A 115,343-nucleotide genomic window follows, 5' to 3' on the forward strand; every position below is an offset into this window, starting at 1 on the left:
CATGCTCAATCAGGTCGACATCAACGGCAAGATTGTCATCGGCGAAGGTGAAATCGACGAAGCCCCGATGCTTTATATCGGCGAACAGGTGGGCACCGGTAACGGCGACGCGGTAGACATCGCCGTCGACCCGATCGAAGGCACCCGCATGACCGCTATGGGGCAGGCTAACGCTCTGGCGGTATTGGCCGTCGGCGAACAGGGAGCCTTCCTGCATGCTCCTGACATGTACATGGAAAAACTGATTGTCGGCCCGCAGGCTAAAGGCGCTATCAATCTTGACCAACCGTTGGAAGAGAACCTCAAGCGCGTTGCCGAACGGCTGGGTAAACCGCTGAGCGAACTGACCGTCATCACACTGGCCAAACCGCGTCACGATCAGGTCATCGCAGATATGCAGCGGCTGGGGGTAAAAGTCTTTGCCATTCCTGATGGCGATGTGGCCGCGTCTATTCTGACCTGCATGCCGGAAAGCGAAGTGGATGTACTGTACGGCATCGGCGGTGCGCCGGAAGGCGTTATTTCTGCAGCGGTGATCCGTGCGCTGGATGGCGACATGCAAGGGCGCCTGCTGGCCCGCCATCAGGTAAAGGAAGATAACGAGGAAAACCGCCGCCTGGGCGAGCAGGAATTAGCACGCTGCCGCGAAATGGGCATTGAAGCAGGCAACGTGCTGACACTGGGTGACATGGCGCGCAACGACAACGTGATATTTTCCGCTACCGGCATTACCAAAGGTGACCTGCTCGACGGCATTTCACGTCGTGGCAATATCGCCACCACCGAAACGCTGCTGATCCGCGGCAAGTCACGTACCATCCGTCGTATCAGCTCCACCCATTACCTGGACCGCAAAGATCAGGCGCTGCACGACTTTCTGCTGTAATCACGGCAGGGTATGCGCAGCTCAGCATGAATTGTTTCACTGTTGTTAATAGATCGCGTATCGTAAAGCTCGGCTGCACACAGCCCTGTGACACCCGAGAGATCAAAAACAGGAGCAGATAACCATGGCAGAGTGGGTGACCGGTAAAGTTATTCAGGTTGAACACTGGACGGAAAATTTATTCAGCCTGCGGCTGGAAGCGCCGATAGCGCCGTTTACCGCCGGGCAGTTCGCCAAACTGGCGCTGGAACGGGATGGCGAGCGGGTACAGCGCGCCTATTCTTACGTCAACGCACCCAGCAACACGCTGCTGGAGTTCTATCTGGTTAACGTGCCGGACGGCAAGCTCAGCCCGCATCTGCACCGTTGCCAGCCAGGCGATGAGGTGCTGGTAACCCAGGAAGCGGCTGGTTTCTTCGTACTTGAGGAGATCCCGGACTGCGATACCTTGTGGATGCTGGCAACCGGTACCGCCATCGGCCCGTATCTGTCGATTTTGCAGGAAGGGCGCGACCTGGAGCGGTTCAAGAACATCGTGCTGGTCCACGCTGCTCGATTCGCTCGCGACCTGAGCTATCTGCCACTGATGCAACAACTGGAACAGCGCTACAACGGTAAGTTACGCATCCAGACCATTGTCAGCCGGGAGGAACAGCCCGGCTCACTCACTGGCCGCGTACCGGCACTGATTGAAAGCGGTGCGCTGGAAGAGGCGGTCGGCTTACCGATGGATGCCGCTACCAGCCACGTCATGCTATGCGGCAACCCGCAGATGGTGCGAGATACCCAGCAGTTACTCAAGGAGACGCGGCAGATGAGCAAACACCTACGTCGTCGTCCCGGCCATATGACCAGCGAGCACTACTGGTAATCCCGACTATCCCGACAACCGTCGAGTAACCACAAAACGATGGAAACAAGCGGCACTCAGGACGCGCGGAACCGCAACGGTTCCGCTGCCGGTCCGAAACGGTTCGCACCTGTCGTGCCGACAAACGCGCCGCAATCAAGCAACATCATCACGGTAATCAGCGTCGGCAAGAAACGCTCTACGCCCCATTGCGCGAGCGATGGCAGCATCGACCAGTTGCCGTTACCCAGCATCCAGGCCACCACCAGCAATAACGCCCACCAGCCACTTCGGTTGCGATCATGCAGCCTTTTAACCAGTATCGCCGTCAGCGGCCACAATAGCATCACCAGTACAAACGCCGCCTTCTGGGTATCCAGCCAACCGGTACCGGCCAACACGAATAATCCCACCATCAGCGCCAGCACGATCACCATCCCTAACCAAAAATCCCGGCGACCAACGCGGCCACGAAACGAAAAACACCATTGTTGTATTGTCATGTCTTCTTATCCCCGAATACGGTTCTACGGGTATGAGTTTACCTTAAGTCAGGTTGTGTTTTTTACCGCACATTTTGACAATTGATCCTGAATCCCGCTTTAATCACACAGCATGCCAACAGTGAGTGACGATACGAATAAACTAATGATGAAAAATGCCCTGCTGATTGTTTGTTGCCTGTCTGCTGGCCTACTCTGCACACCCTATGCCAGAAGTGACGGCTTATTCCAACCTCAAACCCCGACTGCCGCCCCTTACCTGCTGCCGGGTTCTCCCACGTTCGACATGAACATCGTGCAATTTCGTACCCGCTATAACCTGAGTAACCCGTCACTGCCGATTAGTGAATACCGAGTCATCGACACCGGTGACGACTCACCGAACCTGACGCGTGCAGCCAGCCGTATCAACGACCATCTGTATTCATCCACCGCGTTGGAAAAAGGCACCGGCAAGATTAAAACCATGCAAATTACCTGGCTTCCCAAACCTAAAGACACCGACCAAAGCGGGCGACGCAAACAAGCCATCGGTTACATGGCAGCACTGGTACGCACTTTTATGCCATCGCTCACCAACGAACAAAGCCTGAAAAAAATCGAGACATTGCTGGAAAAAGGCAAAGGGCAGCGCTTTTACCAGCAAACAGAGGGCGCATTGCGCTATGTTGTGGCTGATCACGGTGAAAAAGGGCTAACCTTCGCTGTTGAACCGATTAAGCTAGCGCTATCTGATTCGTGATCACATCGAGAATTAGGCACGAAAAACAGAGCCACCGCGCTATTTCGACTCTATACTATCGGCAGTTCTGTATCATCGTCAGAGTGGCTGCCTGACGCAGCCATGTATTGATTAACTGGCAAATTCGCCTGGAGGAAACAAGATGCGACATCCCTTAGTCATGGGCAACTGGAAGCTGAACGGCAGCACCAGCATGGTTCACGAACTGATCGCCGGCCTGCGCAAAGAACTGAGCGCCGTCACCGGTTGTGACGTAGCCATTGCGCCGCCAGCCATTTATCTGGATCAGGCGAAACACCAGCTGGCAGGCAGCCGTATTGTGCTGGGTGCCCAGAACGTGGACGTCAACCTTGCTGGTGCCTTCACCGGTGAAACATCCGCTGAGATGCTAAAAGACATCGGCGCGAAGTACATCATCATCGGCCACTCCGAGCGTCGTACCTATCACCATGAAAGTGATGAGTTCATCGCCAAAAAATTTGGCGTGCTGAAAGAAACCGGTCTGATTCCGGTACTGTGCATCGGTGAAACCGAAGCTGAAAACGAAGCGGGCCAGACCGAAGCCGTCTGTGCACGTCAGTTGGACGCGGTGCTGAACACGCTGGGCGCGAAAGCGTTCGAAAACACCGTCATTGCCTACGAACCGGTATGGGCCATCGGCACCGGTAAATCCGCCACGCCGGCACAGGCACAGGCAGTGCACAAATTCATCCGTAACCACATCGCTAAACAGGATGCGGCGGTCGCTGAACAAGTCATCATCCAGTACGGTGGCTCGGTTAATGCGGCTAACGCTGCCGAACTGTTCACCCAGCCGGACATCGACGGTGCGCTGGTGGGCGGTGCCTCACTGAAAGCCGATGCGTTCGCCGTTATCGTTAAAGCCGCAGCCGAAGCCAAAGGCCTGGCCTGATTCCTGCCCGAACACCACACAACGGCTCCAGTCTGGAGCCGTTTTTTTATCTCTTTTTCCCACCAACTCCGCCTGCATTCATTATTTTGTCATTTTCCCCGCCTAGGTTTTACCAGTCGTGTTTATTTGTTACTTAATTTAACCAAGAGTGAATGAAAATGACTCGTAAGGCTATTATTCGCAAAACACTGCTCTCTTCCCTGATGATGACACTGGTAGCAGGTAGCGCACTGGCCGCCAGCGCCGACTACCAACGCCAGGCGCAGGGTGACATCACCCAACCCGGTGGTGCCCGCCGCCTCAGTGCCGATCAAACGGAGATGCTGAAAGCCTCACTCAACGCGAAGACCGCCAAAAACGTGATTCTGCTGATTGGCGACGGCATGGGCGATTCGGAAATCACGGCTGCACGCAACTACGCGATGGGGGCTGGTGGCTTCTTCAAAGGTATCGATGCACTGCCGCTGACAGGCCAGTACACCCACTACTCGCTGGACAAGAAAACCCGCAAACCAGACTACGTCACCGATTCCGCGGCATCGGCCACCGCCTGGTCCAGCGGTGTCAAAACCTACAACGGCGCACTGGGCGTTGATGTGGATGGCAAAGACCATAAGACACTGATTGAAATCGCTAAAGCGGCAGGCAAAGCGACGGGCAACGTCTCTACCGCCGAACTGGAAGACGCCACACCAGCGGCCATGGTGTCCCACGTGACCTCCCGCAAGTGCTACGGCCCGGAAAAAACCAGCCAGCAGTGCCCGACCAACGCACTGGAAAACGGCGGTCGCGGCTCTATTGCTGAACAGTTACTGGTCACCCGTGCGGATGTCACGCTGGGCGGTGGCGGTGCCACTTTTAAAGAACTCGCCAAAGCGGGTAAATATCAGGGGAAAAGCCTGAAAGAACAGGCGGAAGCGCTGGGCTACCACATCGTGACGGATCTCGATGGCATGAACGCCGTTACCGCCGCCACGCAGAGCAAGCCGGTGCTGGGGCTCTTCGCCGATGGCAACATGCCGGTGCGCTGGCAGGGGCCGCAAGCGAGCTACCACGGCAACCTGGACAAACCGGTTGTAACCTGTGAGCCGAATACCAAACGCGCGGCCACCGTGCCGACACTGGCGCAAATGACCGATAAAGCTATCCAGTTATTGAGCAAGAATAAAAATGGTTTCTTCCTGCAAGTTGAAGGGGCGTCTATCGACAAACAGGACCACGCCGCCAACCCATGTGGTCAATTCGGCGAAACCGTCGACCTGGACGAAGCGGTCCAAAAAGCACTGGAATTCGCCCGTCGTGACGGCAACACGCTGGTGATTGTCACCGCCGACCACGCCCACTCCAGCCAGATTATCGAAAACGGAGCCAAAGCACCGGGCCTGACGCAGGCGCTGAACACCAAAGATAATGCGGTGATGACCATCAGCTACGGTAACTCGGAAGAAGAGTCACAAGGCCACACGGGCACCCAGTTGCGCATCGCCGCCTACGGCCCGCACGCCGCCAACGTCGTGGGGCTGACCGACCAAACCGACCTGTTCTACACCATGAAAAACGCGATGGGCCTGAAGTAGTAAAGCCATCTTGGGGCCACGGTACTCCTGTGGCCCGTTTCTTTGTGGGAGTAAAAGACTCCACCGGTTGTATATTAATCAACGGGGTGCAGGTCAGTTGACCTGCCCACGCTACCGCTCAGCGCAATCGTCAGACCGCTCTGCTTCTGCTCCCGCGTTTCCTTTCTGTCCTGTCGATTCTCCAGCGACACCACGCTCACGTCACGCCCTTTCAGCGTCACGTCTTCACCCGCTATCAGCTCGCTGCCTGCCACCAGCTATAATTACGATAATCGTAGTATCTAAAATTCATCATGACTACGAATATCGTAGTCATGAATACTTCCCAGCAACGCCACGATGTTTTCAGTCAACGTTTAAAGGATGCCCGCTTATTGCGTGGGCTGTCACAGAAGGGCTTGGGTATCGCTGCCGGAATCGATGAGTTTGTTGCCAGTGCGCGCATTAATCGCTATGAAAAGGGTGTGCATGAAGCGAATATCGTGACCGCGAAGCGTCTCGCAGAAGCACTCAATGTCCCTCTGGCTTATTTCTATGCTGATGATGACAATCTGGCAAAAATGATCCTGTTGTTTGCCGACTTGCCCAGAGAGCAGCAGGAAAGAGTGCTGGCATCGTTAGACAATAACCTGCCTGAAACAACGTGAAACGTGCTTAACGCGATTTCGTTCTGATCCTGATTTTACGATCAATCAATTCACCATCCTGACCGTAATACCGGCTCGGCCATATCTCGGCCGGGTGAATTCCCAACGCATCAGCAACCAGCCATTCCCCCTTCGGCCAGGGCCTGACCAATACATTCGCCAGTGTTGATGCACTCAAACCCGCAGAGCGGGAAAGCGCCGCCATCGAGGTACGTTGCTTGTGCAGAGCGGCGATAATATCTGCCTGATGCCAATCCTTTTTCATCCAGCCTCCTGACTCGTCACCGTTATGAAGAATAGTCACAGCAGATACTACGTTATTCGTAGTATCTCACTCAAGCAAAAACTACGATTCTCGTAGTCATGAAAGCAAAACAAAACTACCATGACGTTTTCTGTCAACGGCTTAAGCAAGCCAAACTGGCGAAAGGTTTGTCACAGAAAAAACTCGGCATCGCTGCCGGAATTGATGAATTTGTGGCAAGCACCCGTATTAACCGCTATGAAAAAGGCGTACACGAAGCCAGCATCGATACCGCTCAGCAGCTCGCGGACGCGCTTGATGTTCCGCTGGCATTCTTCTATACCGCAGACGACCAACTGGCTGAATTGATGCTGGCGTTTTGGGAGATGCCACCAGAGAAACGGGCAGAGATTTTGGTATTGACGAAAACGAATAAATGAATGCGCCCACACAGCAGGAGAAGAGAGTCCTTAAAGGTATATTGCGCTAAAACAGCGAGTCTACAGCAGGCCAGAAGACGAAGCGACATCGCCCCCGATCATGCGGCATCATTTTCTGGCAGCCATACGTGTCCTTTATTGCTAACACATTGTTTTTAAATAATACACGGTCGGTTGCTGTCCCCAACGGTAGCCGGGGCAATCCGCCGCCGCAACTCACTCTCTAGGGCCGATGGTTGGAAGACCTCGGTTTTAACACCGGACAGCCCGTTATCGTCACCGTGGAGCGAGGGCAGCAGGTGATCGAGACAAAACTCAGAGTCTGACTGGCAGATAAAAATCCCGGCCGACTAAAGGTCGGGATTTTTTGTTAACCAATTGCTTCATAAAATCTTTCAATCTCTTCTTGCGTTAGCTTGTCTAAAAATAAATGGGTGATGTTCCTTTTATCATTTGTACCTACATAAAATGTATCACTACATTTTATCCAGTCGGTTATTTTATTACTTCCATCAATTATTAATAGTATAGATGTCGGGGATATCACCGCCTTGATATCTAAGTCAAAATCATCAATAAAACGTTGGCTAAACTCATCTCTATCTAAGAGATTCCATGAATCCAAATTAATAATTGGATTCCCCAACTTATCATCCGATAATTTTACTGGGATACTATCCACCTTCTGAATAGAACAGGGATTCAGCATCACTAGAGTGATATCTGATAAAGTTCCACTCTCAGGTAACACAGCCAATTCAAGCAGGCTTTTTTTACCATCACCAACCCTCCAATACAGTGGTGGAAGCCCTATAGGAGCAGAAAATTTTATATCCAAAGGAACATAGCCATCGATATCGATGGTTATGTCATTAGTTTCATTAAGGATTTTTTCTATGATTAAATTCATTATTTCTACAACATATATTTTTGCGCTAGGTAAGGTTTTCTAATTCATTGACTAAACATATACATAAAGTAATTTTCTATTTTTAGTCAACATCTGTAGGACAAGGAATTGGACAGTTTTCGCAACAACACAGGCAGCACCGGGACAGGCAGCACCGGGCTTTTGACGTTTTCCCTTCATAAAGATGGCTATATGCCAATAAATAACAGGTGTGGATACGTTAGTCGTAGTTATTTATCAGCATAGTATAGACTGTATTTTTATATAAACATTCCTTTCAGGCCTACTACTTCTTATACATCCTCGTGAAATATTTATTAATATTCTTATTCTCGATGACTCTAGTATTTGTGAAGTCTATTGAGTCAGATACAACAATACCACGCTGGAGAGCTTCTGGGAAATCGTTGATTGAAGCATAAATTGTTGGTACTAGAAATCTAAAGTAATCGCCCATGATGGTTTCCCCCTCATATCCAACTGGGTAATCCTCGCCTTCATAAGTGCCTTCTACAGCATGATAAACAAAAATCCCCTTATTTACTGGGATATTCGCCTCACTATAATTTTTAGAAATTAGAAGATCGTCCTTCATCGCCATGTAGATATTTTCAACATCTAAATCATCCCTATTTCTCCAGAATGAATATAAATCAACACTAAATTCCCCACATTTATCATTTGGATATTTATCATAAATACATGACTCTTCCCATACAAATTCAGACAGACCATCCAAAATAGATTCCGTGTTATCCAGAAATAATAATGGTCGGGGTAAATCTCCAAAACAGTTATTAACCATCATGGCAATCAATCCAGATCTATCCATACCAAACCAAGTATAAATATTTCCAAACTCGGGCTTCCAATCTATGTTAAGAGAGCTCATCATTCTTTCCCTTTCGGCCATGTAACGGTGCAGTTTTTACAAGGAGGAATTATAGCAGTAGATGGGATTTTTTCTTTATTCCATGCATCTCTAGGGCGAACAGCATCAGTAAATTTTATTTCTGATGGATTACTTCCTTGCCGAACTAACTGATCAGCAGCAGATACTTCTGCACATGCTCCTGCTTTATTCGGACAAAAGCTCGTAAACTCACCTATTTTCACACCTAACTGTTTCTCAATATACTCAACCGTTCTGGGGTCAAGATCCTGTGCTGATATTTTTGCATTACTGTTACCTACTGCCGTTTTACCCGTTGTCGGATCATATGCCCCCACCATCGTTGCACTTCTTGTGGCCTGAGTTTTAGATGTAAATTTATTAATCTCGCTTAATAGTTCCTGTTCAGCCTGTGCAGCTACTTTTTCTGCATTCAAAGCTGACTGACTACCCGCATTTTTCCCTGTACTAGCATTTATCGCTGTTCCGGCTTTACCGCTATTCTGGCTGATAACCTTGGAAAAAATCATCCCCGCCGCCAGCCGCATAACCTCATCACGACTGGTGCCGTTATCCAGTACCGACATGATCTTGCTCAGATCTACTGGTGTTAGCAAGCCACCCAGCACCGAATCTTTCAGTATCAGCTCCTGGATCTTCTCGTCACCCAGCCCCTGTGCTTTCCAGTCCGCTATCTGATTGGCACTTCTTATCGATGATACATACGGGTTCCCCGCCACACCGGCTGGCGTCCAGTCCCAGGCAGACAAATCATAGATATTGCCTTTTAGCCCTGACCGCTGGGTGTTGGATTCCCCTTCGCCAGCCCCGCGCATCATCGTACTGGCATAACTGGTGACAAACTCCTCATAATCCGCGCGGCTTATTACGCCGGACTGATACAGTTCCACCAGCTTCTGGCCCGCTTCCGCCTCGGCCTGCCGGTACTTATTGCGTATTCCTGTTTCACACTCGCCGTTTCCGTTGCATTTCTCAAACTCGGCCTGCAATCCATCGATATCACCGATATACGGCTTCAGTTTTTCATACAGCGCACGGTCTTTGGGACTCAGCTTCTGCACGCCATATTTGTTCGAAAGAATATTATTTTCAGCCGCCACCTGCGCCGACTGCGCCCCCTGCACCGCGTCCGCGCCGGTATTCCCCACCACGCCTGCCGCCAGACCGCCCGCTATCGTCGCCAGTGTGCTGATGTACTGCTTCTGCTCTTCGTTCAGCTCCGACGGTGTCTTGCCCGGGTACAGCGCTTCCATCAGGGCGCGGGCCGCCAGTTCACCGCCTGCTTCACCTGCCGCCCCCGCCAGTGCGTTATTCCCGCTCGCCTGTGCTACCACCGCACCCAGCAACGCGTGCGCCAGCGTGTTCGCCGCCACGTCCGTGTTGCCCGCCGCATCCGTCGTCGCCCGGTGGATGGCTTCGGCCATATACGGTGCCGCCGCCCCCGTCAGCGCCTGCGCCATGTTCCCCGCCAGCACACCCTGCAGGGCCGCCGTCACCGCCTGAATGCCCTGACGTACCGCGCCGCCCGTTCCGTACGGCGACGTCCGCATCGCCTCATCGTAGTACGACTGGAACAGCGCCTGCGTTATGTCATCCTGCGTTATCGCTTTGTTCGGGCTCGCCTGCGCCAGCTCGCTGCCCTTCGCCCGGCGCACCGCCTCCGACGCCTCGGCCACCTTCGTGTTCGCCGCCTTCGTCGCCGCTATCGCCCCTTCCGTCGACGCGATATCCAGCGCCTGCGCACCGATGTCCGACATCAGCTGCGCCTGCTGCATCCGGCTCTCGACCTTCTCTTTGTCGAATATCGGGTTCAGCGCCCCGCTGTTCGCCCCCGCCGTATCACGGCTCAGCCCGCTCACATCCTGCTGCTGACCCGCCTTGTCACGGATTATCAGCGTGCCGTCGCTCACCGCCGCATAGGTCGTCCCTGATGAGGAGCCGCTCTGGTTCGCCCCCGCCAGTGCCAGACCGCCCAGGTTGCTCAGCATCTGCATCCCTATCGGGCCGCCGGTACCCAATCCGCCCCCGCTGTGCGACGCGCTGTACTCCGCGTGGTTGTCGATATTGCTGAACCCCAGCGTCCCCGTATCCAGCCGGTTCTTATCCGCCTCCGCCGTCGACGCTAACGCCCCGCCGTCCAGTTGCGTGTGGTTCCCCACCGTCACGTCAAATCCGCCCCGGCCCGCAAACAGCCCCGACTGCTCCTGCACGCTGTCGAAGTTGCTGTTCACCTTGTCACGGCTGAAGCTGAAGCTCGCGCCGCCACCCCCGCCGTAAATCGGTATCGTCACCCCGGCGCTCATGCTCTGCTGTTTGCTGTCGTAATGAATGTGATCAGCACAGCACTCGGCTTCCAGAATCTGCACATTTTTCCATTCACACAACTTTCTTAAGATACTCCCTACTACCCGTCGTTTCTCACCGTAGAAGACCTGTCTTCGGTATTTGGGTGCGAAAACTATGTGATATTTACAGTTCCAGCGAGTGTGCGCTAAGCTCTTTTCGTCCCCCATTGGGACCCCCTTTTGATTTCTTGTTTGACCATTGCAGTTGCCAGACCGCAAGGTGTTTTAACAAATCAAAAGGGGTTTTTATATCCGCCCCAAAGCTGGAAGCTTTACGGAACCCCCAGCCTAGCTGGGGGTTTTCTATAGACAATCAATTCACCATCCTGACCGTAATACCGGCTCGGCCATATCTCAGCCGGGTGAATTCCCAGTGCTTCAGCAACCAGCCATTCCCCCTTAGGCCAGGGCCTGACCAATACATTCGCCAGTGTTGATGCACTCAAACCCGCAGAGCGGGAAAGCGCTGCCATTGAGGTACGTTGCTTGTGCAGAGCGGCGATAATATCTGCCTGATGCCAATCCTTTTTCATCCAGCCTCCTGACTCGTCACCGTTATGAAGAATAGTCACAGCAGATACTACGTTATTCGTAGTATCCCACTCAAGCAAAAACTACGATTCTCGTAGCCATGAAAGCAAAGCAAAACTACCATGACGTTTTCTGTCAACGGCTTAAGCAAGCCCGGCTGGCAAAAGGTTTGTCACAGAAAAAACTCGGCATCGCTGCCGGAATTGATGAATTCGTGGCAAGCACCCGTATTAACCGCTATGAAAAAGGCGTACACGAAGCCAGCATCGATACCGCTCAGCAACTCGCGGACGCGCTTGATGTTCCGCTGGCATTCTTCTATACCGCAGATGACCAACTGGCTGAATTGATGCTGGCGTTTTGGGAGATGCCACCAGAGAAACGGGCAGAGATTTTGGTATTGGCGAAAACGAATAAATGAATGCGCCCACACAGCAGGAGAAGAGAGTCCTTAAAGGTATATTGCGCTAAGACAGCGAGTTTACAGCAGGCCAGAAGACGAAGCGACATCGCCCCGATCATGCGGCATCATTTTCTGGCAGCCATACGTGTCCTTTATTGCTAACGCCTTATTTTTACAGCATACACAGTCGGTTACTGTCCCCAACGGTAGCCGGGCAACCCGCCGCCGCAACTCACCCTCAAGGGCCGCTGGCTGGACGATCTCGGTTTTAACACCAGCCAGTTATCGTGCGGGTTGCGGAGATTACAGTGGAACGCATGGGCTGACAGGCAGTTTTTTCTTTAACGCAACCAAAAAGGTGTGTCATCAAAGGAAAGAGCATCATACTCTTCTTTAGGCCGCTCCATTTCGGATATGCAATATGGCATATCAGTAATTATTACTTTAACAACCTGATAAATGCCCCAGTCTTCATAAAATCCTTTAGCTGATTCAATACACCCCTCGATACATTCAAAATATTTTGAAAACACTTCCAAGAAATCGTTTGAACAAATCAGCTTTAGATTATTCAAAAGAACCAAGCTTTCATCCATCTCATCAAACATAATGTATTTCCTATATATCCTGTCCAACAGATATTTTTCTCTTTCATTATGAACCAATGAATACAGATACTTGAAAAAGTAAAGCATATCTGACGAGCTTCCAAGTTCAAAAAACGAACTCCCCCCCGAAAATCCAATATGTTTCATTCTCAAACTACCTCTTAAATCTGATAGAAGTTGGAGCAATAGCTCCATTTGATTTTTCTACTATACCTTTAATGATTGCCCGTTCTTGCGCTTGAGATACTGTTTGCCCACGAACATCAATAACAACTTGCTGTTGCATTCCCGCGGGTAAATTTTCGGCACGCTGGATAGCTTGTTTAGACACATTATTTATCAGACCGTTCTGATTAGTCGTGATATTATAGTTTTTCACTTCAACACTACAGACATTTCCCTGACACCAGTCTGGGCGAACCCCACCTTTTGTACCGTAAGGAACTTCTTTACCGTCTTTGAAGCTGACTTGTTCGCGCCAGCCGTCACCAAGATCTTTCCCAACATCAATTTCTGATTGTCTATGACTGGGGCGCGAAGTCGCGGCTATCTCATCACGGGCACTGTTAAGCAACTTGGCTGCTTCACCAATATCACCTTTTTTCAGCGCCTTTTCAGCAGCTTTCAGGATACCTGAAGCAATTCGTTCTCCAGGAACAATCGTCGCTACGGCGAGAAGATAATCAAGTGCTGACTGTGCCTCCGCAAACGTCTTGATTGTACCAATCACAGGCACAAAATCTAAACCAGCATCCGCAAAACCTTTCAGTAGTTCATCACGATGGGCATCCATCTTCGCTGAACAAGCCTCTGCACTCAGCCCGGCGCAGTTCTTCTCCTTAAACTCTTCCTTCGCCGCCTCTATCTGTTTCAGGGCTTTCTGGTACTTGTCAGCCTGCGATTCGCCGGAGACGCGTTGCTCTGCAATTTCAGCAAATGCATTATTTTCGATCGCCACCTGCGCCGATTGCGCCCCCTGCACCGCGTCCGCGCCGGTATTCCCCACCACGCCCGCCGCCAGACCGCCCGCTATCGTCGCCAGTGTACTGATGTACTGCTTCTGCTCTTCGTTCAGCTCCGACGGTTTCTTGCCCGGGTACAGCGCTTCCATCAGGGCGCGGGCCGCCAGTTCACCGCCCGCTTCACCTGCCGCCCCCGCCAGTGCGTTATTCCCGCTCGCCTGCGCTACCACCGCACCCAGCAACGCGTGCGCCAGCGTGTTCGCCGCCACGTCCGTGTTACCCGCCGCATCCGTCGTCGCCCGGTGGATGGCTTCGGCCATATACGGTGCTGCCGCCCCCGTCAGCGCCTGCGCCATGTTCCCCGCCAGTACGCCCTGAAGCGCCGCCGTCACCGCCTGAATGCCCTGACGTACCGCACCGCCCGTTCCGTACGGCGATGTCCGCATCGCCTCATCGTAGTACGACTGGAACAGCGCCTGCGTTATGTCATCCTGCGTTATCGCTTTGTTCGGGCTCGCCTGCGCCAGCTCGCTGCCCTTCGCCCGGCGCACCGCCTCCGACGCCTCGGCCACCTTCGTGTTCGCCGCCTTCGTCGCCGCTATCGCCCCTTCCGTCGACGCGATATCCAGCGCCTGCGCACCGATGTCCGACATCAGCTGCGCCTGCTGCATCCGGCTCTCGACCTTCTCCTTGTCGAATATCGGGTTCAGCGCCCCGCTGTTCGCCCCCGCCGTATCCCGGCTCAGCCCGCTCACGTCCTGCTGCTGACCCGCCCTGTCACGGATTATCAGCGTGCCGTCGCTCACTGCCGCATAGGTCGTCCCTGATGAGGAGCCGCTCTGGTTCGCCCCCGCCAGTGCCAGCCCGCCCAGGTTGCTCAGCATCTGCATCCCTATCGGGCCGCCGGTGCCAAATCCGCCCCCGCTGTGCGACGCGCTGTACTCTGCGTGGTTGTCGATATTGCTGAACCCCAGCGTCCCCGTATCCAGCCGGTTCTTATCCGCCTCCGCCGTCGACGCTATCGCCCCGCCGTCCAGTTGCGTGTGGTTGCCCACCGTCACGTCAAAACCGCCCCGGCCCGCAAACAGCCCCGACTGCGCCTGCACACTCTCGAAGTTGCTGTTCACCCTGTCACGGCTGAAGCTGAAGCTCGCGCCGCCACCCCCGCCGTAAATCGGTATCGTCACCCCGGCGCTCATGCTCTGCTGTTTGCTGTCGTAATGGTCGCTGTCCTGCTCGCTGCGTATCAGCAGGTCACGCCCCACCTGCGCCTTTATCGTCTCCGCACTGACCTGCGCGCCCTGCAGCGTGGTGTCACGACCGCTGTGCAGCACCGCCGCCCGTCCTGCTTCCAGCAGCGCTTCCGTGTGTGTCACCCCGTCGCCGTGCTGGCTGCCCTTCGCCGCGTTCACGCTCGCACTCACGCTCAGCCCGAAGCTGCCCGAGGCACTCACCCCCAGGCTCACCCCGATACTGCCACCCTGACTCTGGTTGCTCCCCTCGGTGTGCTGCGTGTTCGCCGACGACAGCAGCCGGATATCCCGCGACGCATCCAGCAGCAGGTCCTGACCCGCCTTCAGGGTGCTGCCCGCCACCGTGACGTCACCGTTCGTCGCCGTCACCGACAGGTTGCGACCCGCCGTCACGCTGCTGCCCTGCGCCGTGGTCTGCGTCTGCTCCTGCACCGACTTCGACGACTGGCTGCCGTACGACACGCTGACACCCACCGTCTGGCCGCCCTGTTGACCGCCTGCCCCTTCCGACTGCGCCTGCGCCAGCCGCGCCGCCTGCACCCCCTGTGCCACGCTCAGCGCCGCCTTCGTCTGCTGCAGTGCCTTCACCCGGCCGTCCTGCGTCTCACGCGAGGACTGCGCCGTTTCCACCGCCGTGTTCAGCGCACCGCCCACGCTACCGCTCAGCGCAATCGTCAGACCGCTCTGTTTCTGCTCACGCGTTTCCTTCCTGTCCTGTCGATTCTCCAGCGACACCACGCTCACGTCACGCCCTTTCAGCGTCACGTCTTCACCCGCTATCAGCTCGCTGCCTGCCACACCCAGCGACCCGCCCGCGTTCAGCGTCAGCGACCCCGTGCTGCTGCCTACCGTACTGCCGCGATGCTGCTGCGCGCTCTCCGCCGTGGTGGTCTTCTGGCTGTTGCTGCCTATCGTAAACCCGATACCGCCGCTGCCCATCAGCCCGGAGTGTGTCTCCTCACGCAGGTGCGTCTGTGCATCCCTCTCCTGGGCTGCCGTTACCGTCAGGGTATTGCCCGCTGACAGGCTCACATCGCCGGTGCCCGCCACATCGCTGCCCGATATCGTCAGGTCATGGCCTGCCGCCAGCGCCACCGTATTGCCACTCAGCACGCTCGCCGCCGCCGTCTGCCGGTCTACCGTATCCTGCCGTACCGTGGTTATCTTAGAGGCAAAGCCGTTGCTGCCGGTGGTCTTGTGCCGCTCATCGAGCGTGGCGGTATCCGTTCCCTGCTGGACAGTCAGGTTGTTGCCCGCCGCCAGCATCAGACCGTTGCCCGCGCTCATCGAGGCGGCCGTCGCCGTCAGGTCACGGCCCGCGCTCATGTGGATATCGCCTTTGGCGTTTACTTCGCTGCCCTGCTCATGGCTGGCGCTTTGTGTGACCCGATTATCGCCGTTCCAGACGATATTATCCCGGCTGGCGGTAGTGACCGTCTTCAGGTTGATATCCCGCCCGGCCGCCACCGTGGTGGTGCTGTTCTCGCCGCCGTTGGTCAGCTGCGCCGCCGTCAGGTTGACGTCACGCCCGGCCTGCAATACCAGTTTCCCGGCATCGTTTTGCACATACAGGCCTGCCACCCGGTCCAGCGCGGTACGGCTGAAATTGCCGTCGGCACTGGTGGCACTGCGGGTCGTGGTGGTGAGGGTGATATCCCGTCCCGCCTGCGCCGTCAGGCTGTCGTTGCCCGAAATCAGCCCACCGATGCTGGTAATATCGGTGCGGGCCTGCAACGCCAGATCATTGGCGTGGATCAGCCCACCGGTGTTGTTAAGGTTCTCTGCCAGCAGGGTGGCGTTGCCTGCCGCCTGAATACGGCCGCTGTTGTTGATATCGCCGTCAACACGAATATCCGCCGTGCGCCCGGCCAGCAGCGCCCCGCTGCCGTCCAGATCACCCTCTTTCAGTCGGGCGTAAACCTGTGGCACCAGCACCGTCTGGGTGGTGCCATCCGGCAACGTTACCGTCTGGTTGACCATCCACACCATGTCGCTGGTCAGTAACCGCATCTGTTCCGCCGTCAGCGCCACGCCCGGCGTTAGCCCGTATTGCTTGCCAAACGCAATACCGGCATCCATCAGCGCCTTGAACTGGGTGTCATCGTTGCTGTAACCGTTAAGGTAACGCTGCCCGGTTAACGAGACTATCTGCTCACGCACCAGTCGCTGTTCGTAGAACCCATCCCCCAGACGCTTGTGAACGCTGGTCGGGTCGCCGGTGAGCGCACTCAGCATGTAGTCTGAACTCAGCCAGGTCTTCTGGTTGGTGAAGCGCGGGTCGGTTTCCACCAGATAACTGGCGTTACGGTCCGGGTTGGTATGAAACAGGCTGTTATCCGGTAGCCGGATGTCCGGCCCCACCAGCCTGATGATAGCCGCGGGTTTACCACTTTCCGGTGCGGTACCCGACGTCACTTCGAAAACCTGGCCGGATGGCAATGTCACCGGTTGATTGGGCAGCGCCTGCAACACGGCAGCATTCACACCGGTTGCACCCGCTACGCTACCGTTCACGCTGCTATCACTGCGCCCCTGTAAGCCACGGTTGCTGGCCGCCGCCGTGAACGACTGTATCGCCCCCGGTTGCAAGGTTATCGACTGGATCTGCTCCGGCGGGGTATACGCCGCGCTATCGTGCCCTTGTTCGTCACGCCCTTTGTGACGAATACGCCAGAAACTGGTGGCGGTGCCGTTTTCAGTAATATGCCGCTCGCCGGGGACTTCCACGTTATTCAGTTGTCCGGCGCTGATCCCCAGGCCTGAACCGGCAATGATGCGGCTCTTGTCGTTCAGCACCATACCGGAGGTAATCAGCAGATTGCCGCCCGACAGTATCTGGCCGGGGTCACTTTGGATAATGCGCGACTCTTCAATATGCCGGGTGAAATCATACCGGGTAAATTCTTCGTTGCCGCCGTCTGGCGTAATCAAGCCGTCGACTTCACCATGACTGATACTGATCTGATCCGGGGTGTACATGGTGGTCGACCCGGCCATGCGGTACAGCTGCACCTGTTCATCCGACACCGGCACGATCGCGGTGGCAAAATGGTTATTGATGTTATTGAGCGTGCCGACATTCAGCACAATGTCACCGGCAGCTTCAATCGTCGCACTGCCGTTATTGATAACGCCGCCCTGACCGGTCGCATGATTCTGGCTATCCAGCGCGCCGCCTATCGCCATCGCCCCGCTGCTGTAAATCAGGGCGTGCTCGTTGTTATTCAGCGCCCACATGCCGAGGTCCAGCCGCTGGCGGGCGGCAATTACCGGTGCCACACCATTCTGGTTGAGGTTATTGATAGTCCCGGCCTGTAGCGCCAGTGCATCACCGAAGAGGCGACCGGTCGACAGGTTATTGATCGTGGAAGCAGTGAGCAGCGTGTTGCTGCCATCCACCAACCCGTAGTTGGTCAGCGTCTGACCGGCACTGAGCCGGGTGGTGGTAGCGCTGATCTCGGCTCCATTCAGGTTTTCCAGATTCGCCGCACCCAGTTGCAGCGTTGACCCGGCCTGCATCAGTGCCGCATTACGCAGCAGCCCGTTGGTCTGGAAGGTCAGCGCATTACTGGCGCGCACGCTGCCGGTGTTGATGAAGTCCTGAGTGAGCGACACCTGCATGTTGCCTAACGACAGCAGGCGGCCATCGCCGCTTAACTGATTGGCCGTCAGCGTCAGTTGTTGTTGCGCCTGTATATCGCCATTGGTGTTCAGCAGGGTATCGGCCTGAATCTCACTGCTGCCCTGACTGGATAGCATGCCGTTGCTGTTATCCAGCACGCCGCTGAGGGTGAGCGCCAGATCGCGGCTGGCGGTGATAGCGCCGTTGCCGTTCTGCAACTGACCGGCGGTCACACTGACGTTGTTACCCAGAATCCCATTCTGGTTGCGTGTGCCCTGATTCAGTACGGACCCGGCCAGCAATGTGGCCTGCTGCCCGGCATGAATCAGCCCCAGGGTGTTATCGATAACCGCCTGCACCGCATCCAGCGTCAGGTTACCCACCGCCTGCAGGGTACCGCTCTGGTTGCTGATGCCACCATCCGCGGTCACCGTCAGGTTCCCGTTGGTGATGATAGACCCGCCCTGTGAGTTATCGAGTGATGAACCGGCCAACGTCAGGTCACCGCCGGACTGGATCTGCCCACCGGCATTGAGGATGACATTGTTTGCCGCCGGTGCTGCCGCCAGCAGGGTCATGAACTGCCGGGCCGCGCTGTGCAAGGGGCGGGTATCCCAACTCAGCGACGTACCCGCCTGAATTTTACCGCCCTGATTGCTGACATCAGCCGTGCTCGCCTGCAAAGCACCCAGTGCAGCCAGTTGTCCCTGCTGGTTATTGAGGCTACCGCTGTTTAACGTCAGGTTGCGGTTGGCTATCACCGCACCACCGAGGTTACTGAACACCCCGGTACGCAGTTGGATGTCCGACTGACTGGTGATGCCGCCCTGGCTGCCACTGGCACCGTTGCTCAACGACTCGCCGTTGGTGTTTAACGACAGCAGACCACCGCTTTGTATCAACCCGGTATCGTTCTGTACTTGCAGGGTATCCATCGTCAGCGTGCCGGTCGCGCCAATCCGTCCGCCCTGATTATCCAGTGCGCCCAGCGTGAGCGCGGCATCCGCGCCGCTCACCAGCAAACCGTTGCGGTTATCCACATCACCGCTGTTTAAGGTGAACGCGCCCTGGCTGAGCAACGTTCCCTGAGTGTTAATCAAGCCGCCTTGCTGCAAGTCGACATCCAGCACATTCGCCCGCACCAGACCGGCGGCATTGCTCATGCCGTTCGCCTGTATCTGCAGGCGCTTACCCGCACCCAGTTTGCCGCCGTCATTGCGCAACTGCTGTTGGCTGGTGATCAGGGCATCGCCGGAAACCGTGCTGAGCGTTCCTTGTCGGTTATCCAGTTGATCGGCCGTCAGCATGAAATGACCCGAGCCCACATGCTGAATGCTGCCTTGCTGATTGTTGAGCTGCTGGGTTTGCAACGTCAGATCCTGCCCGTTGCTGATAATCTGCCCACCACGGTTGTCGATACCACCGCGATGATTCAGTGTCAGGCTCTGGCTACCGGTTTGGATGAGGTTCCCTTTGCGGTTGGATAACCGGTCGGTATTCAGGTTCAGGGTATCCGCCTGCAATGTGCCGCCATCGTTGTTGATGCTGACCGGCGCATTCAGCGACAACAGGGTGTCCGACTGAATATTGGCACCACTGACTGAGACACTGCCTTGTCTGGCCGTGATCGCCACCTGTTTGCCGTAGGTCTGGCTACCGCCCAGATCCACATCGCTACCGGTCACAGTCAGTTGGCCCGCCGCCAGGTGCTTACCGTTGCCCGTCAGGTTGCCATCGGCATCCAGCGTTAGCGTGCCGCTGCCGGACAATGTGCCGTCGGCACTCATACCACCGGCGATCGCCCCCGACTGGCTATTGTTTATCGTACCGCCTTTGATGCGGGTGTGGCTGGCGGCGGCGATAACGCCACTGTTGCCAAGCTGGCCGCCTGCCGTGACGGACGTTTCGCCGCTGGCGTATACCTTGCCCTGATTGCTCACATCCTGAGTCGAGGTCAGTTGAATATCCTGACTGGCGTTGATTGTGCCGCTATTTTCGATACGCCCGTCAGCCGTCAGCGTCACACTGCCTGCCGAGGCACCGATATTCCCGGCGTTTCTCACGCCAACCCCTTTCTCGGTGCCAATCAGGCGGATTTTCCCGGCGTACATCCCGCCCAGTTGCGAGGCATCCAGCGCCAGTTGAGGCGAGGCGCTGCCGTCACGGGTCGCCTGAATGTTGTCATGGGCGGCGCTGACCTGATTGCTACCGGCGGTGACCCGCAAATCGTTAGCCCAGATACCGGCGTTCACTTTCACGGAACGGGCGATGATATCGGTGTAATCCTGGTTACGGCTGTCCAGCCCACCGCCTTGAATAATGATTTCACCTTGTCGCACGTCATAACCGGTCAGATTGCCGTCCTGCATCTGCGCCCGGCCGGTGGTGAGCGTCGCCCGATTGGCATTAATAAAACCGCAGCCATCACAGGTGATGCCCGCCGGGTTCGCGATAATCACCTGCGCCCGGGTGCCCGCCACCTCCACATACCCACCCAGGCGGCTGGGGTTGCTGGAATTCACCTCATTGAGGATGACTTTGGCCTCACCCTGCGCCAGATAGGGGTTACGTTCAACCCAGCCGCCCTGCTGCGTCTGGATACGCTCGCGCGAGTTATTGAGGATGGCACCTTTGCCATCCACATCAAACTGACTGTAGGTATTGCGGGATACGCCGCCTGCGCTGGGCGTCTGGATATTAACCTGCGGCACCCCGTTGGCGGTGTTGACGATCACCGGTTGCTGGTTAGCGGGTGCCCCCGCATCCGCCACTATTCCCGCCTGAGCGGGTGCCACCACGGACACACAACCAAGCGCGGTTAGCAGTGCAAAACCCAACGGAGAAAGACGGGCCCACTGATGTGGCAAAAGGGTACCGGGTCGTGAGGAACGGCCACCGCCACCTTGTCCTGCTCGGGCAATATCCGCCACAACCATCAACATGCCGCGGCTTTTGTTGAAAATGATCCGGTAGAGCAATTTGTTCACAGCAAGATATCCTTATCGAATGCAAATCTCGGGAAGCGGTTCAGCTAAAGGGTGTTGTTGCAGCCAGTGATCGCGTGACTGACGTGATACCTGATCGCCATGGTGCACGAAGACGCGTTTGCCACGTCTGGCACCCTGATGGTCAAGCGAGCGGAAGCAGTAATCCGGCAATAAGGTGCGGCAGACCAGATGGCGCATGGCGCGAGAATGGCCAAAGGGCGCGATCCAATCGATAATCCACATGCGATCGCCACAGGCCCAGTCGTCCTGCGGCATCAGAATAGAAGGTTGGGTGAGGTAACGCCGTTCGGCTTCGGCATCCAGCCATGCCCAACTCATGAAAAAAATCGGCTGTTGCTGCTGGCTGACCACCACGTATTGCTGGTGCTTGATAATCGGCAGCAGTAATGTCGATAACGCCTGTAAGGGCGCGTCACGGTGCAGCGGCGAATGCATCCAGAGCCACACGGCGGCCCCCAGTATTTCCGCTTCGCTGCTTTCGCCGCCAATCAACGCTGGCGACTGAACGTCAAAATGGTCAATCTGCATCCTTGCTACGTCCTAATACTGCCAGTTGAGGGTAAATCCTACTGTTACCGGGCTGGTGTTGAATCCATCGGGTTTAGAGAGCGGAATACCGGCGAACAGGTCATAGTTAATGCTCTTAACCGCGCCGCGCCAGCCCAGCACGCCACCGGCCAGGTGGCGTCCCAGCAAGGTATCGCTGCCGCCGCCATCCACTGCGCCATAATCCACGCCGAGATAGAGTGACTGCCCCGGCAACGGTGTCGTCCACACCAGTTCATTGCGAACCAGCCAGCCATCATCGGCATTCAGGGTACGCTCGCCGTCAAATCCCCGCACCGTCCAGCGGTTGCCGATGGCAAATTGCTCCTGGGGTGTCAGCCGGGTCAGACTGTGCTGTTGCTGATATTGCAGGTTATAGGTGAAAGGTTGCGCCAACAGATGGAAAGGCACCTCCAGTTGCGTTGTCCACTGCACAATCTTCGACAACTCGGTGCCTTCATCAAACGCTTCTTCCGGTGCCGGTAATGCGCCGAACCAGCGGGTGCCGCGCTGGTAACTGACCGCCATATCCAGCGTGGATTGCCCGACATAGTGACGATGCTGTAAACCAAGACGCCAGGCGGCACTGTTACGCCGCTGCACTTCCACTTCGGTGTCGTTGATGTAATTTCGTGTCTGGCGGGTGAGCAACTCGTAGCTGACCGATGTTTTCTGCGTGGCATTGCGATGAATAACCCGCCGCAGGCTGGCGTTAAGATTCTGGCTGCGACCGCTGTATTTATATTCCTGATTGATACCGGCGATCGTCTGGTGGTAGTCGTACCCGCTGGTGGTAATACCCGCCAGCCAATAGCCCCACGGCACCGAATAGTGCGCGGTATAGTTTTGGCTGGATTGGGCGCTACGCCATTGCAGATCGTGGGTTGCAGACACATAGAACATGTCACTGAGCGATAGCGGGTTATCCAGAAACAGCGTCATCCCGCCCTGATAACGGCCGGTACTGCGCGTACCCGAGTCATCCAGCGAGGTCGCCACACGCCAGTGGCGGGACTGTTTCCAACTGATATCGACATCACTCTCACCCGGCTGCTCACCGGGGACAATCTGCATGTCGGCTTTTACCGTCGGCAAGCGCTGCATATTTTCCAGCCCTTGCTCGATATCTCGCAGATTCAGCAGGTTACCTTCGTGCGCGGGCAGTGCGCTATAGAGCTGCACATAACTATCGCTCCCCGGCGTCAGTACCACGTGGCGAATCGTCCCCGCCACCAATGCCAGTTTGAGGGTACCGCTTTTGAGATCCTGCGCGGGTGCCAGTACACGCGATGTCACATAGCCATACTCAACCAGCCGGTTCTGTAACCGGCTCATCAGCAGGTTGATGCCCTTGACCCCAAGGCACTGCCCACGGCCTTTGTCTGCCAGACGCTGTAGCGGTAGCCAGGATGGAAAAGAAGCCAGCCCATCCAGTTCAACCCGGTCAATATCAAAGCAGGGCTGCTCAATGGGAAACCCGTCGCCAGATACCTCTTCCAGCGAGGTCTGAAACCGGACATCCGGTGTTACCGGTGCCAGCTTTTTCTCCTGAGCACGCAACCGTTCTTGCTGGCTAATGGATTGCTGTTCCAGCGGGGTGCCGGGTTCCGCAGCAGACGCCGAGAAACAATAAGAAACTGAAAATAAAAAGTAAAATTTAAGAAATAAGAGGAATTGCTTAAAACAGGCGTGATTGCGCCTTCTTCCCTGAAGTTCAATGAGCATAGCTATCCGTTTCGTCAAAAAACTGTAAAGAAACATACAATAATTTACGATGCGGAGTTTACAGAAACGGCTAAGAGAACAAAACCGGTTGCTTAGTTGGATTTTTTATAAGCAGCTATTGATTAGCATTAAGAATATTTTAAGAAAGAACGCGGAAGAGTCAGGCCCCCCGTGAAGGGGGGCCGCAGCAGGACTAGCGGCGTACCGCCGGGATCTGCTGAGTAATACAGTGGATATTGCCGCCACCCAGCAGGATCTCGCGCGCCGGAACACCACTTATCAGGTAGTCGGGGAACATCTGTTGCAACAGCGCATGTGCCTCGCCGTCAGTACGTTCATCCAGCAGCGGATAAATCACCTGCTTGTTGCTGATCAGGAAATTGACGTACGACCCTGCCAGCCGTGACCCGGCGTTACGCTCGATAGCGTTACCCTCGGTCACGCCCGCCGCTTCTTCCGGGGTCGCGTACAGCGGGCCGGGTGCCGGTAGTTTCCAAATTTTTAGCGACCGGCCCTGAGCATCCTTCGTCTGGGACAGCACCTGATACGCCGCCTGAGAGCGGGCATACTGCGGGTCGGTTTCATCGTCCGTCCAGTGCAGCGCCACTTCGCCGGGGCGGATAAAACAGCACATGTTGTCGATATGGCCGTCGGTTTCGTCGTTATAGACGCCTTCATCCAGCCAGATAAAGACCGACACCCCGAGATAATCCCGCAGGTGCTGCTCAATCTGCGCTTTGCTCAGATGCGGATTGCGGTTCGGGTTTAGCAGGCACTCGGCGGTGGTCAGCAACGTGCCTTCACCATCGGTGTGGATAGAGCCACCTTCCAGAATCAGCGGAGCGGCATAGCGTGCATCGCCGTGATAAGCCAGCACCTGCGCCGCCACGTTCTCGTCACGGCTCCAGTCTTCATACAGGCCGCCCAGTGCGCCCCCCCAGGCGTTGAATTGCCAGTCGACACCACGACGCTCACCGGCCGCGTTCAACACCACGGTAGGCCCGGTGTCACGTACCCAGGCGTCATCGCTTTCCATTTCCACCAGCGTCACGCCAGTCGGCATCACGCTTTTGGCCTGCGCCATCTGGTCACGCGGCACGCCCATCACAACCGGTGTGGTTTGCGAAATAGCCGCAGCAACGGCAGCAAAGGTCCGCTGGGCGGGAATCTCGTCGCCCTGCATGCGCCAGTTGTCGCGGCGGTACGGCCACAACATCCACACCGCGTCGTGCGGTGCCCATTCCGCTGGCATGGCGAAGCCGTCTTGCAACGGCGTGGTCAGCTCAGACATCGCTTATCTCCAGGTCTTGCCGTCAGAGGTGCCGATGACACCGTACATGTCCGGACGGCGGTCACGGAACAAGCCCCAGGCAGCGCGCTGCGCAGCAATCGCTTCCAAATCGAACTCATGCACCAGCACTGTTTCGTCGGTCTTGTTGGCCTGCGCGACCAGCGCACCGGTTTGATCGGCAATGAACGACGAGCCATAGAACGTCATTTCCAGACCGTCGAGGTATTTACTGGCTTCGGTACCGATACGGTTGGACGCGATCACCGGGATCAGGTTGGCGGCAGCATGGCCCTGCTGTACGCGGGTCCAGTGCGGCTGGCTGTCGATATCCGGATACGCCGGTTCAGAACCGATGGCGGTCGGGTAGAAAATCAGCTCGGCCCCTTTGAGTGCCAGGCAGCGGGCCGTTTCCGGGAACCACTGATCCCAGCAGATACCGACGCCCACTTTGGCGTAGCGGGTTTGCCACACTTTGAACCCGGTGTCGCCCGGAATGAAGAACTGTTTTTCCTGATAGGCCGGGCCGTTAGGAATATGGGTTTTGCGATACACGTCCAGTACGCTACCGTCAGCGTCAATCATGACCAGCGAGTTGTAGTAGGCGTTATTGGCGCGCTCGAAGAAACTCAGCGGCAGCACCACTTCCAGCTCGGCCGCCAGCGCGGAAAAGTGTTTGATAAGCGGGCTGGTTTCCAATTCTTGCGCCAGCGCGTAATGCTCCGGACTCTGGTCGATGCAGAAATAAGGCGCGGCAAACAGTTCCTGAATCAGAATGATTTGCGCTCCCTGCGCATGAGCCTGACGCACCAGCCTTTCGGCGTTTGCGATATTTTTTGGCAAATCCCAGGTGCAGGCCATCTGCGTGGCGGCAACGGTAACTTTTGTCATGCGAAAACCTCAATAATTTCTGTATGGGTGCTCATGCCTGCGCCACCAGCGCGTGGGAACAGCATGAGACGGGTAAAAGTGTAGATCAACAACTCACCCGACGCCCGGTGAACGCCGCAGGGCATCGGCATTATGCCAGCGAATCATGACGGTGAGGATGCACCTGCATGTCTGCGTTACCCACCGCTGGCATACACCTCGTTCATCGGGCCGTCGCCGTTTTCCGTTTCCCAATAAGAAATCCCGCCCAAAAGAGCGGGATTTGCTTGCTCAACCCGGCCACGCCGGGTGCACATCAGAACAGCTTCTTGGCGGTATTCAGCCAGTCGCCTTTGAACGGGCGCTTCATGTTCTCGATGGCGTCGATAATATCATGATGGACCAGTTTTTCATTCTGGATCCCGACGCAACGGCCGCCATAGCCTTGCTGCAACAGTTCAATAGAGTAGGCCCCCATGCGGGAAGCCAGGATGCGGTCATACGCTACCGGTGAACCACCACGCTGGATGTGGCCCAACACCGTGGCGCGGGTTTCGCGTCCGGTTTCTGTTTCAATATAGTGTGCCAGTTCATCCACATCACACACCAGTTCGGTAATCGCGACGATGGCGTGTTTCTTCCCTTTGGCGATACCGGCTTTAATCTCTTCCACCAGGTCTTCTTTTTTGAAGTCAACTTCCGGCAGCACGATGAATTCACAGCCACCGGCAATCGCTGCGGCCAGCGTCAGGTCGCCACAGTGGCGTCCCATCACTTCCACGATGGAAATACGCTGGTGGGAAGACGAGGTATCACGCAGGCGGTCAATCGCTTCCACCACGGTTTCCAGCGCGGTGAAATAACCGATGGTGTAGTCGGTACCGGCCACGTCATTGTCGATGGTGCCCGGCAGGCCGATGCAGGGGAAGCCCATCTCGGTCAAGCGCTTAGCCCCCATGTAGGAACCGTCACCCCCGATCACCACCAGCGCGTCCAGATCATGCTTTCTCATGTTTTCCACGCACACCTGACGTACCGCTTCCTCACGGAACGCCGGGAAACGGGCAGACCCGAGGAACGTGCCGCCACGGTTGATCACGTCAGACACGCTATAGCGGTCCAACTGTGCCATGCGATCTTCATACAAGCCCAGATAGCCGTCATAAATACCGTATACTTCCAGGTTTTCCGCTAACGCGGCACGCACCACACCACGAATGGCCGCATTCATCCCCGGCGCATCGCCACCGCTCGTCAGTACTCCGATTTTTTTAATCATGACAACCTCTGGATTTGTAGATGTAAATTCGCAGATTCTTCTATCTCAAGGCTCACAAGACAAAGCCTAACCGTTTTATCAACATAGTATAACAAATACACCCAGCTGAATTGATTCAGGTCAGTCTCTTCGTCCACGAAAAATCTATCGTAGATCACATTTTTACAACACATCATGGCCCGGATAAAACCCGACCCGTTACAGTTCCCAGCGCCCACGCTGCTCCTGCGGCACCACCGAGACAGGATCCTGATGAATGATAACGTCTGAACCGGGGAAACGTTTGAGCAATGCCTGCTCCAGTTCGTCCGCAATCTGGTGTGACTCCACCAGCGGCAGGTTGTCCGCCATTTCCAGATGCAACTGGATAAAGCGAGTCGGGCCAGAACGGCGGGTGCGCAACTGATGCGCGCCACTTACCCCCGGCCATGAAGACACGATATTGACGATTTCCTGTCGCTCGTCATCGGGCAGGGCTCTGTCCAGCAGTACCTGAATCGCCTCGTAGGCCATGCGCAGCGCACTGCTCAAAATATAGATACCAATCCCCAACGCGAAGACCGCGTCGGCCCAGTTGATACCTTTCCAGCTTAGTACCAACGACAGCAAAATGGCGCCATTCATCAGGACATCAGACTGGTAATGCAGCATGTCTGCTCGCACCGCCTGACTATGTGTTCTGCGGATAACCCAACGCTGGAAGCTCACCAGAAAGCCCGTCGCCACCAGCGCAATCACGGTCACCCACATACCCAGTTCAGCCCCTTGTAGCGGCTGTGGGTTCATCAGATGCTGAGCGCCCGTCAATAACAGAAACAGCGCCGAACCGGCAATGAACATGCTCTGCGCCAATGCGGCCAGCGACTCGGCTTTGCCATGCCCGAACGTATGTTCAATATCAGCAGGTTGCAACGAATAGCGAACGACTAGCAGGTTAACCAGCGACGCCGCGATATCCACCAGCGAATCCACCAGTGATGCCAGCAAGCTGACCGAACCGGTGTACCACCAGGCGTACACCTTCATGCCAAACAGCGATAACGCCATACCGGTAGCCAAAAAAGCCGCGGTCGTCACCAGACGTGCGTAATGAGAATTCATACACTATTCCATTCAAGCGAGGGAGCCAGTATACCGAATTCCAGCAGGGAAAAACCGTGACACTTTATGTCAGGATTGGGGTCACCCGCGCTTTTCCGGCGACGGCCAACCCATCGATATATACAGCGCGTCATGGCGACGCACGGATAACCTGCCTGCGGTGGCTCTCCGTGCCGTCATGGCCTTCGCTGGCTCAGGGCTTACGCAGAATTTTCTGCAACCGTTCCTGTTCCCAGCGTGACCAGCGATCTCGCAGCCAGAAAATCCGTGCCGACCGAACCAGCAACGCGCCGCCCCATGCCAGCAGCGGCCAGATAAACCAATACGTTTGCGGGTTAACCCACAAATTGATGACCACCAGCACGATGTTCACCGGCACAAACAGCAACAGACTGCGCCAGAAACGGCTTTCCTGCTCAACCTGTGTTCTGGCCTGCGAAATGCGTAACGCCAGCGAGTCGCCACTCGCCGCCTGCTCGCTGTCTTCTGGCATCAACGTCGTCACATTGACGCCAAACGCCGCGGCAATAGCGCTGAGCGTTTCCAGACTGGCACGTTCTCCGTTTTCAATCCGCTGAATGGTTCTGACGCTCAACGCCGACAGTTCGGCCAGTTGTTCCTGAGACCAGGCTCGGGCAAGGCGCTGTGATTTGATCGTGTTCATGATGCACTCCTGTTGAATGAAAACCCGATGCAAGCCTGCGTTAGCACCGTGAAAAACACCACGACAGTAACCTGACACCAACCCGACAGCCACCTGACACGTCACGCAAGCCGCGCCATGGCTCGCTTTTTCGCAGCAGGCATGGACATCACGTCTGGTGATGGGGAGAATAGCGACGACCAGATAGACATCGGGAAATCGTATGAAACGGCGACCAGCTTCACGCCTGCTGATTCTCAACCCTGAACAACGGGTATTGCTATTCCTGTTCCATCATACTCAGGATGCCCTTGCCGGACAGCGTTATTGGGCAACACCTGGCGGGGCGGTAGAAAACGGAGAAACGTTTGAGCAGGCGGCGGTACGAGAGCTGTGGGAAGAGACCGGTATCCGTCGTCAGGTGCCCGGCCCGTGTATCGCTACGCGTACCTTTACCATGGCGATGCCTGACGGAAACACCGTGCTTGCCGATGAACGGTTTTTTGTCATCCCTATCACCGACAGTACTCTCCACACTGGCAACTGGACGGCGCATGAACAGGAAGTGATGCGAGACCATCACTGGTGGAGCCGCGATGAACTCCTCGCCACACAAGATAAGGTCTACCCGGAACAGCTAGTTGAAATGCTGTGGCCGGGCAGAGCTAGTCTGGTTACGCCGCAGGAGGAGCAGGCCAGGTGATATCGGGTGCGGTGGATGTGTCAACTCTATTTAAAAGCACACGATAATTCCGCCACTCAGCTAATAGCGTAACTTCACGGTCTGTTGCCATACCAAGATCAACAGCATCCTGAAAGGGTGCAATTACTAATGCAGCATCAGAAAGTAGTTTGCTCTTCATTGCTTGGGCATTCGCAACTGCTTGCGAGGATGTCAGTTGGGGAGCATTTATTAATACAGGGTAACCATTATGGTCGGTTGTAATTACCATCCCTGATGCTTGCCCCTGAATTAATTCAGACCATACCTCATCAGTCACAGGTACTTGCTTATTTGAAATACATTCAAGTGTAAAACCCGTATCAGTTGCATAAAACATTAGATTCCCCCCATTGCAATATATTTAAAATCAAATGTCCCATTAATCAGTGCACCATTAACCACATGTCGCGCATAAATAGTTACGGTTCCTGCACCGGCTGGTGTTGCCGCAAAACTAATTGCGCCATTCCCCACATCAATAGCAATAAATGAAAAATAGGCATCGCTGAATGCTAATGGTAACGTGAATATCACAGTACCATTAGAAAATACTCCGGAGCCCTTTCCTTGCATAATCCGTCGTTTTTTAGCAATATCGATGGCTGAAAATACACCGTCGAGATGGTATTCCGTAAATTCACTATTGATTTCATTTACTACAAAGGCGGTTGTTGCCAGTTGTGTCGTACTCGTTCCTGCTACGGCGGTCGGTGCCGCAGGAGTACCGGTAAATACCGGGCTTTCAATCGGGGCATACTGCTTATGCGGGTTAACGGCAGCGACATGATCAGCCAGCAAGGTATCGGCATAGCGCCGTGTCGCCAGTGCCACCGTCGGGTCAAATTTCAGCGATATTGCATCGGTACGGCTGACAATCAGGATCATGCGCACCGTCTGCACCCGGCCCGATCCTTCCTTCAGTTCCGGTTTATAGGTTTCCGGGCAGTTACCGAGCGCAATCAAGTCACCATCCACATCGTACAACCCGATCTCACGCAGCCAGAATCCCCCTTCATTTTCCGGGATCACTTGCTCGGCAATCATCTGATTGGTGTTGTCCGGGTCAACCGTTAGCGAGTTGATTACCCCACGTCGCTTTTCATTGACCAATTTGGTTTGCAGCGGATCGGGGGTGGGGAGTATGCCATTGCCATCCCCCACACCTATTTGGGCCAGCTCCAGCGCTTTTCCTGCGGCTATCGCCGCCGCCAGCTTTTTCTCACCCACCTGGGTGAGCAAGGTAAAGTATTTCGTTCCCATCGTTTCTCTCATCAGCATGAATGTAAAGGAAAAGGTCAGGCAGTTGTCGGGGAGAATCAGCACACGGCAAGCGTGCACTGTCCTGTCTGCCGTCTGACAACCATTATGCTGATGGCCCGTTAAATCACCCGTTCATACGGATGTGGCAGCGATGGCACAACACCCTCATCACTACAGGGTTGGTAACAGGAACAAGCGATAAGGCCCAGGAGGGATAACGCATTGGAATGGGGTAGCAAAAACAACCCGTTCGGAATAACAACGCCGCGTTATTCCGAACGGGTGTAGCGTCTCATCAGTGTGATGGTGGGGTCGGCCAGTCGATGTCCGGTGTATGACTCAAATCGACGCGACTTAACTGCACCAGATAGATTTTCCAGCTCTTAAGCGCCTCGGTTTCCTGCTCGGTGGCGATGTCCAGTTCCTGCGCATAGGTCAGCTCGCGAATGCGGTCATGTGCTATCTGGCGACGGGCGTCATACTCCTGTCGGGCTGATTGCGCCAGGCTTGCCTGATAGGCCGCCGTATCCGTTACCCATTGCGCCCCCTCCCAACGGTCAAAGGCACTGGCAGGCGGCAGCAGGGTGAGGTTTGCGGGCAACGCACCCAGCTCACTCACCACCTGTGGCTGACGGGTCTGCGTGTCGTAAGCGGTCTGCCCACGTAAATCAGGCACCCATTCCCACTGCAGGCCGTCAGATGAACGCCGTAGCGCCTGCCCTTCCACCGCTGGCTGCGGCGGCTCATCGGCGTAGCTATGGGCAGGAATCCCGGTACCGACCATCAGGTATTCGTCACTGTAACCATCATACTCACGGGTGAGCACATCCACGTGGTACACCCGCAACCAGCCTGCCTGAGTGGCCAGCCCCTCTGCCGCCAGCACTGCGCGCACGTCCTGCGTCGATATCGTCATTACGCCGCCCTCACGATGTAGTTAAAGGCGATGTTGCGAGGACGGTTTTCATTTGCTGTAGGGACGACACGAGAAGCATCAAAAGCAAAATTTCCTGCATAGTTAGCATTCGAGTTGATAACATATCCGTCCTGGTTAGTAACACCGCGATCGCCATCAACAAAAAAGACGCCCTCAGTGAAGTTTGGAGTCATCAGCTTTATGGGGGCGGTTGCTCCGTTAGCGAGGATCGAGAACTTACCTTTAAGGTTCCTAATTGCGTCAGACTGGCCCGACATAATATAGCGCCCCGCATCCACCCCTCTCCCATCATCCCAGCCACGAATAAATTCGCCGCGCAAATCCGGCAACACGCCAGACGGGTAAACCTGCGCCAGCCGGGGATAAACGCTTTTATCAAACGACTGACCGTTACATTTCAGCCAGCCTGCCGGGGCGGTCGCCTGCGGCCAAGGTTGTGGGATCCCCACAAACTCACTGATCAGCAGGTACTGTGAATGCGGGTTAGGCTCAGCAAGATGCCCCGCCAGCAGTGTGTCGGCATAACGCCGTGTCGCCAGCGCCACCGTCGGGTCAAATTTTAGGGTGATGGCATCAGTACGGCTGACGATCAGAATCATGCGCACGGTCTGAATTCGGCCCGACCCTTCCTTCAGCTCCGGTTTATAGGTTTCCGGGCAGTTCGCCACCGCAATCAGATTACCGGCCGCATCATAAAGCCCTACTTCACGCAGCCAGAACCCCCCTTCATTTTCAGGGATTACCTGCTCGGCAATAACCTGACCGGGGTTATCCGGGTCCACACTCAGGGAATTAATCGCCGCCCGGCGTTTTTCATTCACCAGTGATGTCTGCGTCGGGTCCGGTGCCTGTAATACACCACCGCCATCCCCCACCCCCATCTGGGTGATTTCCAGCGGTTTTCCGGTTGAGATTGCCTGCGCTAATTTCGCCTCACCGATATGGGTGAGAATCGTAAAATATTTGGTTCCCATCGTTTATCTCATCTGCATTAATTTAAAATAGAGTCGGCGGCAAAAATATTGCCGTAATACCAGAGTCGAATGTTCGTTCTGCGTTCTCACAACCATTATGCAAAGATACTAAAATAATTACCTGTTGATAGCGTTGTTTCTGCTATGACACAACAGCGGTGATAAATTTAGTGCCATATATCCATAAATAAAAAACTAAAATCAAACATATTAAATAAAGAAAAAATCGGTCGGGAAAACCGTCCCATGGAATATTACGCCGCCCTCACGATATAACTAAAAGCGATATTCCGGGGACGAGAAACACCACAATATGCGTACGGACTTGTCGCGGTTAATGCACCACCAACAACGTTCACCCTCAGATCTGGATAATTGTTTGCATCCAGTCCGACAATATCCCACCCTAATTTCCCTCTATTTTCAGAGTGATAATCGAAATTGATGGTCGCCATATTAATATTATTACCAATATCACCAACGATCAGCGAACCTGTTTGTGCAGATAAAAGGGGTCGTCCCGCATCCACCCCGCGTCCATCATCCCAGCCGCGAATAAACTCACCACGCAAATCCGGTAATACTCCCGATGGGTAGACCTGTGCCAGCCGTGGATACAGGTTTCTATCAAACGCCTGACCGTTGCATTTGAGCCAACCCGAAGGCACGTTAGCCTGCGGCCAGGGCAGTGGAATACCCACGATGTCATTAATATCCAGTTTTAGTTTGATGTTGTTATCGGTTTTATCTGACAGTGTATTCACCGCCCCTGCCACAAATGCCGTCGTTGCCAATTGTGTTGTGGTCGTTCCTGCAACGGCTGTCGGCGCGGTGGGAATCCCCGTCAATGCCGGGCTTTCAATCGGCGCATACTGCTGGTGTGGATTAGTGTTGGCGAGGTGTTTTGCCATCAGATCATCGGCGTAAGCCTTCACCTCAATCGCCTTGTCATCAACCGACTGACGGGTGGCCAGCACCACCGACGGGTCCACTTTCAGGGTAACAGCGCTGGCATTGCTGACCACCAGAATCATACGCACGGTTTGCACACGACCAGAGCCTTCCTGCAACTGCGGTTTGTAGGTGTCCGGGCAGTTGGCGACTGCGATCAAATCCCCATCCGCATCGTATAACCCGATCTCACGCAGCCAGAACCCCCCCTCATTCTCCGGGATCACCTGTTCGGCAATAATCTGGTTTGGGCTATTAGGGTCCACTCTCAGGGCATTCAATACCGCCCGGCGTTTTTCATTAATTAATGCCGTCTGTGCCGGGTCTGGCGTTGTCGGGTTACCGCCCCCATCGCCTATCCCCATGTGGGTAATATTCAGCATTTTTCCAGATGCCGCGGCATTCGCCAGTTTCGCCCTTCCCACCTGGGTGAGCAATGTCATGTATTTCACCGTCATACCATTTTCCTTTCAGGTCAGCTTAATCCGTCATATGGCATCGCCATCCGTACCGCGAAGACTGCCGTCTGTTTTTGCAAGCCATTTCATTTTGTTGTTGCCTCTGACAACATTATGCAAAGAGACGGCAGGCAAATCGTCTGGCTGGCGTTGTATCCGCCATGGCACAACAACACGGGTGAAAAAAAACCCGCCATCAAGGCGGGGAACGTTAAAAAAGACGATGAGAAAAACTAAAAAAGAAAAATACGGTTATTTATTTTCAGGTAATAACGGCCATTCAATAGTGACGGGAAACCCCGCCTGTTCAGGAATCTTGCGCAGTGCTTCCCGATATGTCCGCCAGGCCTGTTGATCTACTGGGGCATCAGGCGCTTGTGTCCAGTCACTGGTAGCCAACAAGCTATCTCGTCGACGCCGCGCAGACTCCGCCAACTGCGTTTGCGATGGTGATGCGGGTGTAACCGCTATCGGTTTTTGGGTTGATTCATCAAACACAATAGCGTTACCAAGAACCTGTTGGCTTAATAAGTCCTGATAATCATCATCACTGATTTCAATAACATCATCAGGGACATTAACACCGTGAATTTCACGGCTATAAAAACCATTAGACGATTTAGAGTAAAACATATTACACCTCAATTCCCTATTGCAATAAACTTATATGAAATACCCGAAGAGAACTCAACGGAACCACCATTACGAACAAAGGCACCATAGCCTTTCAGCATTTCTTTTGTACTATTACTTTGCCCATACACTGTCACCCCCGTATAATTCCAGCCAACAGCATCATTTTCTGTAATAACGACGGAGAAAATATTATTAGGATAGGCAATAGGGAATGACTGGTTGATAACCCCGGCACCTAACGTTGCCCCAGTCCCCCATTGCATAATAATGCCGGACGGTAAAATTTGATAACCATTCAACCCCGCACCAGCAGCGCCCACGCCACCAATCGCACGCCACTGTGGCCCTGTGGAAAGGAATTTTATATTCGTCCCACTTTTAACCGTCATCGTATTTGAGCCAGACGGGTTATTGGGCCCCAGAATATTCACCCCTGCACCAGAAATCGTCACAGCTCCATTGGAGAGATTATTAAACTCAATAACCCCACCAGGACAAAGGGAGGCATCCGGTAATGTAATTGTAATCCCTGCTATTTGAGCCTCGATAAAGTAGCCAAACGCATCACCGGTTAACACCTGGCTTTCTTTGACACCCAACACCGACCTCATATTACCCAAGGCTCTTTGAACAAATGCCGTAGTCGCAATACTGCTATCGGCATCAAATAGCGGTGGTGTTGGTGCCGTGGGATTACCGGTAAATACCGGGCTTTCAATCGGCGCATACTGCTTGTGTGGATTCACGTTGGTGAGGTGTTTCGCCATCAGATCATCGGCGTAGGCCTTCACCTCAATTGCCTTGTCATCAACCGACTGGCGGGTTGCCAGCACCACCGACGGGTCTACTTTCAGGGTGACCGCACTGGTGTTACTGACCACCAGAATCATACGCACGGTTTGCACGCGACCAGAGCCTTCCTGCAACTGCGGTTTATAGGTGTCCGGGCAGTTGGCGACTGCGATCAAATCCCCATCCGCATCGTATAACCCGATTTCACGCAGCCAAAACCCACCTTCATTCTCTGGAATTATCTGTTCGGCAATAATTTGGTTTGGGTTATTGGGATCCACTCTCAACGCATTCAATACCGCCCGGCGTTTTTCATTAATTAATGCCATCTGTGTCGGGTAAGGCGTTGCCGGGTTACCACCACCATCCCCCACCCCCATATGGGTAATATTCAGCATTTTTCCTAATGCCGTGGCATTCGCCAGTTTCGCCGCTCCCACCTGGGTGAGTAATGTCATGTATTTCACTGCCATACCATTTTCCTTTTGCATCGTCTTAAATCGTTATCTGATATCGCAATCATCACAGCGGAAATCGCTATCTGTGTTTGCAAGCCATTCCGTGTTGTTGTTGCCTCTGACAACATTATGCAAAGAGATAGGGGGTAAATCGTCTGACAGGCGTTGTATCGGCTATGGCACAACAATGCAGATAAAAATAAACCCGCCATTAAGGCGGGAAAATAGAAAAGAGTAAAAATTCCAAATCAAAGAAATAACGATGTAATTTAGAAGCCCATTTCAATCTAGAGAATATCTGAAAAATAAGTGCAATCCGGTATATTTTAAATATTGGCGTTAAATTTATTCCTTCGGTAACTCCGGCCAGTCGATATCTGGTGCAGTAGTGGTGTCAATGCGACTGAGTAATACCAAATATCGTTTCCACTCGGGTAATGCACTTTTTTCTATATCAGTAGCAATACCCAACTCATCAGCATACATCAACTCAGTAATCCGCGATGTTGCCACCGATCGACGCGCCTGTAATTCTTTCCCGGCAGTGGCTATTGCCACCTTAGCTAACTCATCAGCAGATGGCTCAGGGATCGGTACCGCAACCGGCTTACCGGATAACGTATCAAACTGGATAATATGTCCAGCCGCCTGTCTGGTCAGCAATGTCTGATAATCATCATCACTGATTTCAACCACATCTGACGGCATAGAGCTACCATGAATCTCTGAAAGATAAAAACCACGAGTTGAAGGGGAGAAATAACGCATAATTAAAATCCTACAGCCAGATAACTGATGATGCAGCCAGAAACCGGCAAACCTGATGAGTAATACCAGGTTGCCCCCACATTAGATGCGCCCTCAAACGACGAATTAACAAACGCTTCAGCGGAAATCCCGGTCCTGATGGCACCAGATATGGAAAACAGCGCATTCGGGAATGCTATCGGAAATGCAAACGACTGTGTTTTATAGACATTGGCAACGCTGGGTGACATCGCCAGCATTCCCCACTGGAAAATGACACCTGACGGTAAAACCTGATAACCATTCGTTGCAGACAGGCACCGGAGGGATTCAGCATAACGCATCTGTACCACCCCACCAGCCATCGTCCAACTATTGATACCGTTCGACACCAGCACCACATTTTCAGCCTGACCCATTCTGAACGATGTAATAATTGAATAGGTCGTATCAATAGGCTGGTTACTTGGCGAGCGGATAACCCATCCAGATTGTCTTGATGAAATATGTAACGTCGTCCCTGCTGGGACAGTAAAGGCGCTCGGTAAAAATATCTCCCCTGGCGTACCATCTAACACTACAAACCGCCCGGCATCATCCACAACGATATTCCCGGCCGACGTAATTTGCCGCACACCAGAAAGATTACCGATCGCTGAATGCACAAACGCCGTAGTCGCAATACTGCTATCCGCATCAAATAAAGGTGGTGTCGGTGCGGTGGGATTACCGGTAAATACCGGGCTTTCAATCGGCGCATACTGCTTGTGTGGATTCACTGCGGCAATATGTGCAGCTAATCCAGTGTCAGTATAGGATTTAACTTCCGTTACTTTCGTATTGGTATACGTCTGCGAAGATAATGCCTTGTCGTCGACATATTGCCGACTCGCCAACACCACCGCTGGGTCAATTTTCAATGACACCGCATCAACCTGGCTGACAGCCAGAATCATACGTACCGTCTGTACACGGCCAGAACCTTCCTGCAACTGCGGCTTATAGGTTTCCGGGCAGTTAGCTACCGCAATCAAATTATCATCTTCATCGTACAAACCAATTTCCCGCAGCCAGAATCCCCCTTCGTTTTCCGGGATCACCTGTTCGACAATAATCTGGTTCGCGTTAGTGGGGTCGATACTCAACGAATTAATCGCAGCGCGGCGTTTTTCATTCAACAGCGCAGTCTGGGAGGGATCCGGCGTGGGTAATATGCCACCGCCATCGCCTACGCCCATCCGTGTGATTGCCAGTTGTTTTCCCTGCGCGATGGCATTAGCCAGCCTGGCGGCTCCTACCTGGGTAAGCAGAGCCGTATATTTCGTGCTCATAGTATGTCTCATCAGAATTAGCGATAAAGGGACCCATGCTCAGGCATGGAGCAAATACCGCCACACCTGTCGACATGCGCTTTTTCAAGCGATTTGAGCCTGTTGTGGCAGTACCGGGCATTATGCTGACAGGCCAACAAAAAAACGCCTGATTAGGGTTGGAACAGCGATAGCACAACCAATCTTATCGCGGTTTTTTATCGTCATAAATAACGGGGAAGCGGGTGATAATTAGTAACATCATTGGCATGACAGAAATATCATTCCTCCAGAGAATCGACAGGCGGGTCGTCACCTCAACCAGCGTGCATTATTATTTTTCAGAGGAATCATGAAGCAACGTTAAGGAGATAGGTCATGAAGATGAATTTTTCATTTCTTTTTCTGGGACTGATGGCCGTCAGTTCCAGCCAGGCAAGCTCGTTAACCACCGATAATAATGAACAAAAACTCGAAGTTGGCTTTGGTGCGCCGACTTACAAGCAAACGCTGCATTACCGTAAACTCTATGAAAAGAAACCCTTTCCAGATGCGGAAATATTTTATTATGACAATGGTATTTATAAAATAATTTCCCAGGGTGAAGAACATTATGGCGTCTACGTCATGCAGGGCAATTTTCAAGATCAAACATACACTATCAGATATATCTCATTGCCTTCTGAGGATTGGGGAAAAAAGACCGCCTTTCACCAGTTAACCTTTATTAATGGGGATAAGGAAAAATACTTTATACAAAATGCGATTGTCGACACGGGAGAAGCTATCGCACAACAGAATGGCACCTTTACCCTGACAGAAAACAACATCAGTAACCCCATCACCCAGAAATGGCGTCACAATTAGGCCCCAGCCGCGCTATTGGTAATCGATGTATCAGCCTGTGTTAGTTAAAGGCAGAAGAGTTAATTGGTTATAAATGCGCCCAAAAAAAACCCCGCCATCAAGGCGGGGAAAAAGACAGGGATGGTGTCTATGGCAAGGAAAACAGGTTACTTCTTTAACACACACTACTCTCGGCACTACTCTCACTACTCGGAAAAACACGCATTACTCGGTACTATCATTCATTACTCAAAACTATCACCGCTCAAAACTATCACTGCTCAGGGCTCTCATCCTGCCCCTGACGGGACAGTTGCAAATTCTGGCTGCTCGAGTCGGAAGCGGGCATCTGCTGGCGAACGGCTTGCATCGCCTGCTCATGTTTCTGGTTTAATACCGCTTTTTGCTCCGGCGTCAGCATGTTGTACATCTGATTACTCACCCGGGCGATTTCTACCTGACGCGCAATCTGCGCCTGTACCATTTTGGCGACCTGCGCCTGCACCGCCGGGGCATCAAATTTTTCTGCCGTGACCAACCGATGCATGATTTCCACATCGTTCGCCTCATAAGCAGGCTGTTCGTGGCGCACTTGCCGCATCAGGTCACGCATTTGCTGACGCTGATGCTCTGTCAGCCTCACACCGTCGAACATACCTTGCTGACTCTCTTCACGTTTCGTGGCAGAGTCATCCCGATAACAGTTCCCCACTTGTGGGGCATTGCTTTCGGCAGAGGCATCACTGTCGACAGAAGCATGATGCTCGATCGCCATCACCGTGCCGGTGACCAGCATCAGCAGTGAAGTAAAAGATAACGTGATGATGGTGCCCCGCATCTCATGACTCCTCTGTGTTCACCGACATGTGTTCACGTACAGCTTATGTTTGCGTAAAGTGTGCCGTGTACTGTTTGGCTAATCGATGGGCTTAGTCTAAATGCCTTGCTGCAAACATGCGTCAGACGATGTAAAACTAAGTAAAGTCATGGAATAGCGGCGATCTATGGCGTATTTTGCCCGTGGAGGTAGGTAAATCATGAATAAAATCCTGTTGGTTGATGACGATCGCGAACTGACATCCCTGTTACGGGAATTGCTCGAGATGGAAGGCTTTAACGTCGTTGTCGCCCATGACGGCGAACAGGCGTTAAGCGTGCTGGATGACTCGGTTGACCTGTTATTGCTGGATATCATGATGCCGAAGAAAAACGGCATCGACACACTGAAAGAAGTGCGCCAACGCTACCAGACGCCGGTAATCATGCTTACCGCCCGCGGCAGCGAATTGGACCGTGTTCTCGGCCTGGAATTGGGCGCGGACGATTACCTGCCGAAACCGTTTAACGACCGGGAGCTGGTCGCCCGTATCCGCGCCATCCTGCGTCGTTCTAACTGGACCGATCAACAACAGGCCGGCGAAGCCAGTGCCCCCACTATCGAAGTGGACGCGCTGCGGCTTAACCCCGGTCGTCAGGAAGCCAGCTTCGATAACGAAGTGCTGGACCTGACCGGTACGGAATTCACCCTGCTCTACCTGCTGGCACAACGTCTGGGACAGGTCGTCTCGCGTGAGCATCTCAGTCAGGAAGTGCTGGGTAAGCGCCTGACGCCGTTCGATCGCGCCATCGACATGCATATCTCCAACCTGCGGCGTAAGCTGCCGGAGCGAAAAGATGGGCTGCCCTGGTTTAAAACCCTGCGTGGCAGAGGTTATCTGATGGTGTCTACCGCATGATTCAGGCCGCCATCGTATGATAAACAGCCTCACCGCCCGTATTTTCGCTATTTTCTGGCTGACGCTGGCACTGGTGCTGATGTTGGTACTGATGCTGCCGAAACTGGACTCACGGCAACTGACCCCGCTGCTGGAAAACGAACAGCGGCAGGGGTTGATGCTGGAGCAGCACATCGAAGCCGAGCTGGCGAGCGATCCCGCCAATGATTTGCTGTGGTGGCGTCGCTTGTTTCGCGTGATCGAAAAGTGGGCACCGCCGGGTCAGCGCCTGCTGCTGGTCACCAGTGAAGGGCGTGTGATCGGTGCTCAGCGTAATGAAATGCAGATGGTGCGCAATTTCATCGGCCAGTCCGACAGTGCGGATTTCCCACAAAAGAAAAAATACGGTCGGCTGGAATTACTGGGGCCGTTCGCGGTACGCGATGGCGAAGACAGCTACCTGATGTACATGCTGCGTCCCGCCAGCAGCCCACAATCCGATTTTATCAACCTGTTGTTTGACCGCCCGTTGTTGTTGCTGATAGTCACCATGCTCACCAGTTCGCCATTGTTGTTGTGGCTAGCCTGGAGTCTGGCGAAACCGGCACGCAAACTGAAAAACGCGGCCGATGATGTGGCGCGCGGCAACCTGAAGCAGCACCCGGAGCTGGAGTCGGGCCCACAGGAATTCCGGGCCACCGGAGCCAGCTTTAACCAGATGGTCAGCGCACTGGAGCGCATGGTTACCGCACAACAGCGCCTGTTATCCGATATCTCCCATGAGTTGCGCACACCGTTGACCCGGCTGCAGCTGGCGACCGCGCTATTACGCCGCCGTCAGGGCGAAGGCAACGAGCTCAACCGTATCGAAACCGAAACCCAGCGTCTCGACGGTATGATCAACGACTTGCTGGTGCTCTCCCGCAATCAACATAAGAACGAACTGTCACGCGAAGAACTGCAGGCGGATGAGCTGTGGAACGATGTGCTGGACGACGCTCGCTTTGAAGCCGAACAGATGGGCAAAACGCTGGAGGTATTATCACCACCGGGACCGTGGCCGTTGTTCGGCAACCCTACCGCGCTCGACAGCACACTGGAGAATGTGGTGCGTAATGCGCTGCGCTATTCGCACAGCCGCATCGCCGTGTCGTTCTCGGCCGATGCGCAGGGCGTGACCATTGTGGTCGGTGACGATGGCCCGGGTGTCAGCCCCGAAGATCGGGAACAAATTTTCCGCCCGTTCTATCGTACTGACGAAGCCCGTGACCGGGAGTCTGGCGGTACTGGTCTGGGGCTGGCTATCGTCGAAACGGCACTGACCCAACATCGCGGCTGGGCCAAGGCTGACGAAAGCCCGTTGGGTGGTTTACAGCTCACACTCTGGTTACCGCTCTACCAGCGTTAGGACGTTGTCGGCATTCATTGTTGTCCGTGTAAATGCTGTTGTCAGTGTGAATGTGTTATCCATGAGAAGACAGTATCAAGGCCATCTCAAGCACATCAAGGGCAGGAGCGCCGCATCGGATGTGTACAGTTTTCGGGCGCGGTGTAGCGCGCCCGTTGTCACATCCAGACCGTCAACCAATTGAGTTTTTCCTGTGGTCGGGTAGAGTGTAGACCAGTGCCACGGGCCCTGACTTGCCAACAAACCAGACTGCCCGCTGGTCATGCTGTTTGTCCCTTCAGTCATGCATGAACCTACACATGTTTGATGGATACGTTCTTGATGTTGCCTGACACCCTGCACAGGAAAAGGACATGAAAGGATTAGCCTTATTGGCTGGATTCATTGCCACTCTGGTACCAATGTCAGCGTATGCCTCCGGTGATGGTGTATGCGGTTTTTCCGATGCTGATTGCGGTATGCCCGCGCTTCCTTATCTTTTGCCGGATAACGACACCCGTACCAATCTCATGCTGCTGCAAAGCAGCCATAACCATATTCCACTGCCTATCCCGCAGCCGGAGCCGGATCAAACCCGTTCTCGTGTCGACCCGTTCACCGCGTACCGCGTGATGGGGCTCGACGCCACCGAAGACAATGACGACGGCACCGACGCCGACACCCAGGCCGACCCTGGCGCGCCTGCGGATGATAAAGCCAACGACGAGAATGCGTCACTGCTGCAAAAAGCCGTTCAGTTGCATTTCCCCGATACCGAGTTGGACAAACTGCGCTCTCTGACGCCCATCGACCTGGATGGTCGTTGGATATCCAACGACCTCACCACACTTGAGCGTTTTTTCGACCTGCTGCTGGCGGATAAGTCGCTGAACGACGCCCAACGGACCCAATTAGCCCTGGTCAGAACGAGGATGTTATCCAGCGATTACATTCTGGATAACGCGACCACCGATCTGGCCGGTGTGCCAGAAACAGGCCACGCTGGCGAGTTACGACGCTACCTCATCAGTGCCACCGCATTTTATGACGGGCAATTGGATCAGGCGGACAAGGGCTTCCAACAGTTGTTGCCAGCCGACCAGCCGTGGGTTGCAGAAACCGCGCGTTATATGCTGATTCGGGTGTCGATTAATCAGGCGATGAAAGACGCGCAGGACGAATACAACATGTTCGACCCGCGCAAGATGGATAAGGCGGCCGGGCAACAGGCGGTGCAACGCATCGATGACTACCTGAAACAGTACCCCAAAGGGCAATACGCTGACTCCGCAGAAGGCCTGTACCGCCGGGCTGAATGGATCAGCGGTGATACCGTCGCGCTGGCCCGGCGTTTTAGCAAAGCGCTGGCATCAGCCACCAGCGTGGAGCAACTGCAAACCATCGGTAACGAAATTGACAACAAACTGCTGGAAGACAGTCGCTTTGTGTCCTCCGCCGACACCCCCATTCTGATGCTGGTGCAGGACATCAAACGTCTGCGCAGCCCCGACGGTTGGATGACCTTACCCGCCCTGACGCAGGAAGAAATCACCCGTCAGCAACCGCTGTTTGAAAAAGCCGGGATACAGGACGCGTTTCACTACCTGCAAGCGGCGTTTCAGTACTACCAATTGCGGGACGACGCGGCGGTACTCAAAACCCTGCCGATGACCACCGCAAAGGATATCTCTGATGTGACCGCCTTTAGCAGTCAGGTGCTGCGCGGGCTGGCGATGCAACGCCAGAAACAGTGGGATGACGCGGAAGCACACTGGCGTCACCTGCTGACGTTGAAAACCACTTACACCCAGCAGCAGTATCTGCAACTGGCGCTGGCACAAACGCTGGTGGATAGCGGCCATCCTGAGCGGGTCTTCACCCCCGAAAGCCCGGTCAAAAACCTGCGTTTTCGCTCAGCCATTCTGAAAGTCAGCGCCGATGCCGATCTGCTGCACCGACAGACCGGCCCGCAACAGACGCCGGAAGAGCGGGCCATCGCCCTGCACACGCTGCTCACCAAACAGCTCACACACCGCGATTACACCGGTTTCCTGAAAGACAGCGAGTTGCTGAAAGTCATCGCACCGCTGAAAAGCACAGAGAACATGAGCTGGAATGAAGAAGATCTGACGCTGTTTAACTGGGACGGCAGCGATACCGAAGACGGGTATGAATGCCCCACCCTGCAGGAAACGGTCACAGCCCTGAGCCGTAACGCCAACGACGCCCACGCGCTCAACTGCATGGGCGAATTCTTCCTGCGCACCGGTAACGGCGTGGGGTTCGATTGGGGTGAAAGCAACATGCTCAACGGCCTGACGGATGCTACCGATTATTATCCCGGTCAGGAGTTCAACCGTCTGGATAACTACATGCAAGTGATTGCCGATACAAAAGCCCCGCCGGAGGACAAGAGCTACGCGCTCTACCGTGCTATTTATTGCTACGCGCCCAGCGGCTATAACGACTGCGGTTCGCAGGATATCAGCAAGGAAACCCGCAAGGCGTGGTTCCGGCAGCTCAAAACCCAGTTTAAAGGTAGCCAATGGGCGCGACAGCTCAAATACTACTGGTAGTCCGTTGTACTGTTGTACTGACAAGCCTGCTGTGCCTGAGTATCACCGCCTACGGTGCCACCGTTGATGCCACGCGTTATCACGCGTTCTGGTTATGGGCGGCGGTACAGCCGCAACCGGTACTCGCTCAGGCCGATACGCTTTACCTGCATCAGGGGGAAATCGCCCGCCGGAACGGCAAAACCGTTTTTCTGCGCCAGGGGATCCCAGTCAGCAAGCTACCGGTCAAACACCTGTGGTTGTCGTTTCGGGTATCTGAATTGCGGCTGAGTCGATCGGAATGGCAACGCCTGTTGCACCTTCGACAGCGTTGGGCCGCCGCCGGTAATCACCTTGATGGCATCCAGCTTGATTTCGACGCCAAAAGCTACCACTTGTCCCATTACGTTGAATTTTTGCAGGCGTTACGCCAGCAATTGCCGCCCGATTGCCGGTTGAGCGTTACCGGGCTGCTGGATTGGGCCAAAACCGGCGACGTTCGCCAACTCAATCGCCTCAACGGGGTGGTCGATGAAATGGTGGTGCAAACTTATCAGGGGCGGCAAACCGTGGAGAATTACACCGCGTATCTGCCCGCGCTGTTGCGCCTGACCTTGCCGTTCCGGCTCGGACTGGTACAGCACGGTAAGTGGGATGAACAGTGGCAGCGGCGGCTGGCCTCATCGCCCTTCTACCGGGGCGAAGTGGTGTTCCTGCTTAACCCGACGCCCGCGCGTCGTACCCCTATCCTGCAACAGCGTTAATCCGACCTTCGTCTGCCACCGTGCACTTGTCGCCGCACAACACTTGCCAGCCGTTACGGAACCCAATATCCACGCCGTCACAGCGGTAAAGGGCCGGTCAGCGGCGGCCACCGAACCCATTCTGACGCCAGGCTTCGTAACTGATGATCGCCACCGAATTGGACAAATTCAGGCTACGGCAATTGGGTTCCATCGGAATGCGGATGCGGTTTTCCGGCGCGAAACCATTGCGAATGTCATCCGGCAGACCAGCGGTTTCCGAGCCAAACAACAGCACATCACCCGGCTGATAGTCAGGCTCATCGTAAGGACGGCTGCCTTTGGTGGTACAGGCGAAAATCCGCTGCCCTGCCACTGCCTGCAAAAAATCCTGATAGTTACGGTGACGGCTGACATTCGCCAGATCGTGATAGTCCAGCCCGGCACGACGCAGCTTTTTTTCCTCGAAATCAAAACCCAAGGGTTCGATCAGGTGCAACGAACAACCGTTGTTAGCCGCCAGACGGATAATATTGCCGGTGTTGGGTGCGATCTGCGGCTCATAGAGTGCAATATGAAACATGATAAAGTCAGGCACGAAAAAAGGTGGGCGTCAGTATAGCGTATTCCGTGTCCGTCCCCCAGCGACGGCCGACATCACACATCGTCCTGTCTGTTGGCGAAAACCAGACGCGGCTTGCATTAACCGCTAGAATAAAACCTGATAAGGCCGTCGTTTCCCCCGGAGGAGCTATGAGAATACTGCCTTCCCTGATGTGGCTGTTGAGCCTGCCGTTGCTGGCTCAGGCCGCTACACAAACTATCTCGCCCCAGCAACAGCAGTTTGAAAACGGCATCAGCAGCCAGAAGCGGTTGCTACAGGAGATGCAGCAAAGCCAACAATTCCAGCAGCAGCAGCTCAATCAGGACATTCAGCAACGCAGCCGCGAACAACAGCAACAACTGCAACAGCAACTGGAGCAGAATCGCCAGCGCATTCAGCAATCCGCCCCCGGTAATACCAACCGCAGCTACTGATACTGCTGCGATCACCGATACCCGTCAGTGCCCGTCAAGACATTGCCTGGCGGGCACTGACATGAGCAGGTAAGAGGCCTGAGCCTGTGTCAGACCCGCACGCCCATCAGCGTCAGGATCAACGGCGTGGTCACCCCTGCCAGCGCGGTCGACATCAGCAGGCTGGCGGCAACCGGGCCACCCAATACATTGAACTGCCGGGACATCAGGTAGATATTCACGCCCACCGCCATTGACCCCAGCAGCACCACCACACGGGTTTCCATCTCCGGCAGGCCAAGCGCCACCGCCAAGACCCACACCACCAGCGGCTGCACCACCAGTTTGATAAGACAGATAGCCACGCTGATTTGCCACCCGTCGCGGATGCGGTATTCCGCCAGCCCCATCCCCAGCGCTATCAGCGACAGCGGGACGGCGATTTGCCCTAGCATGCCTATCGGCTTGTCCACCACATCCGGCAGCGGCAAACCGGTGAGGCTGTAAAACGTGCCGGACAAAATGCCGATGATCAGCGGGTTTTTCAGTACGCCGAGCGCCGTTTTGGTAAACCCCTGCATCGACAACGAACCGTTACGCGCCCACTCCACCGACACCGTCACCAGTGTCCATAAAATCAAACCATTGAACACCAGCACCAGCGCCACGGACGGAACCGCCTGCGGCCCCAGCATCAGGGTGGCGATGGGCAGGCCAAGCATCACGTTGTTGGAGAAAATACCGCTGAGCGAAAACACCGAGCCGGAAACGCCATCCAGCCGGAATACCCGACTGGCAACCACCCTCCCCAGTATGAATACCAGCAGGCAACTGCCAAAGAAGGCAATGAGCAACCGGGCATCCACCGAGGGTCGTTTGGAAAAGTCGCACATCATGCGAAATAGCATGGCGGGCAGCGCCACGGAAAAGACGAATTTACTCAGCGCATCGGTCACCGTGGACGACCAGTGGCCGAAACGGATCAAGGCATACCCCAGCGCAATCAGCACAAACAGCGGTAGAGAAAGAAAAATCTGGTGCCAAAGAGAAACAATAAACGTGGGCATCGCCCTTCCTTAATAAGGCGTTGATCCCCAGGCGAAGGCTGATGGCGGGTCACGACGGTAAGGCATGACGCCTTACCGGGGAGCGGGCGACATGGCCCGAGGTCATACAGGAAACGCCTGACGAAACACGCCGATTTATGGGTCGGCGTCATACGCTGTCAGGACAGACGATACCCGCCGACGTTAATTAAATTGCGGTCCAATCAAATCTATCCGGTCGGTACAGATACAGTCAACGCCCCACTGCAACAGGGTACGCGCCCGATCGGGCTGATTGACGGTATACACCAGAATACGCAGCCCGGCGTCTTTCAACTCTCTGACGCGCGCTTCATCAAGCAGACGGTGGTTGAGGTGAATCGAAACGCAGCCTAACCGTGTCGTCAGATTACGCCAGTCCTCCTCCCATTCATCCAGCAGCAGACCACGCGGTAACGCTGGCACGGCTTGCTGTGCGGCAGCCAGCGCCTCAACCGAAAACGACGACAGCAGCGGCGCGACAGGGTGGTTGCGCCACAACTCGTAGGCGGCCAGCGCCACCACGCGTCCGGTCTGCTCATCACACCCGGTTGTCGGTTTGATCTCGATATTGACCGCCATACCGTACTGTTCGCAGCGTTTCGCCACTTCAGACAGCAACGGCAGACGTTCTCCCTGAAACTGGCTGCTGTACCAGCTACCGGCGTCCAGCCCAACCAGTTTGTCCCACGGCAGCTCGCCCGCCACGCCCCATCCGTTGCTGGTGCGCTCCAGCGTGTCGTCGTGCAACAAGAAGATGTGCCCGTCCTGCGACAGCTTGGCGTCGAACTCGATCATCTTGTGACCATGCTGCGCGCCGACATCAATCGCCGCCAGTGTGTTTTCCGGAGCCAGAGAACCGCCGCCACGGTGGGCAACGATAGCAGGATACAGCCAGTTCGGGGTCATGCTTCCATCCGTAATCCGCTTTGCGAATCAAATATATGCCAGGATACCGTCGGCAGAGTAAGCCACAGGGTTTCCCCCACCGCCGGACAATGCTCGTGCGACAGGCGCACCACAATATTCTGCCCCGCCCATTTGCCGTGCGCCAGATTATCCGCACCCAGCAGTTCCAGTGTGTCCACCACCAGCGGTATGCCACCGGCCTCGGCGGTGGACTGCATAATGTGCTCCGGGCGCATGCCCAGTGTCACCGCGCGCCCTTGCCACTCCGGTTTCGCCACCGGCAACGGCAGCGAAAAATCCGCCGACAGCTCGACCCTGCTACCATCGGCGCTCACCTGCCCGGCCCACAAATTCATCGCAGGCGAGCCGATAAAACTGGCGACGAACAGCGATGCCGGTTTGCGATAAATCTCCGCCGGTGCGCCGATCTGCTCCGCCACGCCTTTATTCATCACAATCACGCGATGAGCCAGCGTCATCGCCTCCACCTGATCGTGGGTGACATACAGGCTGGTGGTTTTCAGTCGCTTGTGCAGTTGTTGCAGTTCAAGACGCATCTGCACACGCAGCTTGGCATCAAGGTTAGACAACGGTTCATCGAACAGGAATACCGACGGTTCGCGCACAATAGCGCGCCCCATCGCCACACGCTGACGCTGGCCGCCGGACAGCTCGCGCGGTTTGCGCTGCAACAACGGCTGCAATTCCAGAATACGCGCCGCTTCATCCACCCGCTGGCGGATCTGATCTTTACCAAAGCCACGGATTTTCAGGCCGTAGGCCATGTTGTCGTACACACTCATGTGCGGGTAGAGCGCGTAATTCTGGAACACCATCGCAATACCGCGATCTTTGGGTTCTTTATCCGTCACACGCTCATCGCCGATATAAATATCGCCGCTGGTGGTCTGTTCCAGCCCGGCGACCATGCGCAGCAGGGTCGATTTACCGCAGCCAGACGGCCCCACCATCACCACAAATTCGCCGTCTGCCACGTCGAGATCAATCGGTCGAATCACCTGATTTTTGCCGTCGTAGGATTTGGTGACGGCCTGAAGTTTTAAGCATGCCATAGGGTTTTATTTCTCACTATCAACCAGACCGCGAACAAACCAGCGTTGCATCAGCAACACCACCAACAGCGGCGGTAGCATCGTCATCAGCATCGCCGCCATCACCTGATGCCAGGGGGTAGCGGTATCGCCGGTGGCGATCATGCTCTGGATACCGGCGACCGCCGTACCCAAACGAGGGTCATTGATGATCAACAGCGGCCACAGATACTGGTTCCAGCCGTAGATAAAGGTAATGACAAACAGCGCCGCCAGATTGGTTTTAGACAACGGCAGCACCATGTCGAAGAAAAAGCGCATGGGGCTGGCACCGTCGATACGCGCCGCCTCCAGCAGTTCGTCCGGCAGCGTCATAAAAAACTGGCGGAACAGAAACGTGGCGGTGGCCGACGCCATCACCGGCAGAGTCAACCCGACATAACTGTTGGTCATATTCAGGTGAGAAATCACCTCCACCGTCGGGAAAATACGCACTTCCACCGGCAACATCAGGGTAGAAAAGATCATCCAGAAGAACAGGTTACGGCACGGAAAACGGAAATAGACAATGGCGTAGGCCGACAGCATCGAGACGCTGATTTTGCCGACGGTGATCGTCAGCGCCATCACAAAGCTGTTGAACAGCATCAGGCCGAATGGCGCGCTGTTGTTATCGCCCACACCGTGCTGCCAGATATACACCATGTTTTCCCACAGGTGGCCGCCGGGGAGCAGCGACATCGGCACCTGTGACATTTGTTCCTGACTCATGGTGGCGGCGATAAACGCGACATACAGCGGGAACAACACCACCACAATGGCGACGACCAGCATGGCGTGGCTGAAGACATCCAGCCCGCGACGGTTCTCAATCATCCGGCTTGCGGTCATGGCAGACTGGCTCATTGATAATTCACCTTACGCTCGACAAAGCGGAACTGGATAACCGTCAACACGGTCACCACCAGCATCAGCACCACCGACTGCGCCGCCGAACTGGAGAGATCAAGACCGGCGAACCCTTCGCGGTAAATCTTGTAGATTAACGTGGTGGTCGCCTGTATCGGCCCGCCGCCAGTCGCGGCATCGATAACCGGGAAGGTATCGAAGAAGGCGTAGGTCAGGTTGACTACCAACAGGAAAAAACTCACCGGTGAAATCAGCGGTAGCACCAGATTGAAGAAACGGCGTACCGGCCCGGCACCATCAATCGCCGCCGCTTCAATCAGCGAACGGGGAATGGACTGTAACGCCGCGAGGAAAAACAGAAAGTTGTAGCTGATTTGCTTCCAGACCGACGCCAGCACCACCAGAAACATCGCCTGACCACTGTACTGCGCGTGGTTCCAGTCATAGCCCAACTGGTGCAATAACCAGGTAATCAGCCCCAGACCGGGGTTGAACAAAAACATCCACAATACCGCCGCCACCGCAGGCGCAACCGCATAAGGCAGAATCAGCAACGTCTGGTATAAGCGGCTAAAACGCAGGGTGTAATCCACCAATGCGGCCAGAAACAACGACAACACCAGCCCTGAAGCGGCCACCAGAAAGCTGAACAGCAGCGTGGTGTAAAACGAGCCAAGGTAATAGCTGTCGTGGAACAGATTAATGAAGTTCTCCAGCCCGACAAACTTGCTGGACAGGCCGAACGGGTCGACGCTCTGCACCGAATACCAGAGCGCCTGCCCGGCTGGCCAGAGAAAAAAAACCACCGTGATGGCCAGTTGCGGCAGCACCAGCAGGTAAGGCAACAGGCTGCGGCCAAAAACAGGACGGGAAGCACTCATGCACAAGGCTCTCAGAAAACAGAATTCTCAGAAAACAGGGTTCTCAGGAAAAAACAGGGGTGGCCGAATCCCTTCGGCCCGGAATGCGGTTACTTGTTCGCTTGTTCGAAGCGACGCAGCAGCACGTTGCCACGTTCCACAGCGGCATCCAGCGCCTGCTGCGGGGTTTTCTTGCCAGTCCAGACGCTTTCCAGCTCTTCGTCGACGATGGTGCGAATCTGCGGCATGTTGCCCAGACGCAGCCCTTTGGTAAACGGCAGCGGGTCTTTGTTCAGCATCTGACGGGTGGCGATATCAGCACCGGGGTTCTTGTCATAGAAACCCTGCTTTTTGGTCAGCTCATACGCGGCTGTGGTGATCGGCAGATAGCCGGTCTTCTGGTGCCACTCGGCGGCGATTTCCGGTGTCGACAGGAACTGCATGAATTCCGCCACGCCTTTATAGGTCGCCGCGTCTTTGCCGCTCATCACCCACAGGCTGGCACCACCGATAATGGCGTTCTGCGGCGCGCCTTTCACATCGGCGTCATACGGCATCATCGCCACACCGTAGTTAAATTTGGCGTACTGACGAATATTCGCCAGCGAGCCGGATGACGCGGTGGTCATCGCGCAATCGCCGTTATAGAACTTCTCGGTCGGCTCGTCTTTACGGCCGTAATAGGTGAAGTCGCCTTTCTTGTTCATGTCTTCGAGCATTTGAATATGCTTGACCTGAATCGGCTTATTGAACTCCAGCACCGCATCAAGGCCATCGAAACCATTGTTTTTGGTGGCGATCGGCAGGCCATGCCAGGCGCTGAAGTTTTCAATCTGAATCCAGCCCTGCCAGCCGCTGGCGTAACCGCACTTCATGCCTGCCGCGCGCAGCTTAGCGGTGTAATCAGCCATCTGCTGCCAGGTTTTCGGCGGCTGCTCTGGGTCCAGACCGGCTTTTTTGAAGGCGTCTTTGTTGTAATACAGCACCGGCGTCGAGCTGTTAAACGGCTGGGACAGCAGGTGACCGGTTTTGGCATCGGAGTAATAACCGGAAACGGTCGGCACGAAAATGCTCTCATCAAACGGCACGCCCGCGTCTTTGAAGACCTGATAGACCGGCTTGATAGCCTTGCTGGCCATCATGGTCGCCGTACCGACTTCATACACCTGCAGGATAGCCGGGGCGTTACCGCTACGAAACGCGGCGATACCCGCTGCCAGGCTCTGCTCGTAGTTGCCTTTGTACACCGGCACGATTTTGACATCGCTGTGTGTCTGGTTGAAGCGGTCAGCCAGAGAATTCACGGTCTTGCCCAGTTCCCCTTCCATTGAATGCCAGAACTGGACTTCGGTAGCGGCCTGCGCCTGTGCGCTGGCGGCTAACGCCATAATGACGACGGCGGCAGTTTTACGGATAGCGTGCTGAAACATGCTGTCTCCTGAGATCATGGTGAGTACTGCTGTAAGTACGGATCGTTTATAAGTACTGATCGATTGCGAGTACGGATTCGTTGTTAGCGCCATGAGCGAAAAAGCGCGTTTTATATTCGGCAGGTAACATGACACGCGCAGATGACAGAAAAATAACCCTAATATGACAACACCATGACAAGTGCATACGATTGCACTGGCGAAAAGGAAAACGGGGAAGGTCGAAAGGTCAGTAACCGAATTTTATTTTTTAATCAGTATGTTGTTGAGAATCATTACCGTAACCGTCAGCCCTGTTCGGTATGATCCCTCTCTTCTGAGCACAAAAAAACGGCACCGCAAAACGTGAGCCGCCGCCAGCACGTCTGTGACCTGAAAAATAGCGGCGACTCCCCATCACGCAGGCCAGCCTCACTAAGCCACCATCACCGTTACCCCCATCTTCCCCAGTGCGTCTCTGGCGGCGACGGGTAGCCCGTTATCAGTAATGATGCTGTCGAATACCGTTATCGGCGTGGCAATCCAGGTCGCGATACGGCCATATTTAGAGGCGTCACTGAGCAGGATGCGTTTACTGCTGGCCTCGATAATTGCCCGTTTCACCGATACCTTGTCTTCGTTAGGGGTAGACAAGCCACGCAGGCTCCATGAGGAAGCAGAAACGAAAGCAATATCAATCATCAGGTTACGCAGAGCCAACGCCGCCCCCTCGCCAACACAGGAGCGATTTTCCCGACACAGGGTGCCACCGGTGTGGATCATGCGGCACTGGCTGGATTCGATCAGCAACGCGGCGATGGCGAAATCATTGGTCACAATCAGTAAATCATCCCGCTCTGCCAACTGGCGCGCCAGCGACAACGTGGTGGTGCCCGCATCAAGATAAATGCAACTGTTGTGCGGGATCTGCTGCGCTGCCAGCCGACCAATCGCCTCTTTCTGCTGGCTGAACATCACTGACTTATCCTGATGAGAAGGTTCCATCGCCAGACGCTCTGGCGAACGTACCCCGCCCGACACACTGAGCAACAATCCATCCTGCTCCAGCTTTTGTACGTCCCGCCGCACTGTCATGTGCGATACGCCCAGCATGTCCGTCAGCTCACTGATGCTGACCACTCCACGTTCAGTAATCAGTGACAAAATCTTTTGATGGCGTTCTACCGGTATCACTCCCCACTCCTGTTAATTGCTGTGATAACTATTGTGATTTCACCCTGTGCCGAGCGCGATAATTATCATAAATTCACGTCGCAAACTATGCGCTCACCGACATCCACCCGCAACAGAGCGCAACATTCGCCAATATAGCCACCTCATGCCCCGTCACCCGATTCACGTCGTCTTCCTATCAATGTTAATTTGTGTGATATCAATCACCGCATTAGCGCTAACAAGCGCCTACATTTAACACATCACAACAAAATATCACTAAAATTAACAGAGAAAGCCCTATGAACCCACAGACCCCCGCACAGTATGCTGTCGCCGTGATCGGCCTCGGCTCCATGGGATTCGGTGCCGCCGTCTCCTGTATCCGCGCCGGATTGACCACCTACGGCGTAGACATCAACCCGCACGCGCTAGAGCGGCTGCGTCAGGAAGGTGCAGAACAAGCCGACAGCAGGATCGACCACTTTGCCGCACAGCTCGATGCGGTCGTGTTGCTGGTGGTCAACGCCGCACAGGTCAACAGCATTCTGTTTGGCGAGGCCAATGTCGCCGCACAGCTAAAACCGGGCACCGCAGTCATGGTGTCTTCCACCATTTCAGCGCAGGACGCCAAACGCATTGCCGAACGACTGGCGGAACACCAATTACTGATGCTGGATGCGCCGGTGTCTGGCGGTGCTCTCAAAGCCGCTGCTGGCGATATGACGGTCATGGCATCCGGCAGCCATGAAGCGTTTGAGAAACTCGAACCGGTGCTGAATGCCGTCGCGGGCAAGGTGTACCGTATCGGAGAAGAGATTGGCCTCGGCGCGACAGTAAAAATCATCCACCAGTTGCTGGCGGGCGTACATATCGCCGCCGGTGCCGAAGCGATGGCGTTGGCCGCCCGCGCCGGTATCCCGCTGTCAGTAATGTATGACGTGGTGACCCACGCCGCGGGTAATTCCTGGATGTTCGAAAACCGCATGAAACACGTGGTAGAGGGTGACTACACACCAAAATCTGCCGTCGATATCTTCGTCAAGGATCTGGGACTGGTTACCGACACGGCCAAATCGTTGCACTTCCCGCTACCGCTGGCCTCCACCGCGTTCAACATGTTTACCGCTGCCAGCAACGCCGGTTTCGGCAAAGAGGACGACAGCGCGGTGATCAAGATTTTCAGTGGTATCGAACTGCCACAACAAGGATTACCACAACAACGGGAGGACGCATGATTACCCTGGGCGTCATCGCAGATGATTTTACCGGTGCCACCGACATCGCCAGCTTTCTGGTGCAAAACGGCCTGTCGACGGTACAACTCAACGGCGTACCGACGGCGGATTATCAGGTGCAGGCGCAGGCGGTGGTCATCAGCCTCAAGTCGCGATCCTGTCCGGTGCAGCAAGCTATCGACGATTCCCTGAGCGCTCTGTCATGGTTACAGGCACAGCATTGTCAGCAGTTTTACTTCAAGTACTGCTCCACCTTCGACAGCACGGCAAACGGTAATATCGGCCCGGTGACCGACGCGCTACTGGACGCGCTGGGCGAATCGATGACTGTGATTTCTCCGGCGCTGCCGGTCAACGGTCGCACCGTGTATCTGGGGCACCTGTTTGTGATGGATCAGCTGTTATCCGATTCCGGTATGCGCCATCACCCGGTGACACCCATGACCGACAGCAGCCTGTTACGGCTGATGGAACGTCAGGCGCGCGGACGTTGTGGACTGGTGCCTTATCGTGTGATGGAGCAAGGCAGCATGGCGGTGCAACAGCAACTGGCGCAACTGCGTGAACAAGGCTGCCGCTACGCGGTGTTAGACACCCTAAACGAGCAGCATTTACTGACGCAGGGCGAGGCGCTGCGAACGATGAAGCTGGTCACCGGTGGTTCCGGGCTGGCGATAGGACTGGCGCGCGTCTGGGCCGGTGCCGACTCATGCCCGGCAACGGAGGCGGGCGAGCCGCAACCCGGCCCGGCCGTGGTGCTTTCCGGCTCCTGTTCAGTGATGACCAACCAACAGGTGGCGTGTTATCGCCAGCAGGCGGCCAGTCAGGCAGTGGATGTCGCGCGCTGTCTGGCAAGCGAAGCCGGGTTGCAACGTTACGCCCGTGAACTCGCCGATTGGGCGATCGCCCATCGGGATGACACGCTGGCCCCCCTGCTGTTTGCTACCGCTGAACCGCAGGCGCTGAGTGCTATTCAACAACAATATGGTGCCGCCGCCAGCAGCCGCGCGGTGGAAACCCTGTTCGCCAGCGTGGCGGCACACTTGCAGGCTGCGGGTTTCCACCGCTTTATCATCGCGGGCGGCGAAACCTCCAGCATCGTCGTACAAACGCTTGGCATTCGCGCCTTCCACATCGGCCCTACGATTTCGCCCGGCGTGCCGTGGGTCACCTCGGTGGATCACCCACTGTCGCTGGCGCTCAAGTCTGGCAACTTCGGCGATGAAAACTTTTTTGCCCGCGCCCAGCATCCCTCGTCACCCTCAATGCGTTAACAATAGGAACTGAGTGCATGAGCAAACAAAGCGAACATATCACCTCAAGTGAAAAGCAGGCCCGCGAAGAGATGGTGCGGCTGGGTGCCTCGTTCTTTCAGCGCGGCTATGCCACCGGTTCGGCCGGTAATCTGTCGCTGCTGCTGGAAGACGGCAACCTGCTCGCCACCCCTACCGGCTCGTGTCTGGGAGAGTTACAGGCTGAGCGCTTATCCAAAGTCAGCCTGAACGGCGAATGGTTATCGGGTGACAAACCGTCTAAAGAGGTGAGCTTTCACAGGGCACTGTATCTGAATAACCCCGACTGCCGCGCCGTGGTCCACTTGCATAGTGCTTACCTCACCGCGTTATCTTGTCTGGAAGGACTGAATACGCAGGATGTGATCCGACCGTTTACACCCTATGTCGTGATGCGGGTAGGGACTGTCCCGCTGGTGCCCTATTATCGCCCTGGCGATGCCCGGCTGGGGGAAGACCTCGCCCGCCTTGCTCCGCATTACCGGGCGTTTCTGCTGGCCAACCACGGGCCGGTTGTGACCGGCAAAGACCTGCGGGCCGCCGCAGACAATATGGAAGAGCTGGAAGAAACCGCCAGACTGATTTTTATTCTTGGTGACCGACGCATCCGTTATCTGACGGATGAAGAAATTGCCGAATTACGGAGTTAATCATGCCGAAATTTGCCGCCAATCTTTCTACGCTATTTACCGAACTGCCTTTTCTGGACCGTTTTCAGGCCGCTGCGCAGGCCGGGTTCAAGGCCGTTGAATTTCTGTTTCCCTATGACTATCCCGCCGACCTGCTGGCGGAGAAATTAAAGCAGCATGGACTGCAACAGGTATTATTTAATACCGCGCCAGGCAACGTTGCCGCCGGAGAATGGGGCGTTACCGCACTGCCTGAGCGGGTAGATGACGCTCGTCGTGATATTCAGCTCGCGCTGGAATACGCCATCGCACTGCAGTGTCCGTCGGTGCATATTATGGCAAGCGTAATACCCGAACATGCCGATATTCAGCGCTGCCAACAAACCTACATCGACAATATTCGCTACGCCGCCGATCTGTTTGCGCCCTACGGCATCACCGTAATGCTGGAAGCGTTAAATCCTGGCCTCAAACCACGCTATCTCCTCGCCAGCCAATATCAGACGTTGGATATGGTCAACCGTATAGACCGCAGCAACGTGATGGTGCAGGTCGATCTGTATCACGCACAAATTGTCGACGGTAACCTGACGCATATTTTGCACGAAATGAAAGGGCGCTATGGTCATATTCAAATTGCGGCGGTACCAGGTCGTCATGAACCGGATGAAGGGGAAATAAACTATCCATTTATTTTCGATGAATTAGACAAAATAGGTTATTCCGGCTGGATTGGATGTGAATATAACCCACGTGGCAATACCGAAGCCGGATTGGCCTGGATAAAACCTTATCTATTGTCATAGCCGAATGAAATAACCGAATTCATTATCACCGTGGCCTTGCCACCAGGGATAAATTTTAAAATACGCTTCCTGAAGAAGTAATGGCGGCATAGTGACCTCTGCGATGCATTTTTTACGAAAAATGACGCAGATATATTGCCGCCAGACATTCGTGGGACACCCTTATTTATACCCTAAATAATTTGAGTTGCAGAAAGAACGCAGCCAACACACCGGCAACTTAACGTATGACGGGTATATAACACATAACGACATTAATAACCGCTTTCCCCCATTGCGAGGATAACCTATGTCTACCGCGCTGTTGCTTACCATCGCCATCGCTGGCGTCCTGATTCTGCTGCTGATGGTCATCAAGGCCAAAGTTCATCCTTTTGTTGCGCTGCTGGTTGTCAGTTTCATGGTGGCGCTCGCTACCGGTATTCCGGTCGATAACATCATGAAAGCCATCACCGGCGGCATGGGCGGTTTACTGGGCTCCATCACGATCATCATTGGTCTTGGCGCGATGCTGGGCGGCATGATCGAAGCCTCCAACGGCGCAGAATCTCTGGCACAGCGCTTTACCCGCAGCCTTGGCCCCAAACACACCGTGGCCGCGCTGACCATGGCCGCGTTTATTCTGGGTATCCCGGTGTTTTTTGAAGTCGGGTTTATTATCGTGGTCCCCATTATTTACGGGTTCAGTAAAGTCGCCCATGTTTCACCGCTAAAATTCGGCCTGCCAATGGCAGGGGTGATGCTGGCAGTACATGTCGCGCTGCCGACCCACCCGGGCGCAGCGGCGGCGGGTGCCATGCTGGGTGCCGACATCGGCTGGCTGATGATAGTCGGTATCGCCATCGCGATTCCGGCCAGTATTGTTGGCTACTTTACCGCTCGTAGCATGAACCGCCGCCACTATGCGTTATCGATTGAAGTACTGGAACAGATGCAGTTATCCAAACCGGAACCCAGCACATTACCGGAATCCGGTCTATTGCCCAGCCATCCAGCGGTCCCCGGCGCTGGCCTGATAGCCAGCCTGATCGTTATCCCTATTGGCATTATTCTGCTGGGCACCATTGCCGCTGCCACCCTGCCTGCCGACAACCTGCTGCGTAAAGCCATGGTACTGGCGGGCACACCGGCGGTTGCCCTGCTGATTGCCCTGGCACTGGCGACCTATTTTCTGGCACTGCGTCGCGGCTGGTCGAAAGACAAAATCAGTGATGTGATGAGTGCCGCCATTCCTACCTCCGCCGCGGTGATCATGGTCGCGGGCGCTGGCGGTGCCTTTGGTAAGGTACTGGTGGAATCCGGCGTCGGCAAAGCGCTGGCCGAATCCCTGACCGCCATTCATCTGCCCATCATTCCAGCCGCCTTTATCATCTCGCTGGCGCTGCGTGCCTCGCAAGGCTCCGCCACCGTTGCCATCATCACCACCAGTGGCTTACTGAGTCAGGCGGTCGGTGGCATGAGTCACATGCAGTTGGTGCTGGTCACGTTGTCCGCCTGCTTTGGTGGGCTGGGCTTGTCCCACGTCAATGACGCCGGTTTTTGGGTGGTCACCCGCTATCTGGGGCTGTCGGTCGCCGACGGTCTGAAAACCTGGACGGTACTGACCACGGTGATGGGTCTGGTGGGTTTCGTCATTATTCAGATGCTGTGGTTTATTATTTGATAGGTATCATTTCTTACTTCTGCATTCTTTCCTTTCTTTAACGTAAAACTGTAAAAGTACGACCAGAATTGCAAAAACACCATCTGAGCTGATCAGGTGGTGTTTTATTTGACCTTTCGCACTTTACATTCGACAAATCAAACTATATTCCTTACTCTTATTAACCAGCACAGCTATGGCTAATTTTATTTAAGGCTTATTTTACGTTACTCATTGATTTCAACGATCCATGTTACTGGCTCTTATAAAACATCATCTTATCTATTCATAGAATACAGGTAATAAACAGGAGAATTGTCGGCTAGCTCACAGAAATATTCATATGAAATAGAATCAACCTGAATGATACACACTCAGAACTATTTAACCTCCTGGACGAGGTAAAAATAATACATGGAATACACGACGTTAAGGACATCTATGAACGCGCTAAAAAAAATGAAGCTGGGCACCATGCTGAGTGCTGGATTCGCCCTGGTCATCGTAATCGGTTTGCTGGTCGCGACCTTCGGCCGAACCCAACTGGTGGGACTCGGTGATGACATTGATCACCTCTCCTCTACGACCCTCACCAATATGATGTTGATTCAGGAAGCCAAAACCGGCTTCGATACCAATTCCCGTCTGGTGCGCAATATCGCGCTCAGTAACGACCCCGAGCGTATCGCGGCTGAAAAGCAGCAGATAGACCGGCAGATCGCGCGTAACACCGAGGTGCTCAAACAGCTTTCCGAACGGCTGGATACGCCGGAAACACGCGACCAACTCAACCAATTGACGCTGGCGCGTCCGGCTTATCTGCAAGCCTTTAATAAAGCCGTCGCACTGGGGATGTCCACCCAGCAGGAACAACGCACTCAGGCGCGTGACTTGATCCTTAACGACATGCAAACCGCCCAAAACGGCGTGTTCAAGGCGTTGGACAACATGCTCGACTTCCAAAAGAAAGTCACCATGAATGTGGTTGAAAGCTCGATGCGTGATGCCCGTTCCGATGGCTCGCTCATGCTGGCGCTGGCGCTGGCCGCCGCCGTACTCGGTGCGCTGACCGCCTGGCTTATCACCCGTACAGTAAAAGGCCAGTTGGGTGGCGAGCCAGCGTATGCCGCTGCGGTGGCACAGAAAATCTCCGACGGCAATCTGGCTTTTCAGGTTGAACTGCGCTCAGGCGATAGCAATAGCGTGTTAGCCGCCATGAACGAAATGCGGCAGAAACTGGGGCAGATAGTGACCCAGGTGCGCCAGAGCAGTGAATCCATCGCCACCGGTGCCAGCGAAATTGCCGCCGGCAGTACCGACCTGAGTCAGCGTACCGAAGAGCAGGCCGCCAGCCTGCAACAGACCGCCGCCTCAATGGAGCAGATGAGCCAGACCATCCGCCAGAACGGCGATACCGTGCGTACGGCGAGCACACTGGCGCAATCGGCCAGCTCAACCGCCGCCAAAGGCGGCGAGGCCGTCAGTAACATCGTTCGCACCATGGAAGAGATCTCCCACAGCTCGCACAAAATTGGCGACATTATTAGCGTCATTGATGGCATTGCCTTCCAGACCAATATTCTGGCCCTCAACGCAGCAGTGGAAGCGGCCCGTGCCGGTGAACAAGGCCGCGGCTTTGCCGTCGTGGCCGGTGAAGTCAGAAACCTGGCGCAGCGTTCTGCTTCCGCGGCTAAAGAGATCAAGGAACTGATTACCGCCAGCGTCGAAAAAGTGGAAGTGGGCTCGGTACTGGTCAGCGAAGCCGGTTCCACCATCGACGAGCTGGTGAAGCAGGCGCGCCATGTCGCGGATTTGATCGGTGAAATCGGTGTGACCACGCATGAGCAGGAATCCGGTATTTCGCAAATTAACGATGCGGTCAACCAGCTCGATCAGGTCACCCAGCAGAACGCCTCGCTGGTGGAAGAGTCAGCCAGTGCCGCCGACAGCCTGAGTGATCAGGCGGCAAAACTGGTGGAACTGATGAGTATCTTCACGATTCAGAATACCTTTGGTCAGCAGCAGCCCCCTTCATTGCAGAAACCGGGAATGTCAGCGCATAAATTAGCGCCGTCCAGACTGGCACTGGCAAACGACACCGGCAGCAACAGCAACTGGGAACAGTTCTAAGCACCTTTTGTCCTGACACCGCCACGGCAACGTGGCGGGCTATCCCGATTAAAAATACCTGACACCACGATTAATAACGGGGTCTATTATCAGCCGCTGTCGTATATCCACAACGATACGCATTTTTTTGAAAATGATTTCCCCAGGTTTATACTTCATCACCTCATATAAAATAACGCACATGATTATTATTATTTCCCGCCACCAAACAAAATAAAAATTAAAACATAACATCATGATTAATAAAGATTAAAAAAATAAAATCACAATTAATAAAATTTATTTCACATCTTAAGATATAACAAAGGCTCATCGATTAGATTAACCCTCGACATCACAAATAACCTGGCGACTTTGGTATTCGTTCTTTCTTATGCCCGTAATCATTCATATTGCGGCAAGGCAGAAAATAACGCTGCAACATGAAGAATGACGGGTAACACGCACCGGTTTGTCGTGATTAAAAACAACATTCGGGGGATACACCATGAGCATTCTGAAGAATATGAAACTTGCCACTATGCTGGGCGCAGGTTTTGCCATCGTACTGGGCATCAGCTTTTTCGTCTCTGGCTATGGGCAGCTTCAATTACGCCATCAAGCTAGCAATGTCCACGAACTGGCCAGCGACCAACTGGAAGGATTACTGCTGGTGCAGGAGTTAAAAGATAACCTGAACAGTATCGCGATTGTGGTACGCGAGCTGACATTATTCACCGCACCGGATCAGGTGGAACAATATAAGCAGCAAATTAGCAAAACCATTGCACGAAACAGCGAGGTGATTAAACGCATCAGCGAGCTGGCTATCAGCCCCAAAGAAAAATCGCTGTTTGAGGGAATCAATCAGGCTCGCCCTGCCAGCCTGGCGGCCACGCAAAAAGCCCTTGCGCTCAGCCTGAACAACAAGCTGGAGGAAGCCAAAGCCGTCATCACCAATGAAGTCAAACCGGCGCAGGAAAATTACTTCAAAGCCATTAACGAGATGGTGAGCTACCAGAAAAGCGACACCCGTCAGTCGGCTGACGAGGCCAGCGACGCCGCACGCAATGCCGGTTTCCTGATGCTGGTACTCACCGCCATGTCGACAGTACTGGGTATTGCGATCGCCTGGTCGATTACCCGCCGTATCAAAAAGCTGTTGGGTGGCGAACCGGCGTATGCCTCCGATATCGCTCGTCAGATTGCCAACGGCAACCTGGCCATCAACGTCGAACTGCAAGCCGGGGATACCACCAGCCTGCTGGCTGCCATGGGCGACATGCGTGCCAAACTGAGTGATATCGTCCATCAGGTACACGACAGCAGCGCCTCAATTTCCACCGGCTCCAGTGAAATCGCCATCGGCAGCAACGACCTGAGCCGCCGTACCGAAGAGCAGGCCGCCAGCGTGCAAGAAACCGCCGCCTCGATGGAGCAGATTAGCCAGACTATCCGCCAGAATGGCGACACCGTGCGCGAAGCCGCCCAGCTTGCCAGCGCGGCCAGCCAGACGGCGACCAAAGGTAACGATGTGGTACGCGATGTTATCGCCACCATGGGCGACATCAGCACCAGTTCCCGTAAGATTGGCGACATCATTACCGTGATTGACGGCATCGCCTTCCAGACCAACATCCTGGCGCTCAATGCCGCGGTAGAAGCGGCCCGCGCCGGTGAACAAGGACGCGGTTTTGCGGTGGTCGCTGGGGAAGTTCGCTCACTGGCACAACGTTCAGCGTCTGCTGCCCGCGAAATTAAAGAGCTCATCACCACCAGCATGGAAAAAGTAGAAAGCGGCTCTCAACTGGTGTCACATGCCGGTGAAACCATGACGGATATCGTGACTCAGGCGCAGCATGTGGCCGACCTGATTAGCGAAATCGGCGTCACCACGCAGGAACAGGAATCCGGTATCTCGCAAATCAACCAGGCCATCACCCAGTTGGATAGCGTCACCCAGCAAAACGCCGCGCTGGTGGAAGAATCGACCAGTGCCGCTGAAAGCCTGAGCGAACAGGCCGCGAAGCTGGTGGAACTGATGAGTGTGTTTAACATTGCACACGCCTCGGCCACACCGTCGCCGTCTCCATCGCCGCGCCGTCAGCCACAGGCTAAACCGGCGTTAAAAAAACCGGCCACCTTTAAACCGGCCCTGAAACCCGCGCTGGCGAGCAGAAGCAATAACCACGACTGGGAACAGTTCTAAGCCCGACAACACGACGAACCGTAATCCTCCAACCGCCACGTCACCGTGGCGGTTTTTTTGTGCCTCAGCCCTAGGGTCACTATCTGACAGCGTATGTGTATTAACGCGCGTCTATTTTGCTGGGGTTAGCACGCCAAATACCCTTCCCACGGCAATACCATTATAAAAAATATGTTTTTATTCAGATATACATCCTGAAACCTTCATTAATAAAATGAATATAATTACATCAATAACAATTCAGTAAACAATAATAAAAATTTTTATTACATTTATCGACAAACGCAAAAAAACCCGACATACTGCAATTCGTTCAGGAAGAGCAATCCTTTTCAGGTAGTTAAATACCTGAATGCACAATGTCGTACACACCTTGAGTTTAATTAGAGCTGCTAATAAATTAGCACATTAACGGTTTAATTATCACCCGCAGGCCAGCGTTTCCCTGACGACGTTATTTCGCCAGCGGTCTTGTTATTGCCTGAAATACGCTACGGAAGCCAATATTTATACCCGAAATAGTTCGGATATATATCAGGGATAAAATACAGCTTATATAAAAAGGTGACGTTATGCGTTTTTTTAAAGACATAAAATTAGGCTCTATGTTAGGTATTGGGTTCACGATGGTTATCGTCATCGGTTTTCTGGTGGCAATTTATGGTCAACTGCAATTACGCCAGCTCGGCACAGATATTCAGACATTATCCAAAAAGCGCATCACCAATTTACTGTTGATACAGGAATACAAAGACAACCTGAATATTGCTGCCCGGGTTATCAGGAATATCGTGTTGCTCTCTGAACCACAGCAAATGGCGTTAGAAAAACAGCGCCTTGATAATATGGCCCCCAGAAATAACGAGATTATCGCAACACTCCATAACGTCGCGAATACCCCTGAACAGAAAGCGATGATTGCTCAGCTTGACCAATACCGCCCGATTTATGAGGAAGCGCTCAGAAAAGCGCTCGAAAAAGGGCTAGCGAATAAAGACGATGAAGCCAGAGAACTGATTATCACTGATGTACGCCGTGCTCAGGATTCGCTCTTTAAGATCATCGACACCATGCTGGCTTACCAGAAAAACGCCACCACTGTGACGGCTGACAATTCGCAGTCTCAGGCGGTCAACGCCGGTGTCATCATGCTCTCGCTGGCGGTATTGATTACCCTCGTCGGTAGCCTGATTGCCTGGAGTATTACCCGCCGTATTAAAGGGCAACTGGGTGGCGAACCCGCTTATGCTTCACACATTGCCCAACAGGTGGCGCAGGGCGATCTGTCAGTGGATGTGATGCTCAAAACCGACGACCAGCACAGCCTGCTGGCGGCCATGCGCACGATGCGTGATAGCCTCAGCCATATCGTCAGTCAGGTACGCCAGAGCAGCGAATCGATTGCCACCGGTTCTCAGCAAATCGCCATGGGCAATACCGACCTGAGCAGTCGCACCGAAGAGCAGGCCGCCAGCCTGCAACAAACCGCCGCCTCCATGGAGCAAATTAGCCAGACCATCCGCCAGAATGGTGAAACGGTGCGAGAGGCAGCCCAGCTCGCAGCACATGCCAGCGATACCGCGGCTAAGGGCAGTGACGTGGTGGGCAATGTTATCCGCACGATGGATGGCATCAGCGCCAGCTCGCGCAAAATCGGCGATATCATCAGTGTCATCGACAGTATCGCCTTCCAGACCAACATCCTGGCACTGAACGCCGCGGTGGAAGCGGCCCGTGCCGGTGAGCAAGGCCGGGGCTTTGCGGTCGTGGCCGGTGAAGTACGTTCGCTGGCACAACGCTCTGCCTCCGCCGCCCAGGAAATCAAGGAATTGATTACCGAAAGCATGGAGCAGGTAGAAAGCGGTGCCCAACTGGTCGGCAGCGCCGGGACGACCATGGATGATATCGTGACGCAGGCACACCGCGTTGCCCAATTAATCAAAGAGATCGGTGTGACGACTACTGAACAGGAGTCCGGCATCAGTCAGATTAATCAGGCGGTCAACCAGCTCGATCAGGTGACTCAGCAGAACGCCGCACTGGTGGAAGAATCGGCCAGTGCCGCTGAAAGCCTGAGCGACCAGGCCCGCCATCTGGTGCAATTGATGAATGTGTTCGTCGTGACTGAACATCATCAGCCACATGAACAGGTCGCGTACCGCCCCCGTAGCGATTTGCGGCTGGCGCTGACGCCACACTAACCTCTCTACCGGCCTTACTGATGAGGCCCTGGGGAAGTGGAAAAAAACGCCACTTCCCCCTTTATACCCACTGGGTTTACTCCTGTTAAACCGTGAGCAAAAGCGATTTCTATCGCCCTATCAACCACCTGCCTTTATTTCGCCTGCACGTTATCTGTCATGTCGGTTAAAACAGTGGATAGATTTTGTTAAAAAGTTAATTAACTAAAAAATCATTTCGCAACTCAACGATAACAAGTTGAAATCAATTCGCACAGGTTGTTTCGCCGGTGAGGTTACATCCACCGTCTTTACCACCGATATCCCACACACTCGAGTGGCAGGACAGCACGCCTGCCATCGGAAGTATGACGGGTACTTTTGTTTCATTCCAGGGAATGCATATTCATGCATGACGGCAACACCAAAATAAAATAAGGCACACGATGCAGATACTAAAAAATATGAAGCTCGGCACTATGCTCGGATCCGGTTTTATACTGGTCATTCTGATCGGTTTTACCGTAGCCATTTTCGGGCGCAGCCAGTTGATTCATGTGGGCAATAATCTGGATTACCTGTCCAATATTCGCCTGAATAACCTGATTGCCATGCAGGAAATTAAAGATAACTTCAATGCCGCCGCCCGAATCATTCGGGAAAGCGCAATACAAACTGACACCACGCTTCTCACGCAGGAAAAGCGCCGACTCGACACACTTATCGAACGGAATAACAGCCTGCTCAGGTTGCTGGATGAAAAACTGAAGCTGAAAAAATCACGGGAATTGCTGACGCAGTTGAATCAGGCACGTCCGCCTTATTCCAATGCGGTACGAAAAGTCATGGAACTGAGCATGAACGGCCAGCAAGAACAGGCCCGTGCGTTAATTCTGGGTGAGCTATTGAGCACGCAGTCCACGCTGTTCAACGTGATGGATACCATGATAACGGAACACAAGAATGACACGGTCGAGATGTCCCGGCATTTCATGGCGGATGCTCGCGACGCCGGTAGCCTGTTGTTGATAGTCACCGCCATCAGTGCACTGTTGGGTGTACTGGTCGCCTGGCTGATTACCCGTCAGGTGAAAGGGCAACTGGGCGGTGAGCCAGCCTATGCCTCACATATCGCCCAACAGGTGGCACAAGGCAACCTGGCGGTAGAAGTGCAGTTACAGGCCAACGACCAGTACAGCCTGCTGGCCGCCATGCATACCATGCGCGACAACCTCAGCCACATCGTCAGTCAGGTACGCCAGAGCAGCGAGTCTATCGCCACCGGGTCGCAACAAATCGCCATCGGCAACGCAGACCTCAGCCAGCGTACCGAAGAGCAGGCCGCCAGCCTGCAACAAACCGCCGCGTCGATGGAGCAGATGAGCCAGACGATTCATCAAAACGTCGGAACCGTGCGTGAAGCCGCCCTGCTGGCCAACGCCGCCAGCCAGACGGCTGCCAAAGGCAGTGAGGTAGTGAGCGACGTGATTTGCACCATGCAAGAGATCACCAGCAGCTCACAAAAAATCGGCGATATCATCAGCGTCATCGACAGTATTGCCTTCCAGACCAACATTCTGGCACTGAACGCCGCGGTGGAAGCGGCGCGTGCCGGTGAGCAAGGCCGTGGCTTTGCGGTAGTAGCCGGAGAAGTACGCTCACTGGCGCAACGTTCCGCGTCCGCCGCCCGGGAAATCAAGGCACTGATCACCGAAAGTATGGAGAAAGTAGAAAGCGGCTCTCGTCGTGTCAGCCATGCCGGTGTCACCATGGGGGAGATCGTCTCTCAGGCGCGGCATGTTGCTGAATTAATTAATGGGATTGGGGTCACCACCGGTGAGCAGGAATCCGGCATCGGCCAGATTCATCAGGCGGTCAGCCAGCTCGACCAGGTGACTCAGCAAAACGCGGCGCTGGTAGAACAATCCGCCAGCGCGGCGGAGAGCCTGAACGCTCAGGCCAGCCATCTGGTGCAGTTGGTGAATGCATTCATCCTTGTCAGTCATGCTGGCCAGACCCGACGCCCATCGCCTGATAACGTCGCCTTGCCTCTGGCATTAGCGTCACGATAACCACGGCATAAGGCGATTAACCCTATCTTCGGGGAGGAGGACAGCATGCCGACTCCCCGAATCATGCTGCCGTGTGACGCTCAGACCTGCACATCAATCGAGACATTGCCCGCCGGGCCGACAGACAGATCGACGCTGATGTCCGCCCCTCCCGTCATGTTCATCGACTGCACCGTCTTCTCGATATCGGCAATATACTGATTTATAGCCTGAATCTGCTTCTGGGCTTCTTTGTCGCCGTTTTTGCTCGCATTTTTCACCATCGAGAGTAACGACTTCAGCTCGCGAACGGCATCCTGTATTGACTTCGCATCTGCCCGCCGCTGCGTCGAACCGGCACTGCGCTCGATAAACGCGGCGGCCACGTCCTGCCATTGCTTCGCTTCCTGTGCAGAAGTGTCGCCCTCACCACTTTTTGCCGTCGATGGCACGCCCGCAGTACGCTCCCCTGCGCCCTGAGTCGGCGATTCAGCAGAGGCACCAGCGGCAGAGGTGGTGGTGGTTGCTGCTGTGGCTGTGGACAATGCACCACCACCGCTTTCTGCTGCCACGCCAGACTGATTTTCCCCTCCCGCCGAGCCGGTAGCCGCCCCGCCGCTGCCTCCGCTCAGTGTTTTCGCCGCCTGTCCCAGCTCTGCGGCCAACTGGCGAAGCTCGCGTAGTACACCGGGAGGCACCGACTGGCCGGCCAGCGACAGCAACATCATCTTCAGCATCTGGATGCGCCGTTTGATTTGTTCAATACGTCCGCGCGCCAGATCCTGGTCGGCACTGTTGAGCTTGTTCATATTGACCCGCATGGCGGCATCAATACGTTTACGAACCTCGTCGCTGAATTGCACCATCACAGACGTCAACGATGGCTGCTCGCGGGATGTCTCGGTTTCGGTGCTGGTTTGCGCCGTACTGGCGTCACTATCGGTCCAGACATTCTGCGTTGACGTACCTGTGGCAGAACGGTTGAAAGAAAGTGGAGAAGTCATTCGAAGTCCTATGCAGCGCCGGTCATCACTCATCAGCAAAAATGAAGCATGAGGTATTCACACACCATCAGCCACATTTTCTGACATATATTGAAACATAACGGCACCACACCCACAGTCTTTAGGCCATGTACGTCTTCACCACCACACCGTCGTCAGGCAAAAGCGTTTCTTATTACTCCGCTATACAGCGATATGATAGACAGGCGAAAAAAGACGGTATTAATAACAATAAATTAAGCCTAATCCATTCGCAATAAAATGAATTAATATAAAAATAATCACACCAATGAAGTTTAATAAAAAAATAAACACTGCCCTTTATAGACAAACCCTCATTTTGCTTCCATATTGATAGTGTCGGCCTAGTAAGTATTACCACGGAAGACATCATCTGCCGGACTGGCATCAACCAACGATATGTTGTTCAATTTTCTTTCTATACGCCTGCCGACGGTGTTATAGCCCGACACCAGATAATAGACCTTTGCTGGATAAAACTGTGCTGCGATATTTTTTTGAAAATACGCCGTACGGATAACCCTATACAAAATCATAAAATAACTGAGCCACGCTAATGGACTGAGACGGCACACTATTTTTATTTTCCAGCGATGGGATGTGCATTGAATATCAATATGAAATGCAATTGCACGGCACTACGGCAGGTATATCAGTCGGCCAGTCATCATGACAAGGTGATGATATTCCTTACTTTCTGGCACCCGCTCTTTGCATCACCCATGTGAACGAAGACATTGACACACAGGCACGGAAATATGGACAAATTAAAGCACATGAAACTCAATACGATGATTGGCGCAGGTTTTGCTGTCGTTATTATTATCGGATTTCTCGTCGCTACATTCGGTAAAATACAATTACGAGAATTAAGCTCAGATATTCAGTTACTTTCCCAAAACCGCATCGTTAAATTACTACTCATACAATCCTATAAGGATAATATGATCGTCGTAACTAATTCCGTGCGCAATATGGTTATGCTGACCGATGTCACCAAGATGAGTCAGGAGAGAAAGAAAATCGATGAGAGCGTGGAAAAAAATGCAGCGATCATCACTAAATTAAAAGCAATGTCCAGTGACCCAACCGGTCAGCAACTGATAAATAACCTTGCGATTGTCCGTCCCGACGCTGTCGCCGCACTGAGCAAAGCCATCGCACTGGCGCAATCTAATCGTAATGAGGAAGCCCGCAATGTCATCCTCAACGAAATGCAACCCGCGCAGGACAAGCTGATTGCGGCTATTGATGAGATCGTCACCTATCAGAAAACCGCCACCACCGACCTGGCAGATAGCGCTGAAAATCTGTCAGACAGTGCCGGTAATACCATGTTTATTCTGGCGATCGTTGCCATGCTGATCGGAGCGCTGATCTCCTGGTTGATTACCCGTCATGTCAAAGGCACCCTCGGGGGTGAACCGGCAGAAGCGGCTCGTATTGCCCGGCAAATAGCACAAGGCAACCTGTCGCTGGCGATACCGCTACAGGAAAACGACAATCACAGTCTATTGGCTGCCCTTGAGATGATGCGCCGCAGCCTGAGCCACATCGTCGATCAGGTGCGCCAGAGTAGCTATGCGATCGCGATGGGAACCAGCGAAATCGCCAGCGGAACCAACGATCTCAGCCAGCGTACCGAAGAACAGGCCGCCAGCCTGCAACAAACCGCCGCCTCCATGGAGCAAATCAGCAACGCGGTCAGCCATAATGTAGAAATCGTCCATCACGCGACTGAGCTTGCCAACAACGCCAACAGTACTGCCGATAAAGGCAATAACATGGTCAACAATGTCATCAGCGTGATGAACGACATCAACAGCAGTTCCCAGAAGATTGTTGATATTATCCAGCTTATCGACAGCATTGCTTTCCAGACCAATATCCTGGCGCTTAATGCCGGGGTAGAAGCCGCCCGCGCCGGGGAAGAAGGGAAAGGGTTCGCCGTGGTCGCCAGTGAAGTTCGCTCGCTGGCACAGCACGCCGCCAGCGCGGCACACGACATTAAAACCCTGATTACGGAGAGTGTACAAAAAATCGAAACCGGGGCTGATTTGGTCACCCATGCAGGCAGCACCATGAGCGATATCCTGCAACAGACCAAACAGGTTGCCGAACTGATCGGTGAGATCGGTCTTTCGACCAGTGAACAGCAACTGGGGATCTCGCAAATCAACACGGCAGTGGCACAGTTGGATCAGGTCACCCACCAAAATGCGGCACTGGTAGAGGAATCAGCCACCGCGACCGATAGCCTGAACCAGCAGGCGGCCCACCTGGTGGACGTGATCAAAGTGTTTGTGGTGGAAGAGACTATTTCACGCAAACGGCTGGATATGAACGACCCGGTTAACATCGCTGATACCCCCATCGAGCACCGTCTGATTATGCATTGATACCGTGATGCACCCAGTAATACATAGCAGTAATACCTATACAGAGGGGACGTGTGGCACGTCCCCTCTGTGGTGTGACGACCCCATCTATAGTGGGCCAGTAATGTACCCAGCCTGATGCTGGTTACAGCGCGCGACGCAAACGCGCCACTGCCTCATGCATCTGCTCTTCGGTTGCGGTAGCAAACGACAAACGCAGCGTGGACTGGTCCGGTTTATCGGCAAAGAAGAACTCGCCGGGCACGAACACCACGCCTTGTCCCAGCGTTTTCTGCAGCCAGGCGGTGGTATCAAACGACTGACGGAAACGCGCCCACAGGAACATGCCGCCTTTGGGCTGGTTGAAGCTCATCACATCGCCCAGCTCATGCGCCATCAATTCAGACAACAGTTCACCTTTGCGGCGATAAGCCTGACGGATGGTATCGATCTGTGCAGGTAAGCGCCCACTTCCCAGATAGAATTCCACGATAGTCTGGGACAATGAGCTGGCATGCAGGTCGGCGGCCTGTTTGATAATCGCCACGTTATGCAGCAGCCATTCCGGCAGAATCGCCCAGCCTAAACGCAGCCCCGGTGCCAGAATTTTGGAAAACGACGAGGTATAGACCACGCGGTCGGCATGACCGGCTTCTTTCGCCAACTGGTAAATCGTGGCATGGCGCTCCTCGGTGAAACGCAACTCGCCATATGGGTCGTCTTCTACGATCAGGAAATCGTGACGGGCGGCCAGCGCCACCAGTTGACGGCGACGCGCGTCGCTCAGGGTAACGCCGCTCGGGTTACCGAAGTTCGGTACCAGGTAGACACCTTTGATACGCGTGGTTTCGAGCAGTGCTGCCAGCTCATCCACCACCATGCCGTTTTCGTCAGACGATACCGACATCACCTGCGCTTCTGCCAGTTGCAGCGTTTGCAGTGCCGCCAGATAGGTCGGGCGCTCCACCACAAAGATATCCTGCGGGTTGGCGGTGGCTCGCATCACCAGATCCAGCGCCTGCTGAGAACCGGCCGTCACCACAATGTCCTGCGCCTGCGTTTGTACGCCACGCAGCGCACACAGTTCAGCGATACGCTCACGCAACAACGGGCTGCCTTCGGTCAGGCCATACTGAAACGCCGATTTTGGCTGCTCGGTAATCGCCCGTTGAGTTGCTTCATTCAGTCCCTGGAAATCAAATAACGCATCAGAAGGAATGCCGCCCGCCAACGAAATCACGCCGTCCATTTTGCTGTGCTTGAGCAATTCACGAATCGCGGAGCTTTTCAGGCGCGCCATGCGCTGCGCCAGTAACCCATCCGTTGACATGTTAAATCTCACTTATTTTTTTTAAAAAGATGGTAGAAAAACGGGCCGGTAAAACCCGGCCCGATGAGGTGTCTCACGTGAGCAGTAATTTAACCACCAAGGTAGGCAGAACGCACGGCTTCGTTAGCTAACAAAGCATCACCGGTGTCTTCCAACACCACTCGGCCGTTTTCCAGCACATAGCCGCGGTCCGCCAAACGCAGCGCCTGATTGGCATTCTGCTCCACCAGGAAGATGGTCATGCCTTCTTCGCGCAACTGCTGGATGGTGTCGAAAATCTGCAAAATGATGATCGGTGCCAGCCCCAGCGAAGGCTCGTCCAGCAACAGCAAACGCGGCTGGCTCATCAGCGCTCGGCCGATAGCCAACATTTGCTGTTCACCGCCGGACATGGTCCCGGCACGCTGGGCGCGACGCTCAAACAACCGAGGGAACAGATCGTACACACGCGCAATGCGCTCCTGATACTGTTCACGGCTGGCGAAGAACCCGCCCATCGCCAGATTCTCTTCTACCGTCATGCGGGAAAACACCCGACGGCCTTCCGGCACGATAGCGATGGCTTCACGCATAATGCGCGCCGTCTGCCAGTCGGTAATGTCTTTGCCGTCGAACACGATAGACCCTTGCGAGGCACGCGGCTCACCGCACAGTGTGCCCAACAGGGTGGTTTTACCCGCACCGTTGGCGCCAATCAGCGTCACGATCTCACCCTGATTGATATGCAGGCTGACCTGATGCAACGCCTGAATTTTTCCGTAGTGCGCAGAAACCTGATTCAATGACAACATAACGTTTTATCCTTCCCCCAGATATGCACGGATAACATCCGGGTTGTTACGAATTTCAGCCGGGGTACCGTTTGCCAGCGGCGTCCCCTGATTCACCACGTAAATCCGGTCAGAAATCCCCATCACCAGCTTCATATCATGCTCAATCAACAGCACGGAAACCTGATGATTGCCGCGCAGGTCGATAATCAACTCGTTAAGCTCTTCCGTTTCTTTCGGGTTCAGACCGGCAGCCGGTTCATCCAGCATCAGCAGTTCCGGGCGGGTCACCATGCAGCGGGCGATCTCCAGCCGACGCTGCTGACCATACGCCAGATTTCCCGCCTGACGGTTCGCCAGTTCGAGCAAACCCACACGTTCCAGCCAGACAGCGGCACGCTGCTGGGCATCCGCTTCGGCACGGCGAAACGCCGGTGTCTTTAACAGACCAGCGAACACCCCGCTTTTGAGGTGCTGATGTTGGGCGACCAGCAGGTTCTCAATCACGGTCATTTCGCGAAAAAGACGCACATGCTGGAAAGTGCGCACCACCCCCATACGGGCTATTTGCTGTCCCGGCAAGCCTTCCAGATGCTGGTCCCGCAGCACAATGGTGCCGCCAGTCGGGCGATAGAAACCGGTCAGGCAGTTGAATACCGTGGTTTTACCGGCACCGTTGGGGCCTATCAACGACACTATCTCGCCCTGATGCAAATCCAGCTCGACGTTGTTGACCGCCAGCAGGCCGCCGAAGCGCATCATCAGGCCCCGGACCGACAATAATGGCTGCGTGCTCATGCCTGCTCTTCCTTCTTCTCAACCTTACCAACCTGCAGCTTTATCTGCGGACGCTTCATCGGTAACAGCCCTTGTGGCCGCCAAATCATCATCAGTACCATCAGCGCACCCAGCACCAACATGCTGTACTCATTCAGGTCACGCATCAGCTCACGCGATACCACCAGCAGGATAGCCGCCAGAATCACCGCAAACTGCGAGCCCATCCCGCCCAGCACCACGATAGCCAGCACAAACGCCGACTCCACAAAGGTGAAGGATTCCGGGCTGACAAAGCCCTGACGAGCAGCAAATAGCGTCCCGGCGAAACCCGCAAATGCCGCACTGATGGTAAACGCCGTCAGTTTGATTTTGGTGGGACTCAGCCCCAGCGAACGGCAGGCAATTTCATCTTCACGCAACGCTTCCCAGGCACGACCCAGCGGCATGCGCAACAAGCGGTTGATGACAAACAACGTCAACACCACCAGCAACAACGCCACCATGTACAGGAAGATGATGCGGTCGCTAGGGTCGTAGCGCAGGCCAAAAAAGTGATGGAACGTATCCCAACCGCCTTGCGCAGTACGGTTAAACTCCAGACCGAAGAGCGTCGGCTTCGGAATCTGGCTGATGCCGTTCGGACCACCGGTAAAACCGGTATTGTTGAGCAGCAGGATACGCACAATTTCGCCAAACCCGAGGGTGACGATCGCCAGATAGTCACCGCGCAAGCGCAGTACCGGGAACCCGAGCAGGAAACCGGACAACGCTGCCGTTAGCCCTGCCAGCGGCAGGCACTGCCAGAAGCCAAGGCCATAATAATGGCTCAGCAGCGCGTAGGTGTAAGCGCCGATGGCGTAGAAACCGCCGTAACCGAGCACCAGCAGACCAGACAACCCCACCACCACGTTCAGGCCGAGGCCCAAAATGATGTAAATCATGGTCAGCGTGGCGATATCCACCGTCCCGCGCGACACCACGAACGGCCAGACGACGGCGGCGATAACCAACGCCAGCGCCAGCAGTTTTTGCCGTGGCGTGCTGCCGTCAAAGCTCGGCAGCACAAAACCGGGGCCAGAAACTTTCTTCACCCCTTGCGCCAGGGCAGGACGCAGTAATTGAAACAGGAACACCAGCGCGCAGGCAGCGATAATCCACATCCAGCGTACTTTTTCCGCACCATGCACCACCAGACGGGTTCCATCGAGACTCAGTTGCATCCCCATCAGGAATGTCGCCAGTACCAGCAGTACCAGCGCCGATACCACGGCATTAACCAGCGTGTGCAGTTTCATACCTTTTCCACCTCCGGACGGCCCAGAATCCCGGTCGGCATCACCAGCAGCACCACGATCAACAGCGCAAAGGAGACCACATCTTTATATTCAGTACTGAGGTAAGCAGACGTCAGCGACTCGGCAATGCCGAGAATCAGGCCGCCGATCATCGCCCCCGGAATACTGCCGATACCGCCCAGCACAGCAGCGGTAAACGCTTTCATACCCGCCATAAAGCCGATATAGGGGTTAATCACACCATAGAACTGGCCCAACAGCACCCCGGCCACCGCCGCCATCGCGGCACCGATAACGAAAGTCAGCGAGATAACACGGTCGGTACTGATACCGAGCAGGCTCGCCATTTTCAGGTCTTCCGCACAGGCACGGCAGGCGCGCCCCATACGGGAGTAGCGGATAAACAGCGTTAGTGCCAGCATCGCCAGAAAAGTGACGACCCAGATAGTCAGCTGCATCGCAGAGAGCGTCGCGGCAAAGCCGTTGCTTTCACCCAACACCCACTGGCCCTGGATCAGGCTCGGTAACGCCACGTCACGCGACCCCTGCATCAAACTGACGTAGTTCTGCAGGAAAATCGACATCCCGATGGCGGAAATCAGTGCAATCAGACGTTTGGAATTGCGCACCGGCTTGTAAGCCACACGCTCGATACTCCAGCCGTAGGCGCTGGAGATCACCACCGCCGCGATAAACGCGACGCCAATCAATAGCCAGCCAGCGTCGATGCCCATCATCATCAACGCCGCAATCACGATAAAAGAAACATAACTACCGATCATGTACACCTCGCCGTGGGCGAAGTTAATCATGCCGATAATGCCGTAAACCATGGTGTAGCCAATGGCAATCAGCGCATAGGTGCTGCCCAACGTCACGCCGTTGAACATCTGCTGAAAGAAATAGAGGAACTGCTCGGACATACCTTAACCTTAGACATTGCCCCCGCAGCCTGACGACTGAGGGGGCATCGGTATTGGAGTAATACGGGTTCGGTTAATTACTTCGCCGGAGAGGAAGTACCGTCTGCGTGCCACTCGAATACGCCAAATTCAAACCCTTTCAGGTCGCCTTTTTCGTCCCAGTTCAACGGGCCCATCACCGTGTCTACCGACTTGGCTTTCAGGTCAGCAGCCAGTTTGGCAGGCTCGGTGCTGCCGGTACGCTGCATCGCCGTACTCAGCGACTGCAACGCGGCATAGGTCGTCCACACGAACGGACCGGTCGGATCCAGTTTCTTGGCTTTCAGCGCGTCGACGATCGGCTGGTTGGTCGGCACCTGGTCATAACGCTTAGGCAAGGTGACCAACATGCCTTGAGAAGCCTCGCCAGCAATGTTGGACAGCGACGAGTTACCCACGCCTTCCGGGCCCATAAACTTGGTCGTCAGGCCTGCCGCGCGAGCCTGGCGTAAGATCTGCCCCATTTCCGGGTAGTAACCGCCAAAGTAGACAAAATCGACGTTTTCTTTCTTCAGGCGCGCCACCAGCGTGGAGAAGTCTTTATCCCCGGCGGTGATCCCTTCGAACAGCACCACATTCGCATTGGCTTTTTTCAGGCTATCCTGCACGGCACGGGCCAGGCCTTCGCCATACTGCTGCTTGTCGTGCACCACGGCGATACGCTGCGGTTTAACGTGCTCCAGAATATATTTCGCTGCGGTCGGCCCCTGATCGGAATCCAAACCGGTGGTACGCATAATCAGCTTGTAGCCACGGGTGGTCAGGTCCGGCGCGGTTGCGGCCGGTGTAATCATCAGCACGCCTTCATCTTCGTAAATGTCAGATGCAGGCTGAGTGGATGACGAACACAGGTGACCAATCACATAGTGAATACCTTCGTTAATCACCTTGTTGGCGACAGCAACGGCCTGTTTCGGGTCGCACGCGTCATCGAATTCCACACCCACCAGTTTGTTACCGTTCACGCCGCCTTTGGCGTTAATGTCGGCAATAGCCTGACGCGCACCGGTAAACTCCATATCACCGTACTGCGCTACCGGGCCAGACATGGCACCGACGATCGCGACTTTGATATCCGCCGCGTTTACCGCATGGCTCATTGCCGCTGCCAGGCACCCCACCAGTAATGCGTTACCTTTGCTTAATTTCATCCGTTTTACCCCATCTGTCATTTTTGGATATTGCTATAATTATTGTCGTTAACCGTTATTGTTCGCACTTTTTCATACGGAATAACGAGTTAGACTCTACTATAAGCAATAGTTTGTAATAAGGCTTTATTATTCATAATATTAAACAGGAGTTTTATGCTGTAAATCAACTGTAATTCTCAGTAAAACACGGCGCGAACAGCATAAAATACCATCTTTAAAATTTGAGTTTTGCTTTATAAATAGTCAGTTATGCTGGTTTTAACACCAAAGAATAATTAATTACTCGAAAAATTAATGCCGGGAAAACCTTTTTCCCTGTTAACCGTACAGAAAAAGTTACACAACCCTTTTTCTACAAGATCACTACAATATTCTTAAGAATCAACAGGAGTACCCGCGTATGAGACTCTCGGTTGAACGCCTCACAAAAATCAGCGAACAGGACAGGCATGACCTGGCTTTCATTTGGCCACACCAGAATTTCGACGCACTGGAGCGCGACCTGAACCATGATCACCGCCTGTTTGCCGCCCGTTTCAACGACCACCTGCTGGCCGGGGTGATTGTCGAAATCGATACCAACAGCGACAGCGCAGAGTTAACCGACCTGCAAGTCAGAACCTCCACCCGACGGCATGGTGTCGGCAAGTATCTGCTCGAAGAGGTACTAAAAGCCTGCCCTGACGTGAAAGAGTGGTGGCTGGACGCCGCCGACCATGCCTTGGTCAGCGAAGCCGTGATGGATAAGTTTATGCAATCCTGCGGTTTCTATCCGGTATCCGGCGGCTGGGAATATATTGTCAATCAGGAAGGGAAGTGAACAAGGAAGGAAAGTAGTGGCGTGCCAGTGATAAAAAGCCTGGCGTGTATACCCTAAATAATCCGGGTTGCAGGAAGACGGGTATAAAACAAAACGACCGGGAAGCCTGAGCTGTCCCGGTCGTTTATACCCATCATACTTCAAGTTGCAGGTGTGTTGGCTGCGTTCGCTCACCCGAATCACTTACCTGAGTAAGCTCATCGGGATTCACTCTCTTGCCGCCTTCCTGCAACTCGAATTATTTTGGGTATAGACGTTGAATCGTCTGCGAATAGCACGGCGTTATGCTTCGATAGCCGCCCGCAGTTTCTTCATCGCGTTCTTTTCTAGCTGACGCACACGCTCAGCAGACACACCGTAATGATCCGCCAGTTCCTGCAACGTGGACTTATTATCATCGTCCAGCCAGCGGGCACGGATAATATGCTGGCTGCGCTCATCGAGCCCTTCCAGCGCATAGGTCAACTTGTCTGCCGCATGGGTTTCCCAGTTGTCCTCTTCGATGCCATCGGCAAAGTCGGAAGACTTATCCTGCAGGTAGAGCATCGGTGCCATGGGCTGGCCCGGCTGCGCATCATCTTCCGGCGACGGATCAAAGGTCATATCCTGCGCCGCCATACGCGATTCCATTTCACGGACGTCTTTGCTGGTCACACCCAGCTCACGCGCCACCAGTTCCACTTCATCCTGATTGAACCAGCCTAAACGCTGCTTGGTCTTACGCAGGTTGAAGAACAGCTTACGCTGCGCTTTGGTGGTCGCCACCTTGACGATACGCCAGTTGCGCAAGACATACTCGTGAATTTCAGCCTTGATCCAGTGCACGGCAAACGACACCAGACGAACACCGACATCCGGGTTAAAGCGACGTACCGCCTTCATCAGGCCGATGTTGCCTTCCTGAATCAGGTCCGCCTGCGGCAGGCCATACCCTGAATAATTACGGGCAACATGAATAACAAAACGCAGGTGCGAAAGAATCAACTGCTTGGCGGCGTCCAGATCCCCGTGATAATGCAGTCGTTCAGCCAGCGCCCGCTCTTCGTCTGCCGTCAGCATCGGATAGGCATTGGCGGCACGGATGTACCCTTCCAGACTGCCCTGGGGAACTAAGGCGAAAGTTTGCATATCTTTGGTCATTCCACCCCTCTCATTAATCATTCATAACGTTGCACATCATCGGATAGCATACCGGTGATTGCTGCACTTTCTGTGCCTAAAAAATCGATTTGCTGCGCCTAAACACTATTTAGGTCTTACCACCGGTTTAGAGTGTGACGAGCTGCACAAGTTCCACCATTTTTAACCATCTTATTTTTCATATCAAGATGGCAGCACGGTGAAAGACAGGCTGGCGAACAGCGAAGAAAGGAAGGCACTCACTCACAATTTTAGTTAACTAACAATCTTAGCTAACTAACGATCTTAGTTACACTCTTCCCCCGCCGGGCGTCACGCACTTCGGGGGAAGAGTATACCAGAAAACCATCAGGCCGGACGTCGATACAGGTTACTGCGGTGTAAAACGGCGTAAATGTTGTACCGTTGCCAGCCAGGCCGCCAGCCAGCCAATCATCGCCGCGACCAGAATCAGCAGTAGCGCTTCATCCCAGCCCAACCCGCGTACCGTGAAGGTGGTGCCAAATACCGCCGCCACCTGTGCCGCTGCCCCTGATAACTTCCACACCAGCGCCTGCGACAGGATTAACGACAATACCGCGCCGCAAAACCCCAGCAACGCACCGCCATGCAGGAACGGCCGCAGAATAAAACCGTCCGTCGCACCGATAAGCTTCATTACATTGATGGTTTCGCGACGGCTGAAAATACTGAGCCGCACACTGTTGCCGATCACCAAAAAGACCGCCACCACCATCAGAATGCCTATCGTCGCGGCCACCTGACCCACCAACCCGGTCAACGCCACCAGACGGGAGAACCAGCTGTCATCCATGCGCACTTCATCCACCCCTTGAGTAGCGGCGATACGGTCACGCAAGGTCGTGAGTGTCTGGTTAGACTGGAAGCCCAGCTTCGGCGAGACAATGACCACCGCCGGCAGTGGATTTTCCTCCAGCATATCCAGCGCGCCGCCAAAACCGGACCAGTTACGGAACTCGCCCATCGCTTCATTGCGTGACAGGTAGTTGACCTTATCTACGCCATCTTCCGCCTTGATTTTGCCAATCACGGCTTCGGCGGCGTTGTCATCCAGCGACTTGTCCAGATACACCGTCAATTGCGGTGTGGGATACCACTGTGACGCCGCCTGACTGACGTTTTTCCACACCAGATAACAGATGCTGGGCAGTGTCAGTGAAATGGCGATCACCATGATGGTTAATAGCGTAGCCAACGGCTGACGCAGCATATCGCGCAGGGTGTTAGCCCAGGCGTACCGCCACTGTTCCTGCCAGCCACCTTGCAAAGCACGGGACTTGGATTTGGTGTTGTTGGCGGTTCGCTGCGTGCGGGTATTATTCGCCATCGTGACCTCCCAGCATGCGACCTTGCGCCAGCGTCAGCACCCGATAATGGCGACGGGCGATAAGCCCGGTATCATGCGTTGCCATCAACACGGTGACACCCACGCGGTTAAACTCTTCAAACAAGCGCAGAATGCCTTCGGAGAGCGCGTCATCCAGGTTGCCGGTCGGTTCGTCCGCCAGCAGTACGGCAGGCTTATTCACCACCGCTCGGGCAATGCCGACACGCTGTTGTTCACCGCCGGAGAGCTGAATCGGGTAGCTGCGCGCCTTGTCGAGCAGCCCGACCTTATCCAGCGCCGCCGACACACGGCGACGGATATCCTCGGCGCTGGCACCGGAGATAATCAGCGGCATAGCGACGTTTTCATACACCGTGCGATCCATCAGCAAATGGTGATCCTGAAAGATCATACCGATCTGCCGACGCAAAAACGGCACCTCACGTTTTTTCAGGCGGCTGATATCGTGACCACCAAACAGGATGTGGCCCGCGCTGGGGCGCTCAATCCCGCAAATCAGCTTCAGCAGGGTACTTTTCCCCGCACCAGAGTGACCGGTCAGAAATACCATTTCAGCCGGGCGGATATGAAAATCCACCCCCTGCAACGCCTGGCGACCACCGAGGTACGCCTTACTGACCTGCTCAAACCGAATCATCCGTTTTAATCCTCACGGGCAAACAAGGCTTCAATAAAATCATCCGCCTTGAACGGCCTTAAATCATCGATACTTTCTCCCACCCCGATGTAGCGGATAGGAATGCCGAATTGATCGGCGATAGCGAAGATCACGCCGCCCTTGGCGGTGCCATCCAGTTTAGTCAACGTAATGCCACTGAGCCCAACCGCCTCATTAAACAGTTTGGCCTGGCTGACCGCGTTCTGACCGGTACTGGCATCCAGCGTCAGCATCACTTCGTGCGGTGCGTCTTCATCCAGCTTCTTCATCACGCGCACAATTTTCTTCAGCTCTTCCATCAGGTGCGATTTGTTTTGCAAACGACCAGCGGTATCAGCAATCAGCACATCGACGCCACGCGCTTTGGCGGCCTGCAACGCATCGAAAATCACCGAGGCGGAATCCGCACCAGTGTGCTGCGCCACGACGGGTACATTGTTACGCTGGCCCCACACCTGCAACTGCTCTACTGCCGCCGCGCGGAACGTATCGCCCGCCGCCAGCATCACCGATTTGCCTTGCGCCTGATACTGACGCGCCAGCTTGCCGATGGTGGTGGTTTTCCCCACCCCGTTGACGCCGACCATCAAAATGACGAATGGCGTTTTGCTGTCGATAGCCAGCGGCATGTCCACTTTCGCCAGAATCTCGCTCATTTCCGCTTTCAGCAACGCGATCAGCGCTTCGGCATCCTTCAGTTGCTTGCGGCTGGCATGTTCGGTCAGACGGGCGATAATTTTGCGGGTGGTTTCCACCCCGACATCGGCAATAAGCAGTTGTTCTTCCAGCTCATCAAACAGATCGTCATCAATTTTCTTACCGCGAAACAGACCGACAAATCCTGAACCCAGATTCTCACGGGTCTTGATCAAGCTGCGCTTGAGGCGGGCAAAAAAGCCTTCTTTGGTCGGGCGCTCCTGCTCTTGCGACACGACCGGTGCCGCCATCGCTGCCACCGTATCGTGCTCGGGTTCCGCTGGCTCCTCGACTTGCACGTCATCAGGCGTTTCGGTGCCGTCTACTGCCTCGACATCGGGCACATCTTCTACGTCAGCGTTTGGCGTATCGGCTGCCAGCGTCATGCCCGGTTGTTCTGGTGCTGCGGTTGATGCTTCTACTGCCGTGTCCAGCGGTTGCGCATCTGACAACGGCGTTTGCGCCGTTTCGGTTGTCACCCCGTCTTGTACCGGCTGCTCGGGTACGGTTTCACTGATATGCTGTGCCGATGCCACCGCCGCAGGCGTTACGTCATCCGCAGTCTGCTCTGCGGTCTGTGTCGCTTCCGGCACCGGTTGCGATTGTTCGGTTTGCTCTTCGTCCTGACGCCCTAATCCCAGCCAGGAAAAAAATCCGCGCTTTTTCTCTTTCGCCATCGTGTAATTGCGCTCCTGCCACCCAGTGCGGCTGATCAATAACCAATGAAGTCAATAAAACAACGAGTTTAACACTTTCCCGACGCCAGCAACACGCGCCGGACCACCGGGGAGAGTGACAATCTCCGTAACCAGGTGTGTCAAACAACGGACAAATCTACGAATTTGGGGGATTTTTCCGCGTTTCCTCCCATTAACTGCATCTTTACATTTGCTACACCGGCTGCCACCGTTAAAATAACGCCTCACAAAATCCGCCGGGCAGCCGTCGGTACCCTTTTCAGCAAAATACAGGTTATGGCAAAACATCAAGCGACATCCGCACCCGGCCAAATCCGCATCATCGGCGGGCAATGGCGCGGCAGAAAACTCCCCGTGCCGGACAGCCCCGGTTTACGCCCTACCACTGACCGCGTACGCGAGACCCTGTTCAACTGGCTCGCACCGGTGATTGCACACTCACGTTGTCTGGACTGTTTTGCCGGTAGCGGCGCGTTGGGGCTGGAAGCGCTGTCCCGTGCCGCGGCCCACGCCACGCTGCTGGAAGCCGAGCGCAATGTTGCACGCCAGCTGACGCAAAACCTGGCACTGCTGCGTGCGGATAACGCCGAGGTGGTGAATACTGACACGCTGCAATGGCTGGCTAAACCGTCGTCGGCGCTTCCTTTCGATGTGGTGTTTCTTGACCCGCCATTTCGCCGTGGCCTGTTAGACGACACACTGCGGCTGTTGGAAGCTGGTGACTGGCTGGCGGAAGAAGCCTGGATCTATATCGAAACCGAGGCGGAAAACCGCATGCTGGCCATTCCGCCCACCTGGTCGCTACACCGGGAAAAAACCGCAGGACAGGTTTCCTATCGTCTTTATATCCGTCACGCATCTGACGCAACGCCTGGAGGCAACGATGAGCATTTGGATTAACTTTGGCCGACTGCTGATGCTGGGTATATGGGGATTCTTGATTCTGAACCTGATTCATCCCTTTCCCCGCCCGCTGAATATTTTCATGGTGCTGGCGATGGGATTCATGCTGTTGATGCACGGCGTGCAATTTCTACTGCTCAAAGCCAGTCAACCCAAAGACGCCCCGCCGCTCAGCGGGATGTTGCAGTTGCGCATCTTTCTGTTTGGGGTATTCGAATTACTGGACTGGCAGCGCAAGCAACCTGTGCCGCCGCGTAAAAAACGCTAACGGCAAACCGTCTATCAGCAGGGAAACGGTGGCGCGCCACGCGCCACCGGATAGCTTAGGGTTTTTTACCGGGCAAATAAGGGAAATGGGTAACGTTATCGCCCAGGTCTGAAATACGCGCACTATCGCGATCACGCCCGGTCACCGCATCAATACGGATAACCGCCTGAAGCGGAATATAGCTGCGGCCCACACCGGCAAACTCCGTTTTCAGTTTTTCCGTGGTGGGATCAACCAGTACCGCAGACTGGTTATCGAAAACGAAGTCGGCAATTTCAATAAATCCGAACAGATTGCTCTGCACCAGCTCGCGTACATACAGCTGATAGTTCTTACCATTATTCATGAACTGGATACGGTAAAGTACGGGTTCATTGCTCATTAAAAGTTCGTCTCCCCCGGCTGGTTGTCGGGTATCATCATTCCGTCACAAAAACTGGCCGCTAACATAGCATGAAGCCTGACGCCTCTCCACCGGCAGACCAGTCGAAGCCGTAGAGTGCACGCCCATTATCAGGTTCTACCTATACTTAGGTAACAACACGTTGACTTAGCATGACTCAAACAGGCAACGCCTGTCGGCGTGACCACACTGCCGGGCAGGCCAATAAAAAGCGAACACGCCGACTTTCGCGACACGACGGGGCGGCGCCTTATTCACCCGATTCTTATTCACCCGATTAAAGGACACCCTATGCTCTGGTCTTTTATTGCCGTATTTTTTTCTGGCTGGTTGTATGTCGATGCCAGCTATCGTGGCCCAGTCTGGCAGCGCTGGTTGTTTAAACCGCTCACCCTGCTGTTGATGATGCTGATGGTCTGGCAGACACCACAACTCGGTATCCCCGGTTATCTGGTTGTGCTGGGGCTGGCCGCCACCCTGATAGGTGACGCGCTGTTACAGCTTTCAGGTGAGAAATTACGGTTCGCGCTGGCCGCCTATCTGGCCGCGCATGTGCTCTATACCATCAGCTTTTTCACCGTTCAGCCTTCGCTTGGCTTGTTCTGGCCGTTACCACTGGCGCTGATACTGCTGTCGGCGTTGCTCCTGGCACTGCTGTGGTCACGGCTGAAAGCCGAGCGTCTGATGGTCACCGCACTGGTGTTGGTGACCGCCTTCATGGCATGGGTTGCCGGGGAGCACTATTTTTCGCTGGGCAACGCCGCCAACTTCTCGTTACTGGCAGGCACGCTGCTGCTATTCGTCGGCCACGCCATCTGGCTGGTGAATCACTTTCGCGTTAGCTTCCGCGCCTATCAGGCATTAATGGCTATCTGTTACTTTGGCGGCCACTTCCTGATAGTGCGTTCGCTTTATGTCTGATAACAACGGCCTCCCGGCCAACCGGGGAGCACATCTTTAGTGACGCGTTTAGTGACGTGTTGAGTTACGCGCCTTTACGCAACAGATAACGATACGGCAGTTGCTCGGTCGTTTGCGCCAGCAACTCATGCTCCATGTAACGGCAAAAACCGGGAATATCGCGGGTGGTTGCCGGGTCATCGGCGATGATCAACAACGTTTGCCCGGTCTCCATCTTGCGCACCGTTTTGCGCACCATCATCACCGGCTCCGGGCAGCGCAGTCCTTGTGCGTCCAGCGTGTGGTCTGGATTGGCGAAAATATCGGTCATTCAGTGTCTCATTATGCTTATCGAATACAGTGCGGCGTAGTTATGCAGCATCGTTATTGCAGCGTAGTTTACGCTTCCCGCAAGGGGGTGCAAGCCGCCCGCCGAACATGAATTATAAGCACAAAAATGATGCGCTGACTAAGCATTGCAAAGCCGCAACAACGCGGTATGATGCCGACACGTTAGCGTTAAAAAGACGCATATACCCTAAATAACGCAAGTTACCGCACGACAGAAACCGAACGTCTCACCCAAGGCTTATCTGAGCCAGTTGTTCAGGTGAAACAAGGGCGATCAGCGCGGCAGTAACCTGAAGCATGGCGGGTATGACGAGGCAATAGTCTGGGTTCCCTCACCCCAATAACCAAAAAAAGGTCACATTATGTTTCAGTTCTCCGCACAACAGCGGCTGACAGCGCTGTGCTGGCTGTCGCTCTTCCATGTTCTGGTCATTATTTCCAGTAACTATCTGGTGCAGTTACCCATTACGATTTTTGGCTTTCACACCACCTGGGGCGCCTTTACCTTCCCGTTTATCTTTCTGGCTTCTGATCTGACGGTACGCATTTTCGGTGCGCCGCTGGCCCGCCGCATTATTCTGACCGTGATGGTACCGGCCTTGATCGCCTCATATCTGGTCTCTTCCCTGTTTTATAAAGGTGAATGGCAGGGCTTCAGCGCACTGAGTCAGGTGAACCCGATGGTCGCACGTATCGCCGCCGCCAGCCTGATGGCTTATGTACTGGGCCAGATTCTCGACGTACACGTTTTCAACCGCCTGCGTCAGCTCAAAGCCTGGTGGGTAGCCCCAGCGGCCTCCGCGGTATTTGGTAACCTGAGCGATACGATCGCGTTCTTTTTTATCGCCTTTTATCGCAGTACCGACCCGTTCATGGCGACCCACTGGATGGAAATCGCGACGGTGGATTATTTCTTCAAAATCGCCATCAACCTGGTCTTCTTCCTGCCGATGTACGGCGTACTGCTCAACATGTTGCTGCGCCGCCTGAGCCAGCCAGGGAGCTCGCCGTTCCAGAATCAGGCCGCCTGATACATGTTTTTATGTAAAACGGACTTTCCCGCCCAGAAAGGGGTTTCGGAATAGCCGGAAAATTGCCTGCCCCAGCCTGATTCGGGCGTAATAACAGCCAGCGTAATAACAAAACGCTTGTTTTTATGCCCCGAATCAGGTGCCATAGCGCCACTTCTGTTTTTGTTCGTGATGAAAGAAAGGATACCCATGCCAAACTTAGCGAAATATATCGGTATTGGTCTGCTGGCCGCTACACTGGCTGCCTGTGACGGCAACAGTGATAAAAAAGCCACCGCGCCAGCCGCTAACCCGGCGGCAGAAAAAACCACCGTGCAGGCTGTGTCCCTGCTCTCCGGTAAACTGAACTTTACCCTGCCAGACGGCGTGAGCGACCAAAGTGGTAAACTGGGCAATCAGAACAACAACATGCACGTTTATGCTGATCAGAGCGGACAGAAAGCCATCATCGTGATTATCGGTGATGACACGCCGCTGGACCTGCCAGCATTAGGTCAACGGTTGGAACAGCAGCAACGTAACCGCGACGCCAGCCTTCAAGTACTGGGCAACAAAACCGCTGAGATCAACGGCCACCAGATTCAGCAGTTAGACAGTGTCATGACCAGCAATGGACAGAAAGCGTTCTCGTCCATCGTACTGGCTAAAGTAGACAATCGCTTGTTGACGCTGCAAATCACCCTGCCAGCAGATAACTTGTCTCAAGCGCAGGCTGATGCAGGCAAGATAATCAGCACGCTGAAACTGAACTGATTCGTCGTTTTCTCGATTATCCCGCCGCGCCGACAACGGCTGACGGCGGGAATATGCTCACCCCACACACCCTTCCTGCCCCGCACGCAACGACAATCGCGCCGTCAGCAACAACCCCACCAACGCCAGTACCGCCGCAGCCAGATAGATAGTATCGATAGGGGTGTAGGCCATCATGACGCCCGCCGCCGGTCCTGCCACCCCCAGTGAGAGATCAAGAAAGATGGTATACGTCGCCAGCGCGCTGCCCTGATTCTGCGCGGATACCGCTTTGACGGCCACCACGCCCAGCGCCGGGAATACCAGTGAAAACCCGGCACCCGCGAAAAACGCGCCCACTTCCGCCATCAGCGGGTAAGACGCCAGCCACACCAGCAGCAGACCGGCGCCTTCCACCACAAAACAGACCAGCGCGACACGCAGACCACCAAAACGGCTAATCACATTGGGGAATAACAGCCGTGTACCAACAAAAGCGCAACTGAATACACTCAGGGTCAGCGCGGCACCTTGCCACTGATGGCTGGCGTAAAACAACGTGATAAACGTTGAAATCACGCCAAATCCTGCGGACGCCAGCGACAAAATCACACCGTACAACCAGACCTTACCCAGTACCTCGCGAAACGGCAGTTTCTTGCCCGGCGTGACCGTGACCGCCGGACGCGGTAGCGCCAGTAAAATCGCCGTACCGGCCACCACCACAATCACCAGCGCCAGCAACCGCAACCCACCCAGATGATAAATCCAGACCCCCAGCGGCGCGCCAATCGCCATCGCGCCGTAAGTCGCCACACCGTTCCACGAAATCACCCGGCCAATGTGTAACGACCCGACCACACCAACGCCCCACAGTGTGGCACCGGTCCCGGCAAAGCTCTGCCCTATTCCGAGAATCAGACGCCCCACACACAGTAAGACCAATGCCAGCATCGGTGAGCTGTCGTTCCAGGAGGCCAGCGCATAGAACACGCCACTTAGCAGTACCCCCGTCAATCCAAACACCACCACCTGTTTCGGCCCTTTTTCATCGGCACGGCGGCCAGCACGGGGACGACTGAGCAGGGTAGAAAAATACTGCAGACTGATAACCAAACCGGCCCAGAATGCGCTAAACCCGAGGTGTTCATGCACATACCCCGGCAATACCGCCAGCGGCAAACCAATATTCAGGTAACTGGCAAAATTAAACATCACCACAGACATGATGCGTAAATTCAAACGTAAGCCACCGGGAGAGGGTTTCGGCGCTACAGGCGGTGTGGCAACAGGCATGACGGATAGGCTCGCTTTCGGGTCGCGTCGACAGGCGATCGCGGCGGACAGACAACGTTAAGATTCCGAGTATAAACAAGACATTTTCGTCTTTCAGCATCAATCCGGGCGATATACCTTCTTTACTCGTTAACGTTTACATGAGCACCACTTTGACATAACAGCAGTACGCCTGCGTTATACTCAGCAGGCGTATTACGTCCAGGAGAAACCGCATGCCTGTGAAGCCCGCCCCGCACACGTCATCGACCGAACAGGGGACGCCCCATCAACAACCCGGTCGTCTGACCCGCTGGCTCCATCACATCCGGTCGGTACCGGCTATCGCGCATCTTATCCGTGCAGGAGAGCGCTTTAACGACCGAATGGGTAACCAGTTTGGCGCCGCTATCACCTACTTTTCATTCCTGTCGTTGATTCCTATTTTGATGGTGTCGTTCGCCACGGTTGGGTTTGTGTTGGCCTCCAACCCCGATCTGCTGACGGGGCTTATTAACCGAATCGTCAACAGCATCAGCGACCCGAACCTGGCCCGCACCCTGAAGAACACCGTGAATACCGCCGTACGCCAGCGTACGACTGTCGGATTGACTGGTTTGCTGATAGCACTTTATTCAGGCGTTAACTGGATAGGCAACCTGCGCGAAGCGATTCGCGCCCAGTCACGTGATGTGTGGGAGCGCCGGCCCCATGAAGAAGAGAAACTGTATCTGCGCTATCTGTGGGACTTCCTGTCACTGATTGGCCTGCTGCTGGCGCTGGGGGTCACGCTCTTTCTCACCTCGGTCGCAGGTAGCGCGCAGGCTACCATTGTGCGGGCGTTGGGTCTGGGCGGTATTGAATGGCTGCGACCAGCCATGACGTTAATTGCGTTATCCATCTCTATTTTCGCCAACTATCTGTTGTTTTTGTGGATACTGTGGGTGTTGCCGCGCCATAATCCCCGACGCACACCGCTGCTGCGCGGCACATTAATGGCAGCCATCGGCTTTGAAGTGTTGAAATTCGCCATGACGGTGGCGTTACCCAAACTGGCGACCTCGCCTTCCGGTGCCGCGTTTGGTTCCGTTATCGGCCTGATGACATTTTTCTACTTCTTTGCACGCCTGACGCTGTTCTGCGCCGCCTGGATAGCCACGGCAACCCCGAAAAACGATGCCAGCCGACAGGCACCGTTACCCGACGCCTGACGTGTACCACGCTGATAACCAGGAGTACCCCATGCCTTTCGTTAATATTCGCATCACCAAAGACGGCGCCAGCGCCGAACAAAAGAAACAGCTGATTGCCGGTGTAACGCAGTTGCTGGTCGATACGCTGGGGAAAAACCCGGCCACCACCGTCGTCATTATCGATGAAGTGGAAACCGACAATTGGGGTATTGGCGGGCAGAGCGTTACCGAGCGCCGCCAGCAGCAGTCATAACAGGAAACACAATGTATTAACCGTTCACTCTGCGGCAAGGATCGGGATTACAAGCGGTTTTCCCGATCCATATCATGAAAAAATAAAACATCGTTTCATCGCTATTGACTCTACGCTGTGTAATGTTGAGACTGGCGCTAGTTTCCATTGGGTTCACCTTCTCTTTTTTACAGGTCAGCTGTCATGACGATGAAGAACATTGCGATTATTGGCGAGTGCATGATTGAACTGTCACAAAAAGGCGCGGATCTTAGCCGTGGCTTTGGTGGCGATACCCTCAACACCGCCGTTTATATCTCCCGTCAGGTAAAACCAGACGCGCTCGGTGTGCACTACGTCACCGCACTGGGTACCGATTCCTTCAGTAGTGAAATGATGGCGTCCTGGCAGCAGGAAGGTGTCAAAACCGATCTGATCCAACGTCTGGACAACAAATTACCGGGGCTGTATTTCATCGAAACCGACGCTACCGGTGAGCGTACGTTTTACTACTGGCGTAACGACGCCGCTGCCCGTTACTGGCTGGAAAGCCCGGATGCCGAAGCCATCAGCCAGCAACTGGCGAAATTCGACTACATCTACCTGAGCGGTATCAGCCTGGCTATCCTCAATCAGCACAGTCGCGAACGTCTGCTGGCCGTGTTGCGTGCGTGCCGCGCCAACGGCGGCAAAGTGATTTTCGACAACAACTACCGCCCACGCCTGTGGCAAAGCAAGGAAGAAACCCGCCAGTCGTACAGCGCGATGCTGGCCTGCACCGATATCGCCTTCCTGACGTTGGATGACGAAGATATGCTGTGGGGTGAGATGCCGATAGATGAGGTGCTCAACCGCACTCACGGCGCTGGCGTGACCGAAGTGGTTGTCAAACGTGGCGCAGATTCCTGTCTGGTGTCTATTCAGGGCGAATCGCTGCTGGAAATTCCGGCCATTAAACTGCCAAAAGAGAACGTCGTCGATACTACCGCCGCGGGTGACTCATTTAGCGCCGGTTACCTGTCAGTACGTCTCAATGGTGGCAGTGCAGAAGAGGCCGCCAAACGCGGCCATCTGACCGCCAGTACCGTTATTCAATATCGTGGGGCAATTATCCCGCTGGAAGCCATGCCTGCCTGAACAGCGCATAGCTGACGCAACAAAAAACGCCGGTTCAGTACCATGCTGAAGCGGCGTTTTTATTGCTATCGAGTTATTGCCATAAAACCGCGGCGATAAAACCACGATTATCGCTACCAAACGACAGTTGCCCACTTACTGCCGGTTATCAAACCGACAGCAAGTGGAACGCTAACGCTACCTACCCAAACCAATACTGCGCGTTAGCGATCGGGGGGGGTTAGCGCACAGCCGAGTTTTCATCCTGCGGTGCTCTGGCAGCGTCCGGCGAGGCAGACGCAGCGTTATTGTCCGGCTTCATGATGCTCATATAGGTTTCCCGCAACGCCTTCATGTTGGCTTCGGGCTCACCTTGTGGTTGCAGCATCATCAACGTCGCTTCCTGAGACAGTTGTTGATGCAGCTCCTGATTCAGCATCTCCAGGGTAACAGATGCCAGATAGTTCTGACGCAGTTTCTGATATTGCTCCGGTGCGATATCCACCACCCCGTTTTTCTGCGAACGCAGGCGCTGATCCATCAGAATATCCGTGCTGGCACGGGCGTAAGTCGCGAACAGTTTACCCAGCTCTTCTGTCTTACGTGCCATCAGCGTTTCGAACTCAGCCTGAGACAACCCTTTATCCCGTAGCGCCAGCAGTTCTTTGCTCAGGAATGTCACGCCGGTCTGTGCCGATTCACCAGTGACATTGTCCAGATGGATAGCACACTGGGCGCGGCCATACACCACGTTGCAGTCAAAACGGATATTGGTGTCTTTCAACGGACTTCTGGTCAATGCCTGCTGCATGTGCCAGAACAGCGCCTCACGTGCCAAATCGCTATGCCAGTAACGAGCCAGCGCCTTTGAATCACGGATGGGTTGCCAGGGCATATCCCACACCAGCGACAGAATATCCTGCCGCACAGTGCTATCCATCAGGCTTATCGGGGTCGACGGCATCGCAGACAGCGTCGGCAACGGCGATGGCGTCACCCGTTTCCCCTGTAACGGTGAAAATGCCTTGTCTATTTGTTCTGCGATAGCACGGCTATCAACATTACCCACCACGTACAACGTCATGGCATCCGGCGTGTACCAGGTTTTGTAGTATTTGCTCAGTTGGTCGGCCGTTACCGCTGCTTTCAGCGGCTGCCCTGGCGCGTATGACAGCAATGACGATCCCTTCAAACGATAGCGCCAGCTCGGGTCCTGCGGATTGGCAGGCGCGGTGGCTACCGGGTCAATCATCTTCATTGCCGATGCAATGCGTTTATCATTAATCGGCAACTGGCCTGCGGTATCCGCCAGCCAGCTCAGTGCGTCTTTCAGCAGGTCAGGCCGGTTATTCGGCAGACTCAGGTTGTACGACGTAAAGTCATACGACGTCGTTGCTGGAGGCAACGGCCGGGTTTCGCTTTCAGACTGCTGCCACAAGGACGGCAACTGGCCTGCAGAAAAGGTATCGCGCGGCAACAATGCCAGGCGAGGAATAAAATGGGCAAACCCCGTCTGTTGCGCATTCTCCGTCAATGAACCGGTATTAATCATCAGCCGTAGTTCAATCCGGTCACTGGGACGCTGGGGTGTTGCAAGAAGCTGCCAGCTAAAGCCGTTATCCAGCTTGCCTTGTTGCCAGGCGGGATCGGGTTGTAGTGCTTCAGCCTGCACGTTGCCGACTGTCATCGCCAGCAACACTCCACCAACAAAAAGGCTAAATTTGGTGCCCTGCATGTGAACCCCTACTTTAATCACTAACCAATACAGTATGTTTTTGTGAATTCGGGCGACATCGTCCTGTCACCTCACGTGTCATACCCACATCGTTCGAGTTGCAGGACAACGCGCTCGTTTGAACAACGCAAAACGCGGGCCCTTCAAGGGAAAAGCTCATATGAGCCTTGTAACGCGGCAACCGGGTGAGTGAAGGCAGCCAACGCACCTGCAACAGGAAGTACGACAGGTATAGTCGCCCCACAAAAAACGAGAGGCGAAGTGTACCATCAGGTTAGACAGCGTGCTTTCGTCTATGTCACTCAACAATGTGAAAATAAGAGTAAAAAATTTAGTGGCGTCTAAATTTAACACAGAATGGATGAAAATCACCCACAGTCCGTAAAACGAACCGTGGGTAACCGGCAGGAAAAAATCCGAACTACGCTATCTGACTATCAGGATGGGCGGGATTGCGCCGCCGTGCCGTCCTGACGACCGGACAACACATCGCTCATCTGTTTGGAATCAAGCTGTTTACACCACTTGGCAACCACTACCGTCGCTACACCGTTGCCCACCAGGTTGGTCAGCGCACGGGCTTCGGACATAAAGCGGTCAATCCCCAGAATCAGCGCCAGACCGGCAATCGGCAGATGCCCTACGGCAGAAATGGTCGCCGCCAGCACAATAAAGCCGCTACCCGTCACGCCTGCCGCCCCTTTAGACGACAGCAGCAACACCACCAACAGGGTAATCTGATGCCAGATATCCATGTGGCTGTTGGTGGCCTGGGCGATAAATACCGCCGCCATGGTCAGGTAAATCGAGGTGCCGTCCAGGTTGAAGGAGTAGCCGGTAGGGATAACCAGACCCACCACCGATTTCTTGCAACCCAGTTTTTCCATCTTCTCCAGCATACGCGGCAGCGCGGACTCGGAAGACGACGTTCCCAGTACGATCAGCAGCTCTTCACGAATGTAACGAATGAATTTGAAGATGCTGAAACCGGCGGCTCTGGCAATACTACCCAGCACCAGTACCACGAACAGGATACAGGTAATGTAGAAGCAGATAATCAACTGCCCCAGTTGCACCAGCGTACCCACGCCATATTTACCGATGGTAAAGGCCATCGCACCGAATGCCCCCAGCGGCGCCAGACGCATGATCATATTGATGATGCCGAAAATGACTCGGGAGAAGCTGTCGATCACGTCGAAAATCAGTACACCTTTATCACCCAGGTGATGCAGAGCAAAACCGAACATGACCGCAAACAGCAGCACCTGCAGGATGTTACCGCTGGCAAACGCGCCAATGACACTGGAAGGAATAATATCCATCAGGAACGGCACCACGCCTTGCTTATCGGCGGCAGTAGCGTAGTTTGCTACCGCTGCGGCGTTCAGCGACGATGGATCGACGTTCATGCCCGCACCAGGCTGCAATACGTTCACCACCACCAGACCGATAATCAGCGCCAATGTACTGACAATCTCAAAATAGAGCAGCGCAGCCGCACCGGTGCGCCCGACCGCTTTCATACTCTCCATCCCGGCTATCCCGGTGACGACGGTACAAAAGATCACTGGCGCGATCACCATTTTGATTAATTTCACGAATCCATCGCCCAGAGGCTGCATCTGCTGCCCCAGCGCCGGGTAGAAATGACCCAGCAATATCCCTATGGTAATAGCTGTAAGCACCTGAAAGTAGAGACTTTTAAATATTGATTTTTTCATAGTGTGACGTCCTTTGATGGGAAAAGACACGGGGGACAAAGAACGATAAAATTGCCGCCTGTGCTTGCGTCGGAAAATAACATCCCGATAACAGAGAAAATACTTTTATAACTTTAGTTTGTGAACGTCCGGTTAAAAACAAGAGCTGAATCGCTTCAACAAAACCTTTCCCAAAAACATTGCATTAATCTACTGGCAACATCACGCATAACCAACATGCTTTCAGGCACGTGAAAAACCGCGCCACAGCACTATTCTGCGCTGATTCATAAGATTTTTTTGTGAATGGGATCACGGGTAACAATCAGGTTAACAAAGCGTGAAGCACAAACTGACAAAGGGGGATGAGAGAAGAGGAGTATGGCGAGGAGAATATATGGCGAGGAGAGTACCCCGCCATGTGTAGACACATCTCGTTATTGGTGACGTGCCGCCATCATCGCCAACAGGCGTAAGCTGGACGAGTAGTAATCTTCCGCGGCACCGGGCTTATCACTCAATGCGTCGAGGTTACCCATCGTCAGGTCACGAACCGCCAGTAAGCCGCCCTGCATTGAGTATGGCGCGGTATTATTGCTCAGCACATCAATCCAGGCGGGTGTCGCCAGGCGGGAATAATTACGCCAGTACAACTGGAACGGTACCAGTGCTGTGGTTTTGGCATCATACCAGTACAGGTATAACGGCACACGGATAGCGTCATAACTGAAACGCGACGGCCAGGCCGTGGCGGGTGCCATCGTGCCATCCGCGTTCAACGCCACCCAGTCCGTCGGTAAGCCAACCTGACCGAAGCGCATTTCACCAATCAGCGATAAACCATCGTCAATCAGTTGCCGCCACACCTGTAGGTGGCTGCGACGGGCAAAATCTTGCCAGGCAGGGAACAGGAAATAGGAGGGATTCAGGACCACATAACTGTTTTTATTGAAGCCATAGGCACCGGGCAACATCACGGTATGACCGGCAAACTGGATAATCTCATGGCTGATGACCGCTTTCTGAATAGCGTCCGAGGCTTGCAAATAGCTATTGTCCTGCCACTTGTTCCCGGCCTTCAGCAGCGCCCACGCAATCAGTACATCACCATCCGACGCGTTGTTTTTATCAACGACCGGATTGGCTGCCGACGGGTCATAGCGCCAGTAAAACAAGCCGCTGGACGTATCCCTGAGATGGCTCTGCGTCCAGTTCCACAGGCTATCGAATGCGGCACGGTCGCCATAGTGCACCGCCATTAACATGGCAAACCCCTGGCCTTCGGTATGACTGACATTCTTGTTGCCCGTATCCTGAATGCGTCCGTCTGGGGTCATGAAGTGGCTTTTGTAAGTTTCCCACCCGGTTGCTGCCGTTGCCGACACGCTAAACCACATCATCGCTATCAATACCCAACCACGCCACATTGGCTTTATCATGTTATCCCCCGGCTCAATGCTGATAACGAAACAGCAAAATCGAGCCATTGTCGGTTTCCTCACAGGACAGCGGGACATATTCCGCTCCGCCCTGCTCACATAGCCAATGGCTGTAGAGTCCTTGCAATACGGCCGCCATTGACATCCTCCATCGCGTGCTACCCGCAGCCCCCACCAGAACAGGCAATGACAGATGATAAATCTCCAGCCGGTTTTCATACGGCCGCAGGTCCACACATCCCCAGTGAAACAGGGACAATACCTGATTCATCTCCCGTTCAAGGTCGGCAACGGTAACCGCCGCAGGCAACGAATAACGTTCCGCCAACTGCCTGCCCATGTGGCGTAAAAACGCCAGCCCTTCCTGCTCACCGGCGCTATCCATCATCCCATTGACGATCACACCGAACAAATCCGCCCAGCCAGGCGGCAATTGCTGCTGGCGATAATAGTTCAATGCATGCTGTTGCAGTTCACTCATGCTTATTTACCTCCGAGCCCGTAGCGGAAATAGAGCTGTGCCGTGGTTTCGTTATAGTTGCCAAAGGTGTCATAGCCCATCTGCCCACCGACGGTCACGTCCTTGGTGACGCGATAATCCGCACCAACATGCACGTTGTAGCCGATACCGCTCTTGCTATCGCCCGCATAGTGGGATTCTTTGGTGAGCCCTTGTGACTCCGCGGCTTCCAGCAACGTCTGCCAGTCAGGGTTATTGGGAAAATAAGCGCTTCGATCGCGCGAGTAAGACTGGTATCCCACCGACACACCTGCCCTGACGTTCAGATCGTCATATTTCTGGCTCCACTCCACTGGGAACGACACGGAGACATAATCCTGCGGGCTGAAATAGCCCCCCTGACCGAAACTGTAGTACCCCAGGTCGTTGGCAAAGTTCATCCAGCTCAAACTAATACCGGTTTTCAACTCACGATCGCGGTCATGGAACGGTCGAATATAAGCGCCAGCATTCGCCATCACGCTGGTATTGCTCTTCACATTGTCACCAAGGTAACTGTAAGCGCCGCCGCCGCCATAGAACCCGATATCGCCGTTATCGTAGCTCAACAGCACATTGCCGCCGTTTTTGGTGACCTGTCCCCAGCGTTTGCCGGTCAGCGGATCTTTAGCACCGACATATGACAACAGGCTATCCGTCACTGCACGACGTTCCCCCGTCACCACCAGCGTCAGGAAATCCGTCAGTTTAGGCGACCACTGAACCCCGCCGACCAGAGTATTCAGCTCCTGACCCAACGGCGTACTACCCAGGTCAACTTTATAATTCTTGCCGATCAGCGCCAGATTCAATTCCGCGCCGGACATCCGTTGCTGCTTAACCGACCCTGCGGCATTAGCACCAGATAGCCCCAGCGCGGCTTGCGCTTGCTGATTCGCGGACTGGAATAACGACTGGACCCCAAATTTCGTCAAGCCATCACCATCCACCGATCCGGCATTCATGGTAACGGGGGTGACGCCGAAATTGATACGCGAACTACCAAACAAACCGCTCGACCAGACCATTGGCGCTTTCGCCTCGGTAAACCGGCTTAAACCCGACTCACCGTCGCGGGATCGAATCTGCACACCGGTTTGCACCCAGCCACCGCTATCCCGCTCCAGGTCGTCCATCATGGTGTTGATCTGGCTGAGTGTTGCCGTTGGCTGTTGCGTCCCCGTGCCTGCAACCACCGTGGTATCACCGCCAGTAGTATCAGGACGTTGCTGCCATGGCATCACGCCGCCATACGCAGAAGGGTTACTGGCCTTGCGGGTGGCAGCCAGTGTCGAGCGATCGATGAACGGATTATCCGCCATCGCCAGGCCACCAATTGCGGGCGTTTTGCCCGGCGTGGCCCCGTCCAGCCCCACCGCTTTAGCACGGGCAGTTTTCAGGTAAGCCAGCGCCTGATCGCGGTTACCTTCGGCATCCGCCACCCGGGCCAGCAATAACAGCCGCTCCGGCGTCTGCTCACCCTGCAACCCGGTTGACAGTGCGTGCGCCTTTTGCACGTCATGGCGTTCCAGCGCCACATTGATGGCACCGACACGGGCTTCCTGTGTCGGCGTATCGTGCGCCAACAGATAGTCGTAAACGTCTGCCGCCTCTTTGTTCATTTTGCCGGACTGATATAACCGGGCCATCGCGAACATCAGGTCGGTATTTTTCGGATCGCGTTGCAACGCACGGGCCAGCTTGTCATACGCCTGCGCATACTGCTGGTTCTCCCGCAGACGGTCGGCTTCTCGCACCACAAAACCGGTGCGCAGTTCATCCAGCTGCGCAGGCGTGCTGCGCGCCACCAGCTCAGGACGGCTCAACCACGACTGCGCTTCATCACCCAGCCCTGCCTGATTCAGTACCCCGACCTGATCGGCATAATCGCCTGCATTGCCCTGTACACCGCGCTGCATATTGCTGCGTACCACCGCCACGGCAGCGGTAGTATCGCCCGACGCGGCGAGCGCCCGGGCCAGTTTACCGGCATCCGCCGGGTTATCCGGCGGTGTCACCGACAACGCCCGCAAGGTGTTGGCAGCCGCGGCGTTCTCACCCCGCGACAGATACACCTGAGCGGTCGCCATCTGCAAATTGAAATTGACGCGTCGCGCCAGACTGCGACTCTCTTCATTCTGGTCGCGCGGCGGAATACGTGACAGCAACGTGCTGGCCTGTTGCCAGGCGTTATTTTCGCTGGCGAACAATGCCGCCGCGTAGAGGTCATCCCCACTGGCACCGGCACGGAACAAAGGCTGCATTACCGAGGTGGCGGCAGCGGTATTACCCTGTTGCTGGTAAATCCGCGCCAGATCGAGCCTCAACCAGCCGTCGTTCGGGAAACGCTGCACCCCTTGTTGCAACAGACCAATCGCCCTGGTTGTGTCACCCACCGCCAGTGCTTGCTTGGCTTCATTACGAATCGGCGTGCTGGTCGCGACCGGACGCGGTGCCATGCTGCGACGCACATTCTCTGGTAACGCCGCAAACAGGGTATTGGCTTCAGCGGTGCGGTTTTGCTCGCGCAACACGTAATACAACCCTTCTTTGGCATTACGGTTGTCCGCATCGGTTTGCAGGATGTCACGGTACAGACGCTCCGCCTGCGGAAAATTGTTGGTGCGGCGCAGCACATCAGCCCGGAACAGCTTCGCCGCCATCCCTTTATCACCGCTCGCCTGCACCAACGGCTCGCTCAGGCTCAACGCCTGTGCAGTATTGCCGCTTTTCATTGCCTGCTGGGCATTCGCCAGTTGAGCGTAGAAACGGGCATCCTCGGCCTGCTGCTGACGCTGCGTGCTGTTCTCGCCGCCCTGCCGGGCCGCTCTCTCCAGATAGGACGCCGCAGCGGCAAAATCACCACGCCGCTGGGCCGCATAGCCCATCCCCGCCAGCGCGTCTGCATCTTCCGGGTTAGCCTGCAACACCTGACCGAACGCCGTTTGCGCACTGGAGAGATCGCCGCTATTCAGCGCGGTAAAGCCTTTGTCTTTCTCGTTGCCACCCACATTTTTGCGGTAATAATCCATCACCGCCGTATCCTGTGGATGTCGCTGCTGATAAAGCTGATAGAGCGGCGCGTCCTCGGCTTTCGGGCCCAGCCATAACAGCGCCTGACGCATCCCCTGATCCGCATCGGTACTGCCCGATGCCAGCCCGCTCAATATCTGCAACCCTTCACGGCGGGTCGGCTCCTGATAGGTCAGTGCCTTGCCGAGCGCGACCGCAGCGCTGGTATCCTGCGGGTGCGCCGCAGTAAACTCGCGCAAATGGTCAATCGCCTGTGGCAGTAATGTCCGGTCACCCGCCATGGTCAGATAGTATTCAGCCGCGATGCCAGCAGGCGGCTGGTTACCGCTAAACAGATTGCGCCAGGTTTGCAACGACGCACTGATATTACCGCTGCGGGCCTGTTGGCGCGCCAGCGCCAGTTGCGACTGTGGGATGGCCGCCGCCTGGCGGGCATTATCCAGCGACTGCAAGAGCGGGTCCTGCGGCGATACCTTGCTCAAACGTTCGCGCCATTTGGCGGCTTCAGCACCGTCGCCGCTGTTCTGGGCGTACAGCGCCATCAAATACAGCGCCTTGGTATTGTTGGCATCCACCATCAGGATTTTCTGCAACGCACTACGGGCAAGATCGTCATGAGAACGTTGATGCCAGTAATCCGCCTGATCAAACAGCGCCTGTAACGCCGGATTAGTCTGTGCCGCCAGTGCGCACGTCGACAGCATGCCGCTGACCACCACCCCGGTAAGAGACAGTGACTGACGGATGCGGGCTGTTAAGGTCGTTATTTTCATACGTAGCTCGCTTATTTTTTATCCGTTCCCGCATCACGTCGGGTCGACAGCCTTTTTTCCGCCAGACGCCGGAGAACCGATGTCAGGCCCAGCCCTACCGCCGCTGCCAACAGCAACGCCATCACCGCCAGATACACCGAGTGCTGATTGGCGTACCAGACGATCATCATGTACCAGGGCATTTCACCGCTGGGGAACTGCGGCCCTACCCGAAAACTGCGCACGCCGTTCTCATCGGTAATGATGGCAGTATCGCCCCGCACCGCGGCGTTAATGTTGGGTGAGTTCAGGTCGCCATATAAGCGCAATAGCTGTTCATCGCTGCTACCGGTCGCGACCACCACCACATGACTGGAGCTCCACGGTGAACGGTAACTCAGAAAACCACGCCAGGCCTGATTAGACGAAAAATAACGGTCAGCATCGATCGGCGTGCGCTCCCAGTCACCGGTCATCAACGTACGCAAATGGGCCCACGTACTCGGCGTCTTAACGCCAAAGGTGTGAGGGTTCACGGTGTACGGTGAATCGGACAGCAAGGTTTGGTTAAACGCGGTCTGCTGCAAGGTGGTCACGGTCAGCACGTCACTGTTTTCCAGCTTCTGGCGATCAGCGGCATTGGTCGGCAGGCCAAACATCACACGGTTATGATTGAGGCTTACCCCGGTGGCATCACCGGCACGACCCGCCAGGTCCAGCAGCAAACCAATTTCAGCATTGCTCGGGTTTTCCGGCAGCAGCATCACGGTCTGGGCATAATCCGCCTGACGGCTAAACGGGAATGCCACCCCCACGAAGTAGGAGAGGTTCGGCAACATGGTGAAATGGCGCGTGCGACTCAGATCGATAGACGAACTGTCGGCAATCTGGCTCTTGATATTGTTGTTGAGCAACACACTGCACGGCGCGTCATCCTTTGCCCGAATATTGAAATAGAGCTGGAACTGGTTGTATCCGTAAATCAAATACGGATCCACTTTAAGCGTATAGTTCTCCTGACGGGAGTCTCCCCCCATCTCACGCCATAGCTCTTGCAGTACACCAATCTTATTCACCGTCAGATTGCGCAAGAAGGTACCGTTGAGCATCACATTCAGGTACGAGCGTTGCTCGTCAATCCAGGATTCTGACGGGAAACGGTAATTAACGGTGACTGGAACGGTATCGCCATCCCACAAGAACAAGTCCGGTGCGGCACGAAAATTAATACGCAGAGCCTCATGCCACAACCCATTGACCGTCATACTTTGATCGTTGCGCAACAATTCACTCAACCGTACCGGTCGGTCGGTATTAATCCAGCGCGGTGCGTCGTAGGCACGACGAAACGGTATCTTCTGCGGTGTGACCGACAGGCTTGAGGCATCACCGGTGAATGGCTGGCTAACCAGACGGTAGGCCGCCTGTCGTAATTGCTCGTCATCCTTACCAACCACCAGCAGCAGCTTGTAAACCGGGTTCACTGGGTTATCAATCAGTTGCAAGGTAGGGTCTGCCACCTCAGGCAACGTCAGCGTGCCGACCTTATCTCCCGGGCGGCCGAACACGATGCCGCTTTTCTCAGGCAGCGCATCACGTATTACCGGGAACGTCACGCCGTAGCCGTCCATCCGCATCCCCAGCCAGGAGGCCACCAGCGAGGCGGCACTCACCTCTGAAGGGTTCACCGTGGTCGGGAACACCATCGTCACGGTTGCAGGCGTCATCTGCAACGGGTCGATAAACGGGCGCGGGAAATTCTCCAGCCGGGTACCGATATCCAGTTGCTGACCTTCCAGATGCAGCATCGTCGTCGGCAAAATGGTCAGGTTGTAACGGGTCGCGCTATCGCGCTCACACAGCAGGCGATCGGCATCGTTGATGCGAAAACTCAGGTTGTTGCTGGACACCACCATCGCGGCAGGAATATCCAACTGAAACAACGTGCTGTCGCCCGTCGCCGCACTCAATGGCACGGTGCCCAGCGGCTGGCCGTTTAACATCAGTTGCATCGACGTATTCAGCGCCGCCAGTTCCGGCGACACCCGCAACGCCAAATCCAACCGTGCGTTAGTCACAACCTGATCGCCAGGCAGGGTAAAAATCACCCCGGCCTGCACCTGTCCCCCGGCCAGGGTAATGCCCTGCGCTTGCCCCATCTGCGCGACGGAGACATCACTGGACAATGGCTGATAACCTGCCGCCGGATCGCCCACTGGGGTCGGCAACAGCATCGAAGGCGTTGTCAGCGGCGACGTCGTTTCTGGTACGACTGGGGACGGTGCCGCCGGTGTAACCGGTGCTGTCGATGATAATGGTGATGACGCTGGCGATACCGTCGGTGAGGTTACCGGCGGCATATCAGGTAAAGGTGCCTGTGCCGGTGTTGGCGCAACTGTCGTCACAGGCGTCGGCTCGGCCGTCGTCGGCTGCGGACTATTGCCACCGGGGCTCAGCATCGAGGGCAATGGCTCATCGGCAGCATCACCGGCAGCCAGCACACCATGAACACACAGCGCCAGCACACTGCCGACACACAAAGGCAACAGCGCTTTGATAAAACGTGGCGTTATCATGCTGCAACGTCCTCCTTCTTCAGGTCGGCTTTTCTGCTACGGCCTCTCACACTCATCCAGAAGAACGCGCAAACAGTGCACACTACCGCCCACAGAGAACGCAAAGGACGATCTTTCTGCCAGGGCTGGCTCATCCAGGCATCCGCACGAGACAACACCACGCGCACCAGCGCCCGACGCTGGGCCAGTGGAATATCGTCAAATTGCAGGCGAATAATGTCGTCATCTGCCGCCACCGACTGCGCTGGCAGACAGATTTCGCTGGATTGCAGCAACAACTCCACCGCTTCAATTTCATCGGTTTTATGGCGCTGATCCGGCGCTTTAAGCTGTACCCCGCCCATCGACAGATTGATGGTCGTGGTACGTGAAGCAATACCGCTGGCGTAATGGATGATAGCGGGCACATCCACATCGATACGGATGGTCTTGCGCACCTGCTTGGTTTCCCGGGCTACGGCTATCGCCGCCAGCAGGGTCAGTAAGCTAAACAGCGCCCACCCGACGTTCAGCAACATCACATAAGGGTCAACGTTAAAATAGTCATGCGCCACGATACGGGTAATACCGGCACACACACCTGCCACCAGCAACACCGCCGCAACGATATGCGGACGCACAATGCGGAAATCAAAAAAACCTTCGTCCAACAAACCGCCTTTATCAGTTACGTTGAACTTGCCGCGCGTCGGTGAAAACAGGGTAACGATAGTCGGGATAACCAGATGGAACGCCATCACCGTTTCATAAATTTCACCCCAGAAGCTATAGCGAAAACGCCCGTTCATACGCGAGTTGACGTACATCGATACCACCAGATGTGGCAGCGCATAGGCGAAGATCATGGCCGCTGAGGCATGAATAATATTGAGATTAAACAGCAGATAAGCCAGCGGCGCAGTCAGGAACACCACACGCGGCAAACCAAACTGGAAATGCAGCATGGCGTTGAGGTAACACAACCGTTGCGGCAAGGTCAGTCCGCGCCCGAATAACGGGTTATCGACCCGGAAAATCTGCGTCATCCCGCGCGCCCAGCGGGTACGCTGAATCACATGCAGTACCAGTCGTTCCGTCGCCAGTCCCGCTGCCAGCGGAATTGACAAAAACGCGGACTTCCAGCCTTTACGCTGCATCTTGATGGCGGTATGCGCGTCTTCCGTTACGGTTTCCACCGCAAAACCACCGATCTCCATCAACGCCGAGCGACGAATCACCGCACAGGAACCGCAGAAAAAAGCAGCGTTCCAGAGGTCGTTGCCTTGCTGCACCGGCCCGTAAAACAGTGCGCCTTCGTTTGGCATATCCCGCGCTGCGCGCAGGTTACGTTCGAACGGGTCCGGCGAATAAAAGTAGTGCGGCGTCTGCAACAGAGCCAGTTTCGGGTCTGACAGGAAGGGGCCCACCGTAGCCTGCAGGAAGATACGCTTGGCGACATGGTCACAGTCAAATACGCAAATCAGCTCACCCTGGGTCAGCTTGAGCGCATGGTTAAGGTTACCGGCCTTGGCGTGCGAGTTGTTATCGCGGGTGATATAACCGATGCCAGCCTGCGAGGCGAACACAGCGAACTCACTGCGTTTACCGTCATCCAGCAGATAAATTTTCATTTTCTCGCGCGGATAATCGATGCACTGCGCCGCCAGTACCGTATCACGCACCACATCCAGGCTTTCGTTATAGGTAGGAATATACACATCCACCGTCGGCCACAATTGCGTGTCCTCCGGCATCGGCTCAATGACGCGCTCCAGCGGCCAGGCAGTCTGCAGAAAGCCTAATAACAACACAATCCAGACATAGAACTCGGCAATAAACAGCCCAATACCGAGAATGGCTTCAATTTCAGAATTGAAATGCAGGGTTGCTGTTGCTCGCCAATATATATAGCGCGTCGAAGAGAGTACCGACAAAATAATCAGTATCAGCGTCACCTGCCGACTTTTATTGAAACCCAGCAACAACATCAATGCCAGACTAATCAAACCAAAAATATATTGTTTTTCACTATCCATTGGGGTGATAACAATCACCGCCGCAACCGGTAACAATAGCAACAGCACGGCTAAAAACAGGATCTTTTTCATCGATTATCCTGATATTTAATTGATGGAAAATATTTGCGCGCACACACCTTGTGCCGGGAAAACCAGCCGGAGAATATCAATTTCTTCACAAATATAGCCGGAACCGGCGACTAGTGGTTCATTACAGCCTGATAGGCTGGCAGATCGGCGTGAACTTCTCCATTGCCAATTCGAATATCCAGCAGCGCAGCAACGCGCTTTCCAATCAGTTCGATATCAAATGCAGCGGCAGACACCGGGCTGAAATCAAAAATAGAGCGTTGTGAAGCATTGGCTTCCGCCACGCTTTCATCGCGGTGCACACTGCCTATCAGTTTGTCCGCCATGCGTTGCTGAACAAACGAGGTGACCTGACTGCTGACCGCACGACGGTTATCCGTCTGATTGAGCAGCAGGTAAGAGCCTTTACGGTGGTTGAGAGGCTGCCCTGTCAGCTTGTTGCCTTCAACATGTGGCATCAGCGACAAAGAGGCCGTATCCGCCATCATCACCACCAAATGCAGGTCGGCCAGTTCCGTCATGGCCTTCAGGGCCGGGCTTGGTCCCGGCGGAAAATCCGCCACGATTACCAGCCCCGGATAATTCATCACCGAACTGAGGCCACGTTTAAGAAACAGTGGGTCGCTCGCCAGACGGTGCTCAAATGCCAGTCGCTGCTCTTCGGTGACATTGCCGTAAGGCAGCACAAAAATGTTATCGCCCGAGGTCATAATAGACTGGCTCCAGTCCGCCGTTTCATCGGATTTCGCGACATAACCACGTTCGTCGCCAAGCGGCACGCCAAAATGCAGACGCAACGCATTCTGCACATCGAAGTCGATCGCCAGCACTTTGCTACCCCCACGGGCCAGCGCATATGCCAGATTAGCCGCCATGGTGGTTTTACCGACGCCACCTTTCGGAGAACAGACACAAACTAACGGCATAACGCAATTTTCTCCAACAAGGGTTTTAATAACATCGTCTTGGAACCCGAATGGGTTTCATCATGACGTTGAACGTTGAATAACTGGCGGAATCGCCCGGTATCGGTAGCCATTGACGCATCGTCCGTGACAGGAACCGACAGCATAGGTGCCGGTGATAACGGACGAGGCCGTACCGCTTCGGGTTGCAACACCGCGTTGCTCCCGGTGACCACCGGTTGCGGTTGTTGTGGTTGAGGCTGTGGTGGTATTGGTGGCAGTGGTTGTACGTGTGGCGCAGGCGCTACCCCGGCAGGCGGCAATGACGCAGCAACAGCACTCAGCAGCGAACGTGAATCATCCACTGGCGTATCAGTAACCAGAGGAGAAGGAGGCGCCACGCGACGAGGCGATGTCGGCACGGTCGCAGACAAGGCGTGCAGGTTCGCGGGCACAGGTTGTGCCACACCCACCGCTTGCGCACCAGACAGCGAATCGTCATCCGCCTGATTGCGCAACAGTTGTTTCATGATCGGCCAGACGACAGTGTCAGATTGCAATACCTGTCCGGACATGTCCCTGAAATTAATATCTTTTATCTGGGCTTTATCCTTAAAGCGTTGCATATCATCGTAACTATTCATCTAACTGACATTTCCCTGGAAAAGGATGACGGCTAAATAGCGCGGAACAACAGCGCAAAAAACGCTCTTTTAAGATTAGTCTTATACCGAGATTTGTGATGAAGGTAAATTACCCAAGAAAAATAAATAACTATTCTATAAGTAAACTTTTCGCTCTCTAACGTGTTTGAAGCAACATAATCTATCGGCTAAACGTTCACTGACTTGATAGTTAAATTCACGCTAATTACAGCGGAAACTACTCCTTCAAGGCGGTATAATAAATGTACTGCGAGAAGATAGTCTAATCTCCACCCGAAATCCACGATTAAATATTAATCAAACTGTTAAAATAAATTAAATAATCACCCCATCAATACGTGTCTTGCGCAACCGTGCGGTGTGAACGCCGTGATACAGCAGGACACCTTGTTACGACTGTCGCACCCATCGCAACAGCCATAGCCGTGTGCCAAATACATTGACCAGTAATCCCAGCATAACCAACGCCGCCCCTGACAGTTGCCTGCCGGACAGACTTTCCCCCAGTAAGAGCGACGCACTCAGTATGCCAACGACCGGCACCAACAACGACAACGGCGCAACCCGCCAGGTCTCATAGCGTGACAACAAATTGCCCCAGATGGCATACCCAATCAGCGTAGAAATAAACGACAGATACATCAGCGCCAGCATCGTCGGCAAGCGCATCGCGGTCAGGCTTGCGACGATGGTGTCCGCACCGTCGAATACCCAGGAACACAACAGAAACGGCCCCACCGGAATCAACGCGCTCCAGACCACCAGCGACATAGCGTTGACCTGATAACGACGCATAATTTGCTTGTTACAGAGATTGCCACAGGCCCAGGAGGCCGCAGCGGCCAGCGTCAGCATCAACGTGGTCAGTGTCATACCCGTCAGTGAGGTACTAGCGGCATGCCCCCCGGACAACACCACCATGCCCAGTGCTGCCACCACAATCCCCAGCCAGTGATTCCATTGCAGGCGCTCACCCAGCCACCATGCCCCCAGCATCAGGGTAAAAAACGCCTGCGACTGGAGAACTAATGACGCCATGCCAACCGGCATCCCCATTTTTATGGCGCAAAACAGAAATGCGAACTGCCCGAAACTGATGGTCATACCATAAGCAGCCAGCCAGCGTAGCGGCAACGCCGGGCGTGGCACCACTAAAATAGCTGGCAGCACCACCAGCAAAAAGCGCAACCCGGCCAGCAAAAATGGCGGCATATCATGCAAGCCAATCTTCATCACCACAAAATTCACACCCCATACCACCACCACGCACAATGCCAGCAACCGATCCTTTATTGTCATTTTTATCTGCCTTTAAACGTCACACCTGTGAGTAAGCTACTGGCAAACAGGTACAGCCGACAGATACAGTTATACGCAATGACAGGTAATACAGAGCACCGACTGACAAACAGATAGAGGCGCCACACGACGGAATTTGCCTGTCACCCACGCTTCAACGTAACCTGTCGGCATCACTGTCGACGCCAGGGACTTCCCGATGCCAGACCTGCCCCGTTACCGTCAAATCGCCGACCATTTTATTCAGGCTATCCAGAGCGGCACGTTGCCCATCCATCATCGGCTCCCCTCAGTACGGTCACTGGCGCAACAACATGGCATCAGCGTCACGACCGCGATGAAAGTCCTGCGAACGCTGGAAGATGAACATTTCGCCCTCGTGCGCCCCAAATCCGGCTTTTTTGTCGTCGCCCCAGGTCGCAATACGATCACCTGTGCGCCACAGCCCGTCGCGCTGCCCGTGCTCGATGAACAAACCGAATTACATCTGTCGCTGGTAGGTACGGAATGCCGGGTGCGACTCGACCTGGCGAATGGCGATAACGCGCTCTATCCGCTGAAAAAAATGGGCAGACTCATCCGTCAGGCCAGCTACACCAATCCCATGATGCTGGGTAACGACGTCAAGGGTAGCGGCTACCTGCCGCTAAAAGAAGAAATTGCCCGCCGGGCGCTGGATTACGGCTGCCACCTGCATCCTGACGATATCCTGATCACCAACGGCTGCATTGAAGCGCTGTCGTTGTCATTGCGGGCGGTCACCCGCAGCGGTGACGCGGTAGCGGTACAGTCTCCCTGCTATTTCGTGCTATTGCAGATGTTGCGCAATCTGGAATTGCGGGTAGTGGAAATCGGGCAGGACGCCAGCGGGCATGTGGATGTGGCGCAACTGGAATCCCTGTTCAGTCAACGTCAGGTCAGCGCGTTCATCTCACTGACCAATATCAACAACCCGCTCGGCACCAGCCTGCCAGATAGCTATAAGCGCCGCATCGCTGAAGCAGCGGACCGCCATGATATCGCACTGATTGAAGACGATACCTTTGCCGATACCGCCTTTGGCGAGCAGCGGCCGTTTCCATTACGTGCATTCAGCCCCAATGTGCTGCTCTGCAACGGTTTTTCCAAAACAGTCGGCCCCGGCATCCGCATCGGCTGGATCAGCAGCTCACGCTGGCGTCATAAGCTCGCCGCCCTCAAATTTACCTCCACCATGGGCACGTCACTGACGCCACAGGTGGCATTGGCTGAACTATTGCGCAACGGCGGTTATGACGCTCACTTGCGCAAACTGCGCCGCGAACTCGCAGCTCAGGTCGGGCGACTGCGTCAGGCGGTGCAGCATTACTTCCCAGTCGGCACACAAATTTCACAGCCGCAAGGCGGTTACGCCATTTGGGTTACGCTGCCACCAGGCTGTTGCTCGTCACGCGAGCTGTTTTCCCGTGCCCGGCAAGAGGGGATCGGTATCGCACCGGGGCACATCTTTGCCACCGACCAGCGCTACGACCACTGCCTGCGGCTCAACGCCGGTTTCGGCTGGAATGAAGAGGTACACGAGGCTATTCAATTGTTAGCGCGCTGGGTGCAGGAACCCCACCATGTCGCCATGAGGATTACGAAGGTATAACCAAATAAAAAATGCTACTCTAGTGGCAATAAAGATCATTTTTCCTCATTAATTGCTACCATTATAGCAATAAAGCCATCTGGAGCCTCAGAATGCTATCGCTATACACGGCTTACGATATTCAACAGAAATTCAAACAACATCTGAAAGAAATGCGCAAACATCGCAAGCTCTCTGTTGATGCACTAGCCCGGCAGTCCGGTGTCCCCAACAGCACCATCCGCAAATTTGAAGCGACAGGAAATATCTCTCTCAGACAGTTTCTGATGTTGTACGAAGTCCTGGGTAACCTAAGCGACCTCAACGCACTCACCAGCCAGGTACATGCCCCCACCAGCATCGAAGAGGTGCTTAAAAATGCTTAGTGTACCTCTGGAAGTCATACGCCGCCTGAGCAATGGCCGGGAAGAACGTGTTGGACAACTGGCGGAAAACCGACAGGGTGTCTATTTCCAGTACAACACAGACTATCTCGCTCGCCACAATTTCTCTCTCAGCCCTTTCAATCTGGAGTTTACTGGTCAGCTTCAGGCTGCGCCACGCCAACCTCACTATGGTTTACACGGCATATTTGCTGACAGTCTGCCTGATAGCTGGGGCTTGTATCTTATGGACCGCTTTTTCCGCCAACAGGGTTATAGCCCCGCACAAATGACGGCTCTGGAAAGGCTCGCTTTCATCGGCCACCGTGGTCCAGGTGCGTTACGCTATGAACCAGCGATGCCCCGTTCTGATGGCGTTGGTGAAGAGGTTATTGAGTTGATCCAATTGGGCCACGCCGCTATCGACGAATTCGAAGGCACGGAATCCAGTCTGATTGAACACTTGATGAATGCAGGGGGATCTGGTGGTGCCAGACCGAAGCTCAGCGTGACAAAAAAGCCTGACGGTACCTTTACCACACGCCAGGATACCGTGGGCGATAAGCTGCTGGTCAAGCTCACTTCAGAGAAATTCGCTCTCCAGCATGCTGAAAGTCAGATCGAATATCTCTATATGAAAATAGCCAGACAGGCCGGTATTGATGTCGCTGACTTTGAGTTGCTACCTGTCGGTGAAGGACGTTACTGGTTACAGCAGTCCCGATTTGATTGTATCGGTGACGCCGGTCGCTTACACATGGCATCTGCCAGTGGCTTACTGGATGCAAACTTTCGTGCACCCTCTCTGGATTATGTCGATCTGGTTAAAGCAACACGGCTACTGTGCGGCGTGGAAGAAGCCAGAAAATTACTGCGTCGGGCTCTGTTCAATTACCTGTTGGTCAACCAGGACGATCACGCTAAGAATTTTTCATTTCTGGCAGACGATCAGGATCACTGGCGACTTTCCCCATTTTACGATGTGGTCTACAGCCCTTCGCCACAGAGAGAGCATATGACGGCGTTTAATGGTCATGGCTCACGCATTACCTTAAGCGCAATGGAGCAACTGGCGGGGCAGGCTGGTTTATCAAAGACTAAAGAGGTTCTCAACATAGCGGATGAGCTCTATGACATCGCCAGAAACTTTCATCGGGAAGCCAGCCATTTCAGCCTCCCGGCACCACTGATTACCAGCATTCAGCAGGAGATCGATAGCAAGTGGCGGCAATTAAGGGAGTAAAGCGTGCCTGCTCGCCAATCGTAAAACAGCCCCGATTTTAGTCGGGGCTGTTTTTACTCACCACAGACGTCAGCTAACCTGACTGTCTTCCTGCTCCACCGCGAAACAGGCGACCAGTTGCTCACCGTGCGGTTTCAGTTGCGGTTGCAACTGGGTGCAGGTGCCGAAACGGTGCTGGCAGCGCGCATTGAAGGCGCAGCCCGGCGGCGGGTTCAGCGGGCTTGGCAGCTCACCAGTCAGTTTGATACGTTCACGGCGAGCATCTGGATTGAGACGTGGTGTCGCAGACAACAGCGCCTGGGTGTACGGGTGACGCGGATTGTTGAAAATCGCGTCTTTGCTGCCTTTCTCCACGCAGCGGCCCAGATACATCACCATCACTTCATCAGCAATGTGTTCCACCACCGACAGGTCGTGCGAGATAAACACGTAAGACAGCCCCAGATCCTGCTGCAAATCCATCATCAGGTTCAGCACCTGCGCACGCACCGATACATCCAGTGCGGATACCGGTTCATCGGCAATCACCACGTCCGGATCCAGCATCAACCCGCGGGCGATAGCGATACGCTGGCGCTGGCCGCCGGAAAACATGTGTGGATAGCGGTCGTAATGCTCGGTTTTCAGGCCCACTTTCGCCATCATCGCCAGTGCTTTTTCACGGCGCTCCGCCTTGGTGAGCTCGGTGTTGATCACCAGCGGCTCTTCCAGGATCTGCCCGACCTTTTTACGCGGGTTGAGTGACGCGTAGGGGTTCTGGAACACGATCTGGATTTTCTGCCGACGCAGCTTTTGCGCCGTCGGGTCAGGCTTGAGCAAATCCTGTCCCTGATAGTACAGCTCGCCATGCGACGGCGTTTCAATCATGGTCAGCAGGCGTCCCAGCGTGGACTTGCCGCAACCAGACTCGCCTACCACCGCCAGCGTCTTGCCACGTTCCAGCGTGAAGGACACACCGTCCAGCGCTTTCACCAGTCGCTCCGGCGCGAACAGCCCTTTTTTCACCGGGTAGTGTTTTTTCAAATCAATCGCTTCGAGCAGGTACGGCTGCCCGGCAGCATTCATGGTCTGGCTCATACGGTTGGCCTCCCCGCATCATCCAGCGGTGTGTGACATTTCACCTGACGACCGGGGATATCCCGCATCTCAGGCTCTTCCTGACGGCAACGATCGCTGGCGTACGGACAGCGCGGATTAAGCAGACAGCCCTGTGGTCGGTCATACTTACCCGGTACCACGCCCGGCAGCGATGCCAGACGAGATTTGTCGGCCGCGAATTCCGGCAACGCACGCAGCAGCGCCTGGGTATAGGGGTGACGCGGGGCGCGGAAAATATCCGCCGCTTTACCGGATTCCACCACCTGCCCGGCGTACATCACGATAATGTGATGCGCCGCTTCCGCCACCAACGCCAGATCGTGGGTAATCAGGATCAGCGCCATGTTCTCTTTCTGCTGTAACTCCAGCAGCAGTTCGATGATCTGCGCCTGAATGGTCACATCCAGCGCGGTTGTCGGTTCGTCTGCGATCAGCAGTTTCGGCCGACAGGCAATCGCCATGGCAATCATCACTCGCTGGCTCATCCCGCCCGACAACTGGTGCGGATAGACATCCAGCCGGGATTCCGGGTCAGGAATACCCACCTGGTTGAGCAGGTCAATCGCCCGCTGACGACGAGTTTTACGGTTGCCGCCCTGATGCACCTTGATGGCTTCCATGATCTGGAAACCCACGGTGTAACACGGGTTAAGGCTGGTCATCGGGTCCTGGAAGATCATCGCCACTTCCGCGCCCACCAGTTGACGCCGCTCCCTGTCGGAGAGCGTCTGCAAATCGCGCTGGTTGAACTCCAGCCGGTCAGCCATCACTTTACCGGGGAAATCAATCAACCCCATGATCGCCAGTGAACTGACGGATTTGCCGGAACCGGACTCGCCGACGATGCCGACCACCTGTCCTTGTTCCACCTGATAGCTGATGCGGTCTACCGCACGAAACGGCAGCCCCTCATCGCCAAAATGCACCGACAGTTTCTCTACATTGAGTAACGCCATCTCTCTACCTCTATCACTGCATGTTACTGCTTGAGTTTGGGGTCGAGAGCATCACGCAGGCCGTCCCCCATCAGGTTAAATGCCAATACCGTCAGCAGAATCGCCAGACCGGGGAACGTCACCACCCACCAGGCGCTCTGCGCAAACTGCAGCACGTCGGAGAGCATGGTGCCCCACTCTGGCGTAGGCGGCTGTGCGCCCATGCCGAGGAACCCAAGCGCAGCCATATCGAGAATGGCGTTGGAAAAACCCATTGATGCCTGCACGATCAACGGTGCCAGGCAGTTAGGGAAAATGTTGACGAACATCTGACGCAGCGGACCGGCCCCCGCCACACGCGAGGCGGTAACGTAATCGCGGTGCACTTCCACCAACACAGCAGCACGGGTCAGACGCACATAGTGCGGCAGCGATACGAAGGTCAGCGCCAGCGAGGCATTGACGATAGACGGGCCGAAAATCGCCACCAGCACCAGTGCCAGCAACAGACTCGGCAGCGCCAGCATGATATCGACCAAACGCATGATGGCCGCATCAACCGTACCGCCAAAGTAACCGGCGAGCAGCCCGAAAATGATGCCGAGGACAAGCGACATCACCACCACCAGACAACCCACCAGCAGCGACAGACGCGCGCCGTACATCAGGCGCGACAGCACGTCGCGGCCCACATCGTCAGTTCCCAGAATGTACTGCCAGCTGCCGCCTTCCTGCCAGACCGGCGGTTTAAGCAGCGCGTCGCGGAACTGTTCAGCCGGTGCGTGCGGCGCCAGTACGCTGGCACCAATCGCTATCACCAGCATCAGGATGATATACACCAGGCCGACAACAGCCCCTTTGTTACGTTTAAAGTAGTGCCAGAACTCCTGCAACGGGGTCATGGGCTTCGGCGCAGCCGTCGCTGCGGATTCGGTAACGTGAGTCATCCCGCGTCTCCCTTATTTCTTATGCCGAATGCGCGGGTTCACCACGCCGTAGAGCACATCCACCAGCAGGTTCACCAAAATGATCATGGTAGCAACCAGCAATACCCCGCCTTGCACCACCGGGTAGTCACGACGCTGCAACGCGTCTATCAACCAGCGGCCTAACCCCGGCCAGGAGAAAATGGTTTCTGTGAGGATGGCCCCGGCCAGCATGGTGCCGACCTGTAAGCCAATCACCGTCACCACTGGCAGCATCGCGTTACGCAACGCATGTACCACGATGACCCGCAGACGGCTCAGCCCCTTGGCGCGAGCGGTACGGATATAATCCTCGCCCAGCACTTCCAGCATCGCTGAACGCGTCATACGCACAATGACCGCCAGCGGAATGGTGCCGAGCACAACGGCTGGCAGCACCATGTGCATCACCGCGTCTTTGAAGTCGCCTTCCGCACCCCAAATCAAGGTATCGATCAGCATAAAACCGGTCAGCGGCAGGGAATCATCCAGGAACACAGTGTCGCCTACCCGGCCGGATACCGGCGTCAGGTTGAAATGCACCGACACCAGCATGATAAGCATCATGCCCCACCAGAAGATCGGCATGGAATAACCGGTCAGCGCGATACTGACAGCCGTATGGTCGAACACGGAACCGCGTTTGACCGCCGCCAGAACCCCTACCGGAATACCGACGATCACCGCGAAAATCATCGCGCAGGTGCCCAATTCCAGCGTAGCTTTGAAACGCGGCACGAATTCATCCCAAACCGGGATGCGGCTTTTCAGGGACATGCCCAAATCACCGTGCAGCACACCGTAGATATAGTGGACGTATTGCTCCCAGAGCGGCTTGTCCAGGCCAAGCTCCGCCATCAACTGCGCGTGACGCTCCGGGGAAATACCACGCTCTCCTGCCATGATCATTACCGGGTCGCCGGGGATCAGGTGCACGAAAGCGAAAGTCAGTAGGGTAATACCGATAAACGTTGGGATAACCAGCCCCAAACGACGGAGTATGAACTGCAACATATCCCGAACTCTCTGTGCTTTCTCGTATAGAGATAAAGGACTCGATGGTGCT

The 115,343-nt window shown here is 54.8% G+C and carries 100 protein-coding genes and 2 pseudogenes (1 of these 102 only partly in view); 38 read left to right on the forward strand and 64 right to left on the reverse strand.

All coding sequences use genetic code 11. The features are described 5' to 3' along the window. Both glpX and fpr read left to right on the forward strand, forming a co-directional pair. A protein-coding gene (gene glpX, locus LF929_RS19830) for a class II fructose-bisphosphatase (RefSeq protein WP_016942836.1) crosses the window boundary here: on the forward strand, positions 1-886 show its 3' portion. Its footprint begins 125 nt before the window's first position; the window shows 886 of its 1,011 coding nt (coding positions 126-1,011); its start codon lies off the left edge, out of view; the stop codon is at positions 884-886. 124 nt (positions 887-1,010) lie between these two features. Further along, the gene (gene fpr, locus LF929_RS19835; protein ID WP_210175818.1) at positions 1,011-1,757 is read left to right on the forward strand and encodes a ferredoxin--NADP(+) reductase; all 747 of its coding nucleotides are present in this window, start codon (positions 1,011-1,013) and stop codon (positions 1,755-1,757) included. A gap of 56 nt (positions 1,758-1,813) precedes the next feature. Here fpr and LF929_RS19840 read toward each other — a convergent pair whose 3' ends face one another. Then, on the reverse strand, positions 1,814-2,239 hold the full coding sequence (locus LF929_RS19840) for a DUF805 domain-containing protein (protein WP_038905972.1): 426 nt from the start codon (positions 2,237-2,239) through the stop codon (positions 1,814-1,816). 145 nt (positions 2,240-2,384) lie between these two features. On the opposite strand from LF929_RS19840, the gene LF929_RS19845 reads away from it, so the two are divergent. The 3 genes from LF929_RS19845 to phoA all read left to right on the forward strand — a co-directional run bounded on the left by LF929_RS19845 (position 2,385) and on the right by phoA (position 5,471). After that, complete coding sequence (locus LF929_RS19845; protein WP_038905973.1) at positions 2,385-2,981, forward strand: DUF1454 family protein; 597 nt, start codon at positions 2,385-2,387, stop codon at positions 2,979-2,981. A gap of 142 nt (positions 2,982-3,123) precedes the next feature. Then, a complete protein-coding gene (tpiA, locus tag LF929_RS19850; protein ID WP_016942832.1) occupies positions 3,124-3,894 on the forward strand; it encodes a triose-phosphate isomerase in 771 nt (256 codons plus the stop codon). A gap of 152 nt (positions 3,895-4,046) precedes the next feature. Further along, positions 4,047-5,471: an alkaline phosphatase gene (gene phoA / locus LF929_RS19855; RefSeq protein ID WP_038909280.1), complete on the forward strand. Its 1,425-nt coding sequence runs from the start codon at positions 4,047-4,049 to the stop codon at positions 5,469-5,471. Positions 5,472-5,545: 74 nt separating this feature from the next. Here phoA and LF929_RS19860 read toward each other — a convergent pair whose 3' ends face one another. Then, a complete protein-coding gene (locus LF929_RS19860; protein ID WP_038905974.1) occupies positions 5,546-5,725 on the reverse strand; it encodes a hypothetical protein in 180 nt (59 codons plus the stop codon). Between the two features lie 60 nt (positions 5,726-5,785). On the opposite strand from LF929_RS19860, the gene LF929_RS19865 reads away from it, so the two are divergent. Next, positions 5,786-6,118: a helix-turn-helix domain-containing protein gene (locus tag LF929_RS19865; protein WP_038909281.1), complete on the forward strand. Its 333-nt coding sequence runs from the start codon at positions 5,786-5,788 to the stop codon at positions 6,116-6,118. Between the two features lie 7 nt (positions 6,119-6,125). On the opposite strand, the gene LF929_RS19870 is transcribed toward LF929_RS19865, so the two are convergent. After that, entirely contained in the window at positions 6,126-6,383 is a 258-nt protein-coding gene (locus tag LF929_RS19870; RefSeq protein WP_038909282.1) for a helix-turn-helix transcriptional regulator, read from the reverse strand. A 98-nt stretch (positions 6,384-6,481) separates the two neighbouring features. Here LF929_RS19870 and LF929_RS19875 point away from each other — a divergent pair, with 98 nt between their 5' ends. Next, entirely contained in the window at positions 6,482-6,802 is a 321-nt protein-coding gene (locus LF929_RS19875) for a helix-turn-helix domain-containing protein (protein WP_226093619.1), read from the forward strand. Between the two features lie 236 nt (positions 6,803-7,038). After that, positions 7,039-7,128 (forward strand): SymE family type I addiction module toxin, encoded by a 90-nt coding sequence (locus tag LF929_RS19880; protein ID WP_226093681.1) that lies wholly within the window; start codon positions 7,039-7,041, stop codon positions 7,126-7,128. Positions 7,129-7,172: 44 nt separating this feature from the next. Here the strand turns inward: LF929_RS19880 and LF929_RS19885 are convergent, their stop codons facing one another. The 5 genes and pseudogenes from LF929_RS19885 to LF929_RS19905 form a co-directional block, all read right to left on the reverse strand. Further along, the gene (locus LF929_RS19885; protein WP_226093680.1) at positions 7,173-7,712 is read right to left on the reverse strand and encodes a hypothetical protein; all 540 of its coding nucleotides are present in this window, start codon (positions 7,710-7,712) and stop codon (positions 7,173-7,175) included. 286 nt (positions 7,713-7,998) lie between these two features. After that, positions 7,999-8,607: a hypothetical protein gene (locus LF929_RS19890; RefSeq protein ID WP_318841918.1), complete on the reverse strand. Its 609-nt coding sequence runs from the start codon at positions 8,605-8,607 to the stop codon at positions 7,999-8,001. After that, on the reverse strand, positions 8,604-10,928 hold the full coding sequence (locus LF929_RS19895; RefSeq protein WP_368678972.1) for a VENN motif pre-toxin domain-containing protein: 2,325 nt from the start codon (positions 10,926-10,928) through the stop codon (positions 8,604-8,606). The genes LF929_RS19890 and LF929_RS19895 overlap by 4 nt, the downstream gene beginning before the upstream one ends. A 21-nt stretch (positions 10,929-10,949) precedes the next feature. Beyond that, a pseudogene (gene tnpA, locus LF929_RS19900) lies at positions 10,950-11,138 on the reverse strand (IS200/IS605 family transposase); the annotation flags it as partial. A gap of 104 nt (positions 11,139-11,242) precedes the next feature. Then, the gene (locus LF929_RS19905; RefSeq protein ID WP_368678953.1) at positions 11,243-11,503 is read right to left on the reverse strand and encodes a helix-turn-helix domain-containing protein; all 261 of its coding nucleotides are present in this window, start codon (positions 11,501-11,503) and stop codon (positions 11,243-11,245) included. 98 nt (positions 11,504-11,601) lie between these two features. Between LF929_RS19905 and LF929_RS19910 the strand changes: the two genes are divergently transcribed. Next, entirely contained in the window at positions 11,602-11,922 is a 321-nt protein-coding gene (locus tag LF929_RS19910) for a helix-turn-helix domain-containing protein (RefSeq protein ID WP_210175769.1), read from the forward strand. A 323-nt stretch (positions 11,923-12,245) separates the two neighbouring features. Here the strand turns inward: LF929_RS19910 and LF929_RS19915 are convergent, their stop codons facing one another. The 9 genes from LF929_RS19915 to LF929_RS19955 all read right to left on the reverse strand — a co-directional run bounded on the left by LF929_RS19915 (position 12,246) and on the right by LF929_RS19955 (position 28,830). After that, on the reverse strand, positions 12,246-12,512 hold the full coding sequence (locus LF929_RS19915) for a hypothetical protein (protein ID WP_226093676.1): 267 nt from the start codon (positions 12,510-12,512) through the stop codon (positions 12,246-12,248). Between the two features lie 154 nt (positions 12,513-12,666). After that, the gene (locus LF929_RS19920; RefSeq protein WP_368678954.1) at positions 12,667-21,336 is read right to left on the reverse strand and encodes a hemagglutinin repeat-containing protein; all 8,670 of its coding nucleotides are present in this window, start codon (positions 21,334-21,336) and stop codon (positions 12,667-12,669) included. A gap of 12 nt (positions 21,337-21,348) precedes the next feature. Further along, positions 21,349-21,885: a toxin-activating lysine-acyltransferase gene (locus LF929_RS19925; protein WP_038909286.1), complete on the reverse strand. Its 537-nt coding sequence runs from the start codon at positions 21,883-21,885 to the stop codon at positions 21,349-21,351. A gap of 12 nt (positions 21,886-21,897) precedes the next feature. Beyond that, complete coding sequence (locus tag LF929_RS19930) at positions 21,898-23,628, reverse strand: ShlB/FhaC/HecB family hemolysin secretion/activation protein (RefSeq protein ID WP_226093026.1); 1,731 nt, start codon at positions 23,626-23,628, stop codon at positions 21,898-21,900. A 193-nt stretch (positions 23,629-23,821) separates the two neighbouring features. Then, the gene (gene aguA / locus LF929_RS19935; protein ID WP_226092883.1) at positions 23,822-24,919 is read right to left on the reverse strand and encodes an agmatine deiminase; all 1,098 of its coding nucleotides are present in this window, start codon (positions 24,917-24,919) and stop codon (positions 23,822-23,824) included. A gap of 3 nt (positions 24,920-24,922) precedes the next feature. Further along, positions 24,923-25,807 carry an N-carbamoylputrescine amidase gene (aguB, locus tag LF929_RS19940; protein ID WP_016942829.1) on the reverse strand — a complete coding sequence of 295 codons (885 nt, stop codon included), beginning with the start codon at positions 25,805-25,807 and terminating at the stop codon, positions 24,923-24,925. 295 nt (positions 25,808-26,102) lie between these two features. Beyond that, positions 26,103-27,065, reverse strand: a complete 963-nt coding sequence (pfkA, locus tag LF929_RS19945) for a 6-phosphofructokinase (protein WP_016942828.1) — start codon at positions 27,063-27,065, stop codon at positions 26,103-26,105. A 198-nt stretch (positions 27,066-27,263) separates the two neighbouring features. Beyond that, a complete protein-coding gene (gene fieF / locus LF929_RS19950; RefSeq protein ID WP_038909290.1) occupies positions 27,264-28,166 on the reverse strand; it encodes a CDF family cation-efflux transporter FieF in 903 nt (300 codons plus the stop codon). A 193-nt stretch (positions 28,167-28,359) separates the two neighbouring features. Then, the gene (locus LF929_RS19955) at positions 28,360-28,830 is read right to left on the reverse strand and encodes a 2TM domain-containing protein (RefSeq protein WP_038905986.1); all 471 of its coding nucleotides are present in this window, start codon (positions 28,828-28,830) and stop codon (positions 28,360-28,362) included. Between the two features lie 202 nt (positions 28,831-29,032). Here LF929_RS19955 and LF929_RS19960 point away from each other — a divergent pair, with 202 nt between their 5' ends. After that, the gene (locus LF929_RS19960) at positions 29,033-29,512 is read left to right on the forward strand and encodes an NUDIX hydrolase (protein ID WP_210174001.1); all 480 of its coding nucleotides are present in this window, start codon (positions 29,033-29,035) and stop codon (positions 29,510-29,512) included. Here LF929_RS19960 and LF929_RS19965 read toward each other — a convergent pair. The 9 genes and pseudogenes from LF929_RS19965 to LF929_RS20005 all read right to left on the reverse strand — a co-directional run bounded on the left by LF929_RS19965 (position 29,484) and on the right by LF929_RS20005 (position 38,077). Further along, positions 29,484-29,870 carry a tail fiber assembly protein gene (locus LF929_RS19965; RefSeq protein WP_226092882.1) on the reverse strand — a complete coding sequence of 129 codons (387 nt, stop codon included), beginning with the start codon at positions 29,868-29,870 and terminating at the stop codon, positions 29,484-29,486. The two genes, LF929_RS19960 and LF929_RS19965, sit on opposite strands and share 29 nt — an antisense overlap. A gap of 320 nt (positions 29,871-30,190) precedes the next feature. Then, positions 30,191-30,793, reverse strand: a pseudogene (locus LF929_RS19970) (phage tail protein); the annotation flags it as partial. Between the two features lie 295 nt (positions 30,794-31,088). Beyond that, the gene (locus LF929_RS19975; protein WP_226092881.1) at positions 31,089-31,709 is read right to left on the reverse strand and encodes a tail fiber assembly protein; all 621 of its coding nucleotides are present in this window, start codon (positions 31,707-31,709) and stop codon (positions 31,089-31,091) included. Next, on the reverse strand, positions 31,709-32,704 hold the full coding sequence (locus LF929_RS19980; protein WP_226092880.1) for a phage tail protein: 996 nt from the start codon (positions 32,702-32,704) through the stop codon (positions 31,709-31,711). Before LF929_RS19980 ends, LF929_RS19975 begins: the two co-directional genes overlap by 1 nt. A 254-nt stretch (positions 32,705-32,958) precedes the next feature. After that, positions 32,959-34,113: a phage tail protein gene (locus LF929_RS19985; protein ID WP_210173998.1), complete on the reverse strand. Its 1,155-nt coding sequence runs from the start codon at positions 34,111-34,113 to the stop codon at positions 32,959-32,961. Positions 34,114-34,365: 252 nt separating this feature from the next. After that, positions 34,366-34,746, reverse strand: coding sequence for a tail fiber assembly protein (locus tag LF929_RS19990; RefSeq protein WP_210173997.1), 381 nt, complete (start codon positions 34,744-34,746; stop codon positions 34,366-34,368). A gap of 8 nt (positions 34,747-34,754) precedes the next feature. Further along, a complete protein-coding gene (locus LF929_RS19995; protein ID WP_210173996.1) occupies positions 34,755-36,014 on the reverse strand; it encodes a phage tail protein in 1,260 nt (419 codons plus the stop codon). A gap of 330 nt (positions 36,015-36,344) precedes the next feature. Continuing rightward, the gene (locus LF929_RS20000; RefSeq protein ID WP_210173995.1) at positions 36,345-36,767 is read right to left on the reverse strand and encodes a tail fiber assembly protein; all 423 of its coding nucleotides are present in this window, start codon (positions 36,765-36,767) and stop codon (positions 36,345-36,347) included. A 2-nt stretch (positions 36,768-36,769) separates the two neighbouring features. Continuing rightward, entirely contained in the window at positions 36,770-38,077 is a 1,308-nt protein-coding gene (locus LF929_RS20005) for a phage tail protein (protein WP_226092879.1), read from the reverse strand. 357 nt (positions 38,078-38,434) lie between these two features. On the opposite strand from LF929_RS20005, the gene LF929_RS20010 reads away from it, so the two are divergent. Next, a complete protein-coding gene (locus LF929_RS20010; protein WP_226092878.1) occupies positions 38,435-38,923 on the forward strand; it encodes a hypothetical protein in 489 nt (162 codons plus the stop codon). Between the two features lie 253 nt (positions 38,924-39,176). On the opposite strand, the gene cpxP is transcribed toward LF929_RS20010, so the two are convergent. Beyond that, positions 39,177-39,740 carry a cell-envelope stress modulator CpxP gene (gene cpxP / locus LF929_RS20015; protein ID WP_038909299.1) on the reverse strand — a complete coding sequence of 188 codons (564 nt, stop codon included), beginning with the start codon at positions 39,738-39,740 and terminating at the stop codon, positions 39,177-39,179. Between the two features lie 199 nt (positions 39,741-39,939). Between cpxP and cpxR the strand changes: the two genes are divergently transcribed. The 4 genes from cpxR (at position 39,940) to LF929_RS20035 (ending at position 45,323) form a co-directional block, all read left to right on the forward strand. Next, complete coding sequence (gene cpxR / locus LF929_RS20020) at positions 39,940-40,638, forward strand: envelope stress response regulator transcription factor CpxR (protein ID WP_015848325.1); 699 nt, start codon at positions 39,940-39,942, stop codon at positions 40,636-40,638. 16 nt (positions 40,639-40,654) lie between these two features. Beyond that, positions 40,655-42,025, forward strand: coding sequence for an envelope stress sensor histidine kinase CpxA (cpxA, locus tag LF929_RS20025; protein ID WP_038905997.1), 1,371 nt, complete (start codon positions 40,655-40,657; stop codon positions 42,023-42,025). A 353-nt stretch (positions 42,026-42,378) separates the two neighbouring features. Next, the gene (locus LF929_RS20030; RefSeq protein WP_038909300.1) at positions 42,379-44,580 is read left to right on the forward strand and encodes a hypothetical protein; all 2,202 of its coding nucleotides are present in this window, start codon (positions 42,379-42,381) and stop codon (positions 44,578-44,580) included. After that, positions 44,550-45,323, forward strand: a complete 774-nt coding sequence (locus LF929_RS20035; protein WP_226092877.1) for a DUF3142 domain-containing protein — start codon at positions 44,550-44,552, stop codon at positions 45,321-45,323. Before LF929_RS20030 ends, LF929_RS20035 begins: the two co-directional genes overlap by 31 nt. 97 nt (positions 45,324-45,420) lie before the next feature. Here the strand turns inward: LF929_RS20035 and LF929_RS20040 are convergent, their stop codons facing one another. Further along, a complete protein-coding gene (locus LF929_RS20040) occupies positions 45,421-45,885 on the reverse strand; it encodes a tRNA (cytidine(34)-2'-O)-methyltransferase (RefSeq protein ID WP_029456510.1) in 465 nt (154 codons plus the stop codon). Positions 45,886-46,055: 170 nt separating this feature from the next. Here LF929_RS20040 and LF929_RS20045 point away from each other — a divergent pair, with 170 nt between their 5' ends. Further along, positions 46,056-46,340: a DUF2756 domain-containing protein gene (locus LF929_RS20045; protein WP_016942810.1), complete on the forward strand. Its 285-nt coding sequence runs from the start codon at positions 46,056-46,058 to the stop codon at positions 46,338-46,340. An 89-nt stretch (positions 46,341-46,429) separates the two neighbouring features. On the opposite strand, the gene LF929_RS20050 is transcribed toward LF929_RS20045, so the two are convergent. From LF929_RS20050 to ygbI, 7 genes are all read right to left on the reverse strand, one after another. After that, the gene (locus LF929_RS20050) at positions 46,430-47,386 is read right to left on the reverse strand and encodes an AEC family transporter (RefSeq protein ID WP_038906001.1); all 957 of its coding nucleotides are present in this window, start codon (positions 47,384-47,386) and stop codon (positions 46,430-46,432) included. Between the two features lie 183 nt (positions 47,387-47,569). Continuing rightward, positions 47,570-48,313 (reverse strand): glycerophosphodiester phosphodiesterase, encoded by a 744-nt coding sequence (ugpQ, locus tag LF929_RS20055; protein WP_038906003.1) that lies wholly within the window; start codon positions 48,311-48,313, stop codon positions 47,570-47,572. After that, positions 48,310-49,386, reverse strand: a complete 1,077-nt coding sequence (locus LF929_RS20060; RefSeq protein ID WP_038906004.1) for a sn-glycerol-3-phosphate import ATP-binding protein UgpC — start codon at positions 49,384-49,386, stop codon at positions 48,310-48,312. Before LF929_RS20060 ends, ugpQ begins: the two co-directional genes overlap by 4 nt. Before the next feature lie 6 nt (positions 49,387-49,392). Then, positions 49,393-50,241 carry a sn-glycerol-3-phosphate ABC transporter permease UgpE gene (ugpE, locus tag LF929_RS20065; RefSeq protein WP_023641019.1) on the reverse strand — a complete coding sequence of 283 codons (849 nt, stop codon included), beginning with the start codon at positions 50,239-50,241 and terminating at the stop codon, positions 49,393-49,395. 26 nt (positions 50,242-50,267) lie between these two features. Then, positions 50,268-51,155, reverse strand: coding sequence for a sn-glycerol-3-phosphate ABC transporter permease UgpA (gene ugpA / locus LF929_RS20070; RefSeq protein WP_210176901.1), 888 nt, complete (start codon positions 51,153-51,155; stop codon positions 50,268-50,270). Between the two features lie 89 nt (positions 51,156-51,244). After that, entirely contained in the window at positions 51,245-52,564 is a 1,320-nt protein-coding gene (gene ugpB / locus LF929_RS20075; protein ID WP_016942804.1) for a sn-glycerol-3-phosphate ABC transporter substrate-binding protein UgpB, read from the reverse strand. A 414-nt stretch (positions 52,565-52,978) separates the two neighbouring features. Next, entirely contained in the window at positions 52,979-53,737 is a 759-nt protein-coding gene (gene ygbI / locus LF929_RS20080) for a DNA-binding transcriptional repressor YgbI (protein WP_038909303.1), read from the reverse strand. Positions 53,738-54,018: 281 nt separating this feature from the next. Between ygbI and ltnD the strand changes: the two genes are divergently transcribed. The 9 genes from ltnD to LF929_RS20125 all read left to right on the forward strand — a co-directional run bounded on the left by ltnD (position 54,019) and on the right by LF929_RS20125 (position 67,893). Continuing rightward, a complete protein-coding gene (gene ltnD, locus LF929_RS20085; RefSeq protein WP_210173988.1) occupies positions 54,019-54,954 on the forward strand; it encodes an L-threonate dehydrogenase in 936 nt (311 codons plus the stop codon). Further along, positions 54,951-56,228, forward strand: a complete 1,278-nt coding sequence (gene otnK / locus LF929_RS20090) for a 3-oxo-tetronate kinase (protein WP_210173987.1) — start codon at positions 54,951-54,953, stop codon at positions 56,226-56,228. The genes ltnD and otnK overlap by 4 nt, the downstream gene beginning before the upstream one ends. Before the next feature lie 17 nt (positions 56,229-56,245). Beyond that, entirely contained in the window at positions 56,246-56,896 is a 651-nt protein-coding gene (locus tag LF929_RS20095; RefSeq protein ID WP_016942800.1) for an aldolase, read from the forward strand. Positions 56,897-56,898: 2 nt separating this feature from the next. Further along, positions 56,899-57,681 (forward strand): 2-oxo-tetronate isomerase, encoded by a 783-nt coding sequence (gene otnI, locus LF929_RS20100; protein WP_038906010.1) that lies wholly within the window; start codon positions 56,899-56,901, stop codon positions 57,679-57,681. 289 nt (positions 57,682-57,970) lie between these two features. Then, on the forward strand, positions 57,971-59,344 hold the full coding sequence (locus tag LF929_RS20105; RefSeq protein ID WP_226092876.1) for a GntP family transporter: 1,374 nt from the start codon (positions 57,971-57,973) through the stop codon (positions 59,342-59,344). A 420-nt stretch (positions 59,345-59,764) separates the two neighbouring features. Further along, positions 59,765-61,453 carry a methyl-accepting chemotaxis protein gene (locus LF929_RS20110; protein WP_038909307.1) on the forward strand — a complete coding sequence of 563 codons (1,689 nt, stop codon included), beginning with the start codon at positions 59,765-59,767 and terminating at the stop codon, positions 61,451-61,453. A 487-nt stretch (positions 61,454-61,940) separates the two neighbouring features. Further along, positions 61,941-63,641 (forward strand): methyl-accepting chemotaxis protein, encoded by a 1,701-nt coding sequence (locus LF929_RS20115; RefSeq protein ID WP_038909308.1) that lies wholly within the window; start codon positions 61,941-61,943, stop codon positions 63,639-63,641. 572 nt (positions 63,642-64,213) lie between these two features. Then, positions 64,214-65,842 carry a methyl-accepting chemotaxis protein gene (locus tag LF929_RS20120; RefSeq protein WP_038909309.1) on the forward strand — a complete coding sequence of 543 codons (1,629 nt, stop codon included), beginning with the start codon at positions 64,214-64,216 and terminating at the stop codon, positions 65,840-65,842. A 425-nt stretch (positions 65,843-66,267) separates the two neighbouring features. Then, complete coding sequence (locus LF929_RS20125) at positions 66,268-67,893, forward strand: methyl-accepting chemotaxis protein (protein ID WP_226092875.1); 1,626 nt, start codon at positions 66,268-66,270, stop codon at positions 67,891-67,893. Between the two features lie 80 nt (positions 67,894-67,973). Here the strand turns inward: LF929_RS20125 and LF929_RS20130 are convergent, their stop codons facing one another. Next, on the reverse strand, positions 67,974-68,876 hold the full coding sequence (locus LF929_RS20130; protein ID WP_226092874.1) for a cell envelope biogenesis protein TolA: 903 nt from the start codon (positions 68,874-68,876) through the stop codon (positions 67,974-67,976). Positions 68,877-69,688: 812 nt separating this feature from the next. Between LF929_RS20130 and LF929_RS20135 the strand changes: the two genes are divergently transcribed. After that, positions 69,689-71,296: a methyl-accepting chemotaxis protein gene (locus tag LF929_RS20135; protein WP_226099854.1), complete on the forward strand. Its 1,608-nt coding sequence runs from the start codon at positions 69,689-69,691 to the stop codon at positions 71,294-71,296. Between the two features lie 124 nt (positions 71,297-71,420). Here LF929_RS20135 and LF929_RS20140 read toward each other — a convergent pair whose 3' ends face one another. From LF929_RS20140 to LF929_RS20165, 6 genes are all read right to left on the reverse strand, one after another. Next, entirely contained in the window at positions 71,421-72,605 is a 1,185-nt protein-coding gene (locus tag LF929_RS20140) for a PLP-dependent aminotransferase family protein (RefSeq protein WP_038909312.1), read from the reverse strand. An 89-nt stretch (positions 72,606-72,694) separates the two neighbouring features. Continuing rightward, positions 72,695-73,396: a high-affinity branched-chain amino acid ABC transporter ATP-binding protein LivF gene (livF, locus tag LF929_RS20145; RefSeq protein WP_016942790.1), complete on the reverse strand. Its 702-nt coding sequence runs from the start codon at positions 73,394-73,396 to the stop codon at positions 72,695-72,697. A gap of 6 nt (positions 73,397-73,402) precedes the next feature. Then, the gene (gene livG, locus LF929_RS20150; protein WP_012886629.1) at positions 73,403-74,173 is read right to left on the reverse strand and encodes a high-affinity branched-chain amino acid ABC transporter ATP-binding protein LivG; all 771 of its coding nucleotides are present in this window, start codon (positions 74,171-74,173) and stop codon (positions 73,403-73,405) included. Next, positions 74,170-75,450 (reverse strand): high-affinity branched-chain amino acid ABC transporter permease LivM, encoded by a 1,281-nt coding sequence (locus LF929_RS20155; protein WP_038909313.1) that lies wholly within the window; start codon positions 75,448-75,450, stop codon positions 74,170-74,172. The genes livG and LF929_RS20155 overlap by 4 nt, the downstream gene beginning before the upstream one ends. Further along, the gene (livH, locus tag LF929_RS20160; protein WP_012886631.1) at positions 75,447-76,373 is read right to left on the reverse strand and encodes a high-affinity branched-chain amino acid ABC transporter permease LivH; all 927 of its coding nucleotides are present in this window, start codon (positions 76,371-76,373) and stop codon (positions 75,447-75,449) included. The genes LF929_RS20155 and livH overlap by 4 nt, the downstream gene beginning before the upstream one ends. A gap of 77 nt (positions 76,374-76,450) precedes the next feature. Further along, positions 76,451-77,563 carry a branched-chain amino acid ABC transporter substrate-binding protein gene (locus LF929_RS20165; protein WP_038909314.1) on the reverse strand — a complete coding sequence of 371 codons (1,113 nt, stop codon included), beginning with the start codon at positions 77,561-77,563 and terminating at the stop codon, positions 76,451-76,453. Positions 77,564-77,966: 403 nt separating this feature from the next. On the opposite strand from LF929_RS20165, the gene panM reads away from it, so the two are divergent. Continuing rightward, positions 77,967-78,386, forward strand: coding sequence for an aspartate 1-decarboxylase autocleavage activator PanM (panM, locus tag LF929_RS20170; protein WP_016942787.1), 420 nt, complete (start codon positions 77,967-77,969; stop codon positions 78,384-78,386). 282 nt (positions 78,387-78,668) lie between these two features. Here panM and rpoH read toward each other — a convergent pair whose 3' ends face one another. From rpoH to ftsY, 4 genes are all read right to left on the reverse strand, one after another. Next, on the reverse strand, positions 78,669-79,526 hold the full coding sequence (gene rpoH / locus LF929_RS20175) for an RNA polymerase sigma factor RpoH (RefSeq protein WP_012886634.1): 858 nt from the start codon (positions 79,524-79,526) through the stop codon (positions 78,669-78,671). 370 nt (positions 79,527-79,896) lie between these two features. Continuing rightward, the gene (gene ftsX / locus LF929_RS20180) at positions 79,897-80,874 is read right to left on the reverse strand and encodes a permease-like cell division protein FtsX (RefSeq protein ID WP_226092873.1); all 978 of its coding nucleotides are present in this window, start codon (positions 80,872-80,874) and stop codon (positions 79,897-79,899) included. Next, a complete protein-coding gene (ftsE, locus tag LF929_RS20185; RefSeq protein ID WP_012886636.1) occupies positions 80,864-81,532 on the reverse strand; it encodes a cell division ATP-binding protein FtsE in 669 nt (222 codons plus the stop codon). Before ftsE ends, ftsX begins: the two co-directional genes overlap by 11 nt. Positions 81,533-81,537: 5 nt before the next feature. Further along, complete coding sequence (ftsY, locus tag LF929_RS20190) at positions 81,538-82,926, reverse strand: signal recognition particle-docking protein FtsY (protein ID WP_226092872.1); 1,389 nt, start codon at positions 82,924-82,926, stop codon at positions 81,538-81,540. A gap of 297 nt (positions 82,927-83,223) precedes the next feature. Here ftsY and rsmD point away from each other — a divergent pair, with 297 nt between their 5' ends. Further along, positions 83,224-83,847 carry a 16S rRNA (guanine(966)-N(2))-methyltransferase gene (rsmD, locus tag LF929_RS20195; RefSeq protein WP_038906025.1) on the forward strand — a complete coding sequence of 208 codons (624 nt, stop codon included), beginning with the start codon at positions 83,224-83,226 and terminating at the stop codon, positions 83,845-83,847. Continuing rightward, a complete protein-coding gene (locus LF929_RS20200) occupies positions 83,837-84,118 on the forward strand; it encodes a DUF1145 family protein (RefSeq protein WP_023641036.1) in 282 nt (93 codons plus the stop codon). The genes rsmD and LF929_RS20200 overlap by 11 nt, the downstream gene beginning before the upstream one ends. A gap of 55 nt (positions 84,119-84,173) precedes the next feature. Here LF929_RS20200 and LF929_RS20205 read toward each other — a convergent pair whose 3' ends face one another. Further along, positions 84,174-84,500 carry a DUF1820 family protein gene (locus LF929_RS20205; protein ID WP_019845362.1) on the reverse strand — a complete coding sequence of 109 codons (327 nt, stop codon included), beginning with the start codon at positions 84,498-84,500 and terminating at the stop codon, positions 84,174-84,176. 312 nt (positions 84,501-84,812) lie between these two features. Between LF929_RS20205 and LF929_RS20210 the strand changes: the two genes are divergently transcribed. Continuing rightward, positions 84,813-85,442: a lysoplasmalogenase gene (locus LF929_RS20210; protein ID WP_038909319.1), complete on the forward strand. Its 630-nt coding sequence runs from the start codon at positions 84,813-84,815 to the stop codon at positions 85,440-85,442. Between the two features lie 64 nt (positions 85,443-85,506). Here the strand turns inward: LF929_RS20210 and tusA are convergent, their stop codons facing one another. Then, positions 85,507-85,752 carry a sulfurtransferase TusA gene (gene tusA / locus LF929_RS20215; protein ID WP_019845360.1) on the reverse strand — a complete coding sequence of 82 codons (246 nt, stop codon included), beginning with the start codon at positions 85,750-85,752 and terminating at the stop codon, positions 85,507-85,509. Between the two features lie 382 nt (positions 85,753-86,134). Here tusA and LF929_RS20220 point away from each other — a divergent pair, with 382 nt between their 5' ends. Further along, positions 86,135-86,803 (forward strand): 7-cyano-7-deazaguanine/7-aminomethyl-7-deazaguanine transporter, encoded by a 669-nt coding sequence (locus LF929_RS20220; protein ID WP_038906027.1) that lies wholly within the window; start codon positions 86,135-86,137, stop codon positions 86,801-86,803. Here the strand turns inward: LF929_RS20220 and LF929_RS20225 are convergent. After that, the gene (locus tag LF929_RS20225) at positions 86,791-86,949 is read right to left on the reverse strand and encodes a hypothetical protein (protein ID WP_226092871.1); all 159 of its coding nucleotides are present in this window, start codon (positions 86,947-86,949) and stop codon (positions 86,791-86,793) included. The genes LF929_RS20220 and LF929_RS20225 overlap by 13 nt on opposite strands. Before the next feature lie 43 nt (positions 86,950-86,992). Here LF929_RS20225 and LF929_RS20230 point away from each other — a divergent pair, with 43 nt between their 5' ends. Continuing rightward, positions 86,993-87,556 (forward strand): DcrB family lipoprotein, encoded by a 564-nt coding sequence (locus LF929_RS20230; protein ID WP_038906028.1) that lies wholly within the window; start codon positions 86,993-86,995, stop codon positions 87,554-87,556. 57 nt (positions 87,557-87,613) lie between these two features. On the opposite strand, the gene LF929_RS20235 is transcribed toward LF929_RS20230, so the two are convergent. Beyond that, positions 87,614-88,831, reverse strand: coding sequence for an MFS transporter (locus tag LF929_RS20235; protein WP_210176914.1), 1,218 nt, complete (start codon positions 88,829-88,831; stop codon positions 87,614-87,616). A 215-nt stretch (positions 88,832-89,046) separates the two neighbouring features. Here LF929_RS20235 and yhjD point away from each other — a divergent pair, with 215 nt between their 5' ends. The 3 genes from yhjD (at position 89,047) to LF929_RS20250 (ending at position 91,372) form a co-directional block, all read left to right on the forward strand. After that, positions 89,047-90,021, forward strand: a complete 975-nt coding sequence (gene yhjD, locus LF929_RS20240; RefSeq protein ID WP_038906031.1) for an inner membrane protein YhjD — start codon at positions 89,047-89,049, stop codon at positions 90,019-90,021. Positions 90,022-90,052: 31 nt separating this feature from the next. Next, positions 90,053-90,256, forward strand: a complete 204-nt coding sequence (locus LF929_RS20245) for a 2-hydroxymuconate tautomerase family protein (RefSeq protein ID WP_012886647.1) — start codon at positions 90,053-90,055, stop codon at positions 90,254-90,256. 183 nt (positions 90,257-90,439) lie between these two features. Beyond that, positions 90,440-91,372 (forward strand): sugar kinase, encoded by a 933-nt coding sequence (locus LF929_RS20250; RefSeq protein ID WP_038906032.1) that lies wholly within the window; start codon positions 90,440-90,442, stop codon positions 91,370-91,372. Positions 91,373-91,592: 220 nt separating this feature from the next. Here LF929_RS20250 and LF929_RS20255 read toward each other — a convergent pair whose 3' ends face one another. The 10 genes from LF929_RS20255 to LF929_RS20300 all read right to left on the reverse strand — a co-directional run bounded on the left by LF929_RS20255 (position 91,593) and on the right by LF929_RS20300 (position 108,044). Then, a complete protein-coding gene (locus LF929_RS20255) occupies positions 91,593-93,086 on the reverse strand; it encodes a pitrilysin family protein (RefSeq protein ID WP_226092870.1) in 1,494 nt (497 codons plus the stop codon). Positions 93,087-93,523: 437 nt separating this feature from the next. Beyond that, complete coding sequence (locus tag LF929_RS20260) at positions 93,524-94,810, reverse strand: dicarboxylate/amino acid:cation symporter (RefSeq protein ID WP_210173971.1); 1,287 nt, start codon at positions 94,808-94,810, stop codon at positions 93,524-93,526. Between the two features lie 416 nt (positions 94,811-95,226). After that, positions 95,227-96,228: a glycosyl hydrolase family 8 gene (locus tag LF929_RS20265; protein ID WP_038909328.1), complete on the reverse strand. Its 1,002-nt coding sequence runs from the start codon at positions 96,226-96,228 to the stop codon at positions 95,227-95,229. 13 nt (positions 96,229-96,241) lie between these two features. Continuing rightward, positions 96,242-96,709, reverse strand: coding sequence for a cellulose biosynthesis protein BcsD (bcsD, locus tag LF929_RS20270; RefSeq protein ID WP_210173970.1), 468 nt, complete (start codon positions 96,707-96,709; stop codon positions 96,242-96,244). A gap of 2 nt (positions 96,710-96,711) precedes the next feature. Continuing rightward, on the reverse strand, positions 96,712-100,533 hold the full coding sequence (locus LF929_RS20275) for a cellulose biosynthesis protein BcsC (RefSeq protein WP_226092869.1): 3,822 nt from the start codon (positions 100,531-100,533) through the stop codon (positions 96,712-96,714). An 11-nt stretch (positions 100,534-100,544) separates the two neighbouring features. Next, positions 100,545-103,088 (reverse strand): cellulose biosynthesis cyclic di-GMP-binding regulatory protein BcsB, encoded by a 2,544-nt coding sequence (gene bcsB / locus LF929_RS20280; protein ID WP_226092868.1) that lies wholly within the window; start codon positions 103,086-103,088, stop codon positions 100,545-100,547. Next, a complete protein-coding gene (bcsA, locus tag LF929_RS20285) occupies positions 103,085-105,175 on the reverse strand; it encodes a UDP-forming cellulose synthase catalytic subunit (protein WP_050570713.1) in 2,091 nt (696 codons plus the stop codon). Before bcsA ends, bcsB begins: the two co-directional genes overlap by 4 nt. A 110-nt stretch (positions 105,176-105,285) precedes the next feature. Further along, positions 105,286-106,101 (reverse strand): cellulose biosynthesis protein BcsQ, encoded by an 816-nt coding sequence (gene bcsQ / locus LF929_RS20290; protein ID WP_038909333.1) that lies wholly within the window; start codon positions 106,099-106,101, stop codon positions 105,286-105,288. Beyond that, positions 106,092-106,724: a cellulose biosynthesis protein BcsO gene (bcsO, locus tag LF929_RS20295; protein ID WP_038909334.1), complete on the reverse strand. Its 633-nt coding sequence runs from the start codon at positions 106,722-106,724 to the stop codon at positions 106,092-106,094. Before bcsO ends, bcsQ begins: the two co-directional genes overlap by 10 nt. Before the next feature lie 411 nt (positions 106,725-107,135). Next, a complete protein-coding gene (locus LF929_RS20300; protein ID WP_226092867.1) occupies positions 107,136-108,044 on the reverse strand; it encodes an EamA family transporter in 909 nt (302 codons plus the stop codon). Positions 108,045-108,243: 199 nt separating this feature from the next. Here LF929_RS20300 and LF929_RS20305 point away from each other — a divergent pair, with 199 nt between their 5' ends. From LF929_RS20305 to LF929_RS20315, 3 genes are all read left to right on the forward strand, one after another. Further along, entirely contained in the window at positions 108,244-109,674 is a 1,431-nt protein-coding gene (locus LF929_RS20305; RefSeq protein ID WP_226092866.1) for a PLP-dependent aminotransferase family protein, read from the forward strand. A gap of 92 nt (positions 109,675-109,766) precedes the next feature. Then, positions 109,767-110,039 carry a helix-turn-helix domain-containing protein gene (locus tag LF929_RS20310; RefSeq protein WP_210173965.1) on the forward strand — a complete coding sequence of 91 codons (273 nt, stop codon included), beginning with the start codon at positions 109,767-109,769 and terminating at the stop codon, positions 110,037-110,039. Further along, positions 110,032-111,279 (forward strand): type II toxin-antitoxin system HipA family toxin, encoded by a 1,248-nt coding sequence (locus tag LF929_RS20315; RefSeq protein WP_210173964.1) that lies wholly within the window; start codon positions 110,032-110,034, stop codon positions 111,277-111,279. Before LF929_RS20310 ends, LF929_RS20315 begins: the two co-directional genes overlap by 8 nt. A 69-nt stretch (positions 111,280-111,348) precedes the next feature. Here LF929_RS20315 and dppF read toward each other — a convergent pair whose 3' ends face one another. From dppF to dppB, 4 genes are read right to left on the reverse strand one after another with little or no spacing between them, the layout of a single operon-like run. Further along, positions 111,349-112,356 (reverse strand): dipeptide ABC transporter ATP-binding subunit DppF, encoded by a 1,008-nt coding sequence (gene dppF, locus LF929_RS20320; protein WP_038906044.1) that lies wholly within the window; start codon positions 112,354-112,356, stop codon positions 111,349-111,351. Beyond that, entirely contained in the window at positions 112,353-113,333 is a 981-nt protein-coding gene (gene dppD, locus LF929_RS20325) for a dipeptide ABC transporter ATP-binding protein (protein ID WP_038906045.1), read from the reverse strand. Before dppD ends, dppF begins: the two co-directional genes overlap by 4 nt. Before the next feature lie 23 nt (positions 113,334-113,356). After that, positions 113,357-114,259, reverse strand: a complete 903-nt coding sequence (dppC, locus tag LF929_RS20330; RefSeq protein ID WP_038906046.1) for a dipeptide ABC transporter permease DppC — start codon at positions 114,257-114,259, stop codon at positions 113,357-113,359. Positions 114,260-114,271: 12 nt separating this feature from the next. Further along, complete coding sequence (gene dppB, locus LF929_RS20335; protein WP_012886663.1) at positions 114,272-115,291, reverse strand: dipeptide ABC transporter permease DppB; 1,020 nt, start codon at positions 115,289-115,291, stop codon at positions 114,272-114,274. Positions 115,292-115,343 lie beyond the last annotated feature (52 nt).

This window comes from Dickeya oryzae, from assembly GCF_020406815.2.
GTDB classification, from domain to species: Bacteria; Pseudomonadota; Gammaproteobacteria; order Enterobacterales; family Enterobacteriaceae; genus Dickeya; species Dickeya oryzae.

Bases quoted from the DNA above. Each gene is read 5' to 3' on its own strand.
- LF929_RS19870 (WP_038909282.1), bottom strand. From the start codon at position 6,383: ATGAAAAAGGATTGGCATCAGGCAGATATTATCGCCGCTCTGCACAAG.
- LF929_RS19910 (WP_210175769.1), top strand. From the start codon at position 11,602: ATGAAAGCAAAGCAAAACTACCATGACGTTTTCTGTCAACGGCTTAAG.
- bcsA (WP_050570713.1), bottom strand. From the start codon at position 105,175: ATGAAAAAGATCCTGTTTTTAGCCGTGCTGTTGCTATTGTTACCGGTT.
- bcsD (WP_210173970.1), bottom strand. From the start codon at position 96,709: ATGAGTGAACTGCAACAGCATGCATTGAACTATTATCGCCAGCAGCAA.
- LF929_RS19955 (WP_038905986.1), bottom strand. From the start codon at position 28,830: ATGAACACGATCAAATCACAGCGCCTTGCCCGAGCCTGGTCTCAGGAA.
- LF929_RS20095 (WP_016942800.1), top strand. From the start codon at position 56,246: ATGAGCAAACAAAGCGAACATATCACCTCAAGTGAAAAGCAGGCCCGC.
- LF929_RS20165 (WP_038909314.1), bottom strand. From the start codon at position 77,563: ATGAAATTAAGCAAAGGTAACGCATTACTGGTGGGGTGCCTGGCAGCG.
- LF929_RS20135 (WP_226099854.1), top strand. From the start codon at position 69,689: ATGATTGGCGCAGGTTTTGCTGTCGTTATTATTATCGGATTTCTCGTC.
- LF929_RS19965 (WP_226092882.1), bottom strand. From the start codon at position 29,870: ATGTTTTATGCAACTGATACGGGTTTTACACTTGAATGTATTTCAAAT.
- LF929_RS19980 (WP_226092880.1), bottom strand. From the start codon at position 32,704: ATGGGAACCAAATATTTTACGATTCTCACCCATATCGGTGAGGCGAAA.
- cpxP (WP_038909299.1), bottom strand. From the start codon at position 39,740: ATGCGGGGCACCATCATCACGTTATCTTTTACTTCACTGCTGATGCTG.
- aguB (WP_016942829.1), bottom strand. From the start codon at position 25,807: ATGACAAAAGTTACCGTTGCCGCCACGCAGATGGCCTGCACCTGGGAT.
- LF929_RS20125 (WP_226092875.1), top strand. From the start codon at position 66,268: ATGCAGATACTAAAAAATATGAAGCTCGGCACTATGCTCGGATCCGGT.
- panM (WP_016942787.1), top strand. From the start codon at position 77,967: ATGAGACTCTCGGTTGAACGCCTCACAAAAATCAGCGAACAGGACAGG.
- ltnD (WP_210173988.1), top strand. From the start codon at position 54,019: ATGAACCCACAGACCCCCGCACAGTATGCTGTCGCCGTGATCGGCCTC.
- LF929_RS20005 (WP_226092879.1), bottom strand. From the start codon at position 38,077: ATGAGCACGAAATATACGGCTCTGCTTACCCAGGTAGGAGCCGCCAGG.
- LF929_RS20210 (WP_038909319.1), top strand. From the start codon at position 84,813: ATGCTCTGGTCTTTTATTGCCGTATTTTTTTCTGGCTGGTTGTATGTC.
- fpr (WP_210175818.1), top strand. From the start codon at position 1,011: ATGGCAGAGTGGGTGACCGGTAAAGTTATTCAGGTTGAACACTGGACG.
- LF929_RS20105 (WP_226092876.1), top strand. From the start codon at position 57,971: ATGTCTACCGCGCTGTTGCTTACCATCGCCATCGCTGGCGTCCTGATT.
- phoA (WP_038909280.1), top strand. From the start codon at position 4,047: ATGAAAATGACTCGTAAGGCTATTATTCGCAAAACACTGCTCTCTTCC.
- LF929_RS20275 (WP_226092869.1), bottom strand. From the start codon at position 100,533: ATGAAAATAACGACCTTAACAGCCCGCATCCGTCAGTCACTGTCTCTT.
- LF929_RS20155 (WP_038909313.1), bottom strand. From the start codon at position 75,450: ATGAAACTGCACACGCTGGTTAATGCCGTGGTATCGGCGCTGGTACTG.
- LF929_RS20050 (WP_038906001.1), bottom strand. From the start codon at position 47,386: ATGCCCACGTTTATTGTTTCTCTTTGGCACCAGATTTTTCTTTCTCTA.
- aguA (WP_226092883.1), bottom strand. From the start codon at position 24,919: ATGTCTGAGCTGACCACGCCGTTGCAAGACGGCTTCGCCATGCCAGCG.
- LF929_RS19985 (WP_210173998.1), bottom strand. From the start codon at position 34,113: ATGACGGTGAAATACATGACATTGCTCACCCAGGTGGGAAGGGCGAAA.
- LF929_RS20205 (WP_019845362.1), bottom strand. From the start codon at position 84,500: ATGAGCAATGAACCCGTACTTTACCGTATCCAGTTCATGAATAATGGT.
- LF929_RS20010 (WP_226092878.1), top strand. From the start codon at position 38,435: ATGAAGATGAATTTTTCATTTCTTTTTCTGGGACTGATGGCCGTCAGT.
- LF929_RS20265 (WP_038909328.1), bottom strand. From the start codon at position 96,228: ATGATAAAGCCAATGTGGCGTGGTTGGGTATTGATAGCGATGATGTGG.
- LF929_RS20245 (WP_012886647.1), top strand. From the start codon at position 90,053: ATGCCTTTCGTTAATATTCGCATCACCAAAGACGGCGCCAGCGCCGAA.
- dppF (WP_038906044.1), bottom strand. From the start codon at position 112,356: ATGAGCCAGACCATGAATGCTGCCGGGCAGCCGTACCTGCTCGAAGCG.
- LF929_RS19875 (WP_226093619.1), top strand. From the start codon at position 6,482: ATGAAAGCAAAACAAAACTACCATGACGTTTTCTGTCAACGGCTTAAG.
- LF929_RS19915 (WP_226093676.1), bottom strand. From the start codon at position 12,512: ATGTTTGATGAGATGGATGAAAGCTTGGTTCTTTTGAATAATCTAAAG.
- LF929_RS20115 (WP_038909308.1), top strand. From the start codon at position 61,941: ATGAGCATTCTGAAGAATATGAAACTTGCCACTATGCTGGGCGCAGGT.
- LF929_RS19845 (WP_038905973.1), top strand. From the start codon at position 2,385: ATGATGAAAAATGCCCTGCTGATTGTTTGTTGCCTGTCTGCTGGCCTA.
- LF929_RS20110 (WP_038909307.1), top strand. From the start codon at position 59,765: ATGAACGCGCTAAAAAAAATGAAGCTGGGCACCATGCTGAGTGCTGGA.
- bcsQ (WP_038909333.1), bottom strand. From the start codon at position 106,101: ATGCCGTTAGTTTGTGTCTGTTCTCCGAAAGGTGGCGTCGGTAAAACC.
- ugpB (WP_016942804.1), bottom strand. From the start codon at position 52,564: ATGTTTCAGCACGCTATCCGTAAAACTGCCGCCGTCGTCATTATGGCG.
- LF929_RS20230 (WP_038906028.1), top strand. From the start codon at position 86,993: ATGCCAAACTTAGCGAAATATATCGGTATTGGTCTGCTGGCCGCTACA.
- livG (WP_012886629.1), bottom strand. From the start codon at position 74,173: ATGAGCACGCAGCCATTATTGTCGGTCCGGGGCCTGATGATGCGCTTC.
- dppD (WP_038906045.1), bottom strand. From the start codon at position 113,333: ATGGCGTTACTCAATGTAGAGAAACTGTCGGTGCATTTTGGCGATGAG.
- LF929_RS20310 (WP_210173965.1), top strand. From the start codon at position 109,767: ATGCTATCGCTATACACGGCTTACGATATTCAACAGAAATTCAAACAA.
- LF929_RS20255 (WP_226092870.1), bottom strand. From the start codon at position 93,086: ATGCAGGGCACCAAATTTAGCCTTTTTGTTGGTGGAGTGTTGCTGGCG.
- fieF (WP_038909290.1), bottom strand. From the start codon at position 28,166: ATGAATTCTCATTACGCACGTCTGGTGACGACCGCGGCTTTTTTGGCT.
- LF929_RS20030 (WP_038909300.1), top strand. From the start codon at position 42,379: ATGAAAGGATTAGCCTTATTGGCTGGATTCATTGCCACTCTGGTACCA.
- ugpE (WP_023641019.1), bottom strand. From the start codon at position 50,241: ATGATTGAGAACCGTCGCGGGCTGGATGTCTTCAGCCACGCCATGCTG.
- LF929_RS20045 (WP_016942810.1), top strand. From the start codon at position 46,056: ATGAGAATACTGCCTTCCCTGATGTGGCTGTTGAGCCTGCCGTTGCTG.
- LF929_RS20300 (WP_226092867.1), bottom strand. From the start codon at position 108,044: ATGACAATAAAGGATCGGTTGCTGGCATTGTGCGTGGTGGTGGTATGG.
- LF929_RS20060 (WP_038906004.1), bottom strand. From the start codon at position 49,386: ATGGCATGCTTAAAACTTCAGGCCGTCACCAAATCCTACGACGGCAAA.
- LF929_RS20225 (WP_226092871.1), bottom strand. From the start codon at position 86,949: ATGGCACCTGATTCGGGGCATAAAAACAAGCGTTTTGTTATTACGCTG.
- LF929_RS20235 (WP_210176914.1), bottom strand. From the start codon at position 88,831: ATGCCTGTTGCCACACCGCCTGTAGCGCCGAAACCCTCTCCCGGTGGC.
- livF (WP_016942790.1), bottom strand. From the start codon at position 73,396: ATGTTGTCATTGAATCAGGTTTCTGCGCACTACGGAAAAATTCAGGCG.
- LF929_RS20250 (WP_038906032.1), top strand. From the start codon at position 90,440: ATGACGATGAAGAACATTGCGATTATTGGCGAGTGCATGATTGAACTG.
- tpiA (WP_016942832.1), top strand. From the start codon at position 3,124: ATGCGACATCCCTTAGTCATGGGCAACTGGAAGCTGAACGGCAGCACC.
- ugpA (WP_210176901.1), bottom strand. From the start codon at position 51,155: ATGAGTGCTTCCCGTCCTGTTTTTGGCCGCAGCCTGTTGCCTTACCTG.
- LF929_RS19975 (WP_226092881.1), bottom strand. From the start codon at position 31,709: ATGACGATATCGACGCAGGACGTGCGCGCAGTGCTGGCGGCAGAGGGG.
- rpoH (WP_012886634.1), bottom strand. From the start codon at position 79,526: ATGACCAAAGATATGCAAACTTTCGCCTTAGTTCCCCAGGGCAGTCTG.
- rsmD (WP_038906025.1), top strand. From the start codon at position 83,224: ATGGCAAAACATCAAGCGACATCCGCACCCGGCCAAATCCGCATCATC.
- LF929_RS20120 (WP_038909309.1), top strand. From the start codon at position 64,214: ATGCGTTTTTTTAAAGACATAAAATTAGGCTCTATGTTAGGTATTGGG.
- LF929_RS19925 (WP_038909286.1), bottom strand. From the start codon at position 21,885: ATGCAGATTGACCATTTTGACGTTCAGTCGCCAGCGTTGATTGGCGGC.
- LF929_RS19990 (WP_210173997.1), bottom strand. From the start codon at position 34,746: ATGTTTTACTCTAAATCGTCTAATGGTTTTTATAGCCGTGAAATTCAC.
- LF929_RS20040 (WP_029456510.1), bottom strand. From the start codon at position 45,885: ATGTTTCATATTGCACTCTATGAGCCGCAGATCGCACCCAACACCGGC.
- LF929_RS19895 (WP_368678972.1), bottom strand. From the start codon at position 10,928: ATGAGCGCCGGGGTGACGATACCGATTTACGGCGGGGGTGGCGGCGCG.
- LF929_RS20220 (WP_038906027.1), top strand. From the start codon at position 86,135: ATGTTTCAGTTCTCCGCACAACAGCGGCTGACAGCGCTGTGCTGGCTG.
- LF929_RS20305 (WP_226092866.1), top strand. From the start codon at position 108,244: ATGCCAGACCTGCCCCGTTACCGTCAAATCGCCGACCATTTTATTCAG.
- LF929_RS20035 (WP_226092877.1), top strand. From the start codon at position 44,550: ATGGGCGCGACAGCTCAAATACTACTGGTAGTCCGTTGTACTGTTGTA.
- LF929_RS19840 (WP_038905972.1), bottom strand. From the start codon at position 2,239: ATGACAATACAACAATGGTGTTTTTCGTTTCGTGGCCGCGTTGGTCGC.
- LF929_RS19905 (WP_368678953.1), bottom strand. From the start codon at position 11,503: ATGAAAAAGGATTGGCATCAGGCAGATATTATCGCCGCTCTGCACAAG.
- dppC (WP_038906046.1), bottom strand. From the start codon at position 114,259: ATGACTCACGTTACCGAATCCGCAGCGACGGCTGCGCCGAAGCCCATG.
- LF929_RS19930 (WP_226093026.1), bottom strand. From the start codon at position 23,628: ATGCTCATTGAACTTCAGGGAAGAAGGCGCAATCACGCCTGTTTTAAG.
- tusA (WP_019845360.1), bottom strand. From the start codon at position 85,752: ATGACCGATATTTTCGCCAATCCAGACCACACGCTGGACGCACAAGGA.
- LF929_RS19995 (WP_210173996.1), bottom strand. From the start codon at position 36,014: ATGGCAGTGAAATACATGACATTACTCACCCAGGTGGGAGCGGCGAAA.
- bcsO (WP_038909334.1), bottom strand. From the start codon at position 106,724: ATGAATAGTTACGATGATATGCAACGCTTTAAGGATAAAGCCCAGATA.
- LF929_RS20000 (WP_210173995.1), bottom strand. From the start codon at position 36,767: ATGCGTTATTTCTCCCCTTCAACTCGTGGTTTTTATCTTTCAGAGATT.
- LF929_RS20130 (WP_226092874.1), bottom strand. From the start codon at position 68,876: ATGACTTCTCCACTTTCTTTCAACCGTTCTGCCACAGGTACGTCAACG.
- LF929_RS20260 (WP_210173971.1), bottom strand. From the start codon at position 94,810: ATGAAAAAATCAATATTTAAAAGTCTCTACTTTCAGGTGCTTACAGCT.
- LF929_RS20140 (WP_038909312.1), bottom strand. From the start codon at position 72,605: ATGTCAACGGATGGGTTACTGGCGCAGCGCATGGCGCGCCTGAAAAGC.
- bcsB (WP_226092868.1), bottom strand. From the start codon at position 103,088: ATGATAACGCCACGTTTTATCAAAGCGCTGTTGCCTTTGTGTGTCGGC.
- LF929_RS20315 (WP_210173964.1), top strand. From the start codon at position 110,032: ATGCTTAGTGTACCTCTGGAAGTCATACGCCGCCTGAGCAATGGCCGG.
- pfkA (WP_016942828.1), bottom strand. From the start codon at position 27,065: ATGATTAAAAAAATCGGAGTACTGACGAGCGGTGGCGATGCGCCGGGG.
- otnK (WP_210173987.1), top strand. From the start codon at position 54,951: ATGATTACCCTGGGCGTCATCGCAGATGATTTTACCGGTGCCACCGAC.
- dppB (WP_012886663.1), bottom strand. From the start codon at position 115,291: ATGTTGCAGTTCATACTCCGTCGTTTGGGGCTGGTTATCCCAACGTTT.
- LF929_RS19885 (WP_226093680.1), bottom strand. From the start codon at position 7,712: ATGAATTTAATCATAGAAAAAATCCTTAATGAAACTAATGACATAACC.
- cpxA (WP_038905997.1), top strand. From the start codon at position 40,655: ATGATAAACAGCCTCACCGCCCGTATTTTCGCTATTTTCTGGCTGACG.
- yhjD (WP_038906031.1), top strand. From the start codon at position 89,047: ATGCCTGTGAAGCCCGCCCCGCACACGTCATCGACCGAACAGGGGACG.
- ftsY (WP_226092872.1), bottom strand. From the start codon at position 82,926: ATGGCGAAAGAGAAAAAGCGCGGATTTTTTTCCTGGCTGGGATTAGGG.
- ugpQ (WP_038906003.1), bottom strand. From the start codon at position 48,313: ATGACCCCGAACTGGCTGTATCCTGCTATCGTTGCCCACCGTGGCGGC.
- LF929_RS19960 (WP_210174001.1), top strand. From the start codon at position 29,033: ATGAAACGGCGACCAGCTTCACGCCTGCTGATTCTCAACCCTGAACAA.
- LF929_RS19890 (WP_318841918.1), bottom strand. From the start codon at position 8,607: ATGATGAGCTCTCTTAACATAGATTGGAAGCCCGAGTTTGGAAATATT.
- cpxR (WP_015848325.1), top strand. From the start codon at position 39,940: ATGAATAAAATCCTGTTGGTTGATGACGATCGCGAACTGACATCCCTG.
- ftsE (WP_012886636.1), bottom strand. From the start codon at position 81,532: ATGATTCGGTTTGAGCAGGTCAGTAAGGCGTACCTCGGTGGTCGCCAG.
- LF929_RS19865 (WP_038909281.1), top strand. From the start codon at position 5,786: ATGAATACTTCCCAGCAACGCCACGATGTTTTCAGTCAACGTTTAAAG.
- livH (WP_012886631.1), bottom strand. From the start codon at position 76,373: ATGTCCGAGCAGTTCCTCTATTTCTTTCAGCAGATGTTCAACGGCGTG.
- otnI (WP_038906010.1), top strand. From the start codon at position 56,899: ATGCCGAAATTTGCCGCCAATCTTTCTACGCTATTTACCGAACTGCCT.
- ftsX (WP_226092873.1), bottom strand. From the start codon at position 80,874: ATGGCGAATAATACCCGCACGCAGCGAACCGCCAACAACACCAAATCC.